This window comes from Marinospirillum alkalitolerans (assembly GCF_045055655.1).
Classification (GTDB): Bacteria; Pseudomonadota; Gammaproteobacteria; order Pseudomonadales; family Halomonadaceae; genus Marinospirillum; species Marinospirillum alkalitolerans.
Window position 1 is genome coordinate 517,623 of record NZ_JBANFI010000001.1, and the last position, 115,343, is coordinate 632,965.

The 115,343-nt window shown below is 53.8% G+C and carries 101 protein-coding genes, 3 tRNA genes, 1 pseudogene and 1 riboswitch (2 of these 106 cut by a window edge); of the genes and pseudogenes, 70 read left to right on the plus strand and 35 right to left on the minus strand.

Annotated elements, in window-relative coordinates; translation table 11 throughout:
* The 14 genes from V6U78_RS02310 to V6U78_RS02375 form a co-directional block, all read left to right on the plus strand.
* Positions 1-60: the 3' portion of an SDR family NAD(P)-dependent oxidoreductase gene (locus tag V6U78_RS02310; protein WP_405336781.1), read on the plus strand. Its footprint begins 708 nt before the window's first position; 60 of the gene's 768 nt are visible here — the last part of the coding sequence; its start codon lies beyond the left edge, outside the window; it ends in the stop codon at positions 58-60.
* Between the two features lie 76 nt (positions 61-136).
* Positions 137-2,110, plus strand: a complete 1,974-nt coding sequence (gene dnaX, locus V6U78_RS02315; RefSeq protein WP_405336783.1) for a DNA polymerase III subunit gamma/tau — start codon at positions 137-139, stop codon at positions 2,108-2,110.
* Between the two features lie 161 nt (positions 2,111-2,271).
* Complete coding sequence (locus tag V6U78_RS02320; RefSeq protein WP_405336785.1) at positions 2,272-2,604, plus strand: YbaB/EbfC family nucleoid-associated protein; 333 nt, start codon at positions 2,272-2,274, stop codon at positions 2,602-2,604.
* A gap of 98 nt (positions 2,605-2,702) precedes the next feature.
* Complete coding sequence (gene recR, locus V6U78_RS02325; RefSeq protein WP_405336787.1) at positions 2,703-3,317, plus strand: recombination mediator RecR; 615 nt, start codon at positions 2,703-2,705, stop codon at positions 3,315-3,317.
* 1 nt (position 3,318) lies between these two features.
* Positions 3,319-4,485, plus strand: coding sequence for a ribonuclease D (locus tag V6U78_RS02330; RefSeq protein WP_405336789.1), 1,167 nt, complete (start codon positions 3,319-3,321; stop codon positions 4,483-4,485).
* Positions 4,486-4,502: 17 nt separating this feature from the next.
* A complete protein-coding gene (locus V6U78_RS02335) occupies positions 4,503-4,790 on the plus strand; it encodes a YcgL domain-containing protein (protein WP_405336791.1) in 288 nt (95 codons plus the stop codon).
* Positions 4,790-5,257, plus strand: coding sequence for a YcgN family cysteine cluster protein (locus V6U78_RS02340; RefSeq protein WP_405336793.1), 468 nt, complete (start codon positions 4,790-4,792; stop codon positions 5,255-5,257). Before V6U78_RS02335 ends, V6U78_RS02340 begins: the two co-directional genes overlap by 1 nt.
* A gap of 142 nt (positions 5,258-5,399) precedes the next feature.
* A complete protein-coding gene (locus tag V6U78_RS02345) occupies positions 5,400-5,762 on the plus strand; it encodes a hypothetical protein (protein WP_405336795.1) in 363 nt (120 codons plus the stop codon).
* A gap of 32 nt (positions 5,763-5,794) precedes the next feature.
* Entirely contained in the window at positions 5,795-6,457 is a 663-nt protein-coding gene (locus tag V6U78_RS02350; RefSeq protein ID WP_405336797.1) for a YEATS-associated helix-containing protein, read from the plus strand.
* 132 nt (positions 6,458-6,589) lie between these two features.
* Entirely contained in the window at positions 6,590-8,584 is a 1,995-nt protein-coding gene (locus V6U78_RS02355; protein WP_405336799.1) for a VWA domain-containing protein, read from the plus strand.
* Between the two features lie 30 nt (positions 8,585-8,614).
* Positions 8,615-9,406 (plus strand): class II glutamine amidotransferase, encoded by a 792-nt coding sequence (locus V6U78_RS02360; protein WP_405336801.1) that lies wholly within the window; start codon positions 8,615-8,617, stop codon positions 9,404-9,406.
* A gap of 99 nt (positions 9,407-9,505) precedes the next feature.
* On the plus strand, positions 9,506-10,351 hold the full coding sequence (locus tag V6U78_RS02365) for an AAA family ATPase (protein WP_405336803.1): 846 nt from the start codon (positions 9,506-9,508) through the stop codon (positions 10,349-10,351).
* A 21-nt stretch (positions 10,352-10,372) separates the two neighbouring features.
* Entirely contained in the window at positions 10,373-11,548 is a 1,176-nt protein-coding gene (locus tag V6U78_RS02370; protein ID WP_405336805.1) for a vWA domain-containing protein, read from the plus strand.
* Positions 11,545-12,240 carry a metallophosphoesterase gene (locus tag V6U78_RS02375; protein WP_405336807.1) on the plus strand — a complete coding sequence of 232 codons (696 nt, stop codon included), beginning with the start codon at positions 11,545-11,547 and terminating at the stop codon, positions 12,238-12,240. Before V6U78_RS02370 ends, V6U78_RS02375 begins: the two co-directional genes overlap by 4 nt.
* A 327-nt stretch (positions 12,241-12,567) precedes the next feature.
* Here the strand turns inward: V6U78_RS02375 and V6U78_RS02380 are convergent, their stop codons facing one another.
* The 4 genes from V6U78_RS02380 to leuS are packed head-to-tail and all read right to left on the minus strand — an operon-like array spanning position 12,568 to position 17,687.
* On the minus strand, positions 12,568-13,563 hold the full coding sequence (locus tag V6U78_RS02380; RefSeq protein WP_405336809.1) for a zinc-dependent alcohol dehydrogenase family protein: 996 nt from the start codon (positions 13,561-13,563) through the stop codon (positions 12,568-12,570).
* Positions 13,554-14,579 (minus strand): DNA polymerase III subunit delta, encoded by a 1,026-nt coding sequence (holA, locus tag V6U78_RS02385; protein WP_405336811.1) that lies wholly within the window; start codon positions 14,577-14,579, stop codon positions 13,554-13,556. The genes V6U78_RS02380 and holA overlap by 10 nt, the downstream gene beginning before the upstream one ends.
* Positions 14,566-15,078, minus strand: a complete 513-nt coding sequence (locus tag V6U78_RS02390) for an LPS-assembly lipoprotein LptE (RefSeq protein WP_405336813.1) — start codon at positions 15,076-15,078, stop codon at positions 14,566-14,568. The genes holA and V6U78_RS02390 overlap by 14 nt, the downstream gene beginning before the upstream one ends.
* Positions 15,078-17,687: a leucine--tRNA ligase gene (leuS, locus tag V6U78_RS02395; protein WP_405336815.1), complete on the minus strand. Its 2,610-nt coding sequence runs from the start codon at positions 17,685-17,687 to the stop codon at positions 15,078-15,080. Before leuS ends, V6U78_RS02390 begins: the two co-directional genes overlap by 1 nt.
* A gap of 231 nt (positions 17,688-17,918) precedes the next feature.
* Between leuS and V6U78_RS02400 the strand changes: the two genes are divergently transcribed.
* On the plus strand, positions 17,919-19,208 hold the full coding sequence (locus tag V6U78_RS02400; protein ID WP_405336817.1) for an NCS2 family permease: 1,290 nt from the start codon (positions 17,919-17,921) through the stop codon (positions 19,206-19,208).
* Positions 19,209-19,330: 122 nt separating this feature from the next.
* Here the strand turns inward: V6U78_RS02400 and V6U78_RS02405 are convergent, their stop codons facing one another.
* Entirely contained in the window at positions 19,331-19,768 is a 438-nt protein-coding gene (locus V6U78_RS02405; RefSeq protein WP_405336819.1) for an OsmC family protein, read from the minus strand.
* 227 nt (positions 19,769-19,995) lie between these two features.
* Between V6U78_RS02405 and queF the strand changes: the two genes are divergently transcribed.
* The 6 genes from queF (at position 19,996) to V6U78_RS02435 (ending at position 24,866) form a co-directional block, all read left to right on the plus strand.
* Positions 19,996-20,820, plus strand: coding sequence for an NADPH-dependent 7-cyano-7-deazaguanine reductase QueF (gene queF, locus V6U78_RS02410; protein ID WP_405336821.1), 825 nt, complete (start codon positions 19,996-19,998; stop codon positions 20,818-20,820).
* A gap of 134 nt (positions 20,821-20,954) precedes the next feature.
* Positions 20,955-21,923 carry an AEC family transporter gene (locus V6U78_RS02415; RefSeq protein ID WP_405336823.1) on the plus strand — a complete coding sequence of 323 codons (969 nt, stop codon included), beginning with the start codon at positions 20,955-20,957 and terminating at the stop codon, positions 21,921-21,923.
* A complete protein-coding gene (locus V6U78_RS02420; RefSeq protein ID WP_405336825.1) occupies positions 21,916-22,848 on the plus strand; it encodes an alpha/beta hydrolase in 933 nt (310 codons plus the stop codon). Before V6U78_RS02415 ends, V6U78_RS02420 begins: the two co-directional genes overlap by 8 nt.
* Positions 22,849-22,858: 10 nt before the next feature.
* Positions 22,859-23,845: a patatin-like phospholipase family protein gene (locus V6U78_RS02425; protein ID WP_405336827.1), complete on the plus strand. Its 987-nt coding sequence runs from the start codon at positions 22,859-22,861 to the stop codon at positions 23,843-23,845.
* The gene (locus V6U78_RS02430; RefSeq protein ID WP_405336829.1) at positions 23,835-24,545 is read left to right on the plus strand and encodes an AzlC family ABC transporter permease; all 711 of its coding nucleotides are present in this window, start codon (positions 23,835-23,837) and stop codon (positions 24,543-24,545) included. Before V6U78_RS02425 ends, V6U78_RS02430 begins: the two co-directional genes overlap by 11 nt.
* Positions 24,546-24,866: an AzlD family protein gene (locus V6U78_RS02435; protein WP_405336831.1), complete on the plus strand. Its 321-nt coding sequence runs from the start codon at positions 24,546-24,548 to the stop codon at positions 24,864-24,866. It begins immediately after the preceding gene.
* A gap of 28 nt (positions 24,867-24,894) precedes the next feature.
* Here the strand turns inward: V6U78_RS02435 and V6U78_RS02440 are convergent, their stop codons facing one another.
* The 6 genes from V6U78_RS02440 to V6U78_RS02465 form a co-directional block, all read right to left on the minus strand.
* Positions 24,895-26,151, minus strand: a complete 1,257-nt coding sequence (locus V6U78_RS02440; RefSeq protein WP_405336833.1) for a cache domain-containing protein — start codon at positions 26,149-26,151, stop codon at positions 24,895-24,897.
* 183 nt (positions 26,152-26,334) lie between these two features.
* Complete coding sequence (locus V6U78_RS02445; RefSeq protein WP_405336835.1) at positions 26,335-27,162, minus strand: ABC transporter permease subunit; 828 nt, start codon at positions 27,160-27,162, stop codon at positions 26,335-26,337.
* Positions 27,155-28,063, minus strand: coding sequence for an ABC transporter permease subunit (locus tag V6U78_RS02450; RefSeq protein WP_405336837.1), 909 nt, complete (start codon positions 28,061-28,063; stop codon positions 27,155-27,157). The genes V6U78_RS02445 and V6U78_RS02450 overlap by 8 nt, the downstream gene beginning before the upstream one ends.
* 31 nt (positions 28,064-28,094) lie before the next feature.
* Entirely contained in the window at positions 28,095-29,258 is a 1,164-nt protein-coding gene (locus V6U78_RS02455; RefSeq protein WP_405336839.1) for an ABC transporter ATP-binding protein, read from the minus strand.
* Positions 29,259-29,383: 125 nt separating this feature from the next.
* Complete coding sequence (locus V6U78_RS02460; RefSeq protein WP_405336841.1) at positions 29,384-30,487, minus strand: polyamine ABC transporter substrate-binding protein; 1,104 nt, start codon at positions 30,485-30,487, stop codon at positions 29,384-29,386.
* Between the two features lie 202 nt (positions 30,488-30,689).
* Positions 30,690-31,274, minus strand: a complete 585-nt coding sequence (locus V6U78_RS02465; protein WP_405336843.1) for a superoxide dismutase — start codon at positions 31,272-31,274, stop codon at positions 30,690-30,692.
* Positions 31,275-31,674: 400 nt separating this feature from the next.
* On the opposite strand from V6U78_RS02465, the gene V6U78_RS02470 reads away from it, so the two are divergent.
* The 4 genes from V6U78_RS02470 to V6U78_RS02485 all read left to right on the plus strand — a co-directional run bounded on the left by V6U78_RS02470 (position 31,675) and on the right by V6U78_RS02485 (position 39,088).
* Entirely contained in the window at positions 31,675-32,919 is a 1,245-nt protein-coding gene (locus tag V6U78_RS02470) for a hypothetical protein (RefSeq protein WP_405336845.1), read from the plus strand.
* A 208-nt stretch (positions 32,920-33,127) separates the two neighbouring features.
* Positions 33,128-34,498 carry a DEAD/DEAH box helicase gene (locus V6U78_RS02475; protein ID WP_405336847.1) on the plus strand — a complete coding sequence of 457 codons (1,371 nt, stop codon included), beginning with the start codon at positions 33,128-33,130 and terminating at the stop codon, positions 34,496-34,498.
* Positions 34,495-36,633: an ATP-dependent DNA helicase DinG gene (gene dinG / locus V6U78_RS02480; RefSeq protein ID WP_405336849.1), complete on the plus strand. Its 2,139-nt coding sequence runs from the start codon at positions 34,495-34,497 to the stop codon at positions 36,631-36,633. The genes V6U78_RS02475 and dinG overlap by 4 nt, the downstream gene beginning before the upstream one ends.
* 115 nt (positions 36,634-36,748) lie before the next feature.
* A complete protein-coding gene (locus V6U78_RS02485) occupies positions 36,749-39,088 on the plus strand; it encodes a transporter substrate-binding domain-containing diguanylate cyclase (RefSeq protein ID WP_405336851.1) in 2,340 nt (779 codons plus the stop codon).
* 46 nt (positions 39,089-39,134) lie between these two features.
* Here V6U78_RS02485 and V6U78_RS02490 read toward each other — a convergent pair whose 3' ends face one another.
* Positions 39,135-40,796, minus strand: coding sequence for a methyl-accepting chemotaxis protein (locus tag V6U78_RS02490; protein WP_405336853.1), 1,662 nt, complete (start codon positions 40,794-40,796; stop codon positions 39,135-39,137).
* Positions 40,797-40,974: 178 nt separating this feature from the next.
* Between V6U78_RS02490 and V6U78_RS02495 the strand changes: the two genes are divergently transcribed.
* The gene (locus tag V6U78_RS02495) at positions 40,975-41,646 is read left to right on the plus strand and encodes an energy-coupling factor ABC transporter permease (RefSeq protein WP_405336855.1); all 672 of its coding nucleotides are present in this window, start codon (positions 40,975-40,977) and stop codon (positions 41,644-41,646) included.
* Here the strand turns inward: V6U78_RS02495 and V6U78_RS02500 are convergent.
* Positions 41,643-42,194: a response regulator transcription factor gene (locus V6U78_RS02500; RefSeq protein ID WP_405336857.1), complete on the minus strand. Its 552-nt coding sequence runs from the start codon at positions 42,192-42,194 to the stop codon at positions 41,643-41,645. The genes V6U78_RS02495 and V6U78_RS02500 overlap by 4 nt on opposite strands.
* A gap of 55 nt (positions 42,195-42,249) precedes the next feature.
* A complete protein-coding gene (locus tag V6U78_RS02505) occupies positions 42,250-43,518 on the minus strand; it encodes an ATP-binding protein (protein ID WP_405336859.1) in 1,269 nt (422 codons plus the stop codon).
* Between the two features lie 190 nt (positions 43,519-43,708).
* On the opposite strand from V6U78_RS02505, the gene V6U78_RS02510 reads away from it, so the two are divergent.
* Positions 43,709-44,071: a DUF6746 family protein gene (locus V6U78_RS02510; RefSeq protein ID WP_405336861.1), complete on the plus strand. Its 363-nt coding sequence runs from the start codon at positions 43,709-43,711 to the stop codon at positions 44,069-44,071.
* Between the two features lie 61 nt (positions 44,072-44,132).
* Here V6U78_RS02510 and V6U78_RS02515 read toward each other — a convergent pair whose 3' ends face one another.
* Complete coding sequence (locus V6U78_RS02515; RefSeq protein ID WP_405336863.1) at positions 44,133-44,849, minus strand: metalloregulator ArsR/SmtB family transcription factor; 717 nt, start codon at positions 44,847-44,849, stop codon at positions 44,133-44,135.
* Positions 44,850-45,024: 175 nt separating this feature from the next.
* Here V6U78_RS02515 and V6U78_RS02520 point away from each other — a divergent pair, with 175 nt between their 5' ends.
* Positions 45,025-46,611: a peptide chain release factor 3 gene (locus V6U78_RS02520; RefSeq protein ID WP_405336865.1), complete on the plus strand. Its 1,587-nt coding sequence runs from the start codon at positions 45,025-45,027 to the stop codon at positions 46,609-46,611.
* A 92-nt stretch (positions 46,612-46,703) separates the two neighbouring features.
* Here the strand turns inward: V6U78_RS02520 and V6U78_RS02525 are convergent, their stop codons facing one another.
* From V6U78_RS02525 to folD, 3 genes are all read right to left on the minus strand, one after another.
* Positions 46,704-47,375 carry a helix-turn-helix domain-containing protein gene (locus tag V6U78_RS02525; RefSeq protein WP_405336867.1) on the minus strand — a complete coding sequence of 224 codons (672 nt, stop codon included), beginning with the start codon at positions 47,373-47,375 and terminating at the stop codon, positions 46,704-46,706.
* A gap of 193 nt (positions 47,376-47,568) precedes the next feature.
* A complete protein-coding gene (locus V6U78_RS02530) occupies positions 47,569-48,762 on the minus strand; it encodes an amino acid aminotransferase (protein ID WP_405336869.1) in 1,194 nt (397 codons plus the stop codon).
* Positions 48,763-48,832: 70 nt separating this feature from the next.
* The gene (gene folD, locus V6U78_RS02535) at positions 48,833-49,711 is read right to left on the minus strand and encodes a bifunctional methylenetetrahydrofolate dehydrogenase/methenyltetrahydrofolate cyclohydrolase FolD (protein ID WP_405336871.1); all 879 of its coding nucleotides are present in this window, start codon (positions 49,709-49,711) and stop codon (positions 48,833-48,835) included.
* A gap of 174 nt (positions 49,712-49,885) precedes the next feature.
* Here folD and V6U78_RS02540 point away from each other — a divergent pair.
* The 12 genes from V6U78_RS02540 (at position 49,886) to V6U78_RS02595 (ending at position 62,071) form a co-directional block, all read left to right on the plus strand.
* Positions 49,886-49,962: transfer RNA gene (locus tag V6U78_RS02540), tRNA-Pro, on the plus strand.
* Positions 49,963-49,999: 37 nt separating this feature from the next.
* Positions 50,000-50,076 (plus strand) — tRNA-Arg (locus tag V6U78_RS02545).
* A gap of 51 nt (positions 50,077-50,127) precedes the next feature.
* Positions 50,128-50,203 (plus strand) — tRNA-His (locus tag V6U78_RS02550).
* A gap of 254 nt (positions 50,204-50,457) precedes the next feature.
* Positions 50,458-51,762, plus strand: a complete 1,305-nt coding sequence (tig, locus tag V6U78_RS02555) for a trigger factor (RefSeq protein WP_405336873.1) — start codon at positions 50,458-50,460, stop codon at positions 51,760-51,762.
* Positions 51,763-51,976: 214 nt separating this feature from the next.
* Positions 51,977-52,594 carry an ATP-dependent Clp endopeptidase proteolytic subunit ClpP gene (gene clpP, locus V6U78_RS02560; RefSeq protein WP_405336875.1) on the plus strand — a complete coding sequence of 206 codons (618 nt, stop codon included), beginning with the start codon at positions 51,977-51,979 and terminating at the stop codon, positions 52,592-52,594.
* Between the two features lie 71 nt (positions 52,595-52,665).
* Positions 52,666-53,952, plus strand: coding sequence for an ATP-dependent Clp protease ATP-binding subunit ClpX (gene clpX / locus V6U78_RS02565; protein WP_405336877.1), 1,287 nt, complete (start codon positions 52,666-52,668; stop codon positions 53,950-53,952).
* 143 nt (positions 53,953-54,095) lie between these two features.
* The gene (lon, locus tag V6U78_RS02570) at positions 54,096-56,516 is read left to right on the plus strand and encodes an endopeptidase La (protein ID WP_405336879.1); all 2,421 of its coding nucleotides are present in this window, start codon (positions 54,096-54,098) and stop codon (positions 56,514-56,516) included.
* 362 nt (positions 56,517-56,878) lie between these two features.
* Positions 56,879-57,151 carry an HU family DNA-binding protein gene (locus V6U78_RS02575; RefSeq protein ID WP_405336881.1) on the plus strand — a complete coding sequence of 91 codons (273 nt, stop codon included), beginning with the start codon at positions 56,879-56,881 and terminating at the stop codon, positions 57,149-57,151.
* A gap of 186 nt (positions 57,152-57,337) precedes the next feature.
* Positions 57,338-59,188, plus strand: a complete 1,851-nt coding sequence (locus V6U78_RS02580; protein WP_405336883.1) for a SurA N-terminal domain-containing protein — start codon at positions 57,338-57,340, stop codon at positions 59,186-59,188.
* 97 nt (positions 59,189-59,285) lie between these two features.
* The gene (gene nagZ / locus V6U78_RS02585; RefSeq protein ID WP_405336885.1) at positions 59,286-60,326 is read left to right on the plus strand and encodes a beta-N-acetylhexosaminidase; all 1,041 of its coding nucleotides are present in this window, start codon (positions 59,286-59,288) and stop codon (positions 60,324-60,326) included.
* A gap of 45 nt (positions 60,327-60,371) precedes the next feature.
* Positions 60,372-61,505, plus strand: a complete 1,134-nt coding sequence (locus tag V6U78_RS02590; RefSeq protein ID WP_405336886.1) for a mechanosensitive ion channel family protein — start codon at positions 60,372-60,374, stop codon at positions 61,503-61,505.
* Positions 61,502-62,071, plus strand: coding sequence for a hypoxanthine-guanine phosphoribosyltransferase (locus V6U78_RS02595; protein ID WP_405336888.1), 570 nt, complete (start codon positions 61,502-61,504; stop codon positions 62,069-62,071). Before V6U78_RS02590 ends, V6U78_RS02595 begins: the two co-directional genes overlap by 4 nt.
* A 106-nt stretch (positions 62,072-62,177) precedes the next feature.
* On the opposite strand, the gene V6U78_RS02600 is transcribed toward V6U78_RS02595, so the two are convergent.
* The gene (locus V6U78_RS02600) at positions 62,178-62,867 is read right to left on the minus strand and encodes a CsiV family protein (protein ID WP_405336890.1); all 690 of its coding nucleotides are present in this window, start codon (positions 62,865-62,867) and stop codon (positions 62,178-62,180) included.
* Positions 62,868-62,884: 17 nt separating this feature from the next.
* Positions 62,885-66,367: a transcription-repair coupling factor gene (gene mfd, locus V6U78_RS02605; RefSeq protein WP_405337080.1), complete on the minus strand. Its 3,483-nt coding sequence runs from the start codon at positions 66,365-66,367 to the stop codon at positions 62,885-62,887.
* Between the two features lie 355 nt (positions 66,368-66,722).
* Between mfd and V6U78_RS02610 the strand changes: the two genes are divergently transcribed.
* The 9 genes from V6U78_RS02610 to sthA all read left to right on the plus strand — a co-directional run bounded on the left by V6U78_RS02610 (position 66,723) and on the right by sthA (position 76,384).
* Positions 66,723-68,177 carry a glyceraldehyde-3-phosphate dehydrogenase gene (locus V6U78_RS02610; RefSeq protein WP_405336892.1) on the plus strand — a complete coding sequence of 485 codons (1,455 nt, stop codon included), beginning with the start codon at positions 66,723-66,725 and terminating at the stop codon, positions 68,175-68,177.
* A gap of 339 nt (positions 68,178-68,516) precedes the next feature.
* On the plus strand, positions 68,517-69,878 hold the full coding sequence (locus V6U78_RS02615; RefSeq protein ID WP_405336894.1) for a Na(+)-translocating NADH-quinone reductase subunit A: 1,362 nt from the start codon (positions 68,517-68,519) through the stop codon (positions 69,876-69,878).
* Positions 69,879-69,883: 5 nt separating this feature from the next.
* Positions 69,884-71,089 (plus strand): NADH:ubiquinone reductase (Na(+)-transporting) subunit B, encoded by a 1,206-nt coding sequence (locus V6U78_RS02620; protein ID WP_405336896.1) that lies wholly within the window; start codon positions 69,884-69,886, stop codon positions 71,087-71,089.
* On the plus strand, positions 71,082-71,837 hold the full coding sequence (locus V6U78_RS02625; RefSeq protein ID WP_405336898.1) for a Na(+)-translocating NADH-quinone reductase subunit C: 756 nt from the start codon (positions 71,082-71,084) through the stop codon (positions 71,835-71,837). The genes V6U78_RS02620 and V6U78_RS02625 overlap by 8 nt, the downstream gene beginning before the upstream one ends.
* A 12-nt stretch (positions 71,838-71,849) precedes the next feature.
* Positions 71,850-72,518, plus strand: coding sequence for an NADH:ubiquinone reductase (Na(+)-transporting) subunit D (locus V6U78_RS02630; protein ID WP_405336900.1), 669 nt, complete (start codon positions 71,850-71,852; stop codon positions 72,516-72,518).
* Between the two features lie 3 nt (positions 72,519-72,521).
* The gene (gene nqrE, locus V6U78_RS02635) at positions 72,522-73,142 is read left to right on the plus strand and encodes an NADH:ubiquinone reductase (Na(+)-transporting) subunit E (protein ID WP_405336902.1); all 621 of its coding nucleotides are present in this window, start codon (positions 72,522-72,524) and stop codon (positions 73,140-73,142) included.
* 29 nt (positions 73,143-73,171) lie between these two features.
* The gene (gene nqrF / locus V6U78_RS02640; RefSeq protein WP_405336904.1) at positions 73,172-74,407 is read left to right on the plus strand and encodes an NADH:ubiquinone reductase (Na(+)-transporting) subunit F; all 1,236 of its coding nucleotides are present in this window, start codon (positions 73,172-73,174) and stop codon (positions 74,405-74,407) included.
* Between the two features lie 208 nt (positions 74,408-74,615).
* The gene (gene nqrM, locus V6U78_RS02645; RefSeq protein WP_405336906.1) at positions 74,616-74,849 is read left to right on the plus strand and encodes a (Na+)-NQR maturation NqrM; all 234 of its coding nucleotides are present in this window, start codon (positions 74,616-74,618) and stop codon (positions 74,847-74,849) included.
* A gap of 140 nt (positions 74,850-74,989) precedes the next feature.
* On the plus strand, positions 74,990-76,384 hold the full coding sequence (gene sthA / locus V6U78_RS02650) for a Si-specific NAD(P)(+) transhydrogenase (RefSeq protein WP_405336908.1): 1,395 nt from the start codon (positions 74,990-74,992) through the stop codon (positions 76,382-76,384).
* A 229-nt stretch (positions 76,385-76,613) separates the two neighbouring features.
* Here sthA and V6U78_RS02655 read toward each other — a convergent pair whose 3' ends face one another.
* Positions 76,614-77,486 (minus strand): DNA replication terminus site-binding protein, encoded by an 873-nt coding sequence (locus V6U78_RS02655; RefSeq protein WP_405336910.1) that lies wholly within the window; start codon positions 77,484-77,486, stop codon positions 76,614-76,616.
* 47 nt (positions 77,487-77,533) lie between these two features.
* On the opposite strand from V6U78_RS02655, the gene V6U78_RS02660 reads away from it, so the two are divergent.
* Together V6U78_RS02660 and V6U78_RS02665 are read left to right on the plus strand one after the other, a co-directional pair.
* Complete coding sequence (locus tag V6U78_RS02660; protein WP_405336912.1) at positions 77,534-78,778, plus strand: lipoprotein-releasing ABC transporter permease subunit; 1,245 nt, start codon at positions 77,534-77,536, stop codon at positions 78,776-78,778.
* A complete protein-coding gene (locus V6U78_RS02665) occupies positions 78,768-79,475 on the plus strand; it encodes an ABC transporter ATP-binding protein (protein ID WP_405336914.1) in 708 nt (235 codons plus the stop codon). The genes V6U78_RS02660 and V6U78_RS02665 overlap by 11 nt, the downstream gene beginning before the upstream one ends.
* 54 nt (positions 79,476-79,529) lie before the next feature.
* On the opposite strand, the gene V6U78_RS02670 is transcribed toward V6U78_RS02665, so the two are convergent.
* The gene (locus V6U78_RS02670; RefSeq protein WP_405336916.1) at positions 79,530-80,174 is read right to left on the minus strand and encodes a DUF2062 domain-containing protein; all 645 of its coding nucleotides are present in this window, start codon (positions 80,172-80,174) and stop codon (positions 79,530-79,532) included.
* Between the two features lie 180 nt (positions 80,175-80,354).
* Between V6U78_RS02670 and V6U78_RS02675 the strand changes: the two genes are divergently transcribed.
* From V6U78_RS02675 to V6U78_RS02735, 13 genes are all read left to right on the plus strand, one after another.
* Complete coding sequence (locus V6U78_RS02675) at positions 80,355-82,661, plus strand: DNA internalization-related competence protein ComEC/Rec2 (RefSeq protein ID WP_405336918.1); 2,307 nt, start codon at positions 80,355-80,357, stop codon at positions 82,659-82,661.
* Positions 82,662-82,678: 17 nt separating this feature from the next.
* Positions 82,679-83,356, plus strand: a complete 678-nt coding sequence (locus tag V6U78_RS02680) for a MotA/TolQ/ExbB proton channel family protein (RefSeq protein WP_405336920.1) — start codon at positions 82,679-82,681, stop codon at positions 83,354-83,356.
* 4 nt (positions 83,357-83,360) lie between these two features.
* Positions 83,361-83,768: an ExbD/TolR family protein gene (locus tag V6U78_RS02685; RefSeq protein ID WP_405336922.1), complete on the plus strand. Its 408-nt coding sequence runs from the start codon at positions 83,361-83,363 to the stop codon at positions 83,766-83,768.
* 96 nt (positions 83,769-83,864) lie between these two features.
* Positions 83,865-85,607: a lipid A export permease/ATP-binding protein MsbA gene (gene msbA, locus V6U78_RS02690; RefSeq protein ID WP_405337082.1), complete on the plus strand. Its 1,743-nt coding sequence runs from the start codon at positions 83,865-83,867 to the stop codon at positions 85,605-85,607.
* Positions 85,607-86,650 carry a tetraacyldisaccharide 4'-kinase gene (gene lpxK, locus V6U78_RS02695; protein ID WP_405336924.1) on the plus strand — a complete coding sequence of 348 codons (1,044 nt, stop codon included), beginning with the start codon at positions 85,607-85,609 and terminating at the stop codon, positions 86,648-86,650. The genes msbA and lpxK overlap by 1 nt, the downstream gene beginning before the upstream one ends.
* Positions 86,643-86,840 (plus strand): Trm112 family protein, encoded by a 198-nt coding sequence (locus V6U78_RS02700; protein ID WP_405336926.1) that lies wholly within the window; start codon positions 86,643-86,645, stop codon positions 86,838-86,840. The genes lpxK and V6U78_RS02700 overlap by 8 nt, the downstream gene beginning before the upstream one ends.
* A 1-nt stretch (position 86,841) precedes the next feature.
* Entirely contained in the window at positions 86,842-87,654 is an 813-nt protein-coding gene (gene kdsB, locus V6U78_RS02705) for a 3-deoxy-manno-octulosonate cytidylyltransferase (RefSeq protein WP_405336928.1), read from the plus strand.
* 10 nt (positions 87,655-87,664) lie between these two features.
* Complete coding sequence (locus tag V6U78_RS02710; RefSeq protein WP_405336930.1) at positions 87,665-88,141, plus strand: low molecular weight protein-tyrosine-phosphatase; 477 nt, start codon at positions 87,665-87,667, stop codon at positions 88,139-88,141.
* A 9-nt stretch (positions 88,142-88,150) separates the two neighbouring features.
* Complete coding sequence (gene murB, locus V6U78_RS02715; RefSeq protein ID WP_405336932.1) at positions 88,151-89,200, plus strand: UDP-N-acetylmuramate dehydrogenase; 1,050 nt, start codon at positions 88,151-88,153, stop codon at positions 89,198-89,200.
* 147 nt (positions 89,201-89,347) lie between these two features.
* The gene (locus V6U78_RS02720) at positions 89,348-90,502 is read left to right on the plus strand and encodes a transglycosylase SLT domain-containing protein (protein ID WP_405336934.1); all 1,155 of its coding nucleotides are present in this window, start codon (positions 89,348-89,350) and stop codon (positions 90,500-90,502) included.
* 47 nt (positions 90,503-90,549) lie between these two features.
* Positions 90,550-91,122, plus strand: coding sequence for a hypothetical protein (locus V6U78_RS02725; RefSeq protein WP_405336936.1), 573 nt, complete (start codon positions 90,550-90,552; stop codon positions 91,120-91,122).
* A 64-nt stretch (positions 91,123-91,186) separates the two neighbouring features.
* Entirely contained in the window at positions 91,187-91,702 is a 516-nt protein-coding gene (locus tag V6U78_RS02730) for a methylated-DNA--[protein]-cysteine S-methyltransferase (RefSeq protein ID WP_405336938.1), read from the plus strand.
* A 128-nt stretch (positions 91,703-91,830) separates the two neighbouring features.
* Entirely contained in the window at positions 91,831-92,886 is a 1,056-nt protein-coding gene (locus V6U78_RS02735; RefSeq protein ID WP_405336940.1) for a CobW family GTP-binding protein, read from the plus strand.
* Positions 92,887-92,939: 53 nt separating this feature from the next.
* Here the strand turns inward: V6U78_RS02735 and V6U78_RS02740 are convergent, their stop codons facing one another.
* Entirely contained in the window at positions 92,940-93,539 is a 600-nt protein-coding gene (locus V6U78_RS02740) for an FMN-dependent NADH-azoreductase (RefSeq protein WP_405336942.1), read from the minus strand.
* A 130-nt stretch (positions 93,540-93,669) separates the two neighbouring features.
* Between V6U78_RS02740 and V6U78_RS02745 the strand changes: the two genes are divergently transcribed.
* Positions 93,670-94,575, plus strand: coding sequence for a LysR family transcriptional regulator (locus V6U78_RS02745; protein WP_405336944.1), 906 nt, complete (start codon positions 93,670-93,672; stop codon positions 94,573-94,575).
* A 30-nt stretch (positions 94,576-94,605) separates the two neighbouring features.
* Positions 94,606-95,106, plus strand: coding sequence for a SixA phosphatase family protein (locus tag V6U78_RS02750; protein WP_405336946.1), 501 nt, complete (start codon positions 94,606-94,608; stop codon positions 95,104-95,106).
* A gap of 148 nt (positions 95,107-95,254) precedes the next feature.
* Here V6U78_RS02750 and V6U78_RS02755 read toward each other — a convergent pair whose 3' ends face one another.
* On the minus strand, positions 95,255-96,190 hold the full coding sequence (locus tag V6U78_RS02755) for a LysR family transcriptional regulator (RefSeq protein WP_405336948.1): 936 nt from the start codon (positions 96,188-96,190) through the stop codon (positions 95,255-95,257).
* Between the two features lie 258 nt (positions 96,191-96,448).
* Here V6U78_RS02755 and V6U78_RS02760 point away from each other — a divergent pair, with 258 nt between their 5' ends.
* Positions 96,449-97,348: a cation diffusion facilitator family transporter gene (locus V6U78_RS02760; protein ID WP_405336950.1), complete on the plus strand. Its 900-nt coding sequence runs from the start codon at positions 96,449-96,451 to the stop codon at positions 97,346-97,348.
* Between the two features lie 138 nt (positions 97,349-97,486).
* On the opposite strand, the gene V6U78_RS02765 is transcribed toward V6U78_RS02760, so the two are convergent.
* The 7 genes from V6U78_RS02765 to thiB form a co-directional block, all read right to left on the minus strand.
* Positions 97,487-99,715, minus strand: a complete 2,229-nt coding sequence (locus V6U78_RS02765) for a bifunctional prephenate dehydrogenase/3-phosphoshikimate 1-carboxyvinyltransferase (RefSeq protein ID WP_405336952.1) — start codon at positions 99,713-99,715, stop codon at positions 97,487-97,489.
* Positions 99,712-100,821 carry a histidinol-phosphate transaminase gene (hisC, locus tag V6U78_RS02770; RefSeq protein ID WP_405336954.1) on the minus strand — a complete coding sequence of 370 codons (1,110 nt, stop codon included), beginning with the start codon at positions 100,819-100,821 and terminating at the stop codon, positions 99,712-99,714. Before hisC ends, V6U78_RS02765 begins: the two co-directional genes overlap by 4 nt.
* Positions 100,822-100,851: 30 nt before the next feature.
* Positions 100,852-101,958: a prephenate dehydratase gene (gene pheA / locus V6U78_RS02775; RefSeq protein WP_405336956.1), complete on the minus strand. Its 1,107-nt coding sequence runs from the start codon at positions 101,956-101,958 to the stop codon at positions 100,852-100,854.
* Positions 101,959-101,962: 4 nt separating this feature from the next.
* On the minus strand, positions 101,963-103,051 hold the full coding sequence (gene serC, locus V6U78_RS02780; protein ID WP_405336958.1) for a 3-phosphoserine/phosphohydroxythreonine transaminase: 1,089 nt from the start codon (positions 103,049-103,051) through the stop codon (positions 101,963-101,965).
* A 91-nt stretch (positions 103,052-103,142) separates the two neighbouring features.
* Positions 103,143-103,787, minus strand: coding sequence for an ATP-binding cassette domain-containing protein (locus V6U78_RS02785; RefSeq protein WP_405336960.1), 645 nt, complete (start codon positions 103,785-103,787; stop codon positions 103,143-103,145).
* Between the two features lie 7 nt (positions 103,788-103,794).
* Positions 103,795-105,339, minus strand: coding sequence for an ABC transporter permease subunit (locus V6U78_RS02790; protein WP_405337084.1), 1,545 nt, complete (start codon positions 105,337-105,339; stop codon positions 103,795-103,797).
* A 3-nt stretch (positions 105,340-105,342) separates the two neighbouring features.
* The gene (gene thiB, locus V6U78_RS02795) at positions 105,343-106,380 is read right to left on the minus strand and encodes a thiamine ABC transporter substrate binding subunit (protein WP_405336962.1); all 1,038 of its coding nucleotides are present in this window, start codon (positions 106,378-106,380) and stop codon (positions 105,343-105,345) included.
* Between the two features lies 1 nt (position 106,381).
* Positions 106,382-106,498: riboswitch (TPP riboswitch) on the minus strand.
* Between thiB and V6U78_RS02800 the strand changes: the two genes are divergently transcribed.
* A complete protein-coding gene (locus V6U78_RS02800) occupies positions 106,489-107,352 on the plus strand; it encodes a phosphotransferase family protein (RefSeq protein WP_405336964.1) in 864 nt (287 codons plus the stop codon). Its footprint overlaps the riboswitch before it by 10 nt.
* Before the next feature lie 160 nt (positions 107,353-107,512).
* Positions 107,513-108,055, plus strand: coding sequence for a YaeQ family protein (locus V6U78_RS02805; protein WP_405336966.1), 543 nt, complete (start codon positions 107,513-107,515; stop codon positions 108,053-108,055).
* A gap of 87 nt (positions 108,056-108,142) precedes the next feature.
* Here V6U78_RS02805 and V6U78_RS02810 read toward each other — a convergent pair.
* The 4 genes and pseudogenes from V6U78_RS02810 to V6U78_RS02825 all read right to left on the minus strand — a co-directional run.
* Positions 108,143-109,255, minus strand: a pseudogene (locus V6U78_RS02810) (methyl-accepting chemotaxis protein); the annotation flags it as partial.
* A gap of 294 nt (positions 109,256-109,549) precedes the next feature.
* The gene (locus tag V6U78_RS02815) at positions 109,550-111,184 is read right to left on the minus strand and encodes a methyl-accepting chemotaxis protein (RefSeq protein WP_405336968.1); all 1,635 of its coding nucleotides are present in this window, start codon (positions 111,182-111,184) and stop codon (positions 109,550-109,552) included.
* A gap of 80 nt (positions 111,185-111,264) precedes the next feature.
* The gene (locus tag V6U78_RS02820; protein ID WP_405336970.1) at positions 111,265-111,507 is read right to left on the minus strand and encodes a hypothetical protein; all 243 of its coding nucleotides are present in this window, start codon (positions 111,505-111,507) and stop codon (positions 111,265-111,267) included.
* The gene (locus V6U78_RS02825; RefSeq protein ID WP_405336972.1) at positions 111,504-113,591 is read right to left on the minus strand and encodes an NHL repeat-containing protein; all 2,088 of its coding nucleotides are present in this window, start codon (positions 113,589-113,591) and stop codon (positions 111,504-111,506) included. The genes V6U78_RS02820 and V6U78_RS02825 overlap by 4 nt, the downstream gene beginning before the upstream one ends.
* 477 nt (positions 113,592-114,068) lie before the next feature.
* Between V6U78_RS02825 and V6U78_RS02830 the strand changes: the two genes are divergently transcribed.
* A protein-coding gene (locus V6U78_RS02830) for a hypothetical protein (RefSeq protein WP_405336974.1) crosses the window boundary here: on the plus strand, positions 114,069-115,343 show its 5' portion. The gene runs 1,473 nt beyond the window's last position; the window shows 1,275 of its 2,748 coding nt (coding positions 1-1,275); the start codon lies at positions 114,069-114,071; its stop codon lies beyond the right edge, outside the window.

The following is a 115,343-nucleotide window of genomic DNA, read 5'->3' on the forward strand; positions in this document are numbered from 1 at the left end:
TTTCTAGGGCGGTTGCCGTTTCGATTGCGCCAGTGGCTCAGTCGTAAAATGGTGCGTTGATCCACTCGGGTGCAGGTGTCGCGTCTGCGCCTTCATGCTATCCTTGGCGCTCATTTTCAGTGCAAGAAGATTTCGCATGAGCTATCAGGTTTTGGCGCGTAAATGGCGTCCTAAGAATTTTCATCAGCTGGTGGGGCAGGATCAAGTACGCACGGCCTTGGTGAATGCACTCGATCAGGATCGTCTTCATCATGCCTATTTGTTCACTGGAACGCGTGGGGTGGGTAAAACCACACTGGCGCGTATTCTGGCGAAATGCCTGAATTGTGAGACAGGCATGACCAGTCAGCCTTGCGGTGTCTGCTCGGCTTGTAGCGAGATTGATGCAGGGCGTTTTGTCGATCTGATCGAGGTGGATGCCGCCAGTCGCACCAAGGTCGAAGACACGCGTGAGCTGCTGGATAATGTGCAATATGCGCCAACGCGCGGTCGCTTTAAGGTCTACCTGATCGACGAAGTGCACATGCTCTCGACCCACAGCTTTAATGCTCTGCTCAAAACGCTGGAAGAGCCGCCACCCCATGTGAAGTTTTTGCTGGCCACCACTGATCCGCAAAAATTGCCAGTCACTGTGCTATCGCGCTGCTTGCAGTTTCAGCTCAAGAATATGTCGCCAGAGAAGATCGTGGGACATCTTCAGCATCTGCTGCAAGAAGAGCAGGTGGGCTATGAAGAGCCTGCTTTATGGCTACTGGCTCGGGCGGCTGATGGTTCGATGCGCGATGCACTGAGTCTGACTGATCAGGCGATTGCCTATGGTGATGGTTATCTGGCGACGGCTCAGATTGCCCAGTTGCTGGGCGTGTTGGATCATCGCCACCTGTTGGAATTATTAGAGGCCTTGATCGCGCAGGATGCGGCTGGCTTATTGGCTCAGGTGGCCGAGCTGGCTCAGCAGGCGCCGGACTTTGCTGCTGTCTTGCAAGAATTAGCCAGCCTGTTGCACCGTATGACACTGGCTCAGTGTGCACCCGCCGCCTTGCCACCCGATGTGCAGCATCGAGAAAAACTGCTGGGTTATGCGCGCCAACTGCCCGCGGAAGACTTGCAGTTGTTTTACCAGATCGCGATAGAAGGGCGGCGAGATTTGCCGCTTGCGCCAGATCCACGCACCGGACTGGAAATGACATTACTGCGCATGCTGGCCTTTAAGCCACAGGGCATTCCTGAGCTGCCAGCGATGCCCTTGCCATCTCTCTCGCCCCCTCCAGTTGAGGAGGAGGTGCACTCCCCAAAGCAGAGCGCTGCTGATGTATTGCCGGCTTCTTCATCAGCAGCTGAGTTGACGGATGTCTCTTCTGATGCCTCGCCCCCTGCGACGCAGAACAGACCTCCTTGGGAGGCGCAGGTCGAAGAAGAGGCACTGCACCAACCACCCAGCAGCCCCAGCGCTGCATCTCGACCAACGACAGAGACCGCCGAACCTTTAGCTGTCACTCTGAGCGCAGCCTTGCCTGAAGTGTCTTCAGTGATTGCGCCCAGCCCAGCCGTTGAGCCGCATCTCATCATTGAGCCGCATCCAGTTGCAGCGTCAAGGCCAGAAGAGCCCCAGCTAGAAGAGGCTCATCCAGAAGAGGCTCATCAAGAAGAGACCCAGCCAGCGGTGATCGCCAGCCCCACGCCATCTTCCTCTTTGGTGCTGGAGGATAACGAGTCCTGGCTCAGGGTGTTTGATCAGCTGCCATTGAATGGCTGGCAAAGTGCACAGCTGCGCCAGCTTTGTCTCTTGTCGCGTCAACAGCAGCAGCTGGTTTTTGGTTTACCCCCTCAGGCGGCGGCCTTCTTTGATGCTTCTATGCAGGACACTTTGGCTGAACTCTTGCAACCCTACTGCCCTTGGGCAGAGGGGCGTCAGCCGCAGATCGTGATTCAGGCGGATCAACAGCTGGGGCTGGATTCGGTTATCCTCCGCCGCCAGAAAAATCAGCAGCAACGGCTTGAGCAGACAGAGCAGGCTTTGCGTCAGCATCCACAAGTGCAGGAGCTTCAGGCCTTGTTTGATGCTGAGTTGGATGTGCAGACGTTGCAGCCAAGGGCTCGCCAAGAGTGAACAGCACCTGAGTGCTGATCTCTTGCGCCAAACAGCAGATCGGCTGTGCTGTACCCTGGTGGGATCGGCTTGTTAGAATAGCCAGATGTATCCTTTTCTTTTTCAGGTGTCTGTCGCTGCGCGGGTGACAGAGGCCATCAATGTATCCAGTGAGGTTGATGATGTTTAAAGGTCTAGGTGATATGGGCAAGATGATGAAGCAAGCCCAAGAAATGCAAGAAAAAATGCAGAAGATGCAAGAAGAGGCTGCCAATGCGACCGCAGTAGGTGAATCTGGCGCTGGCCTGGTGAAGGTCACCATGACCGGCCGCCATGATGTGCGCAAGGTTGAGATCGACCCCAGCCTGATGAGCGAAGACAAAGAAATGCTCGAAGATCTGCTCGCGGCCGCTGTCAATGATGCGGTGCGCCGTGTTGAACAGCTCAGTAAAGATAAAATGGCTGAGCTGACTGCCGGTTTGCCTCTGCCTCCTGGTTTTAAAATGCCCTTTTAAGCTCCCTCGTGTCTTGGCTTCAATCAGTGCTTCTGGTTGCGCTGAGGCTGATGAACGATCGAAAAGCGGTATTTTCTTCCCCATGATGAGTTGAATCTATGCATCTCAGTCCTTTAATTGATGAGCTGATCCAAGCACTGCGCTGCTTGCCCGGTGTGGGGCCAAAAAGTGCACAGCGTATGGCATTGCACCTTCTTGAGCGCACGCCCGATGCCGCGCAGCGCCTGGCAGATGTGCTGGGGCGCGCTTTAGCCGAAGTCGGGCACTGCTCAGCTTGTCGCACTCTGACAGAAGAGCCGCTGTGCCGTATTTGTCGCAGTGAGCAGCGTGATGCGAGCCTGATCTGCATTGTGGAAACACCGGCGGATATGCTCGCTCTCGAGCAGAGCGGCATCTACGCAGGCCAGTATTTTGTGCTGCTGGGGCACTTGTCTCCGCTCGAAGGGCTGGGGCCAGAAAGTCTGGGCCTAGATCAGCTGCAAGCACGCCTCGATCAAGAACCCATTGAAGAAGTGATTCTGGCCACCAACCCGACCCTTGAAGGGGAAACCACGGCCCAGTATCTGGCTGAATGGCTTTCTCATCGTGACATCCAAGTGACGCGTTTGGCGCATGGCCTGCCAGTAGGGGGTGAGCTGGAATATCTCGATGGCGGCACCCTCTCGCGTGCCCTTGCTGGGCGCTCAGGCTTTTCTATCCACCAAGAGAAATAACATGAACAGTGACTATGTGTGGATTGCCAGCCATGAAGCCCTTGAAGCCGCCTTACCTGCATGGCAGGCAGCGCAGGAACTGGCTCTCGATACCGAGTTTATTCGTACGCACACCTTTTATCCCCAGCCGGCCTTATTGCAAATTGCCGATGATCAGCAGATCTATTTACTGGATTTACTGGCATTGGATCAGGCGCCCAGCCGTGCGGCATTAGCCAGTTTGCTGGCGAGCGGGCCGACCAAGATCTTTCACAGTGCCGGTGAAGATTTAGAGCTCCTGCACCATTGGCTGAATGTGCGCGTGGCCCCTTTTATTGACACTCAGCTGGCCAGTGCGTTGATCACGCAAGAAATGTCGGTGGGTTATCAGCGTCTGGTTGAAACCTATCTTGATATTCAGCTAGAAAAGGGCGAAACCCGCTCTGACTGGTTGCAGCGTCCCTTGACACCTTCTCAGTGCCATTATGCCGCGCAGGATGTGGAATATCTGCTCGCCTGTTGGCATGCTTTGGCCGCCCAGCTGAGTGTGCAGCAGCGTGAGATACTGGAGCAGGAAAGTGCTTATCAAGCACAAGCCGCCTGTGAGCGCGAGGCCACACCTTGGCTCAGGCTGAAGCAAAACTGGCGTTTAACACCACGCCAACTGACAGTCATTCAGGCGCTGGCCGTGTGGCGTGAAGAGCAAGCCCGGCGTCTGGATCGTCCCCGTAGCCGGATCGCCAGTGATAGCCTGCTGCATGATTTGGCTGAGCAAGGTCCTTCCAGCTTAGTGCAGCTCGGCCAGATCAGCGAAGCCAGCCCTGGTTGGGTCAAGCGCTTTGGCGCAGAGGTGCTGTCAGTGATCGCCGAGAGCCAGGCCTTACCGCCAGAAGAAGATCCTGCGCCACTCTTGTCCCCGCAAAGCCCTGCTTACCGTACGTTGCTCAAAAAACTGCGTGCTGCCTTACAGGCTCTGGCGGCTGAGCAGCAGGTGCCGGTTGAGCTGCTGGCCAAGCGTAAACAGTTAGATTTATGGACCCAGGATTTGGCTGCACAGCGTCCTTTGCATCTATCTGAGGCTTGGCCTGAGTGGCGGCGCTTGGCGCTACAACCGCGGCTCGCGGCTCTACAGCGCGATGTGGGCTATCCCGACGCTTTACTTCAAAATGCTTTACCCCAAGATGCTTGATCTTAAGAGGTTTTTCCATGGTGCAACTGACTGAAATTTATGCCAGCCCACGTCGCGATGAACTCTATCTTTATGTGGATGCAAAACGTGGCCTCAGCTGTGTGCCAGCGGATCTACTCGCTCAGTTTGGCACACCGCGCAAGGCTCTGACACTGGTGCTGGAAAAACACAAAAAACTCGCGCGTGCTGATTATGAGGAAGTGCGTCAGCAGCTGAAGTTAAAAGGCTATTATTTACAGCTGCCGCCTGCCAAAGAGGCTTATCTGCTCGATTTGTATCGTGCACCAACCGAGGCGCGCTACTAATGTCATCCAGTGGCCCTCTATTGCGTCCTCAGTTCTGGGAGCAGCCCCTGGCTGAGCTGAATGAAGCTGAGTGGGAGGCGCTGTGTGATGGCTGCGGTCTGTGCTGCTTGCATAAATTGCAAGATGATGAGACAGACGAGGTCTTCTTCACCGATGTCGCCTGTAATCTGCTTGACCTGCGCACCTGTCGTTGCCGTGATTACCCCCAGCGTCAGCAGCAGGTGCCGGATTGCTTGTCGATTCGCGAGGAGAGTCAAACCGAAGGTGGTGATCTTGTCTTTGAATATCTGCCGTTGACCTGCGCTTATCGTTTGCGCTATCAGCAGCAGCCGCTTCCTGTTTGGCACCCTCTGCTCACCCAGCAACCCTTGAAATCGGCTGCCGTGATGGGCCAGCAGGGCGTGATTCATGAGCGGGCATTGACTCAGGATTTACATGAGCGAATTATCGAATGGGTGCAAGTTTAGGTCTGCCCAGCAGCTTGCAGGATCTTCGCCAAGTCAGGAAAAAGTGGTGTAACAAGGGCTTAAAGCTTTTCATTCTGAGTGAGCGAATCTAGTATAGGCTGGGTGATTCAAGCCGTTTGTCTTTTCAAAACCGAGAGGAGCTATGGAAAGTTTAGTGCTAGGCAGCTGGTTGTTCTATGCGCTGGCCGGGCTGGTGTTGATCGTCGCAAGCTGGAAGTGTTTATTTTGGCTTCCCTTGACGCTGAAGCTGGGGCTGATCTTCAGTCAGCTGGTTTTGCTGGTGATGCCAGCGCGAGTGGTTGAGCAGGACTATGCACCCGCTTTTATTGTTTTGCTGCTGGATAGCTTGATGGGCGTGAGTGACCCCACCCGACAAGCTGAGCAGATCTTGATGCTAGGTGGTGGCATCATCGTGGCTTGGGTATTGGCTTGGTTGCTTGGATGGTGGGTCAAAAAAACGACCGCTCAGCGAGCAACCCCGCCCCCAGCCGAGGCCGAAGAGTAGGAATTTTTGACAGACCAGAGGAAGAGTGAATTATGGTTGTTTTTGTCTTAGTGCTCACGCTAGTGATGCTGATTGCAGGTGTTTTTGGTGGTTTAATCAACTATTACCTGTTAAATCAGGATAATAAAGACATTACTGGCATGCTGCGCAGTGTGGTGGTCGGGGTGGGCGCGGCCTTTTTGGTCCCGGTTGTTCTTGATTTGGTAGGCAGCAGTATTGTCAGCGAAAGTCAGCATGATGCAGGCCAGTTGTTGATCTATACCGGCCTGTGCTTGATCGCTGCAGTGGCCTCTCGCTTCGCTGTCTCTAATCAGACGGATCGGACACTGCGTGCAGCCAATACCGCTCGTGAAGAAGTCGAAGAGCTCAAGCATCAGCTCAAGCAGGTTCAGCTGAGTCTGCTTCCTCTGATTGAAACTGAGACAGAAATGGATCTCAGTGAAGAAGAAGAAAGCAAAGTCCTTGATGAACTTGATGTTGCGGCCACCCAGGTGTTAAAAGTTCTTGGAACAGGTCGATATACCTTCCGTACACAGGCGAGCTTATTTGATGAGCTGGAGTTGGGCGAATCAGATGTCATGAAATCCCTCGGTATCCTGATGAGCAAGGGTCTGGCAGGCAAGATGAATACCAACTGGGGGCTGCGCTGGTATCTGACTGAGCGTGGACGCCGTCTCGCCGAAGCCAGTATTTAACGACACAAATCCCCTGGGATCAGTCAAGCAAGAGGAAGAAACAACATGTTGGGATGCAAAGTGGGGCCTGACCTACAGTGGCATAAGACACTGGGACATACCGCACCATCTGCGGCAAAGACACACCGCTGGGTGGCTTTTTCCCTGCGGTTGATGTTGCTCTGCCTCTTGCTTGGTTTGCTGCGAACACCTGCCTTGGCACAAACACCAGACATCCGCCTGGTCGTGGATATCTCTGGCAGTATGCACCGTACAGATCCAAATAATCTGCGTATTCCTGCAACGCACCTGCTGATCGATCTCCTTCCGGAAGGCGGGCGGGCAGGTATCTGGACCTTTGGTGCCTATGTCAATATGCTGGTGCCACATGGTCAGGTGAATGAAGCTTGGCGGCGTCAGGCGGCGCTGGAGGCTGAAAAAATCAACTCCGTTGCCTTGTTCACGGATATAGAAAATGCGCTTGAGCGAGCCACTTGGGATGCTGCGCGTCCTGCTGCTCATGGCCCACGTCATATCATTTTGTTGTCTGATGGATTGGTGGATATCTCTGAGGCTGCCACAGTTCAAGCGCGCGAGCGTGAGAACCAGCAATCGCGTGATATTATTCTGCGCCAAATGCTGCCACGCCTTGTTGAGGCTGGATTTCAGATCCACACACTCGCACTGTCTGATGAGGCCGATCATGATTTGATGGCCACCCTGGCACAACGCAGTGGTGGTTTGCATGCCATCGCACACACCGCTGATGATCTGATGCCTTTTATGCTGCAGATACTGAACCGGACGCTGCCAGCAGAAGAAGTGCCCTTAATTGATAATCGCTTCTTGATCGATCCAACCATCAATGAATTTACCGCCTTGGTATTCCATCCCCCAGGCGCTGAACTGCACTTGCTTGATCCACAAGGACGCCGCTTTGGTCCATCCACAGCGCATCCCAATGTACGCTGGTATGGCAATGCCAACTATACGCTGGTCACCGTCACGGGGCCGCAAGCTGGACAATGGCAGATTGAAACCGAGGCGCATCCAGATAACCGTGTCACCGTGGTTTCAGATGTGCAGTTCCACACCAGTTCTATTCCCTCGACCTTATTCCGTGGTGATCAACTGGCGTTGGAGGCCTGGTTAACCGAGGAAGGCCGCCCTGTTGATCGGCGTGAATTCTTGCGTTTATTGAATGTTGAGGCACGCCTGATCAAATCAGGACAGACTCTTCTGGCTCAGCCTCTGCTTCTTGATGCCCAGCGTCCTCGTTATGGCGCGACTTTAGACACCTTCCCTGAACTAGGCGAGCAGCAGCTCCAGGTTGATATAGATGGCCGCACCTTCCGTCGCCAGATCAGCCACAGTGTGAATGTGCAGGATGTCGTTGCGGCTTCTGTACAGCTGCCTGAAGATGGATCGGCTGCGCGCCTGATTTTGCGTGCTCAACATCCCGCTTTGCGTCGTCAGCCAATCAATTTTACTGTCACCGCATCAGGTCAGCCGTTGAGCGCCGTCAATCGTGGCGATGGCGAATGGCGTGTCGATTTGGCGAGCCTGCCGCGCGATGTGGCCCACTCTATTCAGGTTCATGTCTCCACTCAGCTTAATGGGCGCGCTGTCAATGTGACTCTGCCCGAAGTGCTGCTCCCCATTGAACGACGACCTGCCCGTGTGATGCCAGAGCCTGCTCCAGTACAAGCCACACCACCTCCGGCCGCTGCTCCTGCCCCTGCCTCTGTTGCTGAGCCAGAGGCCGCTGAGACAGCGCCAAGCTGGGTACCGGCTCCGCCTCCTTTAGCGGTTCCCATTTTGCCTTTGCCTGAGAGTCAGCCGGCTGCTGAGGCCAGTACGTCGCCAGAAGTGGCGGCTGAGTCAGTCGTCGATGCCGCCGCAGACAGAGAAAAGGTAGGCCTTTTTGATCCGATAGAAAGCTGGGATGATCCACGGATGCTGTGGATTTATCTGGCGCTGGCGATTGCCAACATACTCTTGTTTGCAGTGGCCTTCTTGATGTATCGCCGCTTTATTAACAAACGGCGTGAAAAAGCGGCCCAACAGCAGGATGAGACAGATTTTGATGACCTGCCAGACTTGGATGATGCCTTGGATGGCCTAGATGATGATGAGGAACCAAGATGAAGTCGGCCTTGAATCCGAGGATCCTAGTGCATGTGTGAACTGCTGGGCATGAGTGCCAATGTCCCGACAGATATTACCTTTAGCATGGCCGGTTTCTTACAAAGAGGGGGCGCAACTGGCCCCCATCGCGATGGCTGGGGCGTGGCCTTTTACGAGGATGCAGGTTATCGCGAGTTCAAAGACCCGCACCCCTCGATTGCCTCGCCTGTTGCGCGCCTGATATTGGATTATCCGATTAAAAGCCGCATTGTGATCAGCCATATCCGTCAGGCTAATGTGGGTCAGGTGAATCTGGGTAATACCCATCCCTTTTCACGCGAACTTTGGGGGCGGCATTGGTGCTACGCCCATAATGGCCAGTTGGCGGGTTTTCGCGAAGCCTTGCCGCTGAGCTACTTTCAGCCAACCGGCCAGACAGATAGCGAATGGGCTTTCTGTTGGCTACTGGGTGAAATCCGCAAAGCCTTTCCGCATCCACCTGAGCAGCCCGAAGTCTTACAGGCCCTGATTCATCGTTTAGCTGAGCAGCTGCGCACCCTCGGTGTTTTTAATTTACTGCTGGCCGATGGTGAACAGCTCTATGCCTACTGCTCAACAAAGCTGGCGCATATTACGCGCTGTGCCCCTTTTGGCCCCGCCATCTTGAAAGATACCGAGCTCGAAATTGATTTTGCCGCCTGCACAACACCACAAGATGTCGTGAGTGTACTGGCGACCGAGCCTCTGACCACCAATGAAGAGTGGCATATTATGCAACCTGGAGAACTGGTGGTTTTTCAGGATGGCCACTGCCGTGCCCGTTTGCTCAGCACTGCTGGCTAGGTGCTGGTGATGCACAGCATCCTCCATCTTGGCCTCTGGGTTGAATTAGAGCCTTCAATAAGAACTTTCAATCAGCACCCTGAATAAGAGAGACGTACCATGCAATTTACCGGAACTCAGGATTATGTCGCGACAGAAGAACTCCAGCTGGCTGTCAATGCCGCACTGACGCTGGAGCGCCCATTGCTGATCAAAGGTGAGCCGGGGACAGGTAAAACACTGCTTGCGGAGCAGGTCGCCATGGCGCTCGATCGTCCGCTGATCACCTGGCATATTAAATCTTCTACCAAGGCGCAGCAGGGCCTGTATGAATATGATGCTGTCTCGCGTCTGCGCGATTCACAGCTGGGAAATGAAAAGGTGCACGATATCAGTCATTACATCGTCCCTGGCAAGCTTTGGGAAGCCTTCACTAGTGAGCGCCCAGCGGTGTTACTGATCGATGAAATTGATAAAGCCGACATCGAATTCCCCAATGATCTGCTCCATGAGTTGGATAAAATGGAGTTTTATGTTTACGAAACCCAGCAAACCATTAAGGCCAGCCAGCGCCCGATGGTGATCATTACCTCGAATAACGAAAAAGAGCTGCCAGATGCCTTCTTGCGGCGTTGCTTCTTCCATTACATCCGCTTTCCTGATCAAGACACCATGCAAAAAATCGTGCAGGTGCACTTTCCTGATCTGCAGCAGCAGCTGGTACAAAAAGCACTCGAAGTCTTCTACGACCTACGTGATATCTCCGGCTTGAAGAAAAAGCCCAGTACCTCAGAGCTGATTGATTGGATCAAGCTGTTGATGGCGGATGAACTGGCGCGTGATGTGTTGCTGAACAAAGACACTGCTGCAGCTGTCCCCCCCTTATGTGGCGCACTGGTGAAAAACGAACAGGATGCCAGCTTGCTGGAGCGCCTGGCGTTTATGATGCGCCGTCAGCGCGGATAAAGACCTTTTGGATGAATCACTATGCTCATCGAGTTTTTTCAACAGGTGCGCGCTGCTGGTGTGCCCGCCACACCGCGTGAGCTATTAGACCTACTGCGCGCCCTTGAAGCTGATCTGGCCTTTGCCAGCCAAGAAGCTTTTTATCTTCTGGCACGCACTTGTTTGGTAAAAGATGAAAAGCACTATGATCGCTTTGATCTGGCCTTTAGTCATTATTTTGAGGGCATAGGTGATCTTGAAGCTGGACTGGATAAGATCATCCCCGAAGATTGGTTAGAGCAGACCTTTGCCAAGCAGTTAACTGAAGAAGAGCGCCAAAAACTCAAAAGCCTTGGCAGTTTGGATAAGCTGATGGAAGAGTTTAAAAAGCGCCTCGAAGAACAGCAGAAGCGTCATGCGGGGGGCAATAAGTGGATTGGCACGGGCGGCACCTCACCCTTTGGTCATGGTGGCTATCACCCTGAAGGCATCAGGGTGGGCGGGCAGTCCAAAAACCGACGCGCGGTCAAGGTGTGGGAGCAGCGGGAGTTTAAAAATCTGGATGACAGTGAGGCGCTGAGTAATCGCAATATGCAGGTGGCCTTAAAGCGCCTGCGTCAGTTTGCGCGCACTGGCGCACATGAAGAGCTGGATCTGGAGCAGACTATCCGCGCCACAGCGCGTAATGCTGGGCATCTTGATTTAAAAATGGTGCGTGAAAAGCATAATGCGGTGAAGGTGCTGCTGCTGTTCGATATAGGCGGTTCGATGGATGATCATATCGAGCTGGTTGAATCCTTGTTTACCGCCTGCCGCACTGAGTTTAAGCATCTTGAGCACTATTACTTTCATAACTGCCTCTATGAATCGGTGTGGAAGAATAACCAGCGGCGTTTTCAAGAGCGCACGTCAACACTGGATTTGATCCACAAGTACAGCCGTGACTACAAGGTGATTTTTGTCGGCGATGCTTCTATGTCGCCCTATGAAATAGCCGTACCCGGTGGCAGTGTCGAGCACTTTAATGATGAGGCAGGCCAGGCCTGGATGCAGCGTGTGACGGCCACCTGGGATCGCGTTGTGTGGCTGAATCCTGTACCTGAGCAGTATTGGCCTTACACTCAATCGATTGGCATGATGCGCCAGTTGGTGCAAGAGCGGATGTATCCTTTGACTTTGGAAGGCTTGGATCAAGCCATGCGTGAGTTGGTGAAATGACACAAGTGCTGCGTCGCCTGCCTGACAATACCCAAGGACGTGATTGGGTGATCGGTGATCTGCATGGTGACTATGCCGCTTTGATGCAAGCGCTTGAGCAGGCCGCCTTTGATCCTCAGCGTGATCGCCTGTTTTCGGTTGGCGATCTGATTAATCGAGGGCCAGCTTCACTTGAGTGTTTGGCCCTAGTGAAGGAACCTTGGTTCTTTGCGGTACAGGGCAATCATGAGCGGTTGTTTATGCAGGCTGTGCAGGGTGATCGTCATGCTCTGGCCAGCCTGTTTGAGCATGGCGGTCGCTGGATGGGGCTGCACAGCTGGGAAGCACTGCGGCCTTGGGTGGATCTGATCGAAGCCAAAATGCCGCTTGCACTGGAGGTGGCCGTGGCAGGGCAGACCTTCGGCATTGTGCATGCCCAAGTGCCGCAAGATCAGTGGGCCGTGCTAACTCAGTGGCAGGGTGAACCCGATGCTGAGCTGGTCAGGGCCTGCACGACACTGCGTCAGCGTGTCCGTGAAGGTTGGCAGCATCCTGTTCAGGGGATTAATGCGGTCGCCTGTGGTCATACTCTGGTCAAAAAACCGCTCCAGCTGGGCAATGTCTTCGCGCTGGAAACCGGCTTATGCGTCCCCGAGCTGGACGGCTACTTAACGCTGCTGCCCATCTCACAGTTGTTGGCGCAAGTTGGATAGGCATCGCTGAAGGCGGCTTACTGATAGACGCCAGCGCTTAGGACGCCTCTGATTCACTACTGCGCTTGGTCATGCTGCGTTGAAATTGGCCTCAAAATGCTCATTGACTCTGTGTAAACTCCACTTTTTCGATCCATTTCGCCTTGCGACCTACATAGATGTAGGAAGTGCAGCCATTCGTCTGGAACGAATGCTGTCCTGACCTGTGCTCGTGACGCTGATCAGAGGCTCCTTAGCCGCTGCCATTGAGTAACGACTCTGGCTTCTGGCCCTCACAGGATGACGCTGAGGGCCAGAGGTGTGAACTCAGATCCTTTGGCGGGTTCCTTAGATCCCTTCGTGAGTCAAAAGCACCTTGCCAATGGCCTGGCCGCTGGCCAGATAATCATGGGCTTCATTGATTTGATGAAAGCCAAAACGTTTTTCGGCTATCCAGGGGCGAATCAAGCCTGCATCAACCAGCTGGACGATCTGTGCGAGCTGCGCGGCTTCTTGATCTCGCCCTTGGCCGGTGAGCAAAGGCAGAGCACGAAAAACAACATGCAGGCTCAGCCCTTTGCTGTGCATCAAGCTCAGATCTTGCGTGCTGCGTGTATTGATCGACACCACACGCGCCCCAACCGCTGCTGCCGTCATGCTCTGTGCGAGACATTCCCCACCAACACTATCAAAGACCAGATCATAGCCCTGACCTTGTGTTAGGCGGGTGACAGCTTCTTCAATCGATTCTTCTGTATAGAGGCTGACTTGATCTGCGCCCAGTTGACGGGCAATCTCGGCTTTGGCCGGGGTGGAGACCCGCGCATGGACTTCGGCACCGCAAGCCTTGGCGATCTGGACTGCGAAGTGTCCCACACCGCCTGTGGCACCATGAACCAGGACTCTTTCGCCTGACTGCAGTGCGGCACGCTCGATCAAGCCGCTCCAGGCTGTCAGGGTTGCCAGCGGCAGGGTGCCGGCTTCAGTCAGAGGCAGTTGGCGTGGTGCGAGGCTGAGCAGGCGAGCATCGGCCAGCATGAAATCAGCCAGCGCACCCTGAGTGCCTTTTAAGCCACCAGCGCAGCCGATCACGGCATCACCGGGCTGAAACGCGGTCACACCTTCGCCAAGCTGATCAACGTAGCCAGCAACATCGGCATTCAGCAGGGCGGGAAGCTCAGGGCCTGCCGCGACCTGCCCAAAACGAATTTTAAGCTCTAACGGGTTGAGGCTAGAGCTGACGACCCGCAGGCGCACTTGTCCAGGACCAGGCTGGGGATCTGGCCAATCGCTGGCGCTAAAACGCGCATTGGGGCCGTATTCAGTGAGTTGCATCACACGCATGATGGATTCTCCTCTGGAGCTGGACGAGTGGCAAAGCTGCTCACGAGCTGGAGCAGCAGTTCAGTGAAGGGCTCACCCGAGCCCTTGGCCGCGCGATCAACCTGATAAGCCAGCAGCAGCAGCTGATGACTCTCTGCCAGGCTGAGGCGCTGGATCGCTTTCTTATACAAGGGTTGGCGTTGTGGCCAGATACGCCATTGCTGACACTGTTGTTCAAAGTGATGCGGCTGGGCCAAAAGACGCGCCACTTGACGAATTTCACGGCTCAAGGCCCAGATCAACAAAGGGGCCTCTGTGCCCTCGGCTTGCAGGTGATCAAGAATACGCAGCGCACGATCCAGCTGGCCCTCTAGACAGGCATCCGCAAGATCAAAAAGGCTAAAGCGGCTGGCATCCTGAATCAGCTCCATCAGTTGATGGGTGGTCACAGGCTCACCGGGTGAGACGAACAGCAGCAGCTTTTGGATTTCTTGTGCAGCCGCCAACAGATTGCCTTCTACTTTTTCAGCAAGCAAACGCAGCGCATCGGGTTCAGCACTCAGGCCATGCTGGGCTAGGCGTTGTTCGATCCAGCGCGGCAGTTGGGCTGGCGGCACTGGCCAGACAGGAATAAACCAGCCTTGGGCATCCAGTGCTTTGTACCAGGCGCTTTTGCTTTGTGTCGCGTCTAATTTGGCACTGGTGATCAGAAAAATATCCTGCCCTCGATCCTGACGCGCCAAGTCTTGAAGGACCTGGCTGCCTTCTTTTCCTGTCTTCTGGCTGCCAAGGCGTACTTCGATCAATTGTGCGTCACCAAATAAAGACTGGTTCTGGGTCGCTTGCAGTAGCTGGCCCCATTTGAATTGCGGGCCAACATCAAAGATGACTCTTTCTTCGCAGCCTTGCTGACGCGCCTTGTGACGAATGACATCGCTAATTTCGAGCTGCTGTAAGGGCTCATCGCCACTGATCCAGATAAAGGGCGGCAGTTTTTTCTTTAGCTGTGCCGCCAGTTTATCGCTACTGATCTTCACGGTTGAGCTCCAATGAGCGTAGGCGCATCATCAAGAGATCAATCAGATCGTCTTCCATGCTGCGCAGCAGTTCGGCTTTGAGGCTTTGGCGTGCTAAGACGCTATCGCGTGTGGCGTTATAGCGATACTGGCGCTCCGCGCTCCAGCGTTCAGCACGAAACAGCGGCTCAAGATCAGCATCATAGGCAGAAGCCACCAGGGTCAGTTCAAGCGCATACTCTTCATCTTGGCCGAAGATCAGCTGGGTTTCGCGCTGTTCAAGCGCTTCCAGTTCTAGCCGTAGGCGTGCGGGTTGATCGCCTTCAGCGAGTGAGATTCCTGAAGCGCTCAGACGCTGACGCAGAGGCTGAGCCAGGCTTTGGCTGCTGCCTTGTGCCTGCACCTGAATGGGTTGCAGATGCGCTGGCAGCTGGATATAGCCGCGCAGCTGAAATCCGCACCCAGTCAGTAGCAGGCAGATCCCCAGCACAAGGCTGGGGGCACGAAGCCAAGCTCGCATTACTGCGCGACCAGGTTCACTAGCTTGCCGGGGACAACGATCACCTTGCGCAGGGTTTTCCCTTCGAGGTGCTTTTGTACCCGCTCATCAGCCAGAGCCTGGGCTTCGATTTCTTCTTTGCTGGCTGCAGTGCTGACTTCAAGCTGCGCTCTGACCTTGCCGTTGACCGAAACCGCCAGGGTGATGGAAGCGCGCACTAACGCCTGCTCATCGACCAAGGGCCAGCTGGCGCTGAGGAGTTGATCACCACGACCCAGATCTTGCCAGAGTTGGTGGGTGATGTGAGGCGCAATAGGGGAGAGCATCACCACCAGCGCTTCCCAGGCCTCACGCGCGACAGCCAGACTCAAAGGGTCGAGCGCATCAAAGCGGCTCAGGCTGTTGGTGAGTTCCATCATCGCTGCAATTGCGGTGTTGAAGGTGATGCGACGGCCCATATCGTCATTGACCTTTTTAATGGTCTCATGGGTTTTGCGGCGCAGGTCTTGCTGTTCTTCGTTCAGCGCGCTGAGATCCAGCTCACCTGGCTGACCAGCTTGTAAATGCTGATGCAGTAAGCGCCAGAAGCGCTTCAAAAAGCGATTGGCGCCTTCTACGCCACTGTCTGACCATTCGAGAGACTGCTCGGGTGGTGCGGCAAACATCATGAACAGGCGCACGGTATCAGCACCATAGAGCTGAATCATAGATTGGGGATCGACGCCGTTGTTTTTCGATTTCGACATCTTCTCCGTGCCACCGATGACAACCGGTTGGCCATCGCTGATCAGTGTGGCGCTCAGTGCCCGTCCCTTGTCGTCTTTTTCGACTTCGACATCCGCAGGATTAAACCACTGCTTGCCGCCATTGGGCAGTTCGCGATAATAGGTTTCTGCAATCACCATGCCTTGTGTGAGCAGGCGCTTAAAGGGCTCATCCGATTCCACCAGTCCGAAATCACGCATCAGCTTGTGGAAGAAGCGCGCATAAAGCAGGTGTAAAATCGCGTGCTCGATACCGCCGATGTAATAGTCAACTGGCAGCCAGTAGTTGGCACGCTCATCGAGCATGGCCTCATGGTTATCAGCGCAGCAGAAGCGCGCGTAGTACCAGCTTGATTCCATAAAGGTATCGAAGGTGTCAGTCTCACGCTGCCAGCCATCGCCCAGCTCATAAAAGGCGGGCATTTTCTTGATCGGTGAGCCGCCCGAGGCATCAAACTCGACCTCGAGTGGCAGAGCAACCGGTAGATCGGCATCTTGGACTGGGCGAGTCGCACCCTCTGGCCCATTCTCAACAGGAATCGGCGCACCCCAGTAGCGTTGACGGGAAACACCCCAATCACGCAGGCGGTAGTTGATTTTGACTTTACCCTTGCCTTGGCGCTCAAGCTCACCGGCGATGGCATTAAAGGCGGCTTCAAACTCCAAGCCATCAAACTGAGAAGAGTTGATCAGGCGGCCTTTTTCAACAAAGGCGGCTTGGCTGAGATCACATGTCTGCTCTGCTTCGATGGGTTCGATGACCTGCTCAATGGCGATGCCATATTGGTGAGCGAACTCCCAATCGCGCTGATCATGGGCAGGTACGGCCATCACGGCGCCTGTGCCGTACTCCATCAACACAAAGTTGGCGACCCAGATAGGGACATCTTGTCCGGTCAGCGGGTGAATGGCATGAAAACCTGTGGGCATGCCTTTCTTTTCCATCACGGCCAGCTCGGCCTCTGAGGTGCCCCCTTTGCTGCATTCTTCAAGGAAGGTTGCCAAAGCAGGGTTCTGCTCAGCCGCAGCCTTGGCCAGTGGGTGTCCTGCGGCCACGGCGACATAGGTCACGCCAAACAGGGTGTCTGGACGGGTGGTGTAGATCTCTAAACCTTGAGGCTGCACATCAAGGGCAGGCTGACGCAAACCAAAGGTCATTTCAACGCCGCGTGATTTGCCAATCCAGTTGCGCTGCATGGTTTTGACCTGCTCAGGCCATTCCACACCATCCAGATCAGCAAGCAGTTCTTCAGCATAATCGGTGATCTTCAAGAACCACTGGGGAATTTCTTTGCGCTCGACCAGCGCACCTGAGCGCCAACCCCGGCCGTCAATCACCTGCTCATTAGCGAGGACGGTTTGATCGACTGGGTCCCAGTTCACCATCGCGTTTCTTTTATAAACCAGACCTTTTTCAATCAGCTTGCCAAAAAACCACTGCTCCCAGCGGTAGTAGCTGGCGTCGCAGGTGGCAAACTCACGATCCCAGTCATAGCCAAAGCCCAGTGCTTTCAGCTGTTGGCGCATGTAGGCGATATTGTCTTGGGTCCAGGCCGCTGGGGCGACTTGGTTTTGCATTGCAGCATTTTCAGCGGGCAGGCCAAAGGCATCCCAGCCCATTGGCTGGAGTACGTTCTTGCCTTGTAAACGCTGATAGCGGCTGATGACATCGCCGATGGTGTAGTTGCGCACATGGCCCATGTGCAGCTTGCCACTGGGGTAGGGGAACATCGATAGGCAGTAGAATTTTTCTTTCTGGTGATCTTCAAGGGCTTTAAAGCACTGATTGTGTTCCCAGAATTGCTGTGCCTGGGCTTCGAGTTGACTAGGTTGATAGTCAGGGATTGACGTCTGTGAGTTGTCCATAGAATCAAGGCTGCCTTGTGCAAAAAGAGGTGTAATAAGAAGAAAAGAAAGTAACCTCTAAGCATACACCAGCTGAATGGGAATATGTAGCGCTGCTCAGGGCTCTTCTGGAGGGCTCAGCGTGTTTTTTTAAGCCTAAAGAGGCAAGAAAAGCGCTGTTTTTTGTCTTCAGCACTTGCCCTGACGGGGCAGATGTTTACAATGCCGTCTTCTTTTTCAGAAGGTGCCATCATGCTTGAGCGTCTATTCAAAATTAAAGCACACAACTCCAGTGTCAAAACTGAGGTGATTGCTGGTATCACCACCTTTTTGACTATGGCGTACATCATCTTTGTCAATCCAGCGATGCTGGCGGATACAGGGATGGATTATGGCGCGATTTTTGTCGCCACCTGTTTGGCGGCGGCGATAGGCTGCTTGATCATGGGTCTTTATGCCAACTATCCGATTGCGATGGCACCGGGTATGGGGCTGAATGCCTTCTTCACCTATGGTGTCGTGCTTGGCATGGGCTATAGCTGGGAAGTCGCTTTGGGTGGGGTCTTCCTTTCAGGTATTGTCTTTGTGCTGATCAGTATTTTAAAGATGCGCGAATGGTTAATTAATGCCATTCCTGCCTCTTTGAAGCTGGGTATTGCTGCGGGTATCGGTTTCTTCCTGGCGATTATTGCACTGAAGAATGCCGGTATCGTTGTTAAAGACCCAAACACCATGGTGACCTTGGGTGATCTCTCTTCACCGGCTGCCATTTACGGTTTTCTTGGCTTTTTTGTGATTGCCGCACTGGCCCATCTGCGCATTACCGGTTCGGTGATGCTGGGTATTCTGGGTGTCACACTCTTGGCGATCTTGTTTGGACATAACGAGTTTGCTGGCGTGGTGTCGATGCCGCCTTCTATTGCCCCGACCTTTATGGCGATGGATATTCGTGGTGCGCTGGAAGTCGGTATGATCAGCGTTATCTTCGCCTTCTTGTTTGTCGATTTATTTGATACTTCTGGCACCTTGATTGGTGTGGCTGAGCGCGGCAAGCTGCTGGATCAAGATGGCAAGTTGCCACGGATAGAAAAGGCCTTGCTGGCCGATTCCAGTGCGACGGTCATTGGTGCCGCGCTGGGTACCTCTTCTACCACCAGCTATGTTGAAAGTGCCTCAGGTGTGGCGGCTGGAGGGCGTACAGGTCTGACAGCCGTTGTGGTTGCAGGCTTGTTTTTAGTGAGTCTGTTCTTTGCGCCTTTGGCGGCTTCGATCCCAAGCTATGCCACGGCCGGTGCGCTGCTCTATGTCGCTGTTTTGATGGCTGGTAGCCTGGCGAAGGTCGATTGGGAAGATGTGAGCGAGGCGGCTCCGGTTTTGATTGCTGCCTTGGCCATGCCGCTGACCTTCTCGATTGCGCATGGTATTGCTCTTGCCTTTGTCAGCTATGCTGTGATCAAGCTGCTGTCTGGCCAGGGTAAGCAGGTGAGCTGGAGTGTGTACTTTTTGGCGGCCTTGTTCATCGTCAAGTTTGTTCTGCTTTAAGCTGAAGGGCTAGGATTCACGCACTCTCAGCCAGTTCTATGGAGATCATCAGCTGTTGAGATCAGCATCTCTTGAGAACTATCCGAATCAACGCCAGCAGCCAAGACTGCTGGCGTTGGCGTTTAAGCCAGCTGATGAACGACCTGGGTCTCAAGGCTGATATTGTCATGCAAAGGGCAGCGGTGGCAGACCTGATCCAAAAACTCGGCCTTTTCGGCATCGCTCAGATCGGCATCAATCGTCGCTTGAATACGAATCTGCTGAAAGCCCACGCGATCATCGCTGGGTCGTCCTAGTAATCCAGCTGGGTTATAATCCCCTTCCACTTGAATCTGCATACCGCGCAGATCAATTTTCTGCTGAAAGGCAGCGATCCGGGCGATCGTGCCAATGCAACCGCCAATCGAGAAGAGAAACATCTCCAAAGGTGTCGGTCCTTGGTTGGTGCCTTGCGCGGCTTGAGGTTGGTCGATGACCAATGCATGACCATTGATATTGGCGTGAATGGCAAAACCAGCTTGGAGCTGGGCATCAATACGGACGGTTTTACTTTGGCTCACAAAAATACTCCTTGCGACTCTCGCGAGAGTCAGGCTTTTGGTGTTGAATAGTCTGTTGCTTTTTCAAGGTTAAGCGCTGAAAACATCTCGGTCGCGCACCAAGGCGGCTAGATGTTATGTAAGGATTATCGCATATAAAAGAAGGTTTGGGCAGTCGTTGAGGCGACTGAGTTCTCGCTTCTCTTGTGTTCAGCAAGAGGGGTTCTTGTATCCACTAGGAGTGTTCTATGGCACATCCCGATGCCGCCGACTCGCCGCTGGGTCAGGCGACACACTATGTCAACCAGTATAATCCACAGTTGCTCTTTCCTTTGGCGCGAGATCGTGGACGCTTGGCCTTGGGTCTACAGGGTGACTTGCCATTCAGCGGATGGGATATCTGGAATGCCTATGAAATATCGTGGCTCAATGCGCGCGGTAAGCCACTGGTGCGTTTGGCAGAGTTTCGCTTTGCGGCAGATTCAACGCATATTATTGAATCTAAATCCTTCAAACTCTACTTGAACTCCTTCAATCTCAGCCACTTTAAAGACGAATCAGAGGTGCATGCCTGTCTGACACGCGATTTAAGTGCGGCTTCGGGGGCGCCAGTTGAGGCCACGCTGATGCCAGTGGAGGCGGGCTTGTTACCCCAGCCTTTTCAGGGGGTCTGCCTGGATGCGCTGGATATTGAGGTGAAGCACTATACACCTGCCCCACAGCTGCTGAGTTCGGATCCTGCCACGTCAGTAGAAGAGCGGCTCTATAGCCATTTGCTGAAGTCCAACTGCCCAGTGACGGGGCAACCAGATTGGGCCAGCGTGATGATTCATTATCGCGGACCACAGATCGATCCTGCAGGGTTATTGGCTTACCTGATCTCCTACCGTGAGCAGGGTGATTTTCATGAGCAGTGTGTCGAGCAGATTTTTATTGATCTGCAACGCCAGTGTCAGCCTGAGATGCTCAGTGTTTATGCACGCTATCTGCGTCGTGGTGGGCTGGATATCAATCCTTGGCGCACATCTGAGCCAGGTGCGCTGCCTCCGGCGGTGCGTTTGCTGCGTCAGTAAACAAGGGGAAGAAAATGCGCAATGTTTTGTTTTTTCTGGTGGTGTTGCTGGGCGTGATTTATGCCCTCGTGACCTTATAAGCCTTTTGGGGCGAAGTGGATGGGCTTGGATGGAGAGGCGTTTCGCCTAAGGCTATGATGGTAGATCCTCGGTTTGTGGAGACACTGCTCTTCACCTTGCAGGTGACAGCGCCGGTCTTTTTGCTGGTCTTTATTGGTATTGCCTTGGGGCGTATCGGTTTCTTAACCGATGAGTTTAACCGTGTGGCCTCGCGTCTGGTGTTTACAGTGAGCCTGCCGACTCTGGTGTTTTTGAACCTGAGTCGGACGCACCTGGCGGAAGTCTTTGTGCTGGACTTGATGGTCTATGCGGCTGTCGTCACGCTGCTGGCCTTTTTTTGGTTGGTGTGGCGCGCGCAAAGAACGCTGGTGGACTATGCCGATCGCGGCCCCTTTGTGCAGGGGGCCTTTCGGGGCAACCTCGGTATTCTTGGCTTGGCCTTGGCCTTTAACCAGTATGGTGAGGCCGGATTAGCCTTGGCCTCGGTCTTTTTGGCGCTGTTGATCGTGATGTATAACTTTCTCTCCGTGGTCGCACTCAGCCTGTGGCGCTCAGAGCAGGGGATTGCCTGGGGGCAAATGGGCTTGGATATTCTGCGTAATCCACTGATTATTGCCGTTAGTCTGGCTTTGCCTTTTTCCTTGCTGGAGTGGTCCTTGCCCTCAGTGCTTGCAGAAACTGCGGATTATCTGGCCGCGCTGACCTTACCGCTGGCGCTCTTGTGTGTGGGGGCGGCGCTGAATCTGCGTGCTTTACAAACCACCAGCCGTACCGCACTCAGTTCAACCGCCTACAAGTTGGTGCTGCTGCCGATACCGATGGTTTTGGGGGCATGGCTGCTGGGTTATGAAGGCCAGACGCTGGGCGTGCTGTTTTTGATTTTTGGCTGCCCTACAGCGGCGGCCAGCTATGTGATGGCGCGCAGTATGGGCAGCAATGCAGCTTTGGCGGCCAATATCGTGGCTTTAACGACACTTTTTAGTACAGTGACGCTCAGCTTGGGGGTTTTTGTGCTGCATTATTTTGGGCTCAGCAGTGGATAAGTCTCTCCGTCGTGCGACATCGTCGCTGCAGCCCTGCCCTGATGGCGCGCGCGCCTGTGCTTGGTCGGTGAATGGGTTAAAGCTACAGGGGCTGGTGTGGGGGGACCCTGTGCATCCTCCGCTGCTGGCCTTGCATGGCTGGCTGGATAATGCGCTGAGCTTTGCCGAACTGGCGCCGCGTCTGGCCGAGGCGGGCTATCAGGTGATCGCTATTGATTGGGCTGGGCATGGCCTATCGGATTGGCGTGATCAAGCCTGCTATTGGCATCAGCAAGATGTGCTGGATCTGGATGCGCTGCTCGATCAATTAGATGCATTGCCTCTGCCCATCATTGCCCATTCGATGGGGGCCGGTTTAGCGGGGATGTTGGCTGCCGCCGCACCTGAGAAAATCAGCCAACTGATCTTGATTGATGGCCTAGGCTTACTCAGCACTGAGCCAGAGGATAGTGTTCAGCAGCTCAGTCAGGCGCTGCAAGCCCAAAGAAAGCGACGTGCCCGCTCACGGACTGGTCTGCATTATCGCGATCTGGATGCCGCGATCTCGGCACGCCAAAAAGGCATGTTTCCGCTGACCGAGAAGGCTGCTTGGCAGTTATGTCAACGTGGCCTGCGTGCAGAAGAGCAAGGCTGGTGCTGGTCGAGTGATCCGCGCTTATTGCTGCCATCGCCAGTGCGCTTAACCGAAGCGCAGAACCAAGCCTATCTGGCTCAGCTGACGCAACCTGTCACGCTCTTGGCTGGTCGTCAGGGTGTTTTTGCGCAAGGCGATCGGTTGGCGGCACGCGTGGCTTGCATCCCCCAGATGCATCTGGTCTGGTTAGAAGGCGGACATCATTTACATTTAGAGCAGGCCAGTGCCTCAGCCTGCGCCGCCGTTATTTTAAAGGCACTCAAGCAGGGGCAAGATCAACCAGCTGTCTAGGAGGTCGTGAATGGCAGTCACAGAACAAAGACGCGTCGCACTGGTTTTAGGCTCAGGTGGAGCCAGAGGCTATGCGCATATCGGTGTGATCGAAGAACTGGAAGCCCGTGGCTTTGAGATCGTTGGCATCTCAGGCTGTTCGATGGGCGCACTGGTCGGCGGGCTCTATGCCGCCGGTCGCTTGAAAGACTATCGCGATTGGGTCAGTGGACTGGATTATCTGGATTTATTGCGCTTGGTGGATGTGACTTGGAGCCCAATGGGGGCCATCAAAGGCGAGCGGGTGATGGCCATGATTAGCGAGCTGCTTGAAGGTAAGCGTATTGAAGATCTCCCTATTCCTTACACCTCGGTGGCGACAGATCTGGTCAATCAAAAAGAAGTCTGGTTTCAAGAGGGCGATCTGTTGGAGGCCATTCGGGCTTCTATCGCCGTACCTGGGGTGATCACGCCCCTGCATCATCGTGGGCGGACGCTGGTCGATGGTGGTTTATTGAACCCCTTACCGATTACGCCTGTGGTGGCCTATCATGCCGATTTTATTCTGGCGGTGAATGTCACAGCGCAAAACTCACAGGCAACGCTGGCCCAGCTTTTACCCGATTGGCAGCGCCCAGGGAGTCAAAAAGACAGTGGCCGTGCGGCTGAGTGGATCTATCGTGTCAAAGAGCGTGCGGGGCAGCTGCTTGATCGCCTGAATTTCTGGGAGGATGAAGCTAAAGCCACGAGTGCAGCCGATCCTGTCGATCCCACCCGCTGGGGCAAGCTAGATGTGATGCTGCAGTCGTTTGAGATTACCCAAGCGGCACTCACCCAGTATAAGGTGGCCGGTTATCCACCTGATGTCTTGATCGAGATCCCGCGCACCACCTGTGCTGGCTACGAGTTTCATAAGGCCCCTGAGCTGATTGAACTTGGGCGGCGTAAGGCGCGTCTGGCACTGGATGAGTGGCAGAGTGACCACCCTGTCCCGAATGGAGATTTGGATGACCACTAGGCTACTGGATGCGGCAGGGGTGCGATCTGGTTTTCAACGCCTGTTGCCTTTGGGCTTTTTTGTCGCGGCCTTTGGTCTGGCCTTTGGTTTGGCCGCGGCGCAGCGTGGATTAAGCGATGTTGAAGCCCTGCTGATGAGCGCGCTGGTGTTTGCGGGCGCGTCTCAGTTTGCCGCGCTGGAGCTATGGCAGGCAGAAATTCCCTTTGTGGCACTGGCGATCACCACCTTTGCGATTAACTCGCGCCATCTGCTGATGGGCGCTTCGCTTTATCGCTGGATGCAGCCTCTGCCTTGGGGACAGCGTCATGGGGTATTGGCGCTGCTCAGCGATGCCAATTGGGCGATGGCGATGCAAGACTATCAACATGGTCAGCGCAATTTGGGCATCGTGCTTGGTGGAGGGTTAGCCATCTGGCTGGCGTGGATGCTGGGTTGTTTAACAGGCCTGCTGGTCACCAGTGGCATCCCGCATCCTGAAGCACTGGGCCTGGATATGGTCTTAAGCTGTTTTTTGCTCAGTATGGCCTTGGGTGCGCCTGTGCAAAAGCGCCAGCTGGTGATTTGGGGAGTCGCGGCCTTGGCGGCTGGCTTGGCATGGCATTTTTTGCCCGATCATACCCATGTGGTATTGGGAGCACTGGCCGGTGGTCTGGTCGGGGCGCTGTGGCTGCCCGATGATTTAAAAACTAAGGCGGCTTAAATGACTTCTTTACCTTCTTTCACACAAAGTTTGCTGGCAATAGGCCTGATGGCCGGCGTCACCCTGGTGACCCGCTTTGGTGGTCTCTGGATCATGCATTGGGTGCCCCTGCATCCGCGAGTGGAAGGCTTTATTCAGGGGATGTCTGGATCGGTGCTGATCGCCTTGATTCTGCCGATGGCGATAGAAGGGGATACCGCAGCACGCTTGGCTTTGCTGTTAACCGCTGCGGTGATGCTGCTCTGGCGGCGGCCTTTAGTGGCGATTGCCGCCGGTTTACTGCTGACAGCCACTTGGCGGGCGCTTGTCGGCTTGCCTTGAGCGCCTAGATGAACGCCCTGTGCTGGCCTTAGTGGAATGCGAGGCTGGTCTGAGGCTGCTCATCCAATTGAAGGTGAACCAGTGTTCCGTTGGCTTGCTGGTAGAGCAGGCAGGAGCCAGCCGAGTTTTTGGCTTGCATTTTGAGGCTGGTCATTTGTGCGGCCAGCTGTTCGAGTTCAGGACGGGTTGCTGGCAGAATCTCCAGTGCGCTGACCGAAAGGCTGACTAGGCTGAAAAAGCGCTCGACGCCAAAACGATCGAGGGCGCAGATCCCGCCACGCTGGCGGTCTTCTTCTGAGTAGAGTGCTGAGCTGAGCTGGTTGAAATCAGCCGCCAGTGCATGGAGACGATCCAGCCAATCATCTTGATCAGTGATCAGCACAAAATCATCCCCGCCAATATGACCAACAAAATCCCCTTGTAAACGAAAGTGTTTCTTCAATATTTTGGCTAACCCAATCAAAATCTGGTCTCCAAGCGCATAACCATAGACATCATTGAAGGCCTTAAACTGGTCCAGATCGATATAGATATAGGTAAAGCCTTGCTGAGCCTCGCGTCTTTTGGCCAGTTCAGCTTGAATGCGGTGATTGCCGGGTAAGAAGGTCAGCGGGTTATCGTCGCGCGCTTCATGCAGGCGCGAGCGAATGGTGTAGAGATGACGGCTGAATAAATAAAAGGCGGTCAGCAGCAAGGTAAAGAGCAGGAAAATAGTAATGCTGCCAACGATGGAGTGATAGCGGGCTTCTTCGAGTGTTTGCTTGAGCTGAGTGGTATTGATTCCTGTGCCGAGGGTCCAATCCCAAGGCGCAAATTGGACGACATAGCTGGTTTTGTGCTCATAGTCGCCGGTATCTGGATTGGGCCACAGGTATTCTACAAAGCCACCGCCGTTGACAGCGGCGGCATAAATCTCTTGGATAATGTAACGCCCATCAGGTGCTTGTAGATGCAGAATATTGGTGCCAACGATATCCTGATGCCCATTGGCCAGAGAGATGCCTTCATGATTACCGATGAAAAAATAATTATTATCGTCATAGCTGAGGTGGCTAATCAGCTCGAGCGAGTTTTGTTGCGCGGCTTCGAGTGACAGGTCGCCAGCTTGGTAGCGTTGATAGTAAAAATCGAGCAGGCTGGTGGCATTTTGCACAAGAAAAACAGCACCTTGCTCATAGCTATGGGCAAGGTGGTGGCGAGTCTTGAGTATTTCGTACAGCGTATAGCTGATCATTGCCAAGGCAATAAAAGCAGCGATGCTAAAAAGCCCAACTTTGGAGATCAAGTAGGGCCTTGGTCTGGTTAAAGGCATCACCTGCGCATCTCTCTTATTTTGATAATCTCGCCATTGTAGTGATACGGCAGGATTTGGCAACTCAGTGTTCAACTTTGCTGAGTTATGTCATCAAAATGAAACGCAATATTACATGATGTTTTTCTTATTCAGTGATGCCTTACAAATGGGTCTTTACTTACCCACCATGCTCTGGCGTCTTTTTTCTTCTGCACGTCGCATCAGATACCAGCCAATAAAGGTCGCCAATGAAACCGCCAGAAGGATCAAAGTTGCTAAGGCATTGATCTTGGGTGAGACGCCCATCCGCACTGAGGAGTAGATGACCATCGGCAGCGTGGTGGCCCCTGGCCCAGTGACAAAGCTGGCGATGACCAGATCATCTAAAGACAAGGTAAAGGCCAAGAGCCAGCCAGCCGCTAAAGCGGGAGCAATCATCGGCAGCGTAATCAGCCAGAAGCTTTGAAAGGGTGTCGCGCCCAGATCCAGCGCGGCTTCTTCAATCGACTGATCCAGCTCGCGCAGTCGAGCAGACACGATCACTGCCACATAAGCGCTACAGAAGGTGGTATGCGCAATCCAGATGGTCATCGCCCCCCGATCCTGCGGCCAGCCGATCATCTGTGCCAGATGAGTAAACAGCAGCAGTAACGACAGGCCCGTGATCACCTCAGGCATGACTAAGGGGGCGGTGATCATACTAGAAAGCGCAGTTTTACCGCGTATCCGACGAAAACGTGTCATCACCAGCGAGGCCAGTGTGCCGATAGCCACGGCCATACTGGCAGAATAAAAGGCGATCTTCAGGCTCATCCCCAGAGCATGCAGCAGCTGTTCATCACGCAGCAGTTCACCATACCAGTGGGTTGAAAAACCACCCCAAATCGTCACCAGCCGAGAAGCATTAAAAGAGTAGATAATCAGGATCAGCATCGGCAGATACAGAAAAGCCAAGCCGAGCCACAACATCAGCGTCGAGAAGGAGAAGCGTGGCTTAAACATTTTTCTCTAGCTCCTTAGCCTGAAAACGGTGGAACAAAATAATCGGCACCAGCAGCAGTAACAGCATGATCATCGCCAGTGCTGAGGCCACCGGCCAGTCGCGGTTGCTAAAGAACTCTTGCCACAGGATTTTTCCGATCATCAGTGTGTCTGGGCCGCCAAGTAGCTCTGGCACCACAAACTCACCGACCGCAGGGATAAAGACCAGCATACAGCCAGCGATAATGCCGTTTTTAGACAGGGGCAGCGTAATGCGCCAAAAGGTCGAGAGTTGACGCGATCCAAGATCGGCGGCGGCTTCGAGCAGCGTGCGATCGAGACGGATCAAGTTGGCATAGAGGGGTAGCACCATAAAGGGCAGATAGGCATAGACCAGACCGATCATCACCGCGATATTGGTGTTCATGATACGCAGTGGCTCATCAATCAGATTCAGGCTCAGCAGGAGATGGTTCAGCACACCTTGATGCCCAAGTATTCCCATCCAGGCATAGACGCGAATCAAGAAGGAAGTCCAAGAGGGCATCAGCACCAGCAGCAGTAACACCAGCTGAGTCGAAGGTTTAGCCTTGGACATGGCATAGGCCATAGGGTAGCCAATCAGTAGGCAGAGGAACATGGCCCCGGCGGCCATTTTGATCGAGCCCCAATAGGCGCTGACATACAGGCTGTCAGAAAAGAGAAACAGATAGTTCGCCAAATTCACGACAAAGGTCAGGCTGTCATTGGCATACTCAACCAAAGGCTGATAAGGCGGAATCGCAATCGCCGCTGAGGAAAAGCTGATTTTCAAGACCAGACTAAATGGCAGCAAGAAAAACAGCAACAGCCAAGTAAAAGGCAGCAGGAAAACCCAGGTGCGGCCACGAGGGAGCCAGCGTAGGAGTCGGTATTTATTCATAAAATTACCCCAGGTTGAGGCCAGGCAGCCACTAGTGCCATAACACCAGCGGGCTGCTGGCTTCCCAGTAGATATACACCTCGTCATCCCAAGTTGGACGATCCGCTAGGCGCTCGCTGTTAATCATGCTGGCCTGCACCAGCTTGCCGGAAGGCAAACGGATGTAATAGACCGAATGGCCGCCCAGATAGGCGATATCATGGACAGTACCGCGCGACCAGTTGTAGGGCTGGTCTGGTTGCTCACGCGTGACCAGCGTTTGCTCGGGGCGCAAGGCGACCCAGCCGCCGGTGGCTTCTGCCTGCGAGGTGATACCGTGATCCAGATACACAGGCTGCTCCAGCCAAGGCGAGACCAGTTGGCAGTGGTCCGCTTCATCCACGGTCATTTCGGCTTCGAGCAGGTTAATCGAGCCGATAAACTCGGCGATCATCCGGCTATTGGGCGTTTCATAGATATCAACAGGGCTACCGACCTGTACTATCCAGCCATCCGACATAATGGCAATGCGCTCGGCCATCGTCATGGCTTCTTCCTGATCGTGGGTCACCAGCACACAGGTGACGCCGACCTTTTCAAGGATATCGACCACCTCAAGCTGCATCTCCGTACGCAGTTTTTTATCCAGTGCGCCCATAGGTTCATCCAGCAGCAGCAGGCGGGGTCTTTTGGCCAAAGAGCGCGCCAGAGCCACGCGCTGACGTTGACCACCAGAGAGTTGGTGCGGTTTGCGCTTGGCATACTTTTCCATTTTGACCAGACGCAGCATTTCATCCACACGCTGGTTGATCTCTTCTTTGTGCAGGCCGTCGCGCTTGAGGCCAAAAGCGATATTGTCCGCTACGGTCATATGTGGAAAGAGCGCATAGGACTGGAACATCATGTTGATCGGGCGCTCATAGGGCGGGAGCTGGGTGATATCCACGCCATCGAGCAGTATCTTGCCTTGGCTAGGCTGTTCAAAGCCGGCCAGAATGCGCAGCAGTGTCGATTTGCCTGATCCTGAGCCACCAAGCAGAGCGAAAATCTCACCCTGGCGGATGGTCAGGTTGACGTCATCGACAGCCAGCGTGTCGTCAAAGCTTTTACTGATGCCTTGTAACTCAAGCAAAACAGGTTTTTGTTGCTGTTGTCCGCTGATGACTTTTTTATAAGCACCAGAGACCTTGTATGCGCTGGAAGGGCTATTGGACATGATGGATCTTCAACTCCTCAAGGATCTTCGTCATCTCAGTGACGCGTAAGAAGCAAAAACCAACCTGCGCTCGAAAGCGAGGTTGGCTTTGGGGTGCTTCTTGTTTCAATTCAGGTCAGTGCGCGCTAACGCCCTGACTTCACACGGTTCCACTGGCGAGTAATGACGCGCTGTACCGCCAAGGGACGCTCGCGCGGCAGGTAAAGTTTAGCCATGACTTCTTCGCTGGGATAAACGGCTGGATCGTTGAATAACTCAGTATCCACCAAGGTGTTGGCGCTGCGATTCGGGTTGGCATAGAGCACGTAGTTGCTGATGTCGGCAATTACTTCAGGCTCAAGCAGGAAGTTAATCAGACGATGGGCATTCTCCTGATTGGGCGCATCGGCAGGAATGGCCAGCATATCAAACCAGAGGGCAGCCCCTTCTTTCGGGATGGTGTAGCGTATGTCGTGGCCGTTATTCACTTCACGCGCGCGCTCAGCGGCTTGGAAGACATCACCAGAATAGCCAGCGGCCACACAGATATCGCCATTGGCCAAATCAGTGATGTAGCGTGATGAATGGAAATAGGTGATGTAAGGACGCACTGCCATCAGCGTTCGCGCAGCCAATTCAATATCGGCTGTATTTTGGCTAAGAGGGTCTTTACCCAGATAAGCCAGAGCAGCAGGCAGCATCTCATCGCCTGAATCCAGCATGGTGATACCACAGCCACCAGCCGCCAAGCGAGAAGCGATTTCTGGATCAAACATCAGCGCCCAAGAGTCAGTTGGTGCATCTTCACCGAGAATCGCCGTGACACGATCATAGTTATAGCCATAACCATTGGTTCCCCAGAGGTAGGGCAGGGTATATTCCGCAGAGGCACCCACATCTTCCAGCAGGCTGAGCAGGTTTTCATCCAGATGCTGGCGGTTAGGGAGCAGGTCATGGTTCAGGCGCGCAAAGGCTCCAGCGCTAATCTGCTTGGTGACATAGTGGTTCGATGGGACAACCAGATCATAGCCTGAGCGGCCAGAAAGCAGTGCCGCTTCAAGCACTTCATTGGTATCAAACACATCATAGATGACACGAATACCGGTTTGTTCACGGAACTGGCTCAGGGTGTTTTCAGCAATATAATCTGACCAGTTATACATGCGCACCTGGCTGGCATGGACGCTGCCAACCGTAAGTAGTGTGGCCGTGGATGCGGCAAACAGTACCGACTTGAGGGGAGTGGACATAGTAAAAACCTCCTGAGCAGGATGGTGAGGTGTCGACATGACACTGGTGCTGCGCATTGTCGTTTTTTTTGCTGCGAATGCAAGCTTTCACGTTAAAAAAAGCAAAAAAACACCAGCAGAAAAAAGCAGGAAAAAAAGACATAAAAAAACCACCCCAAAGCAGCTTTGGGGTGGTGATGCAAACCAGTTGGCTGGAGGTGTTTTAGCCAGCAAAGTTCTGGTTAACAAATTCCCAGTTGACCAGTGCCCAGAAAGCCTCAAGGTACTTAGGACGCAGGTTACGGAAATCGATATAGTAGGCGTGTTCCCACAGATCGACTGTCAGCAGTGCAGTCTGACCTTCTGTCATGGGCGTGCCAGCATTAGAGGTGTTAACGATTTCTAATTCGCCAGCCGCATTCTTCACCAGCCAGGTCCAAGAAGAACCAAAGTTGTTCACGGCCTTGTCATCAAATTCTTTTTGGAAGGCTTCAAAAGAACCCCATTTGGCATTGATCGCATCAGCAATCGCGCCAGTGGGTGCGCCGCCACCGTTGGGGCTGAGGCAGTGCCAGTAGAAGGTGTGGTTCCAGATTTGAGCCGCATTGTTGAACACAGGACCAGATTTGGAGGCCAGGATCACTTCTTCCAGTGATTTGCCTTCGTATTCTGTACCAGGGACCAGACCGTTCAGCTTGGTCACGTAGGTGTTGTGGTGCTTGCCGTGGTGGAAATCCAGCGTTTCAGCCGAGATGTGGGGCTCAAGTGCATTCTTTTCATAAGGCAGTGCGGGCAATTCAAAAGCCATGATGCTTCTCCTTCATCTTAGGGTCTAACAGCCTCAGTAGGCCGATTCAGCTGCTTTTTTTATTGATCCACTTTTAGAGTGGGGATCATGCTTTAAAAAACAAGTCATCTATTCAGGCTGGGTTTTTTATCATTGATCCGCTGAGTCGCTCTCTGTTTAAATGACGCGTTGGCTTCGGTGATGAACACAGCGCCAAGAAGCGAGGCAGGGATGCAAAACAGAGCCAGTGTATTGAATGGCCACTAGCATAGCACTCTCTGCTAGGGCTGACAATTCCGACTTCAATGCTCAGGTATTCCATGTCGGTGGAACCTGTTGGTTAAAAAAGGTCTGATCTGTATCCTTGCCAGTGAAGTAACTGGCGATCTTCTTTTTGTTGACTCGATAAAACTGACTTTTTATGCCTAATCGTAAAGAACCCCAACTGAATCTTGAGCCGCGTCTTGATCCTGCTCAGCCTCATCCCTCTCCCACAGAGGCGAAGGCGCCGCTGACCAGCGCTCGCTATCAACCAGCAGCAACGTCTGAAGCCCAAAAGGCGGCTGATGCTGCGTCAGCCACAACCCAGCCAGCGGTTGGAGCGAGTGTCGCGCGCGCGAAATTGGCCAATCAGTCTCAGGATGCACAGGCACACCCTGAGGCGGTGCTGCGGCGTGCGGCAGCACTCAGACAAGAGCGCTTGGCACAGCAGGCTGCCCCAGCCGCGTCGGCCAGTGCTGCACAGCAGAGTCAGACTGCTGCCCCTGCATCGGCTGCTGCGCCAGATTCACAGTCCGCTTCTATGCAGCAACAGCGTGCAACAGCTAAGGCGGAGGCTCCTGAATCGCTTGCTGCCTCGGGTGGCAAGGAGCCCAGTGGAGGGGGTGGCAATCATGGTGGTGATGGCCATGCTGCTGCTTCCGGCAAACAAGGTTTAGGTTGGTTCGCTGCTGGCTTATTGGTGGTGCTGATGTTAGGCGGTCTGGGTGGATGGCAGCTGATGACACTGAATCAGCAGTTACAGGCCCAAATAGGCGATCTAGAGGCGGCCTTGTCTGACCGCCTTGAAGAGCTTGAAGTGCGTCTTTTAGAAACCGATGAAGGTCTCTCACAAACCGGCCAGACGTTTCGTGGCCGCTTGGACTGGGCCGATGAAGAGATTCATAAGCTCTGGCGTTTGGCCAATAACCGTATGCGCCCGGCGATTAGCGAATTACAAGAGCAGGTCAGCCCCCTGCCTGAGCAGATTACGCGCCTTGAAAGTGCCATCCAGCCTCTGCCGAACCGTGTCAGCCAGTTGCAAAGAGAGCAGCAAGCGCTTGGAGAGCGCCTGAGTGCTCAGCAGAGTGAGGCGCAAGAAGTGCAGCGTCGTTTGCAGCAGCAGGTGCAGCAGGTCGAACAGCAGATGATGGAGGCCAGCTTGATGCTAACTGCCTTGAATGAGCAGGTGCGCAACCGTGCCGCGCAAGAGCAGATCAACGAACTCCAAGCTCAGGTGCAAGGCTTGGTTGATCAGTGGCGCACCGAGCTACAGCCGCAGCTGGCGAGCCAAACAGAGCAGCTCAACTCTCTTGATCTGAGTCGCCAGCAGCTGGTCAGTCGGGTCACCCAGCTGATGGATGAAATGGGGGAACTCTACCAGCGTCTGGGCCAGTCAGCACCTTGAGTGGTGTGTGCTCCACGCTGAATCCCCTGCTGGTAGGTCGCGCTTCTTATCCTCGCTTGAGGTTGCCTTCACGAAACACCTTGGCATAAGATGCGGGCTTTGATGTTCAACTTTCGGCGAACAAGGATCGAGCCTGCTAGCCTTATCGGGCTGAATGGCCTGTTGTGGATTCTTGTGAGCCCGTTTTCTTTTTATTTGAGGTCGTGTTTTGACTAACCCAGCTGCTGCATCGTCAGGATCTAAATCTGCACCACCGAAGCGCCGTCGTCGTCGCAATCCCAATCGTCAATCGGCACCCCGCGCTGCGGCTCACAAGGCAGGCACGCCGCAGAGCTTTGAAGAGCGTGCTGCCCAGGCACAAGCGGCCTTGGGTGATTGGTCTTTGGCGGCTTTTCCTGTCGAACCGGCTGCTGGGCAAGTGCGTTTCCATGATTTTAATCTGCCGCTGCCTTTGATGAAGTCTCTGGCAGATCAAGGTTTCAGCTACTGCACACCCATCCAAGCGCAATCGCTGCTTTACACTCTGCATGGTGTGGATCTGATCGGTAAGGCGCAGACAGGGACAGGCAAAACGGCCGCGTTCCTGCTCTCTATTCTGACCTATCTGCTTGAAGAGCCACGTCCTGAGGGCCAGCGTATTGGTGCGCCTCGTGCTCTGATTCTGGCGCCCACGCGTGAGCTGGTGATGCAAATCTGTAAGGATGCAGAAGTGCTCATGCGCTATACGCCCTTTAAGCTGTTGTCCGTGGTCGGTGGCATGGATTACGTCAAACAGCGTGACCAACTGCGCGGTGAACTGATCGATCTGCTTGTGGCGACTCCTGGCCGTCTGATTGATTTCCACGGCAAGAAGGATGTTGATCTGCGCCATGTTGAAATTCTGGTACTCGATGAGGCTGATCGGATGCTGGATATGGGCTTTATCCCCGATGTGAAGCGTATTATCCGTGCCACACCACCCAAGCAAGAGCGCCAGACGCTGCTCTTTTCTGCCACCTTTACGCCGGATATTTTGAATCTGAGCGCCCAGTGGACAGAAAACCCCTATAAGGTGGAGATCGAAACTCAAGTGCAGACCAATGAGAACATCACTCAGCACGCTTTTTTAGTGACCGATCAAGAAAAACCCCAGCTGTTGCTCAGCATTATCCAAAAATGGAATCTTAATAAGGTGATCGTCTTCAGTAATCGCCGTGATACGACGCGCGATGTTTACGAAGCGCTCAAAAAACGCGGCATTAATACTGCCATGCTCTCGGGCGAGGTTGATCAGAAAAAGCGTATTGCGACCTTAGAAGGTTTCCGCGAAGGCCGGATTGAAGTGCTGATCGCGACGGATGTGGCGGGCCGAGGGATACATATTGATGATATCAGCCATGTGATCAACTATAACCTGCCAGAAGATGCGGAAGATTACGTGCATCGTATTGGTCGTACTGGCCGTGCTGGCGCGCAAGGTGTTTCGATCAGCTTTATTGGTGAAGAAGATGCCTTTGCTTTGCCAGCGATAGAGGCTTACACCCAGCAGAAGCTGGAATGTGTTCATCCTCCTGCTGAGCTGATGCAAGAACCCGCATGAACCCTGAATGGCAAGGACGAATTCAAAAGGCCTATCGTGACTTCCTGGCAGGACGCCAGGTCAAGGCCAGACGCAGCCAGGCTCATATGATCGCAGACATCGCCAAGAGCTTTGCCGCGATCAAAGAAGATGAGGCTGGCCTGCGTCAAGGTCAGCAGCATATCAGTGTTATCGAAGCCGGAACTGGGACAGGTAAAACGCTGGCCTATCTGCTGGCGACCCTCCCCGTTGCTCAGGCGCGTGAAAAGCGCCTCGTTATTTCAACTGCCACGATTGCGTTACAAGAGCAGCTGCTACTGCGTGATCTGCCGGATCTTCTTAAACTGACGGATCTTGAGTTTAGCTTTGCCTTGGCCAAGGGGCGCGGGCGTTATGTTTGTACTGCCCAGCTGGTGAAGGCGCATCAGGCGCGCGAAGAAAAAAACGAGTCCACTGCGCTGGATTTATTTCAGGCTGAGCTGTTGCAGCATCAAGGCGGCGCTGAGGATCAGGCTTTAGAAGAGCTGGTCACGGCCTTTGCTGCGGGTGAGTGGAATGGCGAGCAGGATAGCTTGCCAAGCCAGCCACCGGCTGCTTTGTGGAATCGCTTGACGATCGATCATCAGCGCTGCACCAATCGCCGCTGTCCCCACTTTGCTTCTGCCTGCCCTTTCTTTAACGCTCGGCGAGCGCTTGAGCAGGCCGATATTATTGTGGCGAATCATGATCTGGTGTTGGCGGATCTGGCCTTGGGCGGCGGGGTGATTCTGCCGGACCCAGCGCAGACCTACTATGTGTTTGATGAGGCTCACCATCTGCCAGATAAAGCCATCAAGCATTTTGCCGCGAGTTTTCGTTTTAACCAGTGCCTGAATTGGTTGCGCTTATTGCGTAAATCTCAGCCAGACTTGATGCAAACCCTTGGCTCCAGTGCCTCCGCCAAGCGCTTGTTAGAGCAGTTGCTGCCGCCGATCGAGGCGCTAGAGCGAGATCTGGGTGTTCTTTATGGCCAGTTGAGTAGTCTGTCTTTTGAGTCTTCAACGCAAGGCCAGGCGATCTATCGCTGGCCGCAGGGTGTTTTGGCCCCCGAGCTGCACGAATTTGCTCAGCAGTTGACGCTGCATTTTGCTAGCCTCAGTCGCCTTCTTGAGCAGCTGGTCAATCAGCTCAAAGAGGCGCAGGACCCAGAAAAAAACACCAGTCTTGATGCTGATCTGGCCGCAGAATGTCAGCCCTTGTTGGCCTTGCTGCTGGTTCGAGCTCAAGGCGCGCATCAGTTGTGGAGCCTTTGTAGTCAGCCTGATCCTGAAAACCAGCCACCTCTGGCACGCTGGTTGACGCGCTTTATCCTGCAAGAAGGAGATCAGGATCTGGAGATGAGTGCCAGCCCAGTAACAGCGGCGGGTGATCTGGCTTATAAGCTCTGGTCACGTTGCTTTGGTGCGACACTCACTTCAGCCACGTTAACGGCTCTCGGTCGCTTTGATCGCTTACGTCAGCGTGCTGGTCTCTCCGCGCAGACGCTTTGTAAGACCTATCCTAGCCCGTTCAACTATGCGCAGCTGGGTGTGCTGGAAGTGCCACCTGAAGCCTGTGATCCTCTGAACTCAGCAGCCCATAGCCAAGCCATTATTGACTATCTAGAGCGTCAGCCGGATAGCGAACGCGCCACGCTAGTGTTGTTTAGTGCGCGCAAGCAGATGCAAGAAGTCTATGATGCGCTGCCAAAGAAGCTGCAAAAGATCACCCTGACTCAGGATCAATACTCTAAAAATCGCTTGTTGAAAAAACATCTCGAGCAGGTGGATCAACAGCAACCCAGTATGATCTTTGGTCTGGCCTCCCTGGCAGAAGGCATTGATCTTCCGGGACGTTATCTGACCCATGTTGTGATTGCACGCCTGCCCTTTGCCATGCCAGATGATCCGGTAGAAGCTACGCTAGCGGAATGGATTGAGCAGACAGGTGGCAATCCTTTTATGCAAATCAGCGTCCCTGATGCCAGTATTCGTCTGGTGCAGGCTTGTGGTCGCCTGATACGGACTGAAGCAGATCAAGGGCGGATCACCTTGATGGATAAACGTATTTTGACCAAGCGTTATGGCCAGCAACTGTTGAATAGCCTTCCTCCGTTTCGACGTGAGCTGCATCGCTAGCATCAGGCACCTGGGCAAGAGTTGCAGCCAGCTGCTTTGGCCTCTATATTAGGTATGTGTTCTACGGGTTAAGATTTCTGCGTCTGCTCCCTTCTTTTCTGACAAAGGCAAGTCTATGCGCCGAGCTCGATGGGCCTTGATCCTCATGCTGATGCTGCTCAGTGGGCGGATTGTTGCGGATACGGCAACATCTGAGCCGGTCGTGATTCAGCTCAAATGGTTGCACCAATTTCAGTTTGCTGGTTTTTATGTGGCGCTAGAGCAAGGCTTCTTTGATGATGAGGGCTTGCTTGTTGAGCTGCGTGAACGGGATATGCGCCTTAATCCTGTGCAGCAGGTGCTGGATGGCGAGGTCCAGTATGGCGTCACGGACTCAGCCATTTTTCAGGCTGATGCGCAGCAGGATCTGGTGATCGTGATGCCGATCATGCAGCACTCGCCGAATGTTTTGTTGTCTTTGCGTTCCTCTCAGATACGTCACCCACGGGATTTAGCGGGTCGGCGGATCGGCTTTTATGATACTGAAGGCGATGGCTTGAGCATTCTGCTGATGCTGGCTCAGCATGGCATTGAACCAGAAGTGCTGGAGCCTCTCTCTTGGCAGTTACGTTTTGATAGTCTCGCGCGTGGCGAGGTGGATGCGATTGCGGCCTATACCACCAATGAACTCCACCAGCTGCGTGATCTGGGTTTGGCGGTCAATATTCTTGACCCACGCCATTTTGGTATTGATCTCTATGGTGATCTGCTGTTTACCAGTCGTGCTGAGGCGGAGCAGCATCCTGAGCGTGTGCTGGCCGTGCGGCGGGCAGTCATTCGCGGCTGGCATCATGCGCTCAATCATCTGGAGGCAACGCTTGATCTGATTGAAGCCAAGTACAATTCGCAAAATAAAAGTCGAGCGGCTCTGCTGCGTGAGGCCCGTGGCATCGAGGCGGCGATCGCGCGTTATCATCGCGAGTTTGGAGAGTTTGATGACGGGCGAGTCGAATTTATCCATGAGTTGCTGGCGCGCTATGAGCTGCTGGGGCCAAATGGGGCGGCTTTTGCTTCACCGGAGTTTTTTCAAGCACGCCAATCCCAGTTAGTGCTGACAGAAGAAGAACAGCTTTTTTTGGATGGGCTGGAGCGAATTCGTGTGGCCGTCGATCCAGACTGGCCGCCTTTTGAGTATTATTCACGCGATGGCGAGTTATTGGGGATCAGCCGAGATTATCTGCAACTTCTAGAGCAGCGTCTGGGTGTGCCTTTTGAGCTGGTGCCACCACAAAGCTGGGTGCGTAGCCTGGAGCAAATGGAGCAGCGCGAGATCGATTTAATTCCAGCCTTATCGGCGACACCGGAGCGCAGCCAATACATGCGTTTTACCACTCCCTATGTGCGTTCACCCATGGTTGTTGTCACTGGCCTGCAGATTGACTTCATTACCTCCTTTGATCAACTCTTAGATCGTCGTGTGGCCGTGGTACGCGGTTATGCTTCTGATGAGCATCTCAGTCGTGACTATCCAACAGCGAATCTGGTGCGTGTTGAGACAGCTCTTGAGGGGTTAAGACTGGTCGCTTCAGGTGAGGTTGATGCCTATGCGGGGAACCTGGCTGTAGCTAGCCATCTGATTCAGCGTGAAGGGCTGGCGAACTTAAAAATCTCTGGTAGCACCAACTATGGATATCATTTGTCTATTGGCGTGCGGAGTGATTGGCCACTGCTTCAATCGATTATGGAGAAGGCGCTTTCTAGTATCAGCGCTCGCGAGCAGCGAGAAATCTATGAGCGCTGGGTGAGTCTTGTGCGTGCAACCGGCATGCACTGGCGTCAGGCCTTGCCGTTTTTTCTGGTGGGCGGCGTCATTTTTCTGATCACCCTGTTGTATGCCTTACATTTACATCGTCTTTATCATCGTATGCAGCGAACCAATCAAGCACTGGCCGCCGCACAGGTCGAACTGGCGGATCAGCATCAGCAGCTCGAAAAAATCTCCATGACCGATAAGTTAACGGGCCTCTATAATCGCCATTATCTCGATCAAGCCTTGCAGGAGGCGGTACAGCATGCTCAGCAGGATCGGCGTCCGCTCAGTGTGGTGTTATTTGATCTGGATGATTTCAAGCAGGTGAATGATACCTATGGCCATCAGTATGGAGATCAAATTCTGGTGCATTTTGCACAGATGGCCTCGTCTTTATTGCGATCAAGCGATATTCTCGGACGCTGGGGCGGAGAAGAATTCTTGTTGATTTGCCCAGAAATAGATGGCGCTGGGGCGTTTCAGGTGGCTGAAAAGGTGCGGCGTTTTCTTAGCCAGACACCGCATGACAAGCTGGTGCAAAGAGTCAGTGCGGGTGTCTGTCAGCATCAGCTTGGCGATACACCAGATCAGCTGCTCAAAAAGGTGGACACCCAGCTCTACCAGGCTAAGGCGGCAGGACGCAACCGCGTGAGCTTAGCGAGCTAAGGCATGCCCCCATCCTCGTTGGGCTGTCTTTTTTGTCAGTGCGCGCTTAGCGGTGCATCGGCTCGGTTTTAAACTGGCTGACCTGCTGTTCTAGCTGCTCGGCCAACTGGGCCAGTTCATGGCTGGCCGTGGTCGTCTGTACGGCACCTTCGCGTGTTTGACTCGCCAGATCATTGATATTGACCAGGTTGTGACTCATTTCATCAGCAACTGCAGCCTGCTGCTCGGCGGCGCTGGCAATCTGGGTGTTCATATCGGCCATTTGATGAATATGGTGGCGCACTTCTTCTAACGCTTGGGTTGTCTGCTGCGCCTGTTCCAGCGTGTGCAGCGCCTGCTGTTGACTGCCTTGCATGGCTTGGTAAGAAGCCTCGGCTTCGGCCACCAAGCGCTCAATCATGTTGTGGATTTCTTCAGTGCTGGCTTGAGTGCGCGCGGCTAGATTGCGCACCTCATCGGCCACGACGGCAAAACCTCGACCATGTTCACCGGCACGCGCGGCTTCAATCGCGGCGTTGAGTGCTAGCAGGTTGGTCTGCTCGGCCACATTACGAATCACTTCCATAATGCTGCCGATATTCTCCGTACCTTCTTTCAGGCGCGTCATCGATAAAGCCGTTGATTGAATGCTGCTATCCAGCTGGCTCAGCGTATTGAGTGTTCTATCCAGACGCTCATGGCCCTGTTGGGTTTTATCATTAGCGGCGCGCGCTGCTTCGGCGGCCTGTTGTGCGTGACGTGCAACCTCTTGAACTGTCGCGCTCATCTGATTCATCGCTGTGGCGACCTGATCGGTTTCTTGGCTTTGTTGATCGACCGTTTGCTGGCTTTGATGGGTCACTGCGGAGAGCTCTTCTGCTGCAGCAGAAACGGCCAGTGCAGATTGGCGCGAGGCTTGAACCAGGTCATGAATCTGAGTGATAAAGCGGTTGAAAGCGCGGTTGATATACATCAGCTCATCTTGGCCCGCTTCACTCAGGCGGTGGGTGAGATCACCATCGCCATCGGCAATTTCCCGCATTCGCGCGAGCATTTGCTTTAACGGCTGAATAACTGAGCGGATCACGGCAAAGACTAAACCTGCCAACAGCACAGCGGCCAGAATAAACAGGCCAATCAGGTTGAAGCTATGACGGCCTAGTTGTGCATTGAGTGTGTCTAGGTAAATACCATTGACCAGCACCCAGTCCCAGGTATCAAAGGCAGTGAACACGCTCATTTTGCCAACAGGAGAGCTAAAGCCAGGTTTATCCCAAACATAGCGCACCATGCCGATGGATTCGTGACGTGAGCGCTCGAGCAGTTCAGCGATAAAGGGCTGGTTTTGTGGATCACGCACCTGGCTGACATTGCGTCCTTCTAGCTCTGGTTGCTCAGGGTGCATCAGCATCAGCCCTTGACGGTCGAGAATCCAAAAGTAGTCTGCATCCTGTCCCGTCGTAAAGCGCCACTGTCGGATTTGCTCTAAAGCCAGAGACTGAGCGCGGGCTTCGGTCAGCTGGCCGTTGAGGACTTGCTGGTGATAGGAGTCCAGCGTATGCTGAGCCAGCTCATGCAGCAGGCTGAGTTGGTGGCGCTTTTCATCTAATAAGGCTTGGCGCTCCTGCAGCAGAGCGAGGCCACCGACTAGGGCAAGAGACACCAAAGCAGCCACTAAAATAAAACCCAGGCGCGTACTGATTGCCCATTGACGCAAGTACACCAGCATAGTCCAATCCTCTTCATGTGTTGTCAGGCAAGAAAACCAAGTCGATGACCAGCCAGGCACAGAGGATTTAGCTCTACTCCTTGGGCTAGATTTGCTGCAGCGCACAAGTATGCCGTTTCAATGCCGGCCTTTCAACTGAGAAAAGTCATGTTTTTGTCATCTTATTGAGGAGAGGACGATGAGTTTTTCCGCTTCTTTGTCACCTGGTTGGATCGGCCTGCTGGCGCTGGGCTTGTATGGCGGCTTTTTGATCTGGGCCTTGTGGGCTGTGCCTTGGCGTATTCTACTGCGTGAACCAGGCCTACAGCATTTGTTTCTTGGCGGCACCTTAGTGGTGGGTTTAATCTGGCAGTTGCAGGCCGCTATCAGCTATTCGGTTTCCATTCATGTCTTGCTGGCCACGACCTTAACGCTGATGTTCTACTGGCCTATGGCACTGATCGCGACCAGTATTGCACTACTGGCGCTCACGCTGGCGGGGAAGGCTAGCTGGGATATGTTTGGCATCAATGCTTTAATCACCTGTTTGCTGCCTGTTTTGATCAGTCATGGGCTGTGGCGTTGGGTCGAGCGCGCCTTGCCTGCGAATTACTTCATCTTTGTTTTGATTGCAGGCTGTGGTGGAGCGGCCGCTGCTGCGTTAGGGTCTGGTCTTGGCGTCATCCTCTTTGCCGCCCTGTTGACATCCAGTGTCGAGTTTTCCTTTCTTTCGCGTGATTACTTCTTGTTTTTACCCCTCACTCTGCCGCCTGAGGCGATTATCAACGGGGTGATTATCACTTCGATGACTGCCTTTTTACCTGATTGGGTGCGTGCCTTTGATCCACAAAAGTATCTTGATCAGGCTTAGCGTCTAACGGGGCGTTTTTGCAGCTTGCGCTGTAGGGTGCGACGGTGCATACCCAGTGCCCGAGCGGTCGCCGAGATATTGCCTTCGTGCTCATGCAGCACCTTCTGTATATGCTCCCAGGTTAAACGGTTGACGGACATAGGTTGTTCGGCCAGTGGTGTATCTGGATCACCGGCCTGTTTGTTGAGTGCAGCAAGCACTTCATCGGCATCAGCAGGTTTACAGAGATAGTTGATGGCGCCCAGTTTGATGGCCTCGACGGCAGTCGCAATGCTCGAATAGCCAGTGAGTACCACGATCTTGGAGAGGGATGAAGCTTCCAAAAGCTGGGGCAGCAGTGTCAGGCCCGAGCTGCCTTCGAGCTTTAAATCCAAGGTGATGTAATCTGGTTCAAGCTCCTGTGTCAGCTCCAGCGCTTGCTGCTCATTGCTGGCCCGAGCCGTCTCATAGCCGCGCCGTTGAAAAGCGCGCTCAAGCACCTGCGCAAAAATATCATCATCATCAATAATCAGAATACGAGGTTGCTCTTCATGGTTGAGCTCTTGCATCTTGTGCTCCCTGGTCTAGCGGGTTAAGAAAAAAGCCAGTGCTTGGCGTGCTGCATCAGTGATGAGGGCGGCTCAACGGAATACGAACCTCAGTCAGCGTACCGCCTTGCTGATGGTTGTACAGTCGAACCGTGCCGCCGAGGCGGTTGATTGTGGCATGGGTTAAAAAGAGCCCTAAACCCAAGCCCTTGCTTTTGGTGCTGATAAAGGTCTGCCCCAGCTTTTCAGCAAGATCGAGCGGAATACCCGGCCCTTGATCCAGTAAATCAAGATGCAGCTCGTCCTGATTCCAGTCGATATGGATGCTGACCGCCTCAGAAGAAGCATCAGCAGCGTTATTGAGCAGGTTGATTAATGCTTGCTGGAGCGTGATGTCGGCCAGAATCCACGCCTCCTCAGCGGCTGAGGTTGGCCAATGAATCTGATAGCAGACATCGGGGCGCAGCACTTCCCAGTATTCCAGCACCGCCTTCAAGAAAACACGGACGGCCTTGCGTTCAGGATTCAGCAAGCGAGATTGATCGGCGTTGCTGACCAGAGATTGCAGTGTCACCTTGCAGGTATCGACCTGCTGGCGCAGTAACGCCAGATCCGCCTGTAGCTGGGCATCATCTGGATAGTCATGGCTCAGCTCCTTGAGCATCACCGCCATGGTGGATAAGGGTGTGCCGAGCTCATGGGCTGTGCCAGCAGCCTGAGTCGCAACAGCCAAAATCTGCTCATCACGCAATGACTTTTCGCGTGTATCGGACAGATCTGCATCACGTTGGCGTAAGGACTGGGCCATCTTGTAAACAAAGACGGTGATCAAACCTGTGCTGAGAATAAAATTCGCCCACATGCCGACAATATGCAGGTTGAGCGAGGAGTGGTGGGTTTCGATAAACTGCGGCACAGGAAAGTTAAAAAACATCAGCAGGGTGTAGTTGATCAAAATGACTGAAGCCAGAATCCAGCTGAAATGCCAAGGCAGGGTGGCCGCAGAAATAGTCAAGGGTACCAGAAAATAGGAAATAAAAGGGTTGGTGGCACCACCAGTAAAGTAAAAAAGCACAGAAAGACCGAGCACATCCAAAAGCAGGTGCAGTAGATACTCCCAGTCAGCGACGGGATGTGGCCACTGTAAGCGCCACCAGGTGAGCAGATTGATTAGCGCCATGGCCACAATGGTGCTGAAGACTGCCAGCAGATGCAGCTGAAAACCAAAGACCTCTAATCCAAGCAGGATACCTGCTAGAAAGCCTGTCCAGGTAATCCCGCGCACCAATGAAAGGCGCATCAAATTGCGTCCTGGCGTAGAAAGAGGCAGAGGGGCGTCGCGCACAACAAACTCCAGTTCAGACTGAAACGAGCTATTCTAACCGATTCATCCTGTTGGATTGGCGAAATGAGCCTTGTTTTTTCTCTGTCAGAGAAAAGCCGATTTTTGGCAGCTAAAAAAGCTTGCCTCATCTTATTGATCTCAACTAATATGCAAACGCTAATTGTTACTATTTGATTTCAAGGAGAGTCCAATGAAGTACCTTATCGCGGCCTGTGCTTTATTTTTTGTGGCCACAGCAGCGCAAGCCGATCGTCCAGATCATTTTCGTGGTTTACCGGCGGATACCTTGCAGGAAGCCGTACAAAATTTTTCTGAATACAACCAGCGCTTGGCGGCTATTTTGGAAAATAGAAATCTGGGGCGGGCACAAATGGCAGAAGTGCATCAGCTGACCTACACCCTGGAGAATGCACTCGAAAAAATTCAGGCAGAAGTGAATGCGCTGGTGGATACCCTGGAAGAGCTGCATGTCGCTTCTGAAGGGACAGATGCGCGTGATATGCAGCGCAAAGGTCGTGTCTATCTGGAAACAGCGACCCAGATCGTTCGCTAAGAGCGCGATGCGCTTTGATCGGCCGCACCTGAAAGGGCGCGGCTATTTTTTTGCCTGTTCTTCAGTTTTTTGTTTGCTCTTCAGGCAGGCTGTGCAAGACCGTCTTCACCCACTCAGGCAGCAGGGGATGGAGTTGATAAAACACCCATTGCCCCTGACGCCGATCGAGCAAGAGCCCGGCTTGGCGCAATTGTGCCAGATGGCGCGACACCTTGGGCTGTGATGCGTTAAGAGCGCTCATCATCTCGCACACACAGAGTTCTCCCTTGGCAAAAATCATCCGCATGCAAGCGAGTCTGATCGGATCCCCCAGCAGCTTGAAAACCTGTGTGGGGTGAGGCGGCGCTGCATAGGCTTGTTGTACCGAGGAGTGGGCCTCGATAAAGGCATCGATCTTCTGCTGTAACAAGGCAAGGGTGTGTTGAAAGGCCAGCGGATGATCGCTCTTGGCTGGATCGGCCAGATCCCAGGCAATAAACTGCTCAGCCAGTGCGCTATTTTTTCGGCAGACTTGGCTGGCTTGATCACACAAGGAAATAACAAAATCAAACTGCTGTGTCGGTAGTTGAGCGGTACTTTTTGACCTTAACCCTTCTATTGCAATCCCAGCCTCACTGAGAAGAGCCAGGGCGCGAGGATCAGGTTGCTCGGGGTGAGTGCCAGCACTGAGTGCTGTAAACATCGTGCCGGCGCGATGACGCAATAAAGCCTCAGCCATCTGAGAGCGTGCGGCATTGGCGCTACAAAGAAAGAGAACCGTTTTCTTGCGTTGATTCATGATACTCAATATCGGCTAAGTAAAAGCACAGTCTACCCTTGCAGGGGCCTTCTGCCTAGTTGGTGGGTCAAAGCCATCGGCGCTTTGCTCTTCTCTTAAGTTGTGTCTCCCGCGTGGATCAGCGAAAATACCTGCTTACAGAGTTCGTCTTGTTATGATCAACCCAGAGGTTTTGATGTCCACCACTCCACTCAGCGCAGAAGTTGGTAAAAGGCGCACATTTGCGATTATTTCGCACCCTGACGCAGGTAAAACCACCATCACCGAGAAACTGATCCTACTGGGTCAGCTTATTCAAACCGCCGGTACCGTCAAGGGCAAGAAAGGCGATAAACATGCTACTTCTGATTGGATGAGTATGGAGCAGGAGCGGGGAATCTCGATCACCTCATCGGTGATGCAGTTTCCCTTTGAGGATCGCATCGTGAACCTGCTGGACACGCCTGGTCACGAAGACTTTTCCGAAGATACCTATCGCACCCTGACGGCTGTGGACTCGGCCTTGATGGTGGTGGATGGTGCCAAGGGGGTTGAGGATCGTACCATTAAGCTAATGGATGTTTGTCGTCTGCGAGATACGCCGATTTTCTCCTTTGTGAATAAGCTTGACCGAGATATCCGTGATCCGATTGAGCTGCTGGATGAGATAGAAGAAGTCCTGAAAATCAAAGCCGCCCCAATTAACTGGCCGATCGGCTCTGGTCAGTGGTTTAAGGGGGTCTATAACCTCTATAACGATGAGATCCATGTTTTTAAGCCAGGCCAAGGTCATGTGTTACCAGAAGATGAGCGTATTCAGGGGCTGGATTCGGATGCCGCGCGGGCTTTTCTCGGTGATGAGTATGAGCAGCTGGTTGAAGAGCTGGAGCTGGTACAAGGCGCAACCCATGCTTGGGATGAAGCGGCTTTTTTAGCAGGTCAGCTCACCCCTGTGTATTTTGGTACGGCACTGGGTAACTTTGGCGTGCGCGAAATGCTGTCTGATTTTGTCAAGTGGGCGCCCTCGCCAGGTGCTCGTGCTACAGAAACCCGCGCTGTGGCAGCAGATGAACCCAAGTTTTCTGGTTTTGTCTTTAAGATTCAAGCCAATATGGACCCTAAGCATCGTGATCGCATCGCATTTATGCGGGTGTGTTCTGGGCGCTATACGCGTGGTTTGAAAATGCGCCATTGCCGGATCGGAAAAGACGTGCGTATTGCCGATGCAGTCAACTTTATGGCTGGTGAGCGTGAGTTACTGGAAGAAGCCTGGTCGGGGGATATTATTGGTCTGCATAATCATGGCACGATACAGATTGGTGATACCTTTACCGAAGGTGAAGAGCTGAAATTCACTGGGATTCCGCACTTTGCTCCTGAGTTGTTTAGAAAAGTGCGTCCTAAAGATCCGTTGAAGATGAAGCAGCTCCAAAAAGGTCTGCAGCAGCTCTCTGAAGAAGGTGCTGTGCAGCTCTTTCAGCCGATGCGTAACAATGATCTGGTGCTCGGCGCGGTGGGGCAGCTCCAGTTTGAAGTGGTCATGTTCCGCTTGCAGGATGAATATAAGGTAGATTGTTTGTATGAGCCAGTCAGTGTGCAAACAGCGCGCTGGGTGGAGTCTCAGGATGCGAAGAAGCTAGAAGAGTTTCGCCGCAAGGCAAAGGATAACCTGGCTATCGATGGCGGTGGCCTGCTGACTTATCTAGCGACTTCACGCGTGAATTTACAGATGGCTCAAGAGCGTTATCCTGAAATCGAATTTCACGCGACCAGAGAGCATTAAGGCACCAGCTCAAAGAGCGCACCCTGATCAGGCCCCTATTGGGGCCTGAGTTTTTTGGGGTGTGGTTTGAGCGCCTAGTGGTGTTGATATGTCTAGCCAACAGCCTGTTGAGATGCTGCTGGCGCGGCTGTATCTGGCAAGCCAAGGCTTTCGATAGGGAGCAGCAGTTCTCGCTGTTGGCCTTCTTTTTCGAGTACTGCACGCACGAGAGTTTCACGGGCTGCTGGCTCTAGCAGGCGTTGTGAAATCCGGTAGACCAGCTCACCAGAATCAAGACGGAAGGGCATCAGCAAGCAATCCATCCAACGTACTCCTGAATGCACGGTAAGGCAGGGGAGGTGATGAATCTTCATCCAGCTCACGCCTTCGTTAAAAGCCGCTGCACTGCTGAGCCAGTTCTTGAGGGGTTGATAGTTGGGGTGGCTCAGGGGAAGGTAAGGGTGAGAAAGTAATTCTTGGCGGGTACGGCAACCTTGAACAGCAATGGCGGTTTCAGAGGCCGCCAAGATATTGAAATCACAGTCCATGATCATGGCGTCGTGGAGATCACGATTCACGCTTTCAAAAAGTGGATGATTGCCATCCATTAATGAGGCCTGAAAGGTGCGCTCTAAGGCTTGGCGATAGCGGGCTGAGGGGGTGATGTGATTTCTTTCCCAGCGTGAAATGGCGCCTTGGTCTATTCCGAGATGATCAGCGAGTTGCTGCTGAGTCATATGGCGAGATTTACGTAAATGTTGAATCCGCTCCCCGAGTTTGAGCATATCCCTTCTCCTTGCTTATTGCTTAGCTTGACTAATAATACCGCTTAGATAAATCCATTTTAGAACAGTCTCTGAGAAAGCAAAGGTCGTTTTGCTATAAAAGTGCATAAACTTGAAGAGGATCACGCTTTAGGGGGTGAGTGCCATCCAGCGTGCCGGCACAGAGCTGAGTCTGTGCCGGAGAGGGGCTGGTTTATTGACAGACCGCTGCGATCGCCTTGCAGAGGTAAGGCAGGTTGTGTTCATGGTAGCCGGCAATATTCATCCGACCGGTTGAGACCATATAGATACCAAACTCTTTTTGTAGCTGGGCCACCTGCTCAGGCTTTAGACCTGAATAGGAGAACATGCCTTTTTGCTCAGCAATGCAGGCAAAGCGTTCACTTAAGCCGTGCGGAGCCAGACCCTCGACCAAGGCCTGACGCAGGCCATTGATGCGCAAGCGCATGGCGTTCACTTCTTCGTGCCACAGGTGGCTGAGTTCGCTGCTGTGCAAGATGGTGCTGACAATCGCGCTGCCATGCGCTGGTGGGTTGGAGTAGTTCGCGCGTGCCACCAGAGCGAGCTGACTTGCTAGAGCGGCCTGGGCGCTGGCAGTGGGTGCCGTGGCGATAAAGCTACCAATACGCTCGCGGTAAAGACCAAAGTTCTTCGAGCAGGAGGCAGTAATCATCACTTCAGGGAGCTGCTCAGCCAACAGGCGCACGGCAAAGGCATCTTCCTCTAAACCGTCGCCAAAACCTTGGTAAGCAAAATCAATTAATGGCAGGAGCTGGCGCTCTTGTAGTAGATCGGCGATCTGCTGCCATTGTTCGGCATTGAGATCAAAGCCTGTTGGGTTGTGGCAGCAGGCATGCAGAAGCACGATATCGCCTTCAGGAATCGCGCGCAGGTCTTCGAGCATGGCTGCAAAATCCAGCTGATTCGCTTGGCTGTCCACATAGCGGTATTTGGCATATTGAACACCAGCCGCCTGCATAATCGAGAAGTGATTGGGCCAAGTTGGATCAGAGATCCAAACGGTTTTTTCAGGTGCGCAGCGCTTAATAAAATCAGCCGCCAAACGTAATGCGCCAGTTCCACCGGGGGCCTGCGTCAGGCTGATGCGCTGGCTGTTAAGCAATGGTGAGGCCGCACCAAAGACCAGCGGCAGGATCGCACGCGCATAATCTGGATCACCATGAGAACCGATATAGCTTTTGGTGGTTTCACGCGTCAGCAGCAGCGCCTCAGCTTCTTTAACGGCATGCATGATCGGTGTGTGGCCAGCTGCGTCGCGATACACACCCACACCCAGATCGATCTTGTTGGGGTTGGTGTCCTTTTTGTACGCTTCGATGAGACCAAGGATCGGGTCGGCTGGCAGGTGTTCAAGTTGTCCAAACATGGTGGTTCCTTTGGGTGGCGGCATCAAAAAAACGATTTTAAAGAAGAGTGCTGCACTTGCCTAATACAACTTAGGTGGAAGTCGCTGGTGGGTTCGCTGGATGCAAGAGCTCACAGGCTTGCAGGGTGTTTTCCAGTAGTGATGCCACGGTCATTGGGCCGACACCGCCGGGAACAGGGGTGATCCAGCTCGCACGCTCAGCTGCCGCAGCATATTCGATATCACCAACCAGTTCGCCCGATTCGAGGCGATTAATGCCGACATCGATCACCAGAGCGCCGGACTTGATCCATTCACCCTTCACCAGACCAGGCTTGCCAACACCTACAACCACCAGATCGGCCGCGCGGACTTCAGCTTCCAGATCGCGTGTAAAACGATGCGTGACCGTTACAGTGCAGCCAGCGAGCAATAGCTCTAAAGCCATCGGGCGGCCAACAATATTGGAAGCGCCAACAATGGTGGCTTTTAGGCCTTTTAAGTTGTGCCCTGTTTGGGCAAGTAAGGTCATGATGCCTTTGGGGGTGCAGGGGCGCAGCAGGGGCTGGCGCTGCGCGAGGCGGCCAAGGTTGTAAGGGTGAAAGCCATCAACATCCTTATCTGGGCGAATGCGCTCCAGCAAGGGGGTGGCATCCAGACCGGCTGGTAGGGGTAGTTGCAGCAAAATGCCATCGGTTTCAGGATCGGCGTTCAGCTGATCGATGAGGGCTTCAAGCTGGGTTTGGCTGGTGCTGGCATCTAGGGTGTAGGCTTGAGAGGTGATGCCAGCCTTTTCACAGGCAAGATGCTTGTTGCGGACATAAACCTCAGAGGCTGGGTCTTGTCCCACCAGAATCACCGCAAGGCAAGGGGCGCGTAAGCCTTGGGCTTGGCGTTGCTGAATGCGGGCTGCAACAGCTTCGCGCAGCGTGAGTGCGAGGTGTTTACCATCAAGGAGTCGTGCGCTCATGGGTTGGTTTTTTCCTGATTAGCGGCAGTGATCAAAAAGTTGGCTCTATTCTCGCATGAGAAGCAAGGAAGTGAAATATCTGCAATTTTTTTAAAAAAGGGCTTGACGCCAAAAATAGAACCCCTATAATGCGCACCCATCGAGAGGACAAGCACAGCGGGTCCACGAGATAGTCGGGGTATAGCGCAGTCTGGTAGCGCGCCTGCTTTGGGAGCAGGATGTCGGGGGTTCGAATCCCTCTACCCCGACCATTTTTTTAGCTCGATCAGAGCTAGCTAGGTCGAATAAGCGCCTATAGCTCAACCGGATAGAGCAACGGCCTTCTAAGCCGTAGGTTGCAGGTTCGAGTCCTGCTGGGCGTGCCAACCCACGCAAGCAGTGTCTTGAATGTATGGCAACTTGGTTTTTGATATATGGTGAGCGTAGCTCAGTTGGTAGAGCTCTGGATTGTGACTCCAGCGGTCGTGGGTTCGAGCCCCATCGTTCACCCCAGAATTTAGAAAAAGCGCCTTTTAAGGGCGCTTTTTTGCGTGGGTGATTGAAATGGCCGGCGATCAGTGGATGGAGTCTGAGTGAGATCTTCGCTGCTGATTGAGCAGAACAAGTTGAAGATTTTTGTCCATTCAGCTTGCTGCGCCGCCCTGTTACTCTTAGAATCCCACCTTTATTTTTTATTAGCTGTTTTAATCATTTTGCTCGAAATTGAGTGATTGCATCAGCCCACTAGTGTTTAACGAGGACCGTCCATGCAAGTTTCCGTAGAAACGACTTCCGCGCTGGAGCGCCGTGTCACCATTCAGGTGCCAGCAGAAAAAGTAGAAACCGCCGTTGAGCAGCGTCTCAGAGAGACAGCCAAAAAGGTGAAAATCGACGGTTTTCGTCCTGGTAAAGTTCCTTTTGCTGAAGTGAAGCGTCGTTTCGGTGAGAGCGTGCGTCAAGAAGTTCTGTCTGACGTAATGCGTGAGCACTTTGTTGAGGCCGTAACTCAGGAGAAGCTGAATCCAGCGGGCACGCCCAATATCGAGCCTAAAAACCTGAAAGCGGGCGAAGACTTTGAGTTTGTTGCGACTTTTGAAGTCTATCCAGAGATTGAACTGAAGAGCGTGGCGGATCAAGCCATCGAGCGCCCAGTTTCTGAAGTCACAGATGAAGATTTAGAAGTGCTGGTGACAGATCTGCGTCAGCAGCGTGCACAGTTTGAAGTGGCTGAAAAGGCTGCGGAAAGTGGTGATCAGGTCAACCTGGATTTCGAAGGTTTTGTTGATGGCGAAGCTTTTGCCGGTGGCAAGGGTGAAGGCTATGATCTGGTGCTGGGTTCTAATAGCTTTATCCCCGGCTTTGAAGACCAGCTGATTGGTACCCAGGCTGGTGAAGAGAAGGATGTTGAAGTCACCTTCCCAGAAGACTACCAGGCTGAGAACTTGGCTGGTAAGGCTGCTGTATTCAAATGCAAGGTCAATGCAGTGAAGGCGCAGCAGATGCCTGAGCTGAACGACGAATTCTTTGCTCAGTTTGGTGTGAGCGAAGGTGGTCTGGAGGCTTTCCACGCTGAAGTGCGTAAGAACATGCAGGCTCAGCTGAAGCAAGCGCTGCGCAATACGACCAAACAGGCCGCTTTCAAAGCGCTGATGGATGCGAACCCCATCGAAGTGCCACAAGCATTGATCGCGAATGAAGTCGACAATCTGCGTCGCCAGGCTGCTCAGCAGTATAATCTGGGTGCGGATTTTGACATTAGCCAGATCCCTGCTGATTTGTTCAAAGATCAGGCTGAGAACAATGTGAAGCTGGGTCTGCTGGTCGGTGAGCTGATCAAGGCCAATGAAATGAAGGCTGAAGACAGTGTTGTTGACGAGCTGCTCAACGAAATGGCGCAGTCTTACCAAGAGCCTGAGAAGGTCATCGAGTACTATCGCTCGAACGCGGAGATGCTGCGTCAGGTACAGGCCGCAGCACTGGAGCAGCAGGTTGTCGATAAGCTGCTGGCTGATGCACAGGTGACGGATGTCAACAAGACCTTCCGTGAGCTCGCGATGCCTGCTCAGGGCTAAGCGCTGCCTTTATCAAGATCAGTCTCATCTGGTCTGAATACAAAAAATCCAGCACTGGTTGCTGGATTTTTTGCTTTATCGCCCCCATCTCTGTTGCTTGCACCCAGTGCAGATCAATAAAACCCCTTGGTTCCCGATCTGTTAAGATGCTATAAAGGGTCTTTTGGGCTGAAATTCAGCAAGAGCCAACACCATCAATAAAAGTGAATCTTGTATGACGAATAAACTAGATATCCAGAATGCTGGCGGCTTAGTGCCTATGGTGGTCGAGCAGTCCGCTCGCGGTGAGCGGGCTTATGATATTTATTCGCGCCTGCTCAAAGAGCGCGTCATTTTTCTGGTTGGTCCTGTTGAAGACTATATGGCCAACCTGGTTGTCGCCCAGATGCTCTTTCTGGAGTCAGAAAATCCAGACAAGGATATTTATCTCTATATCAATTCCCCTGGTGGTTCGGTGACGGCCGGTATGTCGATCTACGACACCATGCAGTTTATCAAGCCGGATGTCTCAACGATGTGTATTGGGCAAGCGGCCAGCATGGGCGCGCTGCTTCTGGCGGGTGGTGCTCCAGGTAAGCGCTACTGCCTGCCCAACTCACGGATGATGATCCACCAACCGCTGGGTGGCTATCAGGGGCAAGCCAGTGATATTGAAATTCACACACGTGAGATTCTCGGTATCCGCGATAAGCTGAATAAAATTCTGGCCCAGCATACAGGGCAGAATATCAAGACGATTGCCAAGGATACAGATCGTGATAATTTCATGGATGGGCAGACTGCGGTAAACTACGGTCTTATTGATGCAGTGCTGGAAAAACGACCAGCTTAATGTGATCTGGTTTCGCTAAGAGCTGGCTGCGCTGATCAAGCAGCCAGTGAATGAAGTAAATGGAGTCAAGCATGGCCGACGGCAAAAAAACGAAAGAAAAGCTTTTATGTTGTTCATTCTGCGGTAAGAGTCAGGATGAGGTGAAAAAGCTCATCGCTGGGCCATCGGTTTATATTTGTGACGATTGCGTGACCCTGTGCACAGATATTATCCATAATGAGCTGCAAGAAGACGAGCAGCAAGAAGGCCAAGAGCGCCTGCCAACGCCGAAAGAGATCCGCGCGCATTTGGATGACTATGTGATCGGTCAGGATCGCGCCAAAATGGTTCTGTCTGTCGCTGTCTATAACCACTATAAGCGTCTGAGCAGCCAGTTAGGTCGTAAGCAGGATGAAGTCGAGCTAGGTAAAAGCAATATTCTGCTGATTGGCCCGACAGGTTCAGGTAAGACACTGCTGGCGGAAACCTTGGCGCGGATGCTGAACGTGCCCTTCACGATGGCTGATGCCACCACGCTGACTGAAGCTGGCTATGTTGGTGAAGATGTCGAGAACATCATTCAGAAGCTGCTGCAAAAATGTGATTATGATGTTGAGCGCGCCGAGCGAGGCATCGTCTACATCGATGAGATCGATAAAATCTCGCGCAAATCAGATAACCCTTCTATTACCCGTGACGTTTCAGGTGAGGGCGTTCAGCAGGCACTGCTCAAGCTGATTGAAGGCACAGTGGCTTCTGTACCACCCCAAGGTGGACGTAAGCATCCTCAGCAAGAGTTTTTGCAGGTCAACACCAGCAATATGCTCTTTATTTGTGGTGGTGCTTTTGCTGGTTTAGAGAAGGTGATTCGTGCCCGTACTGAAAAAGGCGGCATCGGCTTTAGTGCAGAGATTAAAAGCAAGATTAGCGATCAGGCGCTAGGACAGGCCATGACCGATATCGAGCCTGAAGACCTCGTCCGCTTTGGCTTGATTCCTGAATTTATCGGGCGTTTGCCTGTGGTTGCCACCTTGACTGAGCTGGATGAAGAAGCCTTGATCCAGATCCTGACTGAGCCAAAAAACGCCCTGACCAAACAGTATGCCCGTCTGTTTGATATGGAAGGCGTTGAGCTGGAGTTCAGAGAAGAAGCCTTGCGTGCTGTTGCCAGAAAAGCACTGGAGCGCAAGACAGGTGCTCGCGGTCTGCGCTCTATCCTAGAGGGTGTGCTGCTGGATACCATGTATGAAATCCCTTCTCTTGAGCAGGTGACCAAGGTTGTTGTGGATGAATCAGTGATTGACGGCACCAGCCAGCCTTTGATGCTCTATGCAAATGAAGAGGTTGAGGCTGAAGCCTTGACGGCACAGCGCGACTAGTCGTCTTCCCTTTTGAGTGGGGTGGTTGGCCCCGGCGATCCCCCACTCCACAGGCACCCAGGCCATTCGTGGCCTTTTTTTTGGGCGCATTTGTCTGCGCTCAGGTGCTTCACTTCTATGTTTATGATTGAGGTAGAGCGGCAATGTCGCATACAGATACAACTCAACCCGCTGAAAGCTTCGATTTACCCCTGCTTCCCTTGCGCGATGTCGTTGTTTATCCGCAAATGGTGTTGCCTCTTTTTGTCGGCCGTGAAAAATCGATTCATGCTCTTGAAGCGGCGATGAAACAAAGCAAGAAGGTGTTTCTGCTGGCACAAAAAGATCCAGAGCTGGATGATCCGAGTCTGAAGGATCTCTATCAGATCGGCACCATCGCCAGTATTTTGCAGCTACTGCGCCTACCTGATGGCACAGTGAAGGTGCTGATTGAAGGCGAGCAGCGTGCGCACCTAGAGCAGACCTACGAGCAGATAGAAGGCAGCCAAGGCGCGAGCTTTCTCTGCGCACAAGGCCGTTTACTCGCCACTGAAGTCCTGACTTCAGGCGAGCAGGAAGTGCTCACTCGCGTGCTGGTTGAGCAGTTTGAGCGTTATATCAAACTCTCGAAAAAAGTGCCGGCCGAAGTACTGACGAGCTTGCAGGCGATGACTGATCCAACGCGTCTTGTGGATACGATTTCTGCGCACCTGTCGCTGAGCGTGAAGAGCAAACAGGAGTTGTTAGAGCTAGATCGTGTAGCAGAGCGCATCGAAAAGCTGATGCTACAGCTTGAAGAAGAAATGGATCTGTTGCAGGTAGAAAAGCGCATTCGTGCCCGCGTTAAACAGCAGATGGAAAAAACCCAGCGTGAGTACTATTTGAATGAGCAGATGAAGGCCATTCAAAAAGAAATGGGGGATCTGGAAAACTCAGGCAATGAGTTTGAGCAGCTTGAAAAGAAAATGGAAACGGTGGGCTTGCCGCAGGATGCCTATGAAAAAACCAAGGCTGAGCTGAATAAGCTGAAGATGATGTCACCCACCTCAGCAGAAGCAACGGTCGTGCGAGGTTATCTCGACTGGATGCTGGGTCTACCGTGGAAAAAGCGTTCGCGGGCCAGTATTCAGCTGGATAAGGCCAGCGCCATTTTAGATGCCGATCACTATGGCCTAGAAGAAGTCAAAGAAAGAATTCTGGACTACTTGGCTGTGCAGCAGCGCGTCAAAAAGCTGCGTGGCTCGGTGCTCTGCTTGGTGGGTCCGCCCGGTGTGGGTAAAACCTCGCTAGGGCAATCTATCGCCAAGGCGGTGAATCGTCAGTATGTGCGTATGGCGCTGGGCGGCGTGCGTGACGAAGCTGAAATTCGTGGGCATCGTCGTACTTATATTGGCTCCATGCCAGGTAAGCTGATCCAAAAGCTCTCCAAGGTGGGCGTGAAGAACCCGCTGTTTTTGCTCGATGAGATCGACAAGCTGGGTGCAGATCATCGTGGTGATCCTGCCTCGGCTTTGTTAGAAGTGCTCGATCCTGAGCAAAATAGCAAGTTCAGTGATCACTATCTTGAGGTCGATTTTGATCTTTCTGAAGTGCTCTTTATCTGCACTGCCAACTCGATGAATATCCCTGCGCCGCTGTTGGATCGTATGGAAGTGGTGCGCCTGCCTGGCTATACCGAAGATGAAAAAGCCCATATTTGCAGTCAGCATCTGCTCCCCAAACAGATGAAGAATGCGGGGCTGAAGGCGGATGAAGTCGAGATTACCCCTGCTGCGATGCTGGAAGTGATCCGCTACTACACACGCGAGGCTGGGGTGCGTGAGCTAGAGCGCCAAATGACGCGCCTATGCCGCAAGGTGGTGCGTCAGCTGGGTGAAGGCAAGAAAACTGCGCCTGTGCATATTGATCATGCTGAGGTGGAAGATTATCTAGGCGTGCGCAAATATAGCTATGGTCTGGCGGATGAAGCCAATCAGGTGGGGCGCGTGACCGGCTTGGCCTGGACAAGCGTTGGTGGGGAACTGCTTAGTATTGAAGCTGCCACCATGCCAGGCAAGGCCAGGCTAGTGAAAACCGGCTCGCTGGGTGAGGTCATGCAGGAGTCTATTCAGGCTGCGCTGACGGTAGTCAGAAGCCGCTGTGAAGCTCTGGGGATTGATCCTGAGAGCTTTGAAAAGAAAGATATCCATATCCACGTGCCAGAAGGCGCGACACCCAAGGACGGCCCCAGTGCTGGGATCAGCATGTGTACCGCACTGGTGTCCGCCTTTACAGGTATTCCTGTTAAAGCAGAGGTCGCGATGACAGGGGAGATCAATCTGCGTGGCGAGGTGATGCAGATCGGCGGCTTGAAAGAAAAACTGCTCGCCGCCCGTCGAGGCGGTATCAAAAAGGTCTTGATTCCGCAGGATAATGCGCGTGATCTGAAGGAAATTCCTGACAGTATCAAGGGGCCGCTTGAAATTCATCCTGTTAGCTGGATAGACCAAGTGCTGGAACTGGCACTGGAGCGTCAGCCTGATCCTTGGGTGGCCAGTCTGCCCAAAGAAGAAAACGCAGCCGATTTACGTGCTGGAACCCACTAAACAGGCGAAATAATTGATTTAGGGTATTTCCCTGAGCAGGGTTTAGGGGCTAAGATACGCGCCATGCGGCAATAGATGAATGTTTGGCCGTTTTCTTGGCCCTGTTCTTTGTTGTAGTGTGAATGGGGTGTTCATGAAGGCATCTTATTCAAAGGTCTAAGCAGTGATGAATCATCGCTCAGATGGCTTTTTTTGCTGCTTAAGATTGGGTAATGTGTTTATTGGTGTTTTTCGAGGTTGTACAGCCAGCTTGTGCAATCAATGAAATGCGATACATCAAGGAAAAGGCTTGCGTTTTAGGTCATAAAACAGCTTTTATGGTTTAAGATTGCGGTTTAAATCTTTCGAAAAGGGGTGGAAGAGTGAATAAATCAGAACTAGTTGATGCGATTGCAACCCAAGCTGACCTGTCCAAGGCAGCCGCAACCCGCGCATTAGATGCAACCTTGGAAGCAGTGACAAACGCTCTGCAAAAGGGTGACAGCGTTTCTTTAGTTGGCTTTGGTACTTTTGCGGTTAAAGAGCGTGCAGCGCGCACTGGCCGTAACCCTAAAACGGGTGATGAAATCCAGATTGCAGCCGCCAAGGTACCTAGCTTTAAGCCAGGTAAAGGCTTGAAGGACGCGGTTAACTAAGTATCGCTCCGGCTAGCAAAACGCACCTTTTTTAAGGTGCGTTTTTTTTGTCTGAATCAGTAGGATAGGGGCGACACAGGTGATTGGTAGTTTGGCTTGAAGCAGTTATAATGCGCGACAATTCTTGTTAACCTGATGGCGATAACCTTCCTGTCGGGTGTTGCACTGGCTAACTTTGAGGGCCGCATGCTAGTTAAAATTAGAGAAAAATCGCAAGGGATCTTTGCTTATATCCTGATCGGCTTAATTGCCTTGGCCTTTTCCCTGTGGGGGATGGACTCCCTTTTTACAGCTTGGAGAGGGGACCCCAATGAAGCGGCACAGGTCAATGGTGAATCCATCAGCCGCTTTCAGGTTGATCGTGCTGCACAGCAAGAGATGCAGCGTTTGATCCAAGAGCAGAACGTTTCGCCTGAGCAGCTCGACATGGATCAGCTGCGTCGTAGTGCATTGCTTGGACTGATTCAGCAGAGCCTATTGCTCCAGGAGGCCGAGCGCCTGAATCTGCAAGTGTCGCAGCGTCAGCTGGATCGTATGACGGTGCAGTTCAGCCCCTTCCAGGATGAACAAGGGCGTTTTAGCACTAGTCAGTATGAGCAGAGCTTGCAACGTATGGGCATGAGCGCTGGCGCTTTCCAGTCCAGCCTGCGTCAGGACGAGCTGCGCGCGCAAGTGATCGAAGGCCTCACGGCGACAGATTTTGTGCTCGATCAAGAACTGGATCAGCTGCAAATTCTGCTTGGCGAGACACGCCGTTATCGCTATCAGCGTTTCTCTTGGCAGCAGTTTGCAGATCAGCAAGCGCCCAGCGAAGAAGCCATCGAGGCCTTCTATGCTCAGCATCCACAGTTGTTTATGCAGCCTGAGCGTCTTAAAGTCGATTACCTGTTGTTTGATCCCCAGTCCTTAGCTGACACCATCAGTGTTTCAGAAGCGCAGATTGAGGCTGAGTACGCCCGCTATGTTCAAACCCAGCGTGAGCTGAGCCAACGTGTGCGCCCCGCTAACCTGATGCTGACGTTCAGCAATGCAGAAGAACGTGCCCAAGCAGAACGCCAGCTTGAAGCATGGCGTAGGGCCATCCTTGCTGGTGAAGCCGATTTTGCAGATCTGGCACGCGAGTTCTCTGCTGATCCCGTTTCAGCGCGTCGTGGTGGTACGATGAACTGGATACGTCGTGGCAGTCTCGAACCCAGCTTGGATGAGGCGATTTTTGCCTTGGCTGAAGTCGGTGATCTGACCGAAGTGGTTGAATCCAGCTCAGGTTTGCACCTGTTTCAGCTGACGGACCGTGAAGAGCCCCAGATTCCAGAACTGGCCGAAGTCCGCAGCCTGATGCGTGAGCGAGTGATGGCAGAGCCATTGCGTGAGGCGGTGACGCACCAACTGGAAGAACTGACTAACCTCAGTTTCAGCGCTGATTCACTGGATGAGGTGGCACAGGCTATGCGTCTGCCCATTGAAGAAAGTGAATGGCTGATTCGCGATCGCCTTGAAGGCTTGTGGGCGACACCCGCTGTTGCTGCGGCCCTATTCCGTGAGGAAGTTCTCGAACGTGGTTGGCTGACTGAGCCGCTGCGTCTGCCCGATGGCCGCTACTTGGTTGCGGCACGTCAGGTTTATCAGCAGGAGCAGGTGTTACCTTTAGAGCAGGTTGCTGAACAGGCCGAAGCGCTCTTGGTTCAGCGTCTGGCTGTAGAGGCTGCCCAGCAAGCCGCCCAGCTGGCGATTGAGACGCCAGAAACAGCCGAGGGTGAGTGGGTCGAAGTCGACGCCTTGGGCCGACGTCAATTTGAAGTGCCCAGCGAGATCCATCGCTTTGCCTTTAGTCTCAGCGCACCCACAGTCGCAGGTCATCAGCTCCAGCAAGGTGATGCGCTTGTCCTTGAGCTGCTGGAGATTATCCCAGGCGAGGTTTCGCAGAATGCAGATGAGCGTCGCGCCTTGGCTCAGGCCTTAGCGGCTGATCGTGAGCAGCGTCACCAGCTGTATCTTCTGTCGACGCTTGAACTGCGCAGTGAGATTAAACTGCGTTAATTAACTGGCCTTCGCTGAACCTCTAAGACAGCTCATCATGGGCTGTCTTATTTTTTCAGCTTCTTGAGCAGGTCTCTATGTGAATCAGGAGTACACGATGCGACTTGGACGCTTGATGCTGGATCTGGCTGGTCCGCAGCTCAGCCCTGATGAGGCGGCGTTGCTAGAGCAGCCTGCCGTAGGCGGGGTGATTCTTTTTGCGCGCAATATCGAGAGCAAAAAGCAGGTGCAGGCCTTAACGGCCAGCATTCATGCGTTGCGTCCTGAGCTGTTGATCGCGGTGGATCAAGAAGGGGGCCGCGTACAACGCTTGCGTACAGGCTTTACCTTGCTCCCTCCCATGCGTCGTCTGGGTGAACTCTTTCTGCGTCATCCGCAAGCTGGGTTGATGGCCAGCCGCTTTATGGGGCAGTTGATGGCGGCTGAAGTTTTAGAAGCTGGTATCGATTTCAGTTTTGCGCCTGTTCTGGATCTGGATTATCAGCAGAGCCAAGTCATAGGTGATCGTGCTTTTGCATCGATGCCAGAAGCTGTCGCCCAGTTGGCGGGTGCCTTTATTGAAGGCATGCAGGCTTTGGGGATGGCCGCGACAGGCAAGCACTTTCCTGGTCATGGTTATGTGGCCGCCGATTCGCATACAGAGCTGCCTCTTGATCGACGCAGCTGGGAAGAAATCAATGCCAGCTGTTTGCAGCCTTTCATGGCTTTGGCACCTCAGCTACAAGGCATCATGCCCGCGCATGTGATCTATACGCAGGTTGATGATCAGCCAGCCGGCTTCTCGCGCTTTTGGATCGAGCATCTTCGCCAGCAGCTGGGGTTTCATGGTGTGGTATTCAGTGATGATCTCAGCATGGAAGGGGCCAGTCAGGCAGGCGATTTTTGCCAGCGTGCTCAGCGTGCCCTGATGGCGGGCTGCGATATGCTGTTGGTCTGCAATCAACCTGAGGCAGCGCGTCAAGTCGCGCACTGGATGCAAGCACAAGATGTTGAACCCAGTGATGCGCTGGCGATCATGAAGCCCCGTGCGGTTGACTACAGCCGCTGGCTCACGTCTCCAGAGGCGATGCTCGCGCGGCAATTGGCGGCTGCCTTGTGTGCCGAGGATTTGAGCCGTTGTGAGCACCTCTTGGTCTAAGCCAGACGAGGCGATCCTTTGATCGAGACTAAATAGAGATCTGTTATGGACATGAACTTTTATCTTGAAAACCTGGCTTCGCTGGGGGGTGTGATCCCGATTGACTATGCCTGGATCATTCAGGTGTTTATCGTCATTTTTGTGGCTTTATTGGTCAATTATCTGGCCAAGCATTTTTTTGATCGTTTACAAAGCCGTTTTCAGGCCACGCGTAATCCTTGGGATGATTTGTTACTAGAGGCCGCGCGCAAACCTGTTGGTGTGATGATTTGGGTGCAGGGGTTGTTGCTGGCACTGGATGTCATGCGTCTGCATGCAGATATGGATCTGCTCGGTTTGATCGATGTGGCACGACGGGTCAGTGTTATTTTATTGATCACCTGGTTTGTGGTGCGCTTGGTTTCTGGTATGGAGCGCCTGCTCAGTGATCCCGAGGCGCGGCGTAAGCCGATGGATCTCACCACGGCCAAAGCGATCAGTAAACTCTTGAAGGCGGCCGCTATTATCACTTCAGGGCTGGTGCTCTTGCAGACTTTGGGCTTCTCTGTCTCAGGTGTGCTGGCCTTTGGTGGTATCGGTGGTATTGCGATCGGCTTTGCCGCGCGCGATCTGCTGGCCAACTTCTTTGGTGCCTTGATGCTTTATTTCGACCGGCCTTTTGCCGTCGGAGACTGGGTGCGTTCGCCAGATCGTGAAATAGAAGGGACGGTTGAGGATATCGGCTGGCGCTTAACGCGGATTCGTACCTTTGATCAGCGCCCCCTTTATGTCCCTAACTCTGTTTTCGCCAATATTGCGCTCGAAAACCCATCGCGCATGTTTAATCGCCGTATTTTTGAAACTATTGGTTTGCGCTACCAGGATGCCGATAAAATGCAGCTGATTATTGATCAGGTGAAAAGCTATTTACAGCAGCACCCTGAGCTGGAAACTGACAAACGGACTTTGATCGTCAACTTTAATACCTATGGTCCTTCCTCGTTGGATTTCTTTGTGTATACCTTCACCAAGACGACCAACTGGGTCGAGTTTCACCGTATTAAGCAAGAAGTCCTCTTGCACATTTTTGAGCTGATTCGTGCAGCGGGAGCCGATATTGCCTTCCCAACACGGACACTGCATTTGGCTGAGGCCGATCAACTCACCGATTCCCCCCTTCAACAGATGAGTCAATCATGACAGAAGAACTTACTTTAGCCCTCAAAAAAGCCCAACAGATTCTTGCCGATGCCGATTGTTTGATCACTGAGGAGCAGATCTCAGCTGCTTTTGATCGCATGGCAGAGGACGTGACGGCCGAACTGGGCGAGCGTCTGCCACTGATTTTTTCAGTGATGAATGGTGGCCTGTTTGCGACCAGCGAGCTGGTCAAGCGCTTGAAATTCCCTTTGGAAATGGATTATATGCATGCCACTCGCTACCGCATGGAAACCAAGGGTGGTGAACTGGATTGGCGCGTTTCTCCGCAAGTGAGCCTGAAGGATCGCTATGTACTGGTGGTTGACGATATCCTTGATGAAGGAGCAACCTTAGCTGCCATTATGGAGTTTTGTCGTGCTCAGGGTGCGGCGGGCGTGTATAGCGCAGTGCTGGTCGACAAAAAGCACGATCGCAAAGCCTTCCCTGATTTGAAAGCCAGCTTTACCGGTTTAGAAGTGGAAGATCGCTTCTTGTTTGGTTGCGGTATGGACTTTCAGGGCTATTTCCGCAATCTGCCTGCGATCTATGCGCCACAAGGCTTGTAATTGAGTATCTGATTGACCTGCTGTACTGGGCAGGTCATGGCATCACAAAAAAAGAGGTCGCCCTAGGGTGACCTCTTTTTTTTATCGGGAAGGCTCGCCTTGCCTTTTATTCAGCACGCTCAATCAGGATTAACAAGCCCAGCTGCGGGCTATCGATAAAGTGGAGCTCGCTGCTGCGCATACGGCGGCGTTGCTGCATTGGTGAAGAGGCTGTGATTTCGCTCAAGAGCGAGGTGATATCTTCTGCCGAATTCGCATGAGGCTGGGTGAGCTGGGTTGCTCGATGCTCAAAATGGTTCAGATGCAGATCTGTCTCAAGGTGCAGAAAGCGCGCGACGCTCAGATGGAGCTGGCCGAGGAGTTCTGGATGGCCATCCACCCTCTCGCCGCCTTCGATCAGTAGCGGGACAGTGCGATCTCGTCCGACCAGATGCATCTGAAAGGCTTCATGAAAGAGGAGGCGATAATCATCGCTGCGCTCCAGCGCCCGCGCCTGACGATTAAGCTGAGTTGGCAAGGAGCGCACTTGAGGGTGGGTACGCTGGCTCAGGCTGTGCCAGAAGGGTGTGGCCCCGAGGCTCAAGGCTTCATTCGCCGGATGGGCTGGCTGGTAGGGTGCACCTGGTCTTTCACTGGCCCCTTCGCCTGGCTCCTGAGCAAAGATCAGAATTTCGACGCGATACTCGCGCTCATTGTGACGCACTTCAGCAGAGAGTGGACTGATCAGGCCCAGCAGGAGCAGGCCACCCAGCAGCCGGCAGGTGAGTTGAGGCAGAGTCATCAGGTGCAGCTTCATAATGGTGTCCTATCGTGTTAACTCAGCTGATCAAGCAGCTGTTCAAGTTGTTTGAAGCAGGCTTGAGCAGGCTCCATGATCAGGTTGAACTTAAGGGCCTGTTGTCCATCCAGTTGATAGTGGCGTGCCTGTGTTTGAATTAATTGGATCAAGTGGCTGGTGTTGATTTTGGGCTGATCGCCAAAATAAATCACGCCTTTTTCCTTGCCCGCATCGATGCGGGGCAGATTGAGCGCCTTGGCCTTTTGCTTGAGTGCCGCTTGTTGAAAGAGATGTTTCGCAGCCTCGGGCAGCAGGCCAAAGCGATCTATCATCTCTACCTGTAGATCCTTGAGTTCGCTGCTAGTGGTGGCGCTGGCAATCCGCTTATAGAGCTGGAGGCGCAGGTTCACATCCGGCAGATAGTCTTCTGGAATCAAAGCCGGGAAGTAGAGGTTAATCTCTGTTCCTGAGCGCAGGGGTTCATGGGCCTGAGGTGTGCGACCTTCACGAATGGCCTGCACGGCTTCTTCTAGTAGCTCCATATAGAGGCTAAAGCCGAGTCCTTCAATCTGACCGCTTTGTTCATCACCCAAGAGCTCGCCTGCACCACGGATTTCCATATCCTGAGAGGCGAGCAGAAACCCAGCGCCGAGATCTTCATGCGCAGCGATGGCATCGAGTCTTTTCTGCGCATCGGCGGTTGGCTTTTTATCCTGCGGCGTGAGCAGATAGGCATAGGCCTGGTGGTGAGAGCGTCCCACGCGGCCGCGCAGTTGATGCAGCTGGGCCAAACCAAACTTATCGGCGCGCTCGATAATCATCGTGTTGGCATTGGGGATATCGATCCCTGTCTCAATGATGGTCGAGCACAAGAGCAGGTTGTAGCGCTTATGGTAAAAATCCTGCATCACTCGCTCAAGCTGACGCTCAGGCATCTGACCGTGGGCGATCCCGATGCGTGCTTCGGGCAGCCATTGGCTGAGCTCTTCTGCGGTATTCTCTATGGTGCTGACTTCGTTGTGCAGATAGTAGACCTGACCACCACGCAGCAGTTCACGCAGTACCGCTTCTTTGATCAGCGCCTCCTCTTTTTTGCGCACAAAGGTTTTCACTGAGAGACGACGTGCGGGTGGGGTGGCAATAATCGACAGATCGCGTATGCCTGACATGGCCATATTCAACGTGCGCGGAATCGGCGTGGCGGTGAGTGAGAGCAGATCCACCTGGGCGCGGAGAGATTTAAGCTGCTCCTTTTGACGCACGCCAAAGCGATGCTCCTCATCGATAATCACCAGCCCCAAATCTTTAAACTGTATGGACGATTGCAACAGCTTATGGGTGCCGATCAGGATATCCACCTGACCGGCTTCGAGCTGCTCAATCGCTTGCTGCTGTTGCTTGGCAGAGCGAAAGCGCGACAGCAGCTCAACCTTAACCGGCCAATCGGCAAAGCGATCACGAAAGTTCTCATAGTGTTGCTGGGCGAGCAGGGTGGTTGGCACCAACACCGCCACCTGCTTACCACCATGCACGGCAACAAAGGCCGCGCGCATGGCGACTTCGGTCTTGCCGAAACCGACATCACCGCAGATAACGCGATCCATCGGGCGAGTGCGCGCCATATCGCGCAGTACGGCTTGAATGGCCAGCTCCTGATCCACTGTCTCTTCAAAAGGGAAGCTGGCGCAGAACTGATCCCAGGCACTGTCATCCAGCTCAAAAGCGTGGCCTTGTTGCGCCTCGCGTCGGGCATAGATATCGAGCAGCTCAGCGGCAGTATCACGAATCTTTTCCAGCGCTTTGCGCTTGGTTTTATCCCACTGATCTGAGCCAAGGCGATGCAGTGGGGCGCGCTCATCGGTGGTGCCTGAGTAGCGGCTGATGCGATCCAGCGCCGAGACAGGCACATAGAGCTTGGCTTCATCGGCATAGATTAGCTGTAAGAACTCTTGCGGCTGGCCTCCAGCTTCCAGCGTGATCAGGCCTTGGTAGCGCCCGATACCGTGATCCTGATGCACTACGGGGCTGCCAATCACCAGCTCAGACAGGCTTTTGAACACCAGATCCTGATTGATTTGTGATTTTTGACGCTGGCGGCGTTGCTGGATGCGCTCGCCAAATAATTGGGCTTCAGTGACCAGCAGCAGCTTGTGCTCGGCGAGCCAACAGCCTCGATCCAAGGGAGCAATGCAGAGGCTGAGGGCTGGTCTGTGCGTGATGAAATCAAGCCAGTTGGTGCTGTCACTGGTGGCGAGTTGATGCTTGTTGAAGAGTTCGCGTAGTGCCTCCTTGCGTCCCGGACTTTCAGCGCAGATCAGAATCGCCGTGTCAGGATGCTGCTGCTGAAAAGTACGCAGGGCTTGCAAGGGATCTTGGGCCTTGGCTTGCACGCCAACTTCAGGGCAGTCGGCTGTTCTGAGATCAACATCACCCGAGCGCGAATCGGTCACTGGCTCTGGCGTGAGCCGCACCTGGGGGTAGAGCTTACGCAGCTGTTGAATCTGCTCAGGCGTCAGATAAAGGCTTTCAGGCGGCAGGCAGGGATGCTCGATATCATGGCGCAGGCTTTCATAGCGACGCTGGATCTCTTGCCAGTAGTGTTCAGCGGCGGTCTGCACCTCGCCCATTTCAATCCACAAGCATTGGTCGGGGAGATAATCGCCCAAGTGTGCTGTATGGGTGAAAAAGAGCGGCAGCAAAAATTCAAGACCGGGTGAGACACGGCCTTGCAGCGTGTCTTGATAGATCTGGCAGCGTGAGAGATCGACATCAAAGCGGGTCTGAAACTCAGTGCGAAACAGCGCCAAGGCTTCAGGTGTCAGCGGGAACTCTTGGGCGGGCAGTAAAGACAGGCGCTCGGTTTTCTCAAGGCTGCGTTGTGTTTCCTGATCAAAAAAGCGCAGGGATTCGAGCTCGTCATCAAAAAGCTCCAGCCTTAAGGGTTGCTCGCATCCCATCGGGAACAGATCCATCAGGCCGCCACGCACGGCAAATTCGCCATGTTCATAGACGGTATTGACGGCGCGATAGCCTGCCTGTTCCAGCTGTTGGCGGAACTGGTGTAAATCAAGCCGCTGACCAACTTGTAAATCAATGACTTGTGAGGCAACAAAATCTGTTGGTGCCAGCCGCTGCATTAAGGTGGTGACGGGCAGGATCAACAACCCTTGTTGTTGCTGGTGGAGATGCAGCAGCGTGCTCAGGCGTGCAGAGATAATATCCTGATGGGGTGAAAAACGATCATAAGGTAGCACTTCCCAATCAGGGAGCTGTAGGATCGGCAAATCACTGGGGGCAAAAAATGCCAGCTCGCTGGCCAACGCTTGAGCCTGTTGGCTGGAGGCACAAACGAGCACACTCAGCCCTGAGTGGCGTTGCGCGGCTTCGACGAGAGCAAGAGATTCTGCGCTGCCTTTAACACCAAGCCAGCGCTGCTGAAAATCAGCGCGTTGAGGTAAAGGATGGTGTAAAAGCGGCACGGGTGCTGCTGCCAGCGTCTGTTGCTGCGCCTGATTCATCTTCATTCAGAGCCTGTGGTATCCAGTTAATAAGAGTTCAACAGCGGATCAAAGCTAGGCATCATAGCAGCCTCCGCACGAGGGCTAAAGTCTTGGTCGTTTTGCTGGACTGGCTGTGCAGCTGACAGCAAAAGCGGCCTAGGTTTTGCTAAAGTCTTAGCCGTAAAAGGGCCATCTTATTTGCCTCAGCGGCGGCCAACGCGCATAATACCGCCGCAAAATGCACGCTCCTTGTGGTGACCTAGGTCAAAAAGTGATCCAAGTCCAACTGAGTGTGCATGGATGTGATGACCCTAGCTCAACTGGAAGCGGCGCCTGCCCGCTTCGAATAACTCAAGTTCCTGAGAGGCCACCTGTGACTGACACTAAACTGGATACCTACTTTAACGATTGGCAAGAGCGTGAAACCACCGCTGAAGCGATGATTCCGATGATCGGTCGTCTGTACCGCAAGTACAATGTGGTGACTTCTATTTTTGGTCGCGCGCTGGTCAACCGCTCGGTGATTCGCATTCTGAAAGACCATCGTTTTGTACGTCAGGTTGAAGGTCAAGAGCTGGATGTGCGTGACACCCATCTGCTGCTCGAAACCCTGCTTAAGCTTCAGCCTGGTCCGGCGCACGTTGATGTAGGTAAGTTAGCCGCTCAGTATCGCAAGCAAGGTGGCGGCGATATGGAAGCCTTCCTGCAAAAAGAAGTGGCCCCTATTATTGGCAAGCATAACGAAGCGGATAAAGGCGGCGAGCCACAAGACGTCGTGCTTTATGGTTTTGGTCGTATCGGCCGTCTTGTTGCTCGTATTCTGGTCGAAAAGGCCGGTGGTGGCAGTTTGCTGCGCCTGCGTGCGGTGGTCGTGCGTGGCGGTAAAGATGGCGATTTGGAAAAGCGGGCCAGCCTGCTGCGTCGTGATTCGGTACACGGGCCTTTCAGTGGCACCATCAGCATCGATCATGACAACAAGGCCCTGATAGTCAACGGCAACTATATCCAGTTTATCTATGCCAACTCCCCTGCTGAGGTGGATTACACCCAGTATGGTATTAAAGATGCGCTGGTGGTTGATAACACCGGTATCTGGCGTGATGAACAGGGCCTGGGTCAACACTTGGCTTGCCCAGGTGCGGCTCGCGCGCTGCTGACAGCACCAGGTAAGGGCGATATCAAGAATATCGTTTATGGCATTAACCATGGTGAGCTGACCAGCGAAGACAAGATCATCTCTGCGGCTTCTTGTACTACCAATGCCATCGTGCCGGTGTTGAAGGCGATGAATGATCAGTTTGGCGTTGTCAGTGGTCACGTTGAAACTGTGCATGCTTACACCAATGACCAGAACCTGATTGATAACTTCCATAAAGGTGATCGCCGTGGCCGTTCGGCACCGCTGAACATGGTCTTGACTGAAACAGGTGCCGCGAAGGCGGTAGCGAAGGCCTTGCCTGAGTTGGCGGGTAAGCTGACTGGTAATGCGATTCGTGTGCCCACGCCGAATGTGTCGATGGCTATTTTGAATCTGACGCTGGAAAAGAACACCGATGTTGAAGCCTTGAATAAATACCTGAGCTGGTCGGCGCTCTACTCGCCAATGCAGAAGCAGATCGACTTTATTGACTCAGCTGAAGTGGTCTCTTCTGACTTTGTTGGCAACCGTCATGCAGGGATCGTGGATGGCAAGGCGACCATCGTCAATGGCAAGCAGGTTGTCCTCTACGTTTGGTATGACAACGAGTTTGGCTATAGCTGTCAGGTGGTGCGGATTCTGCAAGAAATCGCCAATGTGAAGTTCGCCTACTTCCCAGCAGATCGTTAAGTTCCGTGATCTGAAGATCAGTCTGGCTGATCTCTGTGCTCAGTCAGATCATAAGAAGTGATAAAGAGTCCTAAGCTTTTGGCTTGGGACTCTTTTTTTTGTGTTTGAGATCAACTCGACCCCTTAGTAGTGTAGCCATGTCAGAGGCAGATCTTTATAATGAGCCCTATTTAGGAAAGCTATGGCTGCGTCAAATTGACGCGCTAAAGAGGCTTTCTTATGGCATGAATTGAGTCTCTGCTGATCAGGGGGATGGGTCAGCAGAGCAGTAGCATTTTTAGATGTAACCTTAGCAAGCTATCAACTTGTGTCTTTTAATTTGGTGATTGGGCGAGACCTATGATTAAAATCAAGCAAGGCCTTGATCTACCCATCGCCGGCGCACCCAGCCAAACCATCTCTGATGGCAAGGCCGTGCGTTCAGTCGCTGTACTGGGACCTGACTATGTTGGCATGAAGCCAACTATGGCAGTTGCCGTCGGTGACGAGGTGAAATTGGGCCAGATCCTTTTTACAGATAAGAAAAATCCCGGTGTGCACTACACGGCTCCGGCAGCAGGTAAGGTGAGCGCGATTCATCGTGGCGAGCGTCGAGCCTTGCAGTCGGTCGTGATTGATGTCAGCGAGCAAGAAGAAGCTGTGCAGTTTACAGCCTATCCTGAAGCGCAGCTGGATCAACTCAGTCGTGAGCAGGTTCAAAATCAGCTGGTCGAATCCGGCTTATGGACTGCACTGCGTACCCGGCCTTTTAGCCGTGTTCCTGCCTTGGATGCTCAGCCGAGCTCCATCTTTGTCACCGCCATCGATACACACCCCCTGGCAGCCGATCCAAGCATCGTGATTGCCGAGCAAAAAGAAGCTTTTCTGGCTGGTTTGAAGGTGGTGAGCCGCCTGACCGAAGGCAAGGTTTTTATTTGCAAACAAGCTGGTGCCAATATCCCCGTGATTTCTGGCGGTCAGTTTGAAGTGGCAGAATTTGCTGGTGTGCACCCTGCGGGTCTGGTAGGCACGCATATCCATTTCCTTGATCCTGTCAGCGCCAAGAAGCAGGTCTGGCACTTGGGTTATCAAGAAGTGATCGCCTTTGGTCAGCTCTTCTTAAGTGGTCAGCTGAATCCTCAGCGTGTGATCGCGTTGGGTGGTCCGCTGGTGCAAGAGCCACGTTTGGTGCGCACGCGTTTGGGCGCAGACTTAAATGCCCTGCTCGCAGGCGAGGTGAACAGCCAGCTGCCAGCACAGGTGATTTCGGGCTCTGTTTTCAGTGGTTTTAAAGCGGATGGCCCTCTGGCCTATCTGGGACGCTACCATAATCAGGTCTCTGTGCTGCAAGAAGGCAGTCAGCGTCACTTTATTGGTTGGCTCTCTCCAGGTTTACCCGGCAGCAACCGCCATTCTGTGATGGGAATTTACCTGTCTAGCTTCTTCGGTCTGGGCAAGCGCTTTGCACCCACGACTTCTACCAATGGTTCTGAGCGTGCAATGGTCCCTGTTGGGAACTATGAGCGCGTTATGCCGCTGGATATCCTGCCGACCCAACTGCTGCGTTCTTTGATCGTTGGCGATGTTGAAGTGTCGATGCAGCTGGGCTGCTTAGAACTCGATGAAGAAGACTTGGCGCTGTGCACCTATGTGTGTCCAGGTAAATATGAATACGGTCCGATCTTGCGTGATATGTTGACGCTGATCGAGAAAGAGGGCTAAGACAAATGAGTATCCGTAAACTCTTGGATTCCATGGAGCCTCACTTTCATAAAGGCGGTAAATATGAAAAGTGGTACGCGCTCTATGAAGCCGTCGATACGATTTTCTATACGCCACCCAGTGTTGCGAAAACCTCTGCCTTCATCCGTGACGGTGTCGATCTCAAGCGCATCATGATCACCGTGTGGATGTGTACCTTCCCGGCAATGTTCTTTGGCATGTGGAATGCGGGCTATCACGCTAACAGCGCTATTGATGCTGGTTTTGGCTCTTTAGGTGGCCTGCGTGAAAGCTTTGTTGTGCTGCTGGGGGCCAGTAACTATGACCCAACCAGCGTCTGGGATAACCTCGTCCACGGCGCAACCTACTTTATTCCTATCTATGCCGTGACCTTTATTGTCGGTGGCTTCTGGGAAGTGCTGTTTGCGATGCGTCGCGGTCATGAAGTGAACGAAGGCTTCTTCGTCACTTCTGTGCTTTTCGCCTTGATTCTGCCCGCCACCATTCCTTTATGGCAGGTGGCACTGGGGATTACCTTCGGTGTGGTCATCGGTAAGGAAATCTTTGGTGGTACAGGTAAAAACTTCCTCAACCCTGCGCTGACAGGTCGTGCCTTCCTCTACTTTGCTTACCCAGCTGAAATCTCGGGTGATGCGGTGTGGGTTGCTGCTGATGGTTACACTGGTGCAACCGCCCTGTCTGTGGCCTATCAAAGTGGCATGACCGAGTTGCAACAGCAGCTGAGCTGGTGGGATGCTTTTGTTGGCATTATGCCTGGCTCGGTCGGTGAAACCTCCACGCTGGCAATCTTTATCGGTGGTGCGGTGCTCTTGCTGACCCGTGTGGCCTCGTGGCGCATTATGGCTGGTGTTATGCTGGGGATGGTGGCGACGTCAACCCTGTTCAACCTGATCGGTTCTGAAACCAACGCGATGTTTGATATGCCTTGGTACTGGCACTTGGTGGTCGGTGGCTTTGCCTTCGGTATGGTCTTTATGGCGACTGACCCTGTCTCTGCCTCAATGACCAACCAAGGTAAGCTGGTCTTTGGTGCGTTGATTGGCATCATGACGGTCTTGATTCGGGTGATCAACCCAGCCTTCCCAGAAGGGATTATGCTGGCGATCCTCTTTGCTAACCTCTTTGCCCCGCTGATTGATACGATGGTGGTTAAGGCGAATATCAAGCGGAGGGTTTTACGTCATGTCTAAAAGTAATGACTCCATGAAGAAAACACTGACAGTGGCCTTTTTGCTCTGTCTGGTGTGTTCGATCATTGTTTCTGGTGCTGCTGTGGCGCTTAAACCGCTGCAAGAGCGTAACCAAGAGCACGATCGTCGTTCTAATATTCTGGTGGCGGCTGGTTTGATTCAGCCCCGCGAAGCGACTTTTGAGCGTGTTGATGAGCTGTTCAGTCAGATGCATATTCGTGTTGTTGATCTGCGTACAGGTCAGTACACGGATGCTGTCTCTCCTGAGCAGTTTGACCAGTTGCGTGCTGCCAGCGATCCGCAGATGTCTTCTGCACTAGCGCAAGACCCAGCGGGCATTCGTCGTCTGGAGCACTATGGTCTGGTGTATCTGGTCGGTGATGTGGATCATCCTGAGCGGATTATTCTGCCTGTGCGTGGCTCTGGCCTGTGGTCCACACTGCATGGCTTCCTGGCACTGGAAGGGGATGGCAACACCATCGCTGGTTTGGGCTTCTATCAGCATGCCGAAACACCCGGTCTCGGTGGCGAGGTGGATAACCCCAACTGGAAGGCCCAGTGGCCTGGTAAGCAGGTTTTTGCTTCCGGCACCTTAGAGCCGCGTCTTGGCTTGGCCTCTAACCCAAACCCTGATTATGAAGTCGACACGCTCGCCGGTGCTACTTTGACCGCGCGTGGTGTGACCAATCTACTGCGTTTCTGGGTTGGTGAGCAGGGCTACGGTCCTTTCCTGGCTCAATTCCAGTAGGGAGAAAACACTATGGCAACTGAAACACCAAAAACAGTTCTGATTAACCCAGTGTTTAAGAACAACCCCATTGCCTTACAGGTTCTGGGTGTGTGTTCAGCACTGGCGGTCACCACCAGCATGAATGTGGCGGTGGTGATGACCTTGGCGGTGATCTTTGTGACCGCCTTTTCTAACCTTTTTGTCTCGCTGATCCGTAACCATATCCCCAACAGCATTCGTATCATCGTGCAGATGACGATTATTGCCTCGTTGGTGATCTTGGTGGATCAGGTACTGAAGGCCTTTGCTTATGATATCAGTCGTCAGCTCTCGGTTTTCGTGGGCCTGATCATCACCAACTGTATCGTTATGGGTCGTGCTGAAGCCTATGCGATGAAAAACGGCCCACGCATGAGCTTTATTGACGGTATCGGTAATGGTATCGGCTATGGCGTGGTGCTGCTGATTGTGGGCTTCTTCCGTGAACTCTTTGGCGCCGGTAGCCTGTTTGGCTTCCAGATCCTTGAGCTGGCAAAAGACGGTGGTTGGTATGTTGCCAACGGTATGCTGCTGCTGCCTCCTTCTGCCTTCTTTATCATTGGTCTGCTGATCTGGGCGATTCGTTCTTGGTATCCTGAGCAGAACGAAGATCCTGAGTTCAAGATCACGCACAACACTAAGCCTGAAGGAGCGATGTAAGCCATGTTTGAACACTATTTATCGCTGTTTATCTCAGCTGTGTTCGTTGAGAACATGGCTCTGGCCTTCTTCTTGGGGATGTGTACCTTCCTGGCGGTATCGAAGAAGGTTGATGCGGCCTTTGGTTTAGGGATCGCGGTTGTGGTGGTGCTGAGCATCACTGTGCCGGTGAACAACCTGATCTACAACGGCCTGCTGCGCGAAGGTGCCTTAGCGTGGACTGGCATTGCTGGTGCTGAGAATATCGATCTGTCCTTCCTCGGTCTGCTGAGCTATATCGGCGTGATCGCGGCGATGGTCCAGATTCTGGAAATGTTCCTCGATAAATATGTGCCTGCGCTGTACAACGCTTTGGGTGTTTTCCTGCCGCTGATTACCGTGAACTGTGCCATCTTAGGTGCGTCCTTGTTCATGGTTGAGCGGGATTACAATCTGGGTGAATCTGTCGTCTATGGTGCCGGTGCGGGTGTCGGCTGGGCCTTAGCGATTGTGGCCTTGGCAGGTATTCGTGAAAAGCTCAAGTACAGTGATGTGCCTGCAGGTCTGCAAGGCCTGGGCATCACCTTTATTGTGGTGGGACTGATGTCTCTGGGCTTTATGTCTTTCTCTGGCGTGCAGCTGTAAGCCGCCGATGAATAGCTGAGGAAAATACTATGATTGACTCAACGATCATTCTGTTGGGCGTGGTCATGTTTACCATCATCGTTGTGAGTCTGGTGATGGTGATTCTGGCTGCCCGCAGTAAGCTCGTGAGCTCAGGCGATGTCACCATTGAAATCAATGGCGATCCTGAGCATACGATCACCACCGCGGCCGGCGGTAAGCTGCTAACGACTCTGGCAGCCAATGGCATCTTCTTATCCTCTGCCTGTGGTGGCGGTGGTTCTTGCGCTCAGTGTACTTGTAAGGTGCTGGAAGGTGGTGGCTCGATTCTGCCAACGGAAGAATCTGCCTTTACCATGCGTGAGAAGAAAGAAGGCTGGCGTTTATCCTGCCAGGTCCCTGTGAAGCAGGATATGAAGATCGAAGTAGATGAAGAAGTCTTTGGTGTGAAGAAGTGGACCTGCGAGGTGGTTTCTAACCCCAACGTTGCCACCTTCATCAAAGAGCTGACACTGAAGCTGCCAGAAGGCGAGAATGTTGAATTCCGTGCTGGTGGTTATGTGCAGCTTGAGTGCCCTCCACATGAAGTGCACTACAAGGATTTCGATATCCAGGAAGAGTATCACCCCGACTGGGATAAGTTTAATATCTGGAAGTATGTCTCCAAGGTCACTGAGCCGACGATTCGTGCTTACTCTATGGCGAACTACCCAGAAGAGCGCGGTTTAGTGAAGTTCAATATTCGTATTGCAACACCGCCTCCTGGCCGTGATGATCTGTCACCTGGCATCATGTCTTCGTATGTCTTCAGCCTCAAGCCTGGCGATAAGATCGACGTGTATGGACCCTTCGGTGAGTTCTTCGCGAAGGATACGGATAACGAGATGGTCTTTGTTGGCGGTGGTGCGGGTATGGCACCAATGCGCTCGCATATCTTCGATCAGCTCAAGCGCCTGAAATCAACGCGTAAGATCAGCTTCTGGTATGGTGCTCGCTCACTGCGTGAAGCCTTCTATGTTGAAGAGTTTGATCAGCTGGCTAAAGAGAACCCCAACTTCACTTGGCACTTGGCACTGTCTGATCCTCTGCCTGAGGATAACTGGACAGGACCAACCGGGTTTATTCACAATGTTCTTTACGAGAACTACCTGAAGGACCATGCTGCGCCTGAAGATTGTGAGTTCTATATGTGCGGGCCTCCCATGATGAACGCAGCGGTAGTCAAGCTGCTGCAAGATATGGGTGTCGAACCTGAAAACATCCTGCTTGATGACTTTGGTGGTTAAGTCTCCTGTGGCGATCGCTTCAGTAATCGGCTCGGTTTTAGAGCAAGAACTCTAAGCCATGAAGGGTTGTCTCAGAAAGAGGCAGCCCTTCTTTGTTTCAGAACTTGCGTCATCCGCTGCGAGCAGCCAAGATTTTGATCAGACACGCTTCTGAGATGAAAGGCCAGTATTGTGAAAGGCTATTGACGCTAAAAAGTCGGAGAAGAAGATGCAAACTTTTATACTCACCCTCGCCGTTCTGGCAACGATTATCATCATTATGTCTGTTGGGGTGTTAATGGGACGTAAGCCAATTGCGGGTTCATGCGGTGGCATGAGTGCGCTGGGTATGGATACAGAGTGTGATATTTGTGGCGGTAATCAAGACATCTGTGAAACAGAGCAACAAAAACAGCGTGCCCAGCTGGCAGCACCACTGGCTTATGATGCAACAAAAAAATAGCACCTCTGCCTGAGCGTGGCTGACCAAAGCCTTATTGCTTTTTGGTGACTGGTCAGTCAAGCTGCCGGACCATCGATCTGCAAGCATCAGATCTTTAAGTATGGGGTGTGCGAGAATCAAGATCACAAGGGGAAGTCTGCATGGCAGTATATAACTATGATGTCATCGTAATAGGAACAGGCCCAGCCGGAGAAGGTGCGGCGATGAATGCGGCCAAACATGGCAAGCGCGTGGCCGTGGTTGAAGAACAACCCTTGGTGGGTGGCAACTGTACCCATAAGGGTACAATTCCGTCTAAAGCACTGCGCCATGCAGTCAAACAAATTATCCAGTTCAACACCAATCGCATGTTTCGTGATATTGGCGAACCGCGATTTTTCTCCTTCCCTAAGGTTTTAGAGCGCTCCAAGCGAGTCATTGAGAAGCAGGTGGCCTTACGCACGGGCTTTTATGCGCGCAACCGCACCGATGTCTTTTTTGGCAAGGCTCGTTTTGTTGATCCACATACCGTAGAAGTGCGTGATCAGCATAATGGCATCGAGTTTTTAAAAGCGCAGAAGATTATTATTGCCACGGGTTCGCGCCCTTACCGCCCAGCGGATATCAACTTTGATCATCCTCGTATCTACTGCTCAGACTCTATTTTGCAGCTCTCCCATACACCGCGCTCGATTATTATCTATGGTGCTGGGGTCATAGGTTGTGAATATGCCTCTATTTTCAGTGGCTTAGGGGTTAAGGTTGATTTGATTGATAACCGTGATCGTCTGCTCTCCTTCCTCGATGACGAGATCTCTGATGGTTTGAGTTATCACCTGCGTAACAATGGGGTCCTGATACGTCACAATGAAGACTACGCCAAGGTAGAAGTCGTGGATCAAGGTGTGGTGCTGCATCTGAAAAGCGGCAAGAAGCTGAAGGCGGACGCCTTTATGTGGTGTAACGGTCGCTCAGGGAATACCGAAGAACTTGCACTGGAAAATATCGGTCTTGAGGTGAATTCTCGTGGCCAGTTGCAGGTTGATGATCACTATCGTACGAGCATTCCGCATATTTATGCAGCGGGTGATGTGATTGGCTGGCCAAGCTTGGCTTCGGCTTCCTATGATCAAGGGCGTTCCGCTGCTGCCGACTTCTTGGAAGAGCCAGATTTTCGCTTTATTGATGATGTGCCAACAGGGATTTATACCATTCCTGAAATCAGCTCTTTGGGTAAAACTGAGCGTGAGCTGACCGAAGAATGTGTTCCTTATGAAGTGGGGCAAGCCTTCTTCCGTACACTGGCACGCGCGCAGATCACCGGTGAAACGGTGGGTATGCTCAAGATCCTCTTCCATCGTGAAACCTTGGAAATCCTTGGTATTCACTGCTTTGGTGACCAGGCTTCTGAGATTGTCCATATCGGTCAGGCGGTGATGGCGCAAAAGGGCGAAGCCAATACGCTACGCTACTTTATCAATACCACCTTTAACTATCCCACGATGGCCGAAGCCTATCGCGTTGCCGCCATTAATGGCTTAAATCGCGTTTTCTAAGGAACCTCTGATCAACGTTAAGAGCGCAGGTCAGACAAGGCGAAATTGATCGAAAAAGCGGAGTTTACACGAAGTAAATGAGCATTTTGAGGCCAATTTCAACGCAGTATCACCAAGCGCAATAGTTGATCAGAAGCTTCCTCATCGGCTTTTAAGGCTTACCCTGCGATCTTGCAGGGCGCGCCAACGGCCCCTTCTCCAGCCAGCCTGCGTCATCAGGTTGGCTTTTTTATTTGGGGCGGCTGTAGCGGTAGACACGCAGGCTGGGCAGAAAGGGCTCGTCTTCGAGGCGATTATCAGAGCGCCGCGCCCGAGTTCGCTGCGCGGGTGGTTCGATCGGGGGCTGATTAAAGGCGGGCAGGCGTCCATCCTCACTGAGCAAAAACAGCGGCAAGGCGACATTCATTGCTTGGCGTTCAGCGGCTGCACCCGCTTCTGTCCTGAAAAACAGATTCGCACGCATCAAGGGGGCCTGTTTTTGGACTTGGGCGAGCGGCTCATCTGGCGGCAGGTGGGCCAGCTTTTTCAGCTGGATCTGGATATGGGCGGCATCGGTATTCATTTCTTGCAGTCGATATTCCGCTTCCTTTAGCGTGATCTTACGAATGCTGCGTCCGCTTGAGTACCAGCTAAAGCGCACCTGCTGTAGTGGGCGCTCACATCCAGGAAGCTGGCGCCAGGCTTGCTTGAGATGGAGGCGAGCCAGCCCGTCTTGACTGAGATGCTGATGCAGGCTGGCATGGCGCTGAGCGAGTTGCTGTCGAGCCTCACTCAGCTCTTGGGGCGCTTCTTTGCGCAGCTGCTCAATCATCCATGAGAAGGCCAGTTTGGCCTGGTTGACCTGACCAACCTCTTCCCACAGACGGGGTGAACAAGCGACAAGGCCGGGATAGCTGCGTGTCGCACGGCCATCCTGGCCATCTAAATACCAGAGATCAGTTAAACAAAAGTGAACCTGTTCAAGTGCTTGGTGATCAGAGACACCGTGCATCCAGCAGCGCGGCTGTTCTTCTAAGAGACTCTGCTGGAGCTGATGCAAGGCTGCAAGCAGGGCATCAAAACGGGCATCAAGCTGTTGGAGGAGGCGATAGTGTGTCGTCATGCTTTACCTTACAATACCCCACCATCTTCTGGACGAGGAAAGAATGAATGGCATCTTTACCCCTCATGATAGGGCTGCGTTATACGCGCGCCAAGCGACGTAACCATTTTATTTCATTTATTTCGATGACTTCGATGCTGGGCATGGCTTTAGGGGTCGCGGTGTTGATCCTGGTGCTTTCAGTGATGAATGGTTTTGAGCGTGAGTTGCGCGACCGAATTCTGGGGATGGTGCCGCATCTGGCCATTAAGAATTATCAGGATTTTAGCCAGTGGCGAACCACCGCTGAGACACTGCGTGCTGTGCCAGGTGTTGAGGGGGTCGCGCCTTTTATTCAAACCCAGGGCATGCTGATTCAAAGCGGCCAGCATCGTGGCAGTTTGGTGGCAGGCATCTTGCCCGAACTGGAGCCAGAGGTATCGATTATTGCAGAGCATCTGCAACAGGGGATCACGCTGGATGCGTTACAGCCTGGTGAATTTGGCATGATTATGGGCGAGCGTTTGGCACGTTTTCTGCGTTTGCAGGTTGGTGATCAAGTGACCTTGCTGCTTCCTGAGGCTTCGATTACACCGGCTGGTATTTTCCCTCGCTTGAAGCGTTTTACGCTGGTCGGCACCTTTGCTGTTGGCGCGGAACTCGATAGCCAGCTGGCTTATGTGCATCTTGAAGATATGCAAAGACTGATGCGTTTGGGCGACAGTGTCGAAGGTCTGCGTCTGCGTTTAGATGACTTGTTCCAAGCGCCGAGAATGACGCGTGAGTTAGTCAATCAATTAGGCTACCCCTATCGTGGGCAGGATTGGACGCAAACGCAGGGCAATCTGTTTCAAGCCATTCAGATGGAAAAACGCATGATTAGCCTGCTGCTGTTGGTGATCGTGGCGGTTGCGGCCTTTAATATCGTAGCAACCTTGGTCATGGTGGTGACAGATAAGCAGGCAGACATCGCCATTTTACGTACACTCGGTGCGAGCCCAGCCACGATTATGCAGATTTTTATGGTGCAGGGTTTGACGATTGGTGTGCTGGGTACGCTTGTTGGGGTTGGGCTGGGCATCCTGCTCGCGCTGAATGTCAGTGATCTGGTGCTATGGCTGGAAGGTCTGCTGGGCATCGAGTTCTTGGATGCCAATGTCTACTTTATCAGCTATCTCCCTTCAGATTTGCGCTGGGCCGATGTGCGTTTTATTGCACTCAGCGCCTTGAGTCTCAGCCTGCTATCAACACTCTATCCAGCTTGGCGTGCAGCAAGAACCCAGCCTGCGGAGGCCTTACGTTATGAGTCCTAAGAGTCTAGAAAGGCAAGCGATTTTAGAATGTCGTGGTTTGAGTAAAACCTACACTGAAGGCCCACAGCAGGTGCAGGTGCTGCAATCCATTGATTTACACGTTTTTCCTGGTGATCGCTTGGCTATTATTGGCAGCTCTGGTTCGGGTAAGACCACGCTGCTGAACCTGTTGGCCGGATTAGATGTGGCCAGTGAGGGTCAGGTGCTGCTGGCAGGACAGGATTTAGCGCAGATGAAGCAAAAACCGCGCGGCCTGTGGCGTAATCAACATCTGGGTTTTGTCTATCAATTTCACCATCTGCTGGCAGAGCTGAGCGCGCTGGAGAATGTGATGCTGCCTTTGCTGATTCGTGGTCAGTCTAAAGATCAGGCGCAGGCCGCTGCTCGGCCCTTGTTGGCGCGCGTAGGGTTAGCAGCCCGCGCCGATCATAAGCCAGCAGAGCTTTCAGGGGGTGAGCGTCAACGTGTGGCGCTGGCCCGAGCTTTGGTGGGCCAGCCTTCTTGTGTGTTGATGGATGAACCAACAGGCAATTTAGATCAACACACGGCGGCCGAAGTCCAGAGTTTGATTCAAGAGCTGGCAGAACAGTCGCGCATCGCCTTTGTATTGGTGACCCATGATTTGCAATTGGCTGCGCAACAGCACCAGATTTATCAACTCAACCAAGGCTGCCTTGCTGCACAAAGTCGGCCATAAGTCTTTGCTGAGGCAGGGCTGAACAAGGTGCATGGCAAGGCTTGAGGGCAACCTCTAGCCTGCTGCTGGTGGATCTTGCTCGGCCTTGGCGGCTGGCGTAGCCTCGGTTGATGCCGATGGCTTGGCCTGGGAGCGAGGGTTTGGCTCCAGCTCTGGATGGGTCAGCGCAAAAGTTTCAGGCGAGGGAAGGCGTTTGAGGTTGCGTCGCTTTGACCAGCTATTGGCGACATGCCAGCGCCAAATCAGGCGCACTGCCAGATGTGAAATCAGCGCGGCCAGCCCGCCAAAAATCACCGAACCCAAAAGCAGCGGTTGCCAGATATGGCTAAAGCGCTCGTGTATCCATTCCCACATATTGTCTGTTGGCGCATGAGCCGGTAAATCAAGTAGCCAGCTGCCAAACAGATAGCTGGCATAGAGCATCGGGGGCATGGTGAGCGGATTGCTGACCCAGACCAGCCCCACGGCAATCGGCAGATTCACACGAAAGAAGGTGGCCAAGAGCGCAGCCGGAATCATCTGAAAAGGCATCGGCATAAAAGCAAAAAATAAGCCGATACTAAAAGCACCGGCGACACTGCGGCGCGTCAATGTCCATAAGCCGGGATCAGCCAGTTGCTTGGACAGAAAACCCAGAGATTTTTCTTTTAGCAGCCGCTCAGGACGCGGCATGTAGCGCTTAAAAAATTTACGCGGCATAACAAGGATTCAGCTCATAGTCGCCAAGAGGCCGTATTATGCCTAGACTCAGCTGGACTACCAAGACGTGAAGCGATTTTTCTTTTGCGCTCTGCTTTTTGTACGCTGTTTTTTGTACCCTGCTTTTTTTGTACCTTACAGTATCAAGCTCAATCCTTTTGTTGATTGAAGGTGTCAAGGATGACAAGCCTGCCTTTGCTCTGGCGTTGGTCGCTGGGGATGCTGCTGGGTGTGCAGCTGATCTTTTATCTTGATGTCTGGCTTCCCCTTACTCTGCTATTGCTGCTGCCGTTGCTCAGCCTACGCTTGTTGATGGGCGGTGCGGCTGGTTGCTCTGGTCTGCTCTTTGGAGTGAGCCTTGTTTTTTGGCATCTGGTCTTGCTGCATGCCACGCTCCCTTCGGCTGCTGATCAGGCGCAGCCCGTTGAGTTGACTGGACGTATTCTGGCGGTGGAATCCGGCACACGCCCCCGAGTCAGATTCAAGCTGGAGGCCTGCTGGCGATCGGCTGATCAACAGCCTTGCGATCTCGGCCGTCCGTTATCCAGCCAGCTGCTGTTGACGTGGATGGATCAGCAGATGCCACAGCCTGGTGAGCGCTGGCAATTGCGAGTTCACGTCCGACCGATCACCAGCTTGCACAACCTGGGTCGCCATCACCGCCTTGAATGGCACTATGCTCAGCGTCGCCTTGCACGGGCGTGGGTGGAGAGTACAAGCGTCAAGCAGCGTCTGGCCCCCGCGCAAGGTTGGATTGCCTGGCGCGATCAGCGTCTTATTGCGGCCAGTGCCGCCACTGAGCCGAGCCGAGGTCAGCGCTTTTATCTGGCCTTGGCACTGGGTGAGCAGAGCGCGCTGACAGCTGAAGACTGGCAGTTATTGCAAGCCACGGGCACGGTGCATCTGTGGGTGGTCTCAGGCTTGCATCTGGGATTACTGGCTGGCTTCGCGCTGCTGGGTGTGCGTTGGCGCTGGTGGTCGCGTGGCGTGGGGGTGATGCTGGCTGCCGCGCTAGTGATCTTCTATGCCGCTTTATCAGGCTGGGGCGTCGCGGCGCAGCGCGCGAGCTTGATGTTGTTGATGGGGCTGCTGGTCTTGAGTGGTTGGCGGCGTCTCAGCCCGTGGACGCCCTATTTTATCGCGCTCAGCCTCCTGCTCGTCATCAATCCTTGGTGGGTCTTCTTGCGCGGCTTTTGGCTGTCTTTTGCGGCGGTGGCGATTTTGATTCTGGCCCTGCGAGGTTTAGCGCAGCGGCCGCTGATCTGGCAGTGGTGGCGAGTGCAATGGGTTATGCTGCTGGCCTTCACGCCGGTGTTAATCTGGCAAGGTGGCTATTGGAGTGTCTGGGCGCTTGGGGTGAACTGGATTCTGGTGCCGCTGATCGGGATGTTTGTTTTGCCAGCTACCTTGATCAGCCTGATCGAAATCTGGCTTCTCGGTAGCGGCTGGATCGCCCAGTGGGTGGTGCTTGGCCTGGACGCGATTGCCACGGCGCTTGAACAGGTGAGCCAATGGCCGCGCTTGACGCTAGAACGTCCTGGCTGGTTGTGGTTAGGCTTGCTGGCACTCTTGCCACCAGGCTTCTTTGGTCGCCACTGGGCATTGCTGGGATTGCTGCTGGCCTGTTGGCCGGCTCCTGCCACGCTGCCTGATGCAGGTTGGCGGGTTTGGGTTTTAGATGTCGGGCAGGGCACAGCGGTGCTGGTTGAGAGTGAGGGCGAATATCTGCTCTATGATACAGGCCCCGGCTGGCAGCCAGATTGGGCTCCCTTGCTGCCTGCTCTAGAAGGGCTCGATGGCCGTGTGACACTCGGCTGGACGCCTTGGATATTGGATTGGGTTGTGCTCAGCCATGATGATCTGGACCATCGCGGCGGTTTTGCGGCGCTGTTGCGTCACCATCAGCTGCGACATCTGGTCACACCGGCTGAGCAGGCACCGCTTGCGGCTCTGACGGCCCAGCCCAGTGTGCCAAGTTATCATGCTTGTTTTGCAGGGCAGCGTTGGCAGCTGGGTGCAGTGGATATACTGGCCTTATGGCCGCCCCAGCCGGTCAGTGGTAGGGTAGACAACGCGCATTCTTGTGTTATGTTGCTGCGCGGAGCAGGGCACAGCCTGCTGCTGACTGGCGATGCGGGCTGGCCAGAGGAGGCTTTTTTTGCTCAGGCTCTGCCTGATCTGCTGGATGCGCGTCTGAGTTTATTGATCACCGGCCATCATGGGAGTCGGCATTCAACGAGCGCAGCCTTGATTCGTGCCACTCAGCCTCAGTGGGCTGTGCACACCTCTGGCTGGCAGAATCACTATGGTCATCCTGATCCCCAAGTGCAGCAGCGTTTATGGCATGCTGGTGTGCAGCAGTTGGATACAGGTTTAGCTGGTGCGGTGGTGTTTCATTTTGATCAGGACCACCTGCAAGTGGAACAAAAAGGTACGCCAGCCCTCTATTGGTGGCTCAGAAAACCACCGCGCTTTCGCACTGATTAACCCCAAGGAGCCAAGAGATGCTGGAGATATTTGCCGCTGGAGGCTGGTTGATGTGGCCGCTGCTGCTCTGCTCAGTGAGTGCCTTGACGATTATTTTGGAGCGCCTCTGGGCCTTGCGTCAGCAGAGTATTGCCCCCACAGTGCATCTTGAAGCCGTCGATCAGTGGCCGCTGGCGCAGCTACTGGCGCGCTATGCAGTGACCACAGCAGCGCCAACTTCAGTCGAGCGTATTCTACAAGCTGGACTGCGCCGCCATGATCAAGGTGCGTTGCGGATCAGAGAAGCGCTGCAAGCGGCGGGGGCGCATGAGGTGCATCAACTAGAAAAGTACCTGACGCCCCTAGGCTCGATTGCCGCCATTACGCCGTTGATTGGCCTGCTGGGTACCGTGGTGGGCATGATCGATGTTTTTCAGCAGCTGGATCTGGCTCAAGGCAATGCACAGCAGCTGGCAGGTGGTATCTCTGTCGCGCTGATCACCACCGCAACAGGGCTGGCGATTGCCATTCCCAGCCTAGTGATGCATCGCTATTTTCAGCGTCGTGTCAGTGACTGGGTGGTGACGCTGGAGCAGGTCGGGCAGACACTGCTTGATCGCCTGTCACCCGATCAGAGCGCCGCGTTACAACTGGATGCACTGCAAGTAGAGAGCCAGCCAGCGGCCGCCTCGACCACACCCAGTGGCTGGAGTTAAGCTGATGCAGTTTCGGCGCACTCCGCCAGAAGCGGCGCAGGTGAATATGACACCCTTGATTGATGTGGTGTTTTTGCTGTTGATCTTTTTTATGGTGTCAACGCATTTTCCTGATCGGCAGCTGCCATTGGATCTACCAAGTGCAGCCACTGGCGAAGTAGAACGGCTGGAGACAGATCTGCTGCTGGTGAGCTTGGAGGCCAGTGGTCAGCTGCTGCTGAACGGCCAGCCTCTGGTCGAGGAAGAGCTGGAATCCCAGCTGATGGAAGGCATGCAGCGGATGCAGCAACCGACGCTGATTATCCAAGCGGATCGGCACACCCCGCATCAACAGGTGGTGCTGGTTCTGGATACGGCAAGACGTCTTGGCTTGAGTCGGGTTAGAATAGCGACTCATGAGCCTGGTCCCTGATGAACCTGATTGAGTAATCTAGTGAACGAAAAAACATCTGTCACGCCGGATACGGCGACGCCTTCTCTTGACCCCAAACAGACGCCAGCCGCTGACCTGAGCAGCTGGGTGGCCTATCGCCGCCTGCTGGGTTATGTGCGCCCTTACTGGTTTGTGTTTTTGCTGAGTGTGCTGGGCTATGCCATCTATGCGGCTTCCAGTACCGCCTTTGCCCATGTGATGAAACTCTTGGTGGATTCAATCCAAGAAGGCATGGATGAAAAGCGCCTGTTCTTTCCACTGTTGGTCGTGGGCATTTTTGCGCTGCGTGGTCTAGGGACTTTTATGGGCACCTATTTTATGGCCCATGTGGCGCGTCAGCTGGTCCACTTTATGCGCCTTGATCTGTTTAAGCGCTTTTTAGTCTTACCGGCGCGCTTTTATGATCAGAATTCCTCTGGGCATCTGGTCTCGCGGCTGACCTTTAATGTTGAACAGGTCACCGGTGCGGCCACCAATGCGATTACCGTCGTGGTGCGCGAAGGCTTATTTGTCATTGGCCTGATGGGCTATCTGCTGTGGGTGAACTGGAAGCTGGCCTTGGTTTTTGTTGCTGTTGCGCCGTTGATTGGTATTGTGGTGCGCTTTGCCAGCCAACGTTTTCGCAAAATCAGCCGTCGGATTCAAAATTCGATGGGCGATGTGACCCATGTGGCTTCAGAAGCCATTAGCGGCTATCGCGTGGTGCGCAGCTTTGGCGGTACTGATTTTGAATATCAGCGCTTTTTAGACGCCAGTGAATATAACCGTCGTCAGGCGATGAAGATGGCACTCACCAAGGCGATCAACACGCCTGTGGTGCAGCTCTTGGTGGCCGGTGCGCTGGGTGTGCTGGTTTGGCTGGCACTTTCGCCTGATCTCATGGGTGAGATGACGCCAGGTGAGTTTATCGCGTTTCTGACTGCCGCCTCTTTGATGGCCAAACCCTTGCGCCAATTGACAGAAATCAACAATACCGTGCAGCGCGGACTCGCAGCGGCGCAGGATGTTTTTCAGTATATTGATCTGCCCGCTGAGCCGGATCTTGGCCAGCAGCAGCTAGGTCGTGCTCAGGGCGAGCTGGAGTTTCGTGATGTCAGCTTTCGCTATGGTGCCGATCAGCCTCTGGCGCTGAAATCTGTCAGCTTGCATGCCAAGCCGGGCGAGATGATTGCGCTGGTTGGGCGCTCAGGAAGTGGCAAGTCCACGCTGGCGAGTTTGATTCCACGCTTTTATGAAATCGAGCAGGGCCAGATTTTGCTGGATGGTATTCCAACGCAGGAGCTGACACTGAGCAGCCTGCGCGCACAAATTGCCTTGGTGAATCAGCAGGTCACCCTGTTTAATGCCAGTCTGGCGGAGAACATTGCCTATGGTATTGCCCATCCTGACCCGGCCAAAATTCGTGCCGCCGCTGAAGCCGCCTATGTGAGCGAGTTTGCCGATCAACTGCCGCAAGGGCTAGAAACGCTCGTCGGCGATAACGGTGTTTTGCTTTCGGGCGGCCAGCGCCAGCGTATTGCCATCGCGCGGGCGATTATGAAGGATGCGCCGATCCTGATTCTGGATGAGGCAACTTCGGCACTGGATACTGAATCAGAGCGCTATATTCAGCGTGCACTGGAGCATGTGATGCAAGGTCGTACCACTTTTGTGATTGCGCATCGCCTATCGACCATCGAAAAGGCCGATCGTATTCTGGTGGTGGCCGAGGGGCAGATCGTCGAAGCCGGCACCCATGCCGAGCTGTTGGCCTTGAAAGGCCATTATGCGCAGCTGCACCAGATGCAGTTCCATGAACCCATCACTGCCCAATCCTGATGTCATTTTTTCGTCGGGCCATCGAGCGCCAATGGTATCAAGACCGACCCAGCTGGTTGCTGGGTCTGCGCCCCTTGGAGGCCTTATATCGCGCTGTGGTGGCGCGTCGTAGGCAGGGTTATCAGCAGCAGCTCGAACGGGTGCAGCATCCAGGGGTCCCGGTGATCGTGGTCGGTAATCTGACCGTCGGGGGCAGTGGTAAGTCTCCGGTGGTGGCGGCGCTGGCGCAGTTTTTTCAGCAGCAGGGTTGGCGACCGGGTATTGTCAGCCGAGGCTATGGCGGACAAGCCCCTCACTACCCTTACTTAGTCAGTGCGGACACCACGGCTGCGCAGGTGGGGGATGAGCCACAAATGCTATTTGAGCAGCTGGCGCTGCCTGTGGCTGTTGCGCCTGATCGTGCGGCAGCAGCCCGCTTACTGGTGGAGCAGGGGTGTGATCTGCTGCTGGCTGATGATGGTTTACAGCACTGGGCACTAGGCCGTGATCTTGAGCTGGTGGTGATTGATGGTCAGCGAGGTTTTGGCAATCAGCATTGTTTGCCTGTTGGTCCCTTGCGTGAGCCCTTGACGCGTTTAGCTCAGGTGGATGCGCTACTGGTGCAAGGTGCGCCCAGTGAAGATTTGGGCAGGTTGCTTGAACCAGTGCCTGTTACGGCTTGGTCCTATGGCTTAAAGACGCTTGGCTGGCGACGAGGCGATGGCCATTGGCAGTACAACTGTCCTTTTGCTGCTGGGCAGGCGGTGCAAGCTCTGGCAGGCATAGGTCATCCACAGCGTTTTTTTGATCAGTTGCAAGCACTGGGCCTTCAGGTGAGTGGCTATCCGCTGGCCGACCATGCCGTGATGGATGCCAATACTCTAGGCCGTTTATCTGCAGCGCCCTTGCCTTGGGTGATGACTGCCAAGGATGCTGTCAAGCTTCGACCTTGGCTGAATGAGCAGCATTGGGTGCAAGAGGTTTGTGCCGATCTTCCTAAAGAATTTCTATATCAGCTGCACCTTCAAGTGCAGCAACTTAAAGAGGAAAAGTATCATGGATAAGCAGCTGCTGGCTTTACTCGTCTGTCCTGTTTCTCATGCACCACTGCACTATGATGCCGCTGCTCAGGAGCTGATCTGCACCGCGAGTGGTCTGGCCTATCCGATACGTGATGGGATTCCGGTCATGCTGGAAGATGAAGCCCGCCCACTGAGTGCGGATGAGCGTCTGGGTAAAAAAGAGGCTGACTAACATGGCCTTTACCGTGATTATTCCCGCGCGCTATGCCTCAAGCCGCTTGCCAGGTAAGCCCTTGTTAGATCTGGCGGGCAAGACCATGCTGGAGCATGTCTGGCATCAAGCCTGTGCCAGTGAGGCGCAGCGCGTGGTGATTGCCACTGATGACACCCGTGTGCAAGAAGTGGCACAAGGCTTTGGCGCTCAGGTGGTGATGACCCGTGCCGAGCATCCCAGTGGAACTGATCGCTTGCAAGAAGCCGCTGCCTTGCTGGGTCTTTCTAGTCATGAGGTGGTGGTCAATGTGCAGGGCGATGAGCCCCTGATTCCGCCCGAGCTGATCAATCAAGTGGCGGCGAATCTGGCGCAGCATCCTCAGGCCAGTATGGCCACCTTGAGTGAACCCATCACACAGGTGCGCGATCTGCTGAATCCCAATCTGGTCAAGCTGGTCACCAATCAGCAGCAGTATGCACTCTATTTTAGCCGTAGCCCTTTGCCCTGGGCACGCGACCACTTCACTGCGCCTCTTGCATTGAGCGATCAGCCCTTGCCAGAATCCTGCCTCGGTCAGTTTCAGCGTCATATCGGCCTCTATGCCTATCGCGTGGCGCTGCTTGATGCCTATGTCACCTGGCCGATTGCGCCGCTTGAAGCCATCGAGCAGCTAGAACAGCTACGTGTTTTGTGGCAGGGGCATCAGATTCATGTGGCACCAGCCTGCACTCAGCACCCAGCAGGGATCGATACGCAGGAGGATTATCAGCGGGTCGTTGCTTATCTTCTTGAGCGTCAGGCCTCAGCGTCATCTTGCTCCAGCCAGTCTTAAAGGAAAAACCATGCCGAAGGTGTTGTTTGTGTGTTTAGGGAATATCTGTCGCTCACCAGCTGCCGAGGCGGTCTTTCGTCAACAGGTTGTTGCAGCCGGTTTGGTGGATCAGATCGAGATCGATTCAGCGGGCACCAGTGACTGGCATCTGGGTAAGGCACCAGATCAGCGGATGCAGGCGATCGCTGAACAGCGCGGTTATGATCTGAGCGGCTTGCGTGCACGCCAGATCACCGCCGAGGATCTGGATCACTATGATCTGATTCTGGTGATGGATAAAAAGAACCAAGCCGATGTGGAAGTTCTGGCAACGGAGTTAGAGCAGCTAGAAAAGATTCGTCTGCTGCTGAGTTTCAATCCTGGTGCGATCCAAGAAGTGCCAGATCCCTACTATGGTGAGGCCGCCGATTTTCATCAGGTGATCGATCTGGTCGAAAGTGCCAATCAGCGTCTTTTGGTTCATCTGCGCCAGCGTTTTGCGCTTTAGGAATCGGCTGTGAAGCATTCTTTTTTTGAAGCACAGGCGGATTTACAGCCCCACAATAGTTTGCAGCTGCCCTGCATCGCTTCTTGGTGTTGTGAGGCAGAAGACGAAGGGGACGTGCTGGAGACCTGTGCGCTGGCGCGTCGCTATGGGCTTCCCTTATTGGCCTTAGGCGGGGGCAGTAACCTGCTTTTGCCACCGCGCTTGGAGGCCGTGGTGCTCAGGCAAAAAGCTCAGCCACTGGACTGGCCTGATCCTCTGCCACAAGATCTCACACTGCGCGTTTCGGCTGGTTATTCTTGGACAGCGCTGGTCGAAGACACCACCCAGCGTGGCTACTATGGCCTCGAAAATCTGGCCTTGATCCCAGGGCAAGCCGGGGCCGCGCCGATTCAGAATATTGGTGCCTATGGCCGTGAAATCAAAGAGGTGCTGGTGGGTGTGGAAGGCTACTGGGTGGACAGCCAACAGCGCGATTGGATTCCAGCGCAGGATTGCGCTTTTGCCTATCGTATGAGCCGCTTTAAGCAGGATTGGCGGCAGCGTTTTATCATCACCCATGTGCACATCCAACTCACCCAGCAGGGTGAGTTGAACTTGGATTATGCTGATTTACGCGCTCGCTTTAGCACTCGTCCTGAAAGTGATCAGCCTCTGCCGTGGCAGCTGGCGCAGATCATCAGCCAGATTCGCCGTGAAAAACTGCCTGATCCCTTGCAACTCCCCAATGCTGGCAGCTTCTTTAAAAATCCTGTGGTGTCGATCGAGCAGGCCGAACAACTGCGTCAGCTTTGGCCGCAGCTGCCGGTTTATCCTGTCAATGCGCAGCAGGTGAAGTTGGCGGCAGGATGGTTGATCGATCAATCGGGTCTCAAGGGCTGGCGGCAAGGGGCTTTTGCTGTGCATCAGCAGCAGGCACTTGTTCTTGTGCATCATGGTGGTGGGAGTTTAGAAGAGCTATTGGCTTTTGCCTCTCAGATTCAGCAGCGTGTGGCCGAGCGTTTTGCGGTCCATTTAGAAAGAGAGCCAGACTCGGCCTTGAGTCTTTGTCAGGCGCACTGAAGCGGGCCAAAGCTGTGATGGATTTGGCAAACTCAGCACAAGCCAAGCGCAAAGCGAGGCCGCTGGCTTGACTTATCTGCACTGAGTCGTAAGAATTCTTGCGATTCCTACCTGCCTTTGTCAGGTTGCCACTGAAAAGGATTGCCTGTGAAAAAGTCTCTGTCTGTTGCTTGTCTGAGTTTAGGGCTGCTGTGGCCTGTTGCGGCGTTAACGACTGATTTTAATCAATTTCGCCAACAGCAGCAGCAGGCGTTTGGTCAGTTTACCCAGGATTTTGATCAGGCTTTCGCTGCTTATCAGCAGGCGTTTGCTACAGCCTTTGCTGCTTATCAGGAAGAGTTGCGCACCCAATGGCGTGAGCCGCTGATTTCGGATCAGCATCGCTGGATCGAATATTCGGCCGATCAACGTAGCCGCAGCGTGGTGGATTTTGAAGCCAACCAAGTGACGATAGAAGTCGAGCCTGAGGCAGGTCAATCAGGTGTTGAAGCGGCTATGGCGCTATTGGTTGATGTGCTGGAACGCCCAGTTGAAGAGGCCTATGCACGTGATGAAGTTACGCAGCGCGCGGTCCAAGCTGCCCAGTTGCCGCAGGAATCTCTGGGTGCTTCTGGCCGTCAACGCGTTCTGGAAGGTGTGGAGCCAGAGCATGCAGAGGCGATGTTGAACCAAGCCCAGGTGCAGCGCACGACTCAACCAGCGGCCACAGGCGGCACGCGTGAAGTAGTGGTATTAACTGTGCCTTTACCTGAGGCTAGAACTAGCCAGCGTGCGCGTGAATTTATGCCATTGATCGAGCGCTATGCGCGTGAATACCAGCTAGAACCAGCGCTAATGCTGGCGATCATGCACAGCGAGAGCAGCTTTAACCCGATGGCACGCTCGCATATTCCGGCTTTTGGCTTGATGCAAATCGTGCCTCAATCGGCAGGAAGAGACGTGAGCCAAGAGCTCTATGGTCAGCAGCGTGTGTTTAGCCCCTCTTATCTTTACAACGCAGAAAACAATATTCGTGCTGGTGCGATCTACCTGAATATTCTCAATACGCGTTATTTGCGCCATATCGAGCATCCTGAAAGCCGAATGTATGCAGTGATTGCGGCCTATAATACTGGGGCTGGCAATGTGGCACGGACCTTTACCGGTGGCCCGCGTAGCGTTCCCCAAGCGGCGCGTGTGATCAATGCTATGCCGCCACAAGAGGTGTATCAGCAGCTCAGCCGTCAGCTGCCTTATCAAGAGACGCGTGATTATCTGGATAAGGTCACTTCACGGACGCTGGCTTACCGTCAATTTAATTAATCTGTGATCACAGTTGATTGTGATCTTAAAAAAACCAAGGAGTCATCATGAAATCGAAGATCTTTGCTGCTTCAGCGCTCGCTGCTTCACTGGTTCTAGTCGGCTGTGCCGGTACGCCCCAGCAGCAGCAACCCAACCTGCCAAGCTGGATTATGGCCCCAGAAGCGCAAGATGGATTGGCTGCGACAGGCTGTGTGACGGCATCAGGCAATATGAATATTGACGGTAGCCGTGCTGATCTGGCTGCACGCCAGCAGTTAGCTACAACGGTCGGTGCAAGATTGCAGTCTCTAACAGAAGGTTATCAGCGTGCGAATCAAACGCAGGAAGATGGCCTTACAACTGGTGAAAACTTCGAACAGGTTGCGCGCCAACTTGTTGACGAACGTTTGGTCGGCACCCGCCGTGCCCAGGCTGGCTATTACACCGTTAACGGTCAGAACCAATTCTGCTCGATGGTCGTGATGGGCCAGCAGAGTGTGACAGATCTGCTGGCAGCGGCTGCGCAAGCGGTGGGTGCCGAGCCTGAGGTATTTACTTCATCGCAAATGCGTGAACAGTTTATGCATGGTCGTGCTACTGATCGCATGAATGAACAGTTGCGCAATAATAACCGCTAAGCTAGGCGGATGTATCGAATAGGGCCATCTGGCCCTATTTTTTTGACTGGTATGAGGAAAAAGGATGAAGCCACAGCAAGAGCAGCTCAACTGGATGCAGGTGGAGAGTCACTATGGTGCGCTGTTGCTGCTGGTCAGTGCCAAGGGCTTGGTTCGCTGTGAGCCAGCGCTTTGCGCGGAGGCTTTTGTGCTGCGTCACCAGCAGGCTGGGCGTTCGCTTCAGCGGGCATCTGAGGTCCTGCGTCTGGCTTGGCAAGATCAGATCCAGCAGGCCTTGCATCCGACAGGCCGGCTTCCTCAGCTGGATGTGCAAGGCACGGCTTTTCAACAACAGGTTTGGCTGGCTTTACGCTGGATTCCTTATGGACAGACCTGGAGTTATAGCCAACTGGCCGAGGCGCTTGGACGGCCCAAGGCAGTGCGTGCAGTGGCTTCGGCCTGTGGTGCCAACCCCATCAGTTTGCTATTGCCTTGCCATCGCGTGGTGGCCAAAGATGGCGGGTTGGGCGGCTATCATTGGGGCACAGACTTGAAAGCCAGATTTCTTCAGTTAGAAGCCTTGCCCCCATCGGCTGCGTGATCTCTGCTCTTTTCCTTGGCTGACGGCTTGTGCATAGAAGAGCAGCCTGCCAGTGGATGAACACCCTGCTGCTTGATGCGAGCTTGCAAAAAATGCGCCTTATCAACGATCAACAGAAGAACTGAGCCATGTCGAACACAAAGAACCCTGCTATTCCTGTCCATATCGTGACCGGCTTTTTAGGTGTTGGAAAAACCACCTTGTTGAACCACTGCCTTGCACAAAAACCTGAGCAGGAGCGTTGGGCGGTGGTCGTCAATGAGTTTGGTCAGATCGGTGTTGATGCGCAGTTGATCGACGCCAGTGAAGGGGTGCAGGTCAAGGAATTACCCGGAGGCTGCCTTTGCTGCAGTCTGGGCCTGACTCTGTCGGTGACGCTGGTCAATCTGTTGCAAAAATTTCGTCCTGATCGTCTATTTATTGAGCCAACAGGCTTGGGTCATCCTGCTGGGGTGATCGATCTGCTGCGCAGTGAGCAGTTTGCTGAGGTGCTGAGCTTACAGCCAGTGATCACGCTCCTTGATCCGCGCCAATTGGATGATCCACGTGTGCTGGCGCATGAGGTGTTTCAGGATCAGATCGCGCTCGCGGATTTACTGGTATTGAATAAAATCGATCTCGCTACACCGGCTCAGCGACAGCAAGCCCAAGAGCGAGCCGCTGCTTTTTTTCCACCTAAGCTGGCGGTGATCGAGATAGAGCAGGGGCGTCTGCCAGATTGGGCCTTAGCCGCACCGCAAGACTGGCAGGCCCCCGCCGCTTCTCTTCCGCGTCCGGCAACTCATCGCATGGCCAGCTCTCCGGTATTGCCTTTTCTGGCACTGCCTCAACCGGGTCAGCCGGTTGAGCTTTTACATCAGGCTGAGGGCGTCTTATCGCTTGGCTGGGTGCTGCATCATCAGGATGCGGTGGATGAAGATGCCTTTTATCAGTGGATTTTAGAGCTGAGTGCAGAACTCGGTGCGGCCTTGCTGCGTCTGAAAGCAGTGGTGCGTACGGGACGCCGCCGCTGGGTGAGTTTTAATCAGGTGGGGGGTGAGCTGGTGGTGCAATCCGTGACCCATCGCCGTGATGGGCGTATTGAGCTACTGAGTACACAAGCGCTTGAGGCTGCCCCCTTAACGGAGCGCTTACGTGGGTTCTTATCAACACCTACCGCGCCAAGTTTATTTGATGCGGATTAGCGGCACAAAAAAGCCGCCAAACTGCGGCGGCTCAAGGGGAGAAACAGGGGGAATTAGAGGGCAGCAATGGCCTCAGCAGCCTGACGCAGACCAGCCTCACGATGCTCAGGCATATTCAGGCCAGCCGCACGGATTAGATGCACTTCTTCAATACCGATAAAGCCCAGCAAGACACGCAGGTAGCTTTCCTGGTGCTCCATCGCTGCCGCTGCGCCTTCGGAGTAGATACCACCCTGAGCAGAAGCAATAAAGGCCTTCTTGCCTTTGAGGAGCCCTTCTGGACCTTCTGCAGTGTACTGGAAGGTGCGCCCAGCTTGAGTGATGCGATCTATCCAGGCTTTGAGCTGTGTGGGCAGGCTGAAATTGTACAAGGGTGCGCCGATCACCAAGACATCAGCGGCAAAAATTTCTTCCAGCAGGGTTTCGGTGAGTGCCAGTTCTTGCTGTTGACGTGGGCTGCGCTCGGCTTCTGCTGTGGCGCTGGCGGTCAGAATTTCCGCGTCCAGATGGGCCACTGGCTGTGCAATCAAATCACGATAGATGACTTCAGCTTGAGGGTGTTGCTGCTGTAACTGCGCCACAATTTTCTGTGTCAAATCACGGCTGACCGATTGACCTGCGAATAAACCACTATCCAGTTGTAAAATTTTCATGCTAGAGAACCCCTTATCGATGGCGCCTTCAGGAGGCGAGGTGGGTGAAGATATTGATCATTCTAGGTGGCTGGGTGAAAAAAGATAAGTGGGCTAAAATGAGAAGCACTGTCCCATTAGTGGAACAATCATGAAAGACTTAACCAATATGGCTTTATTTGCTCAGGTAGTTGAGCAAGGCAGCTTTAGCCAGGCTGCACGCCTTTTAGGCATACCCAAGTCTACCCTGAGCCGCCGCATTGCCCAGTTGGAAGAAGAGCAGGGGGTGCGTCTGCTCCAGCGTTCCACCAGGCGCTTGGCGCTGACTGAAATCGGGCGTGAGTTTCTGGTGCCTTGCCGGACGATTTTGGCCGCAGCGCAGGCCGCAGATGAGCTGACCCAAGAGGTTCAGGCGGTGCCGCGTGGTCGGGTGCGTGTCAGCTGCCCCTATGCGATCAGTCAGAATATGCTGGTGAAGCTGATTCCTGAGTTTATGCAGCTCTATCCTGAGGTGGTGGTCGATCTGCTGGTCACCAATCAGCCGATTCATCTGCTTGAAGCTCAGGTGGATATTGCCCTGCGTGTGCGTGCCAGTGTGGAGGATTCTAGCCTGATCGTGCGCTCACTCGCGCCTTCGGTACAGCGCCTGTATGCCCATCCGGATTACATCGCGCAGCAAGGTCTGCCTCAGCATCCGGTGGATTTGATGACCTGGGCCAGCCTCTCGATGCCCTATTCAAGTGGACGCTATGTCTATCAGCTGACATCAAGCCTGAATGGTGAAGTGGTGAACCTGAGCTATCAGCCGCGTTTGATGGCTGATGATTTATGGCTGTTGCGTGAATCTGCGGCCCAGGGCTTGGGGCTTGCGGCCCTGCCAGAAGAGCTGTGCCAAGCCGAGGTTGAACAGGGGCGGTTGCAAGAAGTGCTGCCCAACTGGCAGCTGCCGGTGAGTCATCTGCATCTGGTGTACACCCATCGTCGTGGTTTACTGCCTGCTGTTCGCGTGTTAATTGATTTTCTTGTTGAGCGTTTGCCCAATACTGCCAGGTTTTAATCTTTTGCCAGCCACAAGGAGTCGAGCAAGATGCCATCGCAACATTATTTAACGCTGGTACGCCACGCCAAATCCAGCTGGAAAGACGATCAGCTGGCCGATATCGACCGTCCATTGAATAAGCGTGGCCGTGGTGATTTACCGGGATTGAGCGCGCGCCTGACGCAAAAAATCACCCCGCCTGATCTGATTTTACTCAGCCCAGCACGTCGTACCCGCGCGACAGCGGAGCCCTTGTGTGCGGCTTGGCCGCAGGTGGAAGTGCGTTTGACGCCAGAAATCTATGAGGCGAGTTTGGCGCAGCTCTTGGCTTTGGTTGTGCCTCAGCTGGCCGTGACGCGCCATTTGATGCTGATCGGTCATAATCCTGGATTGGCCGAGCTGGCGCAGTGGATGACAGGCCATCCGGTCGACTACTTTCCAACAGCCGCTTGGATACAGCTGGGTTGGCCAGCTGAGCAGCCGCTTCTCTCTGGCTGCGCACAGCGCTTGCTGTTTGATTATCCCAAGCTGCATCGTTCGAGTCTCTGAACCCGCCCGCTGGGGTGATCTTTTGTTAAGGCAGCAGTGGGCGCTCTTGTGTATTAGGAAACCTCTGACTAACTACTGTGCTTGGTGATGCTGCGTTAAAATTGGCCTCAAAATGCTCATTTACTCCGTGTAAACTCCGCTTTTTCGATCAATTTTGCCTTGCCTGACCTGCGCTCGTGACGTTGATCAGAGGTTCCTTAGCAAAAGGTTTGAGATAGCTGCGCACCTGGCTGGCCAGCCAGTTGGCGACCTGTCCTTGCCCTTGGCCACGAATATTCAGTCGATAATAAGCCTGCCAAGTCACGGCGTCTGGGGCACGCAGCTGTCTGAGGCGCTCTTCCTTCAAGGCTTGGGCGATAACGGGCAGTGGGAGGCGTCCCCAGCCAGTGCCCTCCAAGATGGCATCGCGCATCAGTTCAAATTGCGTCATGGCAAGATAATTGGCACTCACTGCCTGTTCTGGCACCAGTTCATCTTCTTCCATAAAAGCCATCGTAATTTGGGTATGGACCTCTAAGTCCTCATGGCGTACCAGAGGCAAGCGGCATAGTGGATGATCTGGCGCGCTGACAATCAGTTGGCGCAGGCTGCCCAGCTCCTGAAAGTGCAGCTGCTCATAATCCTGTTCCAGATAACGGCTGGTTAAGCCAAAGGCCAGATCTACCGCTTGGGTTTCGACCAGATCAGCCAGCTCCTGAGGCGGAGCCAGATAGACGGCAACGCCAGTCAGCGGAAAGCGCTTTTTCAGCTCGCGGATGGTCGCGCGCCAAAAGGCTTCTGGCAGCGCATCATCACGGGCCAGACGCAGGGCCACCTCGACCCCTTGGCGCTCTTGCTCGCAGCGCGCAGCAATCTGGCGATAGGTTTGCAGATAGCGCAGGCAATCAGGTTGGATCGCCCAAGCCAAGGGCGTGGGGTAGAGCTCCTTGCCAGTACGCTCAAAGAGCTGGGCATCCAGCTCATCTTCTAGCGCGCTGAGGGCAGTGCTCACGGTGGTTCGGCTGCGGTTAAGGCGACGAGCTGCCGCCGCGATGGAGCCTTCGTCCAAGACAGTCAGCAGAATTTCAGCTTGATTAGGGCGCATGATGACTCAAGGTAAGTGAGACTAGTGACGGAAAAATCGTCGCTTAGCGTTTTGCGACAAATTATGCAGCCAGCATAGAATAAGCCAGCTGACATTAACAAGGCTTTTTTTAGAGATTAAAACGACGGTTTTTCTGACTCTGAATAGCCAGGTGATGCTGCAGCCAACCAATGAAAGCGCCCTCGATCTGAGGGTCAAATGAACTCTTTTTTGTGAGCCGTTTTTTTAGCCATAAGCTGATTACAGCAGAGGTGTAGCATGTTGTCCTTTAAAATCGATTCGGAGCAATCGATTCTGACCTTGTCCGTTTGGGGTGGTGGTTTCTTTGCCTTAACTGGTTTGGTTTGGGGAATGTTGGCAGGGTCTTTAGCCATTCTTTTTGATGCCGTTTACTCCTTGGTGAGTTTGGGCCTCTCTCTTTTATCCTTGCTGGCCCTGCGCTTAGCTCAGGCACCGGCGGATACCCACTTTAACTTTGGCCGCTATCTTGTTGAGCCTTTGACCATTGCACTGAAAGCCTTGGTGATCCTCTTGGTGTGCTGTGTTTCGCTGGTCTTGGCGGTGACTTCTTTATTGACAGGTGGCCGTGAAGTGGCCGCAGATATTGCGATGATTTTTGCTCTGGTTAGTGTGCTGGGTTGTTTGGCCGTCTGGTCCGTGATGCGTCGTTACTTGCGTGATGAGTCTTCAGTTCTGGTTGAAGCTGAGAGTCGTCAGTGGTTGATGGATAGCGTACTCAGTGGGGCGGTGTTGCTCGGTTTTGCGGCCGCTTGGCTGCTGGATTATCTGGGTTATCACGCTTGGGCTGTTTATGCTGACCCTTTGATGGTGGTTGGGGCTTCGCTCTATTTTATGGCGGTTCCGGTCAAGATGTTGCGTCAGGCGGTGGCTGAAGTGCTGATGGTGACACCCGGTCCCAAGTTGCGTAAGCAGGTCTATCGGTTACTGGCTGAGTTGGATATTCACCGCAGCCATTGCAAAATGGCCAAAATTGGCAGCCATCTGATGGTTGAGGTGGAGTGGCCTGTTGAATCGATTCATGAAATCGAAGGGCTGGTCGAGCGGATTGAAGCGCAGCTGAGTGAGTTGGAATTAGAGCCGATGGTGCGAGTCAACTTCCATCCAGCCGATTCGGATTACTGGCATGCCGATGCCTGATCGCATTCATTCGCTCTAGCCTTATTGAACGAAAGTTGGAATGAGAGTTGGAATGAGAGTTGAAACAAGAGCTGAAACAAGCAGTGGCAGATGATCAATGACCCCGAGAGTGGAGCGCCCACTCTCGGGGTCATTTGTTTATCCTGCTGGTGGCAGATCGCCCTGCTGCACTTCTAAGCCACAGCCTAGACTGCGAGCCAGTTCAGCAAAGCCAGGGAAGGAGGTGTTCACTGTGGCGCAGTCTTCAATAATGATTGAGCCAGCAGAGCGCAGACCGGCAATAGCAAAGCTCATCGCAATGCGATGATCATGGTAGCAAGGCAGGCGTGCGCTGCCAAAGACTGCCTGCTGATCGCCACGACCTTGAATATCAATGCCGTCTTCAACCACGGTGCAGTCGATGCCCAGAGCGGCCAAACCATCGGCCATGACCTGAATCCGATCTGATTCCTTGACGCGCAATTCCTCTGCACCGCGCAGACGCGTGGTGCCTTCTGCACAGGCCGCAGCAATAAACAGCGCCGGAAACTCATCAATCGCCAGTGGTACCAGATCAACAGGAATATCTATCCCTTTCAGTGGCGTTGCGCGAATACGCAAGTCAGCGACTGGCTCGCCGCCGATTTCACGCGGATTCTGGATCTCGATGTCGGCCCCCATCAAGCGCAGGATATGGATCACGCCATCGCGGGTTGGGTTGATGCCAACATGCTCAAGAGTGAGATCGCTGCCGGGTGTCATGGCGGCGGCCACCAGGAAGAAGGTCGCTGATGAGATATCGGCAGGAATATCGATGGCCGTGGCCTGAAGCTGGCCGCCACTGCGGACACGCGCAGTCGCACCTTGCTGCTCAACAGCATAGCCAAAGCCACGCAGCATCCGTTCGGTATGATCACGGGTTGGCGCGGGTTCGGTGGTGGATGTTTCGCCTTCAGCCCAGAGTCCGGCCAGCAGCAGGCAGGATTTAACCTGCGCCGAGGCCATCGGCAGGGTGTAATCAATGCCGCGCAAGGTCTGCCCACCGGTGATTTTAAGCGGTGGACGGCCTCCTTCTTGTGTCTCGATCTTAGCGCCCATCAAGCGCAGAGGATCAGCGACGCGGTTCATCGGGCGTTTGCTTAAAGAGGCATCGCCAGTCAGCTCTGTATCAAAAGGCTGCGCGGCGAGAATACCCGCCAGCAGGCGCATCGAGGTGCCTGAGTTGCCAAGATACAAGGGGCCTTTGGGTGCTTGCAGGCCATGAAGACCCACGCCGTGAATGGTCACTTCACCGTGATGGGGGCCTTCGATCTGTACACCGAGATCACGAAAGGTTTGCAAAGTTGCCAAGGCATCCTCGCCTTCAAGAAAGCCTTTGACCTGCGTGGTGCCTTCGGCCAAAGCGCCGAGCATAATCGAGCGATGAGAGATGGATTTATCGCCAGGAACGCGGATGGAACCCTGGAGCGCGCCACTGGGCGGCTGGGTGATAAAGTTGATTTTTTGATCAGTCATTTTTTGATAGCCTGTCGCATTCAGCAAAGCTGTAAAGTAATCGCGCGCGGCCTTGGCGCGCGTAAAGGTGGCCACCAGATGATCCCCGTCGGCTTGATCTATGGCGCTTCTCAGGCGTTGTACACCTGCGACAAAATCATCCAAGGCACTGAGTGTGGCCTCGCGATTCGCCAGAAAAATATCACGCCACATGATCGGGTCACTGGCAGCGATCCGTGTGAAATCACGAAATCCCCCTGCGGCATAGCGAAACATCTCCAGGCGCTCATCCTGACTGGCCAGGGTATCGACTAGGGAGTAGGCCAGCAGATGGGGGAGATGGCTGGTGCGTGCCAGCACTTGATCATGCTGCTGCATGTCCATTTCCAGCACTTCAGCGCCGCAGGTTTGCCATAATTGGCGCACTTGGGCCAGCGCTTGGGGATCTGTCTCTGCCTGCGGGGTCAGGATCACCTTGCGCTGCTGAAACAGATCAGGCAGCGCAGCGGCCACACCGCTTTTTTCTGCACCGGCAATGGGGTGGCCCAACACCAGCTGCGCGGGGATGTGGCCAAAAACCCGTTGCGCGGCTTCGGCTACCACCACCTTGCATGAGCCCACGTCAGTGATGACAGTTTCGGGGCGCAGATGGGGTTGCAGTTGGCGCAGGACGCTCTCGACGGCCAGCACGGGTACGGCCAGCAGAATCAAATCTGCTGCGCTGGCGGCACTGGCTAGATCCTCCGTGACGGCATCGACGACACCCAGGCTCAGCGCTGCTTGGCGCTCAGCTGGATCAAGATCCATCCCGACAATGCGCGCATAGAGCGGCCGAGCGGCCAGTGCAACCGAGCCGCCAATCAAGCCGAGGCCGATCACCAGCAGTTGTTTCATTGATCCAGCACCTGACGTAAGGCCTCAAGAAAGCGTTGGTTTTCTTCTGGCAGGCCGATACTGATGCGCAGATGCTCCGGCATCTGATAGGGCGCGAGCGGGCGGACAATCACGCCCTTCTCAAGCAGGGCCTGGTTGATTGCAGCGGCATCGCCAACGCGCACGCAGATAAAGTTCCCTACTGAAGGAATATATTCCAGCCCCAGTTCATGAAAGCTGGTTTCAAGCTGGAGCAGCCCAGCGCGATTGGTCTCCAGCGACTGGGCGAGGAAATCTTGATCTGCCAAGGCTGCTTCTGCTGCGGTTAAGGCCAGCTGGCTGACATTAAACGGCAGGCGGATGCGATTCAGCGTGGCGGCAATCTGCGTTGAAGACAGGCTGTAGCCGATGCGCAACCCAGCCAAGCCATAGGCTTTAGAGAAAGTACGGCAAATAATCAGATTCGGATAGTCCGCCAATAGGGCCAGACTCTTGGGATAGGCGCTTTCAGTGACATATTCACAGTAGGCCTCATCCAGCACCACCAGCACCTGCTCGGGCACCTGCGCCATAAACTCGCGTAGTTGCTTCTCGCTCAGCCAAGTCCCTGTTGGATTATTGGGATTAGCAATAAAGACCACGCGCGTTTGGGCATCGATCGCAGCGGCCATAGCAGGCAGATCATGGCCCCAGTTCTTGGCTGGAATTTGGCGATGCTCTGCATCTGCGGCCTGGGTAGTGATGGGATAGACAGCAAAAGCATACTGGCTATAGACGGCATTGGTGCCGGGCGTGAGCCAGCAGCGGCCAATCAGATCCAGCAGTTCATTAGAGCCGTTGCCGAGGGTGATCTGTTCTGGATCGAGATCGAGGCGCTCAGCCAAAGCGGCCTTGAGGCGATAGCCGCTGCCATCAGGGTAGCGCGGCAACTCAGCAAGACTGGCTTGCAGCGCGGCAACCACTTGGGGGCTGGGGCCATGCGGGTTTTCATTGCTGGCCAGCTTGACGATCTGCTCCAGCGGTAAGTTGAGTTCGCGCGCCACTTCGTCGATGGGTTTGCCCGGCTGGTAGGGCGTCAGCCCCTGAATACCGGCTTGGGCCAGTTGGAGAAAATCACAGCTCATCATGCTTCCCTCTTATTTAGAGAACATCCTGGATTAGAGAACACCCTTAGGATAGGAGCCTAAAACCTTCATTTCGGCTGCACGCTCACCCAGTTCGGCCAGCATGGTTTGGATGCGTGGCTCCTGCTGATGGCCAGTGCAGTCGATGAAAAACACATAGTTCCACGCCCCTGAACGGCTAGGACGGCTTTCAATGCGGGTCATATCCACCTGATGGCGATTAAAGACCTCAAGCAGCTGGTAGAGTGCGCCTGGCTGGTTACGCATAGAGAGCATCAATGAGGTTTTATCTTCGCCCGATGCGGGTGTGGTATGGCGTCCGATAATCAAGAAACGCGTGGCGTTATCTGGTGTGTCTTCAATATTCTCAGCGTGTTTTTTGAGGCCATAGAGCTGGGCGGCCATATCACCGGCGATGGCGGCTGAATGCCATTCACCACATACCTTGCGTGCCGCTTCTGCATTGGAGGGCATAGGCACACGCTCAACGCCTGGGTAGTGGGCATCAATCCACTTGCGGCACTGGGCCAGAGAGGAAGCATGCGAATAGATGGTCGAAATCTTATCTGGACGGGTGTTCTCACCCAGCAGCAGATGCTGATGAATGCGCAGCACCACTTCACCGCTGATTTGCAGGCCAGAATCCATAAAGCTATCCAGCGTATGGCTAATCACGCCTTCAGTGGAGTTCTCGATGGGGACCACGCCATAGTCAACGCTGCCAGCTTCGACCTCGCGAAAGACTTCATCAATCGCCGCCATCGGCAAGCAGATGGCCGAATGACCAAAGTGCTTCAGCGCCGCCTGCTGCGTGAAGGTGCCTTCAGGGCCAAGATAGGCCACCTTGATGGGGCGCTCTAGCGCCAGACAGGCCGACATGACTTCACGGAACAGCCGTGCCATTTCTTCATTCGAGAGGGGGCCGGTATTGCGCTCCATGATGCGGCGCAGCACCTGCGCTTCACGCTCAGGGCGGTAGAACTGGGTGTCTTCGCCTTCGGTGGCGGTTTTGACCTGCGCTACCTGCTGCGCACACTGCGCGCGCTGGTTGAGCAGGGTTTGCAGCTGTTGATCCAGTTGATCAATTTCTTCGCGGAGTTGGGCTAAATCACGCCACTGACCGAGTTCTTGTTGCGCCATCTTGTTATCCCCACTTGTGTGCAAAATCTGTCATGAATGCGGTTAAGGCGTCGACTGCCGCCTCAGGTACGGCGTTATAGAGGCTCGCACGCATACCGCCAACGCTGCGGTGTCCAGCCAGGTTGAGCAGTCCCGCTGCTTCTGCTTCTTTGAGGAAGGTTTTTTCCAAGCTGGCATCCGCCAAGCGGAAGGGGACATTCATCTGCGAACGGTTGGGCTTGGCAATCGGGTTGCTGTAAAAATCCAGCGTATCAATGGTGTGATAAAGGCGAGCAGCCTTGCGCTGGTTGATCTGCGCCATGGCCTCCAAGCCACCCACCTCGTTTTTGAGCCAGTCAAAAACCAGTCCAGCCAAATACCAGGCAAAGGTGGGCGGGGTGTTGTACATCGAGGCATGATCAGCACAGACACGATACTGAAACATCGTTGGCGTCTGCGCCTGAGCGCGATCGAGCAGGTCTTCACGAATGATGACCAGTGTCAGACCGGCTGGGCCGATATTCTTTTGTGCACCGGCATAGATGACGCCAAAGCGTGAGACATCAATCGGGCCACTGAGAATATCCGAGGACATATCGCACACCAGCGGCAGATCGTCGCTGACCTCTGGGATGTAATCAAACTGGAGGCCGCCAATGGTTTCATTGCTGGTGTAGTGCAAATAGGCCGCATCGGTGCTGAGTTGGATCTCGCTTGGCGTTGGCACCCGCGTTAGGCCGTTGGCTTCACTGCTGGCTGCCAGATGGGTTGGCAGATAGCGCTGGCCTTCTTGTATCGCCTTCTGACCCCAAATGCCGGTATAGATATAGTTGGCCGTACCGCCTTGACCACCGAGATTCAGCGGCAGCATAGCAAACTGGCTGGAGGCACCGCCTTGCATAAACAGCACTTTATAGTGATCAGGAATGGCCAGCAGGCTGCGCAGATCCGCTTCGGCCTGTTCCGCAATACTGATAAAGGCTTCACTGCGGTGGCTCATTTCCATCACTGACAGGCCACGGCCTTGCCAATCGAGCATTTCATCGCGTGCGCGTTCGAGAACAGTTTGGGGAAGCGCAGCAGGTCCAGCACAGAAGTTAAAAAGACGACTCATGATGGTTCTCTTATAACTCAGGGTGAGAGGGATAGAAAATGCCACCTATCATACAGTAAATATTGCGCTGTCGCCTCCGTCCTCAGAGGGATCAGCTGGGGTTTTTGTGCGTGTGCAAAAAGTCCTTGGGCGAGAAGCGATGCTGCGTCAGCTGCTCGGCTTCTTCTGCGCGATGGGTGATCAGAATCAGGCTTTGCTGTTGGCGCTTGAGTTGTGCCTTGACCCATTGGCAGGCTGTATCACGAAGTTGATCATCCAGCGCACTAAAGGGTTCATCCAGCAGCACCAGCGGTTGCGGGCGCAACAGTGTGCGTATTAAGGCGAGACGTTGCTGCTGACCGCCAGAAAGCTCTGCTGGCCGACGATCCAGCAAGGTCGCCACCTCAAGCTGTTCGCAGGCGCTGAGCACAGCCTGCCATTGCTCAGCCGTGGGGTGGCTCTGCGCAAAGCCCAGCCGTAGATTGGTGGCCACCGTCAGGTGTTCAAAGAAATTCTGCTGCTGAAACAGATAGCTGACGGGACGTTTTTGCGCTGGCTGCTGGCTGACATCCACACCAGCTATCCACAAGGCCCCCTGATGGGGAATAAAGCCAGCGATGGCCTCTAACAGGGAGCTTTTGCCACAGCCACTGGGGCCCATCAGGGCGATCCCCTGACCGGCGGGAATCTGTAGATCGTAACACCAGCGTTGAGTTTCGCGCTGCACACTAAACTGTTTGAGTTGACATCCTGACATGCGAGACCTACGTCACTGACGGTCTGGAGCGCTCAAGCCACATCAGACCTAAAAAAGAGAAACCGAGCAGCAGCAAGGAGGCCAGCGCAGCCTCATTCAGACGATAGCTGCCTGCCAGTTCATAAATCACCCAAGGCAGGGTGGGCCAATGGGCGGAGCCAAAGAGGCTAAATAAGGTCATGTCACCCAGTAGCAGCACCAGCACCAGCCCCGCACTGGGTAAGAGGCAGGGTTTTAAAAAAGGCCAGAGGACATCGCGCCAGTGCTGCCAAGGTGTGAGGGCGAGGCTTTGGCTCAGGCGAGCATAGGACTGGTGATATTGAAACATCGCCGGCTGGATTTGGCTGAAGGCATAGGGCAGTGCCACCAAGCTATTGAGCAGAATCAGCGCTAGCCATCCCCAGTCTTGCCAATAAATCCACGGCAAAAAGAAGAGATACACCCCCACGGCCAGCACCATACCGGGCACCACCAGCTGATGCAGCGCGATCAGCCGCGTGAATCTGGCCCAAAGGCCGCCTCGCACGATAGCAAAATGGCTGAGTGACAGTGCCATGCTGAGGCAGAGCAAGGTTGCGGAGGCGGCCAGAAGGAGGCTCCAGCTGCTGGCTTGAAGCAACAGCAACCAAGGCAGCTGCGCGTTGAGTCCCTGCACTGCACGCGGTAAGAGCACCAGCAGAGGCAGGCTTAAAAAGAGCCCAATCAGCAGATAATAAAGACGCCCAAGGTAGAGGGTGAGGCGGTGCGGGCGAGGTTGCCAGCTGGGGCCAGAATCGGCGACCGCCAGCCAGCTGAGCTTGCCAAAACGCTGGAAGAACCAGAAGAGGCTGCCTGCGAGCAGCAGTTGTGTCCAGGCCAGAAAGAGGGCCTCACCTGGATTGAAATCAAATTTCAGCGCTTGATAAATCGCCACTTCGAGTGTGGAACTGGCTGGGCCACCGCCAAGGGTGAGCACCACGGCAAAGCTGTTAAAGCACAGCAGAAAGATCAGCCCGAATAAAGGCGCAAGAATCGGGCGCAGTGCAGGCCATTCAACATGATACAACTGCTGCCAAAAACTGAGTTGAAGCTGGCTCGCTAAACGCCAGCTCTGGCTGGGAATACTGGCCCATTGCGCGCTCAGCAATCGAATTGCTAAGGGTAGATTCAAAAACACATGGGCGATCAAAATGCCCTGCAGGCCGTAAATCTGCCATTCTGGTCCCAGCAAAGGAGCCAGCCAGCCTTGTCGTCCTAGCAGCAGAATCAGGCCGGTAATCAATACCAAGCTGGGCAGGACAAAACACAATAGGCACCAGCGCAGAAAAAAGGCTTTCAAGGGCAGCTGCCGATCCAGCACCAGCAGCCGCGCCAGAGGCAAGGCCAGCCCCACCGCCAGCAGACTACTGAGCAGCGCCTGCTTGAAGGTAAAGCCCAACAGCTGCCAGAACCAAGGATCGCTGAGCAGGCTGTAATCGGGTCCGGTTCCTTGTCCACCAAGCGCCCAGAAGGCACTCAGCGTCACAAAACTACTCAGGGCCAGAAAAAATAGGCTCAGGCGGTGTTGCCACATCAACTAGCGACTCACGGCCGTGCGCCAGATGCGTATCCAGCGGCTGCGTTGCTGATCTAGTTCTTCAGGGGTGATCACGAGCGGTTCAGGCTGAATCAAGGCCTCAAAGGCATCGGGGAGCACCACGTCATCGATCACCGGCAGCATCCAGTTGCCAAGTGGCAGTTCGGCCTGGGTGCTGGGGCTGAGTAGAAAAGCCAGAAAATCGCGCGCTAAGTCGGGATTCTGGCTCCAGCGACTGATCGCGGCAACTTCGATCTGGCGTGGATGGCCTTCTTCCATCAAGACAGCCTGATAGTTAAAGTCCTGCTCTTCAAGCCAATGATAGGCAGGAGAGGTGGAGTAGCTGAGTACGTAATCAGCCTCACCCGCTAAAAACAGGCTATAGGCATCAGACCAACCTGAGGTGACCGTCACTGTGCGCTCCGCTAAGCGTCGCCATGCCTCAGGCGCTTGATCACCATAGACCTGCTGGATCCAGATCAGTAGTCCCAGCCCCGGCGTGCTGGTGCGCGGATCTTGATAAATAATCCGTGCGTCGCTATTGAGCAGTGCTTCAAGGCTGGTCACAGGATGGGGAGTGCGCTGACGATGATAGACAAAGGCAAAATAGCCCTGATCAAAAGGAATAAAGTGCGGGTGATCCCAGGCCAGGTTGTCTTGGAGGCGGAAGGACTCCAATGCCAGTTGATGAGGTTGTGTCAGCCCCAAACGCTCAGCCTCGGGTATCAAGCCTGTATCAAGTCCTAAAATGACATCGGCGCGGGTTCGCTGGCCTTCAAGGCGCAGGCGATTCAGCAGGCTGACACCATCTTCACTGCTGTTATACTCGACCCTGCATTGGCACTCTGCCTCAAAGCGGGCCTTCAAGGCTGGGCCTGGCCCCCAATCGCTGGTCATCGAACCATAGGTGAAGACGCGTAACAGAGGACGCTCATCCGCATGACTGAACGAAATACTGGTGGACAAGGCCAGCAAGATCAGTCCAAAAAACACAACCAGCCTGCGCGGCAGGCTTGGCATGACAAAGGTGGTGAACATGTCTTTCTCCTATCCCACTTCCCTACGCTGGCATGATCCAGATCAGGTGGTGCGGGTCTATTTTCTCAGTCTGGTGGCACATAACCGGCTGCGTGACCAGACACCCCGATGAGACGCGAGCATTCTAACCTGATCCCGCTGGGTGATTCATCTTCTGGTGTGGCTTTTTCTGTTGCTGGCGCTCAGGCGAGCTTGCCCTCTCCAAGGCTCAACTTTCCACCAGCCTGGCCTGCACCCCAGCAGGCGACTTTTTTAGCTTCTGGATCTGGCTATGATGTGTGGCGTGTCATCTGCCCCCAAGGGCGTGGTATATGGCGTCAGCGCCGCTCTGGAGCCAGTCCGTCAATCCTGCCTCAGGGTGCAGAGGAAGCACTGTTGCAGCAGCTCACCGGGCAGCCGTGGATGCCAAAGCTCTGGGCCATCGCGGCGCAAGGTCAGCTTTGTGCTGAAGTGCAGGGTGAGCGGGTTGATCCCGCCCGTGTGACACAAGCACAGCGTGATCGGCTGATCCAAACGCTGTTGGCTGTATGGCGCACACCCGCCTCCTCTTTACATCAATGGGATTATCCGGTGCTGATCGAGACCTATTGGCAGCAGGCTGGTCGACCTGACGAGTTGGAAGCTTTAAAACACCAGTTACAGCAACAGGCCGCCAGCTGGTCATCGCGGGTGTGTTTGATTCATCAGGATCTGCATCTTGAAAATCTATTGCTGGTGGATCAGCGGGACTGGGTGCTGCTGGATTGGGAGTATGGTGGTTTGGGTAACCCCTGGCTGGATGCGGTGGCTGTCGATCGCTGGCTAGGTTGGACGCCTGCCGAGCGGGTGCAGCTAGAAGGTGTCTTGGCGGCCTATCATCCTTTGGGCAGCCAAGCCTGGTGCTTGATGAGTAAGTGGCTGCATGGGTTGGATCAACTTTGGGCGGCGGCACGTTTGGCCCAGCTGAGTCGCGTCAAGACTGCTCCTGCTTAAAGCTGGGCGATCAAAAACGCGCGAGGGGCAGCCAACACCTTGATAATCCAGTAGACTCGCAACGGCAAAGAGGCGAGAAGCCGGCTTGTGAGTCTCAGGGCAGCTGATCGTTACATGAACAAGAGTGTGATCAAGACAAGACAAGAGAAGGAAAGAAGGCATGGCGTTACGTTCAAGTGTGGTGAAGGTGCAGCTTCAGCTGGCAGATTTGGAGCGCCACTATTATCAGGATCATAGCCTGACCCTGGCCCAGCATCCGTCAGAAACTGCGCAGCGCCTGATGGTGCGTTTGCTGGCCTTTGCATTAAATGCATCTGAACACCTTGAATTCTCTAGCAATCTGAGTGATGAAGGTGAGCCGGAGCTGAGCGAGAAAAACCTGCATGGTGAGATCCTGCTCTGGGTGGCCTTTGGTCAACCAGATGAAAAGTGGCTACGCAAGGCCTGCCAGCGCGCGCAGCGGGTCCGGCTGTATGCCTATGGTGGCCGAGCCGTCCCCATTTGGCTGGCCAATCATGCTAAAGAGTTAAAGCGCTTTGAGCAGCTGGAGATTTTTGAATTGCCCGAAGACCAGCTCAAAGCCCTGACTGAGCTTTACCAACGCTCAATGCGCTTGCAATGCACCATCAATGAAGGTCAGGTGTGGTTCACTGATGGTACGCAGAGTGTCGAGCTGAGCTTGGTGCAACATCGGCTGAGTTGATTAGTGATAATCAATTAATCGTGCAGCTGTGGCGGAAACATGTTCTGCTCCCACACGGATTTCGTTCATCACGCCGACAACCTGGTTGAGGTGCAGCTGGCCTTCTTGCGCCAGATTTTGCGCTTGTAGCACTGTCTTGGTGACCTTATCCAGCATGGCGCGGTTGTGATTGACGACCTGGGCGATTTCACTGGTTGAGCTGCTGGTGCGTGAAGCTAGCTGACGCACTTCATCAGCGACAACCGCAAAACCACGTCCTTGTTCACCCGCCCGCGCGGCTTCAATGGCTGCATTCAGTGCCAGCAAGTTGGTTTGTTCGGCAATCGCCTGAATGGTGCCAACGATATTTTCTATATCCTGAGCCTGCTGGTTGAGTTGCTCGATCAGCTGGGTGGTTTGATCGACCTGCTGACTAATATGCGATGAGGTCTGCTGAGAAATTTCAAGGGCTTGCAGGCCTTGCTGTGCCATCTTGGCTGTTTGCTCTGAAGTGCCGTTGGCCAGCTCGGCTGTTTCCTGAATGGCCTGGTTACGTAAAATGCGTTCGGTGATGTTGCTGGCAAACTTAATGACGCGTGTCACTCGCCCTTGCTGATCCTTGATCGGATTATAGGTCGCCTCAATCCAAACGCTCTGCCCTTGTGCATTGCGCCGCTCAAAGAGTCCAGATTTAAACTCTCCTGCAGCCAGTTCATCCCAAAAATGAGGGTGCTCTTGATAAAAAGATTCAGGGCAAAATAAACGATGATGCTGGCCTTGGATCTGCTCAGCGCGATAGCCGACTGTCTTTAGGAAGTTTTGGTTGGCTCGCAGGATTTGTCCTTGGGGCGTAAATTCGATCATCGCCTGAGACTGATCTAACGCAGTTAAAATGGCTTCTTGTGCTTGCTGTTGTTGGTGCTGCTGGGTGATATCTGTTGCAATTTTGATCACCTTGATCACGCGCTGCTGTGCATCCATAACAGGAAAATAAGAGGCTTCCAGCCAGACAGATTGGCCCTTCGCATTGATGCGTTCAAATTGACCTTGCTGGGCCTGTCCTTTGCTGAGCTGTTTCCAAAAGGCCGAGTAGTGAGTGGATTGAGTGATATGGGCAGGGCAAAGCAGGGAGTGGGCTTGTCCTCGAAGCTGCTCCAGGCTGTAGCCCATCGTATCAAGAAAAAGACGATTGGCTGTCAGAATAACACCCTCAGAACTGAATTCGATCAAGGCATTGTACTGGCCTAGGGCTTGGACAACGGATTGGGCCGCTCGGCAGGCTTGCTGTTCTTGCTCTAGTTGAAGCTTGTTTTTTTTGTGGCGATGAAACAGCATACTCCACTCCTTTCAATGAGATCATCAAGATCTCTAATTTAACAGAGTCTTCACTTGAGCACCTATAAAATGTAGTGATTTGATGTTGGCTGGAGTATTGGGGAAAGTGATGTGGGCTCGCTATGAAAAAGACCAAGGACGTGGCCTTGGTCTCTAGCTCGCTCGGCGCGATAAGAAGAATTAAACGCGGAAGCGATCAACTCTCTCTAGGAGCTTGCCGGCAATGTGATTTAAGTGCTGCCCCGCTTCTTCCATCTGACCGGATTCATCAGAGATATTGCTGGTCAGGTCGGTCAGGCGCACCACCTGCTGATTGATGCTATCCACAGCGAGGCTCTGTTCTTCAGTGGCTGAGGCAATCTGCTCGTTCATTGCCTGCACCGATTGAATCTCATGCAAAATGGTACTTAAGGCTTGGCCTGCACTGGCTGAGGTATTGGCTGCAGCCTGAGCCTGCTGCACACCGCTTTGCATCAGGTTGACCGCCTCACCGGCGACCTTTTGCAGCTGCTCGATAATGCTCTGAATCTGAGTCGTGGATTCTTGGGTGCGCTGTGACAGGGTGCGGACTTCATCGGCGACCACAGCAAAGCCGCGTCCTGCATCGCCTGCGCGCGCTGCCTCGATGGCCGCATTCAGCGCCAGCAGGTTGGTCTGCTCGGCAATGCCGCGAATGACTTCCAGTACCTTATCAATATTACGGCTGTCTTCGGCCAGTTGCTGGATGACTTCACCTGCCTGGGTCATGCCCTGCGCCAATTGTTCGGTTTCTTCTATATTGCGTTGAATGGTCGTCTGATTTGTGCGTGAGGCCTCACCCGCTTGTGAGGTGGATTGGCTGGCTTCAAGCGTTCTGCTGGCGACTTCTTCAACGCTGGCGAGCAGTTGGGTCATGGCGCTGGCCAGTTCATCGGTGGAGGCCTTTTGATAATCAATATTCTGATTCACAGAATCAACTGAGCTGCTTTGCTGCTTGGCGGCAGCGGCCAGTTGATGTGCGGCTTCTTGCACGCTGCGCATGATCTCCTGAATGCTGCCAATAAAGGTATTAAAGTAGCGTGCCAGTTCGACCAGCTCTTTACTGCCTTGTTCTTTCATCCTTTGAGTGAGATCCCCTTCGCCGCGTGACAAGCTCTTCATCGCGCGGACCGTTTTGTTGAGCGGTTGCGAGATACTGCGGATAAAAAAAATCAAAATGACAGCCAAGATGCCAAAAATGGTGATGGCCGTGGTGAAAGACTGCCATTCTGAAGCGCGAATATCGGCTTGGAGTGCGTCCAGATTCAAACCAGAGCCAAGCGTCCACCCCCAAGGTGCAAAATAGGCGGCATAGCTGGTTTTGGGGTCAAGTACATCGGGGTTGCTGGCATTGGGCCATTGGTAATCCACAAAGCCACCGCCATTGCGTGCCACTTCATATAAGCTGCGCACGAAATAATGGCCTGTTGGATCACGCAGCTGGGTAATATCCTGACCGATTAATGCCGTGACGGCGTTAGCAATCGAGATACCACGACGATCACCAACAAAAATATAGTTGCCCTGATCAAAGCGCAGTGCCGATACGGCCGCCAATGCCTGACGCTGCGCTTCTTCTTCTGTTAAGACACCCTGCTGACTGAGTTGATAATAATGACCGACCAGATGGGTGGCACTTTCAACAATAAAAGTCATGCCTGTTTCATAGCTAGCACGTAGGTGGGTGCGTGTCTTCCAGGCATCCAGAACCGAGTTCGCCACTATCCCTAGAGCAAAAAGCGCAAGGATCATCCATGCCCGCGCAGAAAGTGAGACTTGAGAAAGCGAAGTGTTCATGCTCTAACCTCGTTGAAAGTGGAGCTGATCTGAAAAAGGTGGCGCGTGATTTTTCAGTACACAGCGAATCATTGGTTATTCTAAAGCAATAAGTGCTTAGCGGGTTGTTTTTGCTCTTGTTTTGTGACCTGAGTCCTCTGCCATTGCTGACAGGTGTGATTCAGCGCCTTGAGGTCTGCGTCAGAAGTTGCGTGTTCTATTTGCTGGATCAGTGCATGGAGCTGGTTAGCTGCTTCGGATGCAGGCACACTGGCTGTGCAGGCTGCCTGCCTGGCTTGCTCCTGCTTGAGGTGTAACTGACAGGCACGTTGCAAGACCTTCATGCTGAACCCTCCTGGTTGAATTGATAAACACGGACAAGATTAAGCGCACAGTCAGGGACATAGACCGTTGTTCCCTGAGCATGAATGAGATAGGGCATCCAGAGCTGGCCTGAATCTTCTCCTGCACCAAAGCCCTGGTAGTGGCAGACAGGCTCGCCTTCCAGCGTCAAGACCTTCAGGGCACGATTGACCAGATCAGAAACGATCAGATGATCTTCGGTATACGCGATGCTAGTGGGGAGCAAAAACTCAGCCTGATCCGTTGAGTAGCCTGGCTGACCAAACTGCCCTTGATAGACATCTTGTTGATTAAAGATTTGAATACGGTGATTGAACTGATCAACCACATAGCAGCGTCCTTGAGGATCGAAGCAGAGATCACTGGGGGTATTGAACTCACCTTCTTGGTCGCCCAGCTGGCCGAAGGTGCTGACAAGACCGCAGATGCCAGTGGTCGTGATGCGCCAGCGAGCGATGCGATGCTGACCGGAATCAGCGATTAGAATGTCTTGGTTGATTGGATCTATCGCGATACCTTGTGGACGCTCGAATTGCCAGGGCGCGGTCCCAAAACCTCCGAAGAAGCGATAGGGTACCCAGGTTTTGAGCTGAGGATGAAGTTGATAGAGCGTAATCAAGCCATTCAAATAGTTGGAGGTCACAAGAAGGGGGGTGTCTGGTTGCAGGTGTCCCCAGAGGCGCTTTTTAGGGATAAAACTGGCCATGCCCAGTGTGCCAGGAAGCAGTGGCAGGCTTGCTCCAGTGAGGTCTGGGTCTGTGTGTCTGACCAAGGTATTGCCTGAGTCGAGCAGCCAAAGGGACGGCTCTTGCTCTGGCTGCGTGGTGAGCAGCTGCCACCAGGTACGCTGCCAGCGCTCTAGCCATTCGACCTGCCAGGACCAAAGCAGGTGCAGCCAGGAAGGCAGAGGCATTAGATTCGCCGAGCTGGATAGCAGGCCAGTGCGCGGCGGCAAAAGAGAAGAAGCCGAAGGTGCTGGAGAAGGGGAGGACACTGGCTGACTGCTGGGTTCGATCAATCCGGCCAGGGCCGTCACAAAATGCAGCTGTCCCTGCTGATTGCGTGCATCACCAGCCGTGCGAACCACCCGAGGAAAGAGTGGGCGATGGGCATGGAGCTGGCGTAGATCGACTTGATACAGCCCGACCTGTCCGAGTAGTGGCTCGTTGATCAGCAGTTGTTGTGCTTGTGCGCTGGGCGTGATCTGCATCGGTGCGAAAAAACCACCCAAGGCTCCCAAGCGCTGCCCATCCTGATGGTAGACAGCAATCGCATTGCTTTCAGCGCCGGGCAAGAGCAGCCATTGCTGGTAGCAAGCCACATCACGCGATAGGGCCAGACCATCAATGACAGCGCGTCCTGTATCAGGGAAAACCTCACCCTGTCCAGACCAGTCGCAGCGTAGGAGATTGTTCATCCCCGTGTTAGCGATATAAATCCGCCCTTTTGCGTCCAGGCTAAGTCCCTGAGGCCAAAGAAGGTCGAGAGGTTCAGTCGAGTTGGGGCAGTGCACTTGATGAATCGAGCGTTGGTAGCGGCCTTCTTCATCGCAGATCACCAAGCGACTCGCACCGTCTGGGCCTTCATAGAACTCATCAGCGATGCAAAGCAGTCCCTGATGAAAAACGATGCCATTCGGGCCAGCAAGAGGTTCGGTAAAATCGGGTCCGAAATCAGCGATGGCCTGAATCTGATCCACACCTTGCTGATAATCCAGAATCTGAATGCGCTTGTTCGCCATATCCGTAACATAGATCCAAGCCCGCTCTGGATGGGCTAAAAGACGAAACGGCATGTTGAATTGCCCCAGTTCTTGGCCATAGCCACCATATTGGGCCAGGAGCTGGGTGAAATCATGATTGAAAATCAGCAGTCGATTATGGGCTGTATCGGTCACCCAGAGGCGCTGTTCTTGATCTTGGCAGCTGCCAACAGGGGTGTTCATTGACCAGCGCTCAAGATCTGAGCTAGGTAAGGCAGGCAGGGCTGTAAAATAACGTCCAAGTGTCTGGGTATAGCTCAACATCGCTTCATGCTCTTGTGGCGTCAGTCTTCCTTGTGTCAAGGATCTAGCTTGGACAAGGGGCCTAAAGATTGATCAGGAGTATACTTTTTTCAGCTCCTTCAAAACTATGTGATGAAAGCCAAGAGCGCAAGGAAAAAAGTGCGACTTAGGTCGTAAAAAAATCGATGCGCCAATTGATCTTGGCCGATCCGCCTGCTGAGCCTTTGTATTGCTTGTGTTTCAATTTTGTCTAATATTTTTCCACCTCAGATCACACGCCTCGCCTTTGAGATCAGAAAATGTGATTGAATTGGCACTTTATTGTTTATCCGCGTCTTGTGTTTTTTTAGTGCTCGACAGCCAGGCTTTTTTGCTCTAACTTCGCGCGCCTTTCTGAGATCTGTTCATGATCTGCGCGGCTTGGTTTCCTGTGCTTTTTCTGGGGCCGTTATTTCTTGTGTTGTTGTTGATTGTCTTGGTGTTTTGATTGAGGCCAGGGCGGCAGAGTCAATGCCGCTCTGCCCTGATGAGGTGAGTATGAAAAAATACTATGGTGTTCTTTTGTTGCTGTTTTTTTGTAGTCCTTGCGTTGTGCAGGCCGCCACTTGGCGCGATCAGCCTTGGGTCACGCAGGAGTCCACTCATTTTGTGCTGCATGGTCCAGTCACTTTGGTGGATCACTTTGCGCCTGTTGCTGCGCATGCCGAAGAAGCCTATGCCTTTTTGACTCAAGAGCTGGCCTGGCAGCCTCGAGCGGCGATTCATCTTTTGGTGGTGGATGATACAGATGGTGTCGATGGTTGGGCGAAGGTGCTGCCTTTTGGGATGGCATTGATTAATTTATCACCCCCCGATGACCTGAGTTTTTTGGATCACAGTGATGACTGGCTACGCGCTTTGATCTGGCACGAGCTGACCCATGTCGTGCAGATGGATCAGGCGGCTGGCTTTCCTGGTGCGGTGCAAAGGGTGTTAGGTCGTCAGCCACTGACTTTTCCTCATATGTTTCAGCCCTTGTGGTTATTAGAGGGCTTGGCGATTCAATCAGAATCCTGGTCCGAGGCGCGCTCAGGTCGTCAGTGGAGCACTCTTTACCAGATGCGCATGCGCGCTCAGGTCGAGGCGGGTCTGGCGAGCTTGAGTCAGGTGAGTGCACCCTCACGTCAGTGGCCATTAGATCGCGCCTATCTCTACGGTGCCTGGTTCTATCTTTTCCTTGAAGAGCAAGAAGGCGAGCAAGCTCTTGAAGCCTGGTTGCAAAGCTATCGTCGCCACCTGCCGGGTTTTGTGCGCCGTGCTTCTGCGCAGGCCTGGGAGCAGAATTTTGATCAGCTCTGGCCGCAGTATCAGGCCTGGTTGGCGCATCGCTTTGCTCCGTTCAATTATGCAGCGCCTCAAGGACAGCCGCTGACACAAACAGGGCTTTTTGATGCGCGGCCAGTGGTTCGTGGCGATCAGATCTATCGTCTGCGCTACGATGGCCATACGGCTTGGCAGCTCGAAAGCTACTCCATCGAGGGAGAGGTGACCCATCTGGGTCCAGTGGATTTTGCTGGCCCGATCGATGTGAATGCAGCGGGTGATCTGGTGATGGCCGCGATGATGACGCGTGTGGATGGTCGTCGCTATGGTGATCTATGGCTCAAACGCGAGGGCGAGGCTTGGCAGCGCCTGACACAGGATGCGCGTTATCGAGATGTGCGCTGGAGTGCAGATGGTCGTTTTCTGATCGCCAAGCGTTGGTCCGCAGGACGCGCGCAGCTGGATCTGCTGGATGCTCAGGGTCGTTATCAACGAACGCTGTGGTTGGGT

Excerpts from the sequence above, each read along its gene's own strand:
- pheA (WP_405336956.1), bottom strand. The coding sequence starts at position 101,958 with ATGGCGCAACAAGAACTCGGTCAGTGGCGTGATTTAGCCCAACTCCGC.
- V6U78_RS02345 (WP_405336795.1), top strand. The coding sequence starts at position 5,400 with ATGGAAAGTTTAGTGCTAGGCAGCTGGTTGTTCTATGCGCTGGCCGGG.
- V6U78_RS02470 (WP_405336845.1), top strand. The coding sequence starts at position 31,675 with ATGCCTAATCGTAAAGAACCCCAACTGAATCTTGAGCCGCGTCTTGAT.
- kdsB (WP_405336928.1), top strand. The coding sequence starts at position 86,842 with ATGGCCTTTACCGTGATTATTCCCGCGCGCTATGCCTCAAGCCGCTTG.
- V6U78_RS02490 (WP_405336853.1), bottom strand. The coding sequence starts at position 40,796 with ATGCTGGTGTACTTGCGTCAATGGGCAATCAGTACGCGCCTGGGTTTT.
- V6U78_RS02375 (WP_405336807.1), top strand. The coding sequence starts at position 11,545 with ATGACACAAGTGCTGCGTCGCCTGCCTGACAATACCCAAGGACGTGAT.
- V6U78_RS02630 (WP_405336900.1), top strand. The coding sequence starts at position 71,850 with ATGGCAACTGAAACACCAAAAACAGTTCTGATTAACCCAGTGTTTAAG.
- V6U78_RS02500 (WP_405336857.1), bottom strand. The coding sequence starts at position 42,194 with ATGCAAGAGCTCAACCATGAAGAGCAACCTCGTATTCTGATTATTGAT.
- V6U78_RS02450 (WP_405336837.1), bottom strand. The coding sequence starts at position 28,063 with ATGAATAAATACCGACTCCTACGCTGGCTCCCTCGTGGCCGCACCTGG.
- lon (WP_405336879.1), top strand. The coding sequence starts at position 54,096 with ATGTCGCATACAGATACAACTCAACCCGCTGAAAGCTTCGATTTACCC.
- V6U78_RS02745 (WP_405336944.1), top strand. The coding sequence starts at position 93,670 with ATGAAAGACTTAACCAATATGGCTTTATTTGCTCAGGTAGTTGAGCAA.
- folD (WP_405336871.1), bottom strand. The coding sequence starts at position 49,711 with ATGAGCGCACGACTCCTTGATGGTAAACACCTCGCACTCACGCTGCGC.
- V6U78_RS02685 (WP_405336922.1), top strand. The coding sequence starts at position 83,361 with ATGCAGTTTCGGCGCACTCCGCCAGAAGCGGCGCAGGTGAATATGACA.
- V6U78_RS02675 (WP_405336918.1), top strand. The coding sequence starts at position 80,355 with ATGACAAGCCTGCCTTTGCTCTGGCGTTGGTCGCTGGGGATGCTGCTG.
- hisC (WP_405336954.1), bottom strand. The coding sequence starts at position 100,821 with ATGATGAGCTGTGATTTTCTCCAACTGGCCCAAGCCGGTATTCAGGGG.
- sthA (WP_405336908.1), top strand. The coding sequence starts at position 74,990 with ATGGCAGTATATAACTATGATGTCATCGTAATAGGAACAGGCCCAGCC.
- V6U78_RS02380 (WP_405336809.1), bottom strand. The coding sequence starts at position 13,563 with ATGCGTGTGATGCAACTCACTGAATACGGCCCCAATGCGCGTTTTAGC.
- V6U78_RS02665 (WP_405336914.1), top strand. The coding sequence starts at position 78,768 with ATGAGTCCTAAGAGTCTAGAAAGGCAAGCGATTTTAGAATGTCGTGGT.
- V6U78_RS02730 (WP_405336938.1), top strand. The coding sequence starts at position 91,187 with ATGAAGCCACAGCAAGAGCAGCTCAACTGGATGCAGGTGGAGAGTCAC.
- V6U78_RS02465 (WP_405336843.1), bottom strand. The coding sequence starts at position 31,274 with ATGGCTTTTGAATTGCCCGCACTGCCTTATGAAAAGAATGCACTTGAG.
- V6U78_RS02790 (WP_405337084.1), bottom strand. The coding sequence starts at position 105,339 with ATGTGGCAACACCGCCTGAGCCTATTTTTTCTGGCCCTGAGTAGTTTT.
- V6U78_RS02615 (WP_405336894.1), top strand. The coding sequence starts at position 68,517 with ATGATTAAAATCAAGCAAGGCCTTGATCTACCCATCGCCGGCGCACCC.
- dnaX (WP_405336783.1), top strand. The coding sequence starts at position 137 with ATGAGCTATCAGGTTTTGGCGCGTAAATGGCGTCCTAAGAATTTTCAT.
- V6U78_RS02805 (WP_405336966.1), top strand. The coding sequence starts at position 107,513 with ATGGCGTTACGTTCAAGTGTGGTGAAGGTGCAGCTTCAGCTGGCAGAT.
- V6U78_RS02485 (WP_405336851.1), top strand. The coding sequence starts at position 36,749 with ATGCGCCGAGCTCGATGGGCCTTGATCCTCATGCTGATGCTGCTCAGT.
- V6U78_RS02365 (WP_405336803.1), top strand. The coding sequence starts at position 9,506 with ATGCAATTTACCGGAACTCAGGATTATGTCGCGACAGAAGAACTCCAG.
- V6U78_RS02760 (WP_405336950.1), top strand. The coding sequence starts at position 96,449 with ATGTTGTCCTTTAAAATCGATTCGGAGCAATCGATTCTGACCTTGTCC.
- V6U78_RS02725 (WP_405336936.1), top strand. The coding sequence starts at position 90,550 with ATGAAATCGAAGATCTTTGCTGCTTCAGCGCTCGCTGCTTCACTGGTT.
- V6U78_RS02430 (WP_405336829.1), top strand. The coding sequence starts at position 23,835 with ATGACCACTAGGCTACTGGATGCGGCAGGGGTGCGATCTGGTTTTCAA.
- V6U78_RS02590 (WP_405336886.1), top strand. The coding sequence starts at position 60,372 with ATGGACATGAACTTTTATCTTGAAAACCTGGCTTCGCTGGGGGGTGTG.
- thiB (WP_405336962.1), bottom strand. The coding sequence starts at position 106,380 with ATGTTCACCACCTTTGTCATGCCAAGCCTGCCGCGCAGGCTGGTTGTG.
- V6U78_RS02425 (WP_405336827.1), top strand. The coding sequence starts at position 22,859 with ATGGCAGTCACAGAACAAAGACGCGTCGCACTGGTTTTAGGCTCAGGT.
- lpxK (WP_405336924.1), top strand. The coding sequence starts at position 85,607 with ATGTCATTTTTTCGTCGGGCCATCGAGCGCCAATGGTATCAAGACCGA.
- V6U78_RS02510 (WP_405336861.1), top strand. The coding sequence starts at position 43,709 with ATGAAGTACCTTATCGCGGCCTGTGCTTTATTTTTTGTGGCCACAGCA.
- V6U78_RS02700 (WP_405336926.1), top strand. The coding sequence starts at position 86,643 with ATGGATAAGCAGCTGCTGGCTTTACTCGTCTGTCCTGTTTCTCATGCA.
- V6U78_RS02335 (WP_405336791.1), top strand. The coding sequence starts at position 4,503 with ATGGTGCAACTGACTGAAATTTATGCCAGCCCACGTCGCGATGAACTC.
- serC (WP_405336958.1), bottom strand. The coding sequence starts at position 103,051 with ATGAGTCGTCTTTTTAACTTCTGTGCTGGACCTGCTGCGCTTCCCCAA.
- V6U78_RS02400 (WP_405336817.1), top strand. The coding sequence starts at position 17,919 with ATGCTTGAGCGTCTATTCAAAATTAAAGCACACAACTCCAGTGTCAAA.
- V6U78_RS02525 (WP_405336867.1), bottom strand. The coding sequence starts at position 47,375 with ATGCTCAAACTCGGGGAGCGGATTCAACATTTACGTAAATCTCGCCAT.
- V6U78_RS02820 (WP_405336970.1), bottom strand. The coding sequence starts at position 111,507 with ATGAAGGTCTTGCAACGTGCCTGTCAGTTACACCTCAAGCAGGAGCAA.
- V6U78_RS02800 (WP_405336964.1), top strand. The coding sequence starts at position 106,489 with ATGAGACGCGAGCATTCTAACCTGATCCCGCTGGGTGATTCATCTTCT.
- V6U78_RS02445 (WP_405336835.1), bottom strand. The coding sequence starts at position 27,162 with ATGTTTAAGCCACGCTTCTCCTTCTCGACGCTGATGTTGTGGCTCGGC.
- clpX (WP_405336877.1), top strand. The coding sequence starts at position 52,666 with ATGGCCGACGGCAAAAAAACGAAAGAAAAGCTTTTATGTTGTTCATTC.
- V6U78_RS02625 (WP_405336898.1), top strand. The coding sequence starts at position 71,082 with ATGTCTAAAAGTAATGACTCCATGAAGAAAACACTGACAGTGGCCTTT.
- V6U78_RS02390 (WP_405336813.1), bottom strand. The coding sequence starts at position 15,078 with ATGCGAGCTTGGCTTCGTGCCCCCAGCCTTGTGCTGGGGATCTGCCTG.
- V6U78_RS02600 (WP_405336890.1), bottom strand. The coding sequence starts at position 62,867 with ATGAAGCTGCACCTGATGACTCTGCCTCAACTCACCTGCCGGCTGCTG.
- V6U78_RS02580 (WP_405336883.1), top strand. The coding sequence starts at position 57,338 with ATGCTAGTTAAAATTAGAGAAAAATCGCAAGGGATCTTTGCTTATATC.
- V6U78_RS02710 (WP_405336930.1), top strand. The coding sequence starts at position 87,665 with ATGCCGAAGGTGTTGTTTGTGTGTTTAGGGAATATCTGTCGCTCACCA.
- V6U78_RS02660 (WP_405336912.1), top strand. The coding sequence starts at position 77,534 with ATGGCATCTTTACCCCTCATGATAGGGCTGCGTTATACGCGCGCCAAG.
- V6U78_RS02360 (WP_405336801.1), top strand. The coding sequence starts at position 8,615 with ATGTGTGAACTGCTGGGCATGAGTGCCAATGTCCCGACAGATATTACC.
- clpP (WP_405336875.1), top strand. The coding sequence starts at position 51,977 with ATGACGAATAAACTAGATATCCAGAATGCTGGCGGCTTAGTGCCTATG.
- nqrM (WP_405336906.1), top strand. The coding sequence starts at position 74,616 with ATGCAAACTTTTATACTCACCCTCGCCGTTCTGGCAACGATTATCATC.
- V6U78_RS02750 (WP_405336946.1), top strand. The coding sequence starts at position 94,606 with ATGCCATCGCAACATTATTTAACGCTGGTACGCCACGCCAAATCCAGC.
- V6U78_RS02785 (WP_405336960.1), bottom strand. The coding sequence starts at position 103,787 with ATGTCAGGATGTCAACTCAAACAGTTTAGTGTGCAGCGCGAAACTCAA.
- V6U78_RS02370 (WP_405336805.1), top strand. The coding sequence starts at position 10,373 with ATGCTCATCGAGTTTTTTCAACAGGTGCGCGCTGCTGGTGTGCCCGCC.
- V6U78_RS02765 (WP_405336952.1), bottom strand. The coding sequence starts at position 99,715 with ATGAAACAACTGCTGGTGATCGGCCTCGGCTTGATTGGCGGCTCGGTT.
- V6U78_RS02655 (WP_405336910.1), bottom strand. The coding sequence starts at position 77,486 with ATGACGACACACTATCGCCTCCTCCAACAGCTTGATGCCCGTTTTGAT.
- leuS (WP_405336815.1), bottom strand. The coding sequence starts at position 17,687 with ATGGACAACTCACAGACGTCAATCCCTGACTATCAACCTAGTCAACTC.
- V6U78_RS02740 (WP_405336942.1), bottom strand. The coding sequence starts at position 93,539 with ATGAAAATTTTACAACTGGATAGTGGTTTATTCGCAGGTCAATCGGTC.
- V6U78_RS02415 (WP_405336823.1), top strand. The coding sequence starts at position 20,955 with ATGATGGTAGATCCTCGGTTTGTGGAGACACTGCTCTTCACCTTGCAG.
- V6U78_RS02670 (WP_405336916.1), bottom strand. The coding sequence starts at position 80,174 with ATGCCGCGTAAATTTTTTAAGCGCTACATGCCGCGTCCTGAGCGGCTG.
- V6U78_RS02330 (WP_405336789.1), top strand. The coding sequence starts at position 3,319 with ATGAACAGTGACTATGTGTGGATTGCCAGCCATGAAGCCCTTGAAGCC.
- V6U78_RS02515 (WP_405336863.1), bottom strand. The coding sequence starts at position 44,849 with ATGAATCAACGCAAGAAAACGGTTCTCTTTCTTTGTAGCGCCAATGCC.
- nqrF (WP_405336904.1), top strand. The coding sequence starts at position 73,172 with ATGATTGACTCAACGATCATTCTGTTGGGCGTGGTCATGTTTACCATC.
- V6U78_RS02460 (WP_405336841.1), bottom strand. The coding sequence starts at position 30,487 with ATGTCCACTCCCCTCAAGTCGGTACTGTTTGCCGCATCCACGGCCACA.
- V6U78_RS02435 (WP_405336831.1), top strand. The coding sequence starts at position 24,546 with ATGACTTCTTTACCTTCTTTCACACAAAGTTTGCTGGCAATAGGCCTG.
- V6U78_RS02755 (WP_405336948.1), bottom strand. The coding sequence starts at position 96,190 with ATGCGCCCTAATCAAGCTGAAATTCTGCTGACTGTCTTGGACGAAGGC.
- V6U78_RS02320 (WP_405336785.1), top strand. The coding sequence starts at position 2,272 with ATGTTTAAAGGTCTAGGTGATATGGGCAAGATGATGAAGCAAGCCCAA.
- V6U78_RS02815 (WP_405336968.1), bottom strand. The coding sequence starts at position 111,184 with ATGAACACTTCGCTTTCTCAAGTCTCACTTTCTGCGCGGGCATGGATG.
- V6U78_RS02340 (WP_405336793.1), top strand. The coding sequence starts at position 4,790 with ATGTCATCCAGTGGCCCTCTATTGCGTCCTCAGTTCTGGGAGCAGCCC.
- nqrE (WP_405336902.1), top strand. The coding sequence starts at position 72,522 with ATGTTTGAACACTATTTATCGCTGTTTATCTCAGCTGTGTTCGTTGAG.
- queF (WP_405336821.1), top strand. The coding sequence starts at position 19,996 with ATGGCACATCCCGATGCCGCCGACTCGCCGCTGGGTCAGGCGACACAC.
- V6U78_RS02680 (WP_405336920.1), top strand. The coding sequence starts at position 82,679 with ATGCTGGAGATATTTGCCGCTGGAGGCTGGTTGATGTGGCCGCTGCTG.
- tig (WP_405336873.1), top strand. The coding sequence starts at position 50,458 with ATGCAAGTTTCCGTAGAAACGACTTCCGCGCTGGAGCGCCGTGTCACC.
- V6U78_RS02620 (WP_405336896.1), top strand. The coding sequence starts at position 69,884 with ATGAGTATCCGTAAACTCTTGGATTCCATGGAGCCTCACTTTCATAAA.
- nagZ (WP_405336885.1), top strand. The coding sequence starts at position 59,286 with ATGCGACTTGGACGCTTGATGCTGGATCTGGCTGGTCCGCAGCTCAGC.
- V6U78_RS02350 (WP_405336797.1), top strand. The coding sequence starts at position 5,795 with ATGGTTGTTTTTGTCTTAGTGCTCACGCTAGTGATGCTGATTGCAGGT.
- V6U78_RS02595 (WP_405336888.1), top strand. The coding sequence starts at position 61,502 with ATGACAGAAGAACTTACTTTAGCCCTCAAAAAAGCCCAACAGATTCTT.
- V6U78_RS02530 (WP_405336869.1), bottom strand. The coding sequence starts at position 48,762 with ATGTTTGGACAACTTGAACACCTGCCAGCCGACCCGATCCTTGGTCTC.
- dinG (WP_405336849.1), top strand. The coding sequence starts at position 34,495 with ATGAACCCTGAATGGCAAGGACGAATTCAAAAGGCCTATCGTGACTTC.
- V6U78_RS02735 (WP_405336940.1), top strand. The coding sequence starts at position 91,831 with ATGTCGAACACAAAGAACCCTGCTATTCCTGTCCATATCGTGACCGGC.
- recR (WP_405336787.1), top strand. The coding sequence starts at position 2,703 with ATGCATCTCAGTCCTTTAATTGATGAGCTGATCCAAGCACTGCGCTGC.
- V6U78_RS02495 (WP_405336855.1), top strand. The coding sequence starts at position 40,975 with ATGAGTTTTTCCGCTTCTTTGTCACCTGGTTGGATCGGCCTGCTGGCG.
- V6U78_RS02455 (WP_405336839.1), bottom strand. The coding sequence starts at position 29,258 with ATGTCCAATAGCCCTTCCAGCGCATACAAGGTCTCTGGTGCTTATAAA.
- V6U78_RS02520 (WP_405336865.1), top strand. The coding sequence starts at position 45,025 with ATGTCCACCACTCCACTCAGCGCAGAAGTTGGTAAAAGGCGCACATTT.
- mfd (WP_405337080.1), bottom strand. The coding sequence starts at position 66,367 with ATGAATCAGGCGCAGCAACAGACGCTGGCAGCAGCACCCGTGCCGCTT.